We start from the raw sequence: 86,743 nt of genomic DNA, 5'->3' as shown, positions 1-86,743 counted from the left end.
TGGTAGCGCCCGACCGTTGGTCGGGCGACGCGTTCAGCGCGCGCCGAACCACAGCAGCAGGCTGATCAGGCCGGCCAGCAGCAGCGCGCTGCCGAGCAACCAAGGCCAGCGGCTTACCCGCGTCGGCTTGGCCTGGGCTTCCACCGGCGATGGCAGGTCGAGCAGCTCGTCCTCCTCATCGCTGACCACCCGCTTGCGGCCGTCGTGCGGCACTTCCAGCACGAACCGGTGCTGCGCATCGAAGACCAGCTGGTCACCGGGCTGCAGCCAGCAGTGCCTGACGCTGACGCCGTTGACCCGGGTCGATTCGCCCGCCCCCAGATCCCGCAACAGCAGGCGGTCGCCGTGGCGTTCCAGGCGCGCGTGCTGTTCGGCGAACGCGGGATCGTCGATCACGATGTCGGATTCGGCGCCGCGCCCGATCACCCGCGGGCGGTCGAGGGTGAAGCTGCGCCCGTGGTGCTGGCCACCCACCCCGCGCAGCAGGCGCTGGTCCTCCCCACTCTCATCGCTGCGCGACGGGGCGTGGTTGAGGGCCTCGCATTCGCCCTGGATCAGCATTTCCACGCCGTCGGCGTAGACCGCGTCGCCGGGCCGCAGCAGCGCCATGCGCCGCACCGGGCGACCATTGACGTGGATGCCGCGCATGCCGGCGGCTACCTGCAGCCACAGGCCGCGGTCATCCAGGCAGAACTGGGCCAGCAACAGCGTGCCGGCCGCGTCGCCGCCCAGGCGGACGCTGCCCGAGGCATGGCGCACGATGCGCTGTACCCCGGGCCGCAACGGCTGGTCGGGGTGTTGGCGATGAGTGAAGTGAACAAGCAGGTTCTGCACGCGGCGCAGCCTAGCAGGTTGGATGTCAGGGAAGATAGAGAAGTGTGACGCACTGCTTGGAGTTCTGTCTGCGGATGCGCACAATGCACGCCCGTTTCCCGCTATCGCCCGTCAGGAGTCCGCATGTCCCGCATCGATATCCGCCACGACCACACGCTGTCCACCGAAGCGGCCCGCGACGCGATCGAGGCGATGGCGGCCAAGCTCACCGACAAGTTTTCCCTCAAGACCCAGTGGGACGGCGATGCGCTCACGTTCAACGGCTCCGGCGTGAATGGCCAGATCGAGCTGCTGGCTCACCAGGTGCGCGTGGTCGCCGACCTGGGCTTCCCGGTGTCGATGATGAAGGGCATGGTCGAAGGCGAAATCCAACGCGTCCTGCAGGAAAAGCTGGCCTGAACCGCTGGCGTGGCGGCGGGCACGCCATCACGCCACGCAATCGAAGCGCTGGGTAGGATCAGCGGGTGGCCACTCACAGGATCGCCCCATGAATACTCACGACGACTACGATGACCGCACCGGCGAAAAGCCCTCGCTGCAGGACCAGGCCGAGCGCTTCTCGCGCAGGCTGACCGGTTCGGCGCAGCAGATCTGGCTGGCCGGGCTCGGCGTGTTCGCACGCGCCCAGGCCGAAGGCAGCCGCGTTTTCGACGACCTGGTGAGGGAAGGCGAGTCGGTGGACGCGCGCAACCGCGAGCAGGCCGGCGACACCCCGCGCTGGCGCGACAACGTCGAGGAACACCTGGGCGAGGCGCGCGAAAAGGCCGCCGGCACCTGGGACAAGGTCGAGAAGGCCTTCGACGACCGGGTCCAAGGCGTGCTCAAGCGCCTGCATATCCCCACGGCAGAAGACGTGGCGGCGCTGAATGTGCGGATCGATGCCCTGACCGCCCGGCTCAACCGCGCCGAGGCCCGCAACGCCTCCCCCAACGCAGACCCACGGCCCGGCACCCACCAGTCGCCCGGTTCGGACCCCTGAGCGCGGACCACACTGTTCCGTACGGCGATTGTTGCAAAGCAGCACCACTTTGTTGACAATCGAAATCGACCCGCCAATTGCTTCTGCGCCGTTTGTTCCCTCCCCTCACGGCTAAGGATTGGCGGGTTTTCTGTGTGCGCGATCTCAAAACGACATCCCGCAGACGGGGGCGGGCGCATATAAACTGTCGTCTGCACCTCCGTGTTCATCTCTAGGTCCCATGTTCTCCTGGATTCTGGCTCTCCTGCTGGCCCTCGTTGTCTGGTCCCTCGCCGCTGCCTACTTCTGGCTGGTGAAACGCCGCCGCAAGGAGACCCGGCTGGGGCTCAACGCCTTGGCCGGCATGCACTGGCGGGACTTCTCCGAAATCGTCCGGCGCGCCCTGCACGAGCAGCGCGGCCTTCAGGACGTGACCGGCGAGGCCGACGACAGCCGTGAGCCCAGCAGCGACTTCCTGATGCAGGACGCCCAGCACCAGCGCTACCTGGTGTCGTGCAAGCATGGCCGCGCCTACCGGATCGGCCGGGCGGCGGTGAACGAGCTGGGCGCCGCGGCGCGCCTGGCCGGTGCCCGCGGCGGCATCCTCATCACCGAAGGCATGGTCGAGCGCGATGGACGTTCCACCGCCGACAAGCAGAACGTGGAAGTGCTGGATGGAGCGCTGCTGTGGCCGATGCTGCAGCCTTACCTGCCCGGTGACGTGGAAACCCGGGTCAAGCACGCGGCACGCCGCGAAGCGGTGCGGCGCATCTCGATCGCCGGGCTGGGCTCGCTGACGCTGGGCCTGCTGGTCGGCATGGGATACCTGACGTCCCGCCTGGACCAGGCAGCCCAGGCGCCCGCGCCGGCGTCGGCCCCCGTGCAGGCAGCGACCCCGCCGGCGCCCACCCCACCCGCCCCTGCACCTGCTGCACCTGCTGCACCTGCTGCGCCGGCCAACCCGGCCCAGACGGCCGCCGCGCCGAACCAGATCCTCGGCACCGTGGCCGACCCGGATGCGGCCACGCTGGCGGTGTACCAGCGCGAACTGGCAACACTGCTGGCCCAGCAGGAGGGCGTGCTCAGCGCGTTCTGGCAGACCCGGCAGACGCTGGCAGTCAACCGCTCGGCCGAGATCGACGAGGTCTGGCCCCGTATCTGCACCCAGGTGAAGCGCTACCCGGCACTGCGCACGGTGCGCATCCAGCTCAATCCCCGCATCAACACCGACGAGCCGGTGCGCTGGCGCCAGTGCGCCACGTCGTAAGGATCAGCGCGCGCCGGGCGCGAACCGCGCCACGAGGTCCCAGGCGTCGCCCAGGAACATCTGCCGCACGCAGGTGATGGGCTGGTCGCCGCGCCAGGTGAGGCGGTCGATCACCAGGCACGCGGTGCCCAGCGGCACTTCAAGCAGGGCCGCGGCCGCGGCATCGGCGCCCCACGCACTGATCCGGTGCTGGGCGCGGGTCCACGACACGTTCTGCAGCAGCCAGCTGCCCGGCGCGGTGGTGTTGAAATCCACGTCCAGCACTTCAGGCACGCCGACCGGGCTGATCAGCCGGTGTTCGAGCGCGAACGGCCTGCCGTCGGCACGGTGCAGGCAGCGGATGGCCAGCAGTTTCTCGCCAGCGGACAACGCCATCTCTTCATCCACCTGCGTGTCCGGCGCGCGGTAGGCGCGGTCCAGCAGCTGGTAGCCGTACACATGGCCGCGCGCACCGACCGCCATGGCGATGTCGGGAATCTCCAGCGCCACCTGTTCCAGGTGCGGCGGCTGGCGCGCCACGAACGAGCCGGCGCGACGCCGGCGCTCGATCATGCCGCTCTCGGCCAGCGCGGTGAGCACCTTGTTGACGGTCATCCGCGAGCAGCCGTACTGCTCCATCAACTCGTGCTCGTACGGAATGCGGAATCCCGGCGCCCACTCCCCGCTCAGGATGCGGCTCTCGAGGTCGGCACGGATGCGCTGGTTGAGGGTTTCGGCTTTCTTGCCGGTCACGCGGGAATCCTGGTAGGGGGTGGCGGCCACGTTCAGTGCGCGGCAAGCACGCCGCGAAGGGCGTGGGCAAAGCGCGCCGCTACGGCGTCGCGCTGCAGGTGGCGGCCATGCCGTACCAGCTCGCGCCCCCCGCGCCAGACCGATCGGACGGCGCCATTACGGGCGGCGAACACCCAGCTGTCAAGCCAGGCATCGCCGTCGCGCGCGGTCAGCGCCGGGTGCTGCGGATCCAGTTCCACCACGTCGGCCGGCGCACCGGGCTGCAGGCCAGTGGTGACGCCCAATGCCTGCGCTGCGCCCTGCAGCGACTGTTTAAACAGCCAGCGTCCGCTGGAAACGCCTTCCTGCGGCGCGAGCACGTTGCGCCCACGCAGCTGCAGGCGCTGCCCGTATTCGAGCAGGCGCAGCTCTTCGGCCGCGTCGATCAGCACGTTGGAATCCGAGCCTACCCCGAACCGGCCGCCGCCACGCGCGAAGGCCTGCATCGGGAACAGCCCATCGCCCAGGTTGGCCTCGGTGATCGGGCACAGCCCGACCACGGCACGGCTGTCCAGCATGCGCCGCACTTCGTCGGTATCGACGTGGGTGGCATGCACCAGGCACCAGCGTTCATCGACGGCGGCATGTTCGTACAGCCAGCGCACCGGGCGCAGCCCGCTCCAGGCCACGCAGGCATCGACCTCGCGGGTCTGTTCGGCGATATGGATGTGCACCGGGCCGCGGTTGAGCGGCAGCAGCGCCGCCAGCTCCTCGCCGGTCACCGCTCGCAGGCTGTGCGGCGCGATGCCCAGCACCGCATCGTCCTGCCCGCGCAGCGCATGGCGGCAGCCGTCGAGCAGCGCAGCGAACCCGTCCACGTCATGCAGCAGCCGGCGCTGGGCCGGGTTCGGCGCTGCGCCACCGAAATCGGCGTGCGCGTAGAACACCGGCAGCAGGGTCAGGCCGATGCCACTGCCCTGCGCTGCCGCGGCGATGCGCGCGGCCATCTCGGCGCGGTCGGCATACGGCGTGCCGTCCGGGGCATGGTGCAGGTAGTGGAACTCGCCCACGCGGGTGAAGCCGGATTCGAGCATCTCCACGTAGGCCTGTTCGGCAATGGCCTGCACCGCATCGGGCTGCAGGTGGGCCAGGAACCGGTACATCAGTTCGCGCCAGCTCCAGAAGCTGTCGCCGCTGCGCCCGCCGATTTCAGTCAACCCGGCCATGCCGCGCTGGAAGGCGTGGCTGTGCAGGTTGCCCAGCCCGGGCAGCGCGATGGCCAGCGCCGTGTCGCCAGGCTGCGCGGGCACGCCCGGGGTGACCGACTGCAGGGTGCCGCCGGCGCAGACGATGCGCACATCGCGCGCCCACCCCTGCGGCAGCAGGGCATGGTCGGCGTGGAAAGCGAGGACGGAAGCGGGGTTGGCTGGCATCACTGGACATCCCGGAAGTGGCGCCTATATTGTATAGACATATAAGCCGCCGTGGTTGCTGCCATGCACTGTGACACCCTCTGGACCAACGCCCACCTGATCACCGTCGACGGCCCCGGCCTGGGCGTGATCCGCGACGGGGTGATCGCCGCCCACGACGGCCGCATCGTGCACGTCGGCCCGGCCGGTTCCGAAGCGCACCTGCAGCCGGCCCGGCGCGTGGACTGCGGCGGGCGCTGGATCAGCCCGGGGCTGGTCGACTGCCACACCCACCTGGTGTACGCCGGCAACCGCGCCAATGAATTCGAACAGCGCCTGCAGGGGGTGAGCTATGCCGACATCGCCCGTGCCGGCGGCGGCATCGTCTCCACCGTGCGCGCCACCCGTGCCGCCAGCGAAGCGGAGCTGCTGGCGGCCAGCCTGCCGCGGCTGGACGCGATGCTGGCCGAAGGCCTCACCACGGTGGAAATCAAATCCGGCTACGGCCTCTCGCTTGACGATGAAACCAAGCAGCTGCGCGTGGCCCGCGAGCTGTCGCGGCAGCGCGCGGTTGAGGTGGTGCCCACCTTCCTGGGTGCACACGCGGTGCCGCCGGGGCGGCAGGCGCAGGAGTACATCGATGAGGTGTGCAACGTGATGATTCCGGCGGTGGCCGCGCAGGACCTGGCCGAAGCGGTCGATGTGTTCTGCGAGAGCATCGCCTTCAGCACCGCGCAGGCCGAGCAGGTGTTCGTGGCCGCGCAGGCGCACGGCCTGGCGGTGAAGATCCACGCCGAACAGCTCAGCAACCAGCACGGCGCTGCGTTGGCCGCGCGGCATGGCGCGCTGTCGGCCGACCACATCGAACACCTCGATGAAGACGGCATTGCCGCGATGCGTGCCGCCGGCACCGTGGCGGTGCTGCTGCCGGGCGCGTTCTATTTCACCCGCGACACCACCCTGCCCCCGATCAACGCGCTGCGCGCGGCCGGCGTACCGCTGGCACTGGCCACCGACAGCAACCCCGGCACCTCGCCGCTGACCAGCCCGCTGCTGGCCATGAACATGGCCGCGACACTGTTCCGCATGACCGTGGACGAGTGCATTGCCGGCTTCACCCGTGAAGCGGCGCGTGCGCTGGGCCGGCAGGCGCGGATCGGCCGCCTCGCGATTGGGCTGGACTGCAACCTGGCCGTGTGGGACATCGAGGTGCCTGCCGACCTTGTCTACCGCATCGGCTTCAACCCCCTGCACGCGCGCGTGATGCGCGGCGTATCCGTCTGAACATAGAGATGCCTGGAGATTCCATGAGTACGACCCTGACCCTGCAGCCCGGCGCGGTGACGCTGGCGCACTGGCGCGCGATCTTCGACGGTGCCCGCGTGCGCCTGGACCCCGCGTCGGCCGAGGCGGTGCGCCGCAGCGCGCAGACCGTGGCCGACATCGTGGCCAAGGGCGAGCCGGTGTACGGCATCAACACCGGCTTCGGCAAGCTGGCCAGCGTACGCATCGAACGCGACGACCTGGAAACCCTGCAGCGCAATATCGTGCTGTCGCACGCCGCCGGCGTCGGTGAGCCGATGCCCGCGCCGGTGGTGCGCCTGATGATGGCGCTGAAGCTGACCAGCCTGGCCCAGGGCGCCTCGGGCATCCGCCCGGAAACGCTCGCCTTGCTGGAAGCCTTCCTGCAGCACGACCTGGTGCCGGTGATTCCGTGCCAGGGCTCGGTGGGCGCCTCGGGCGATCTGGCGCCGTTGTCGCACCTGGCCAGCGTAATGATCGGCGTAGGCGAGGCCTTCGTCGGCGGCGAGCGCCTGCCGGCCGCCGATGCGTTGGCCCGCTTCGGCCTGGCGCCGCTGGTCCTGGGCGCCAAGGAAGGCCTGGCCCTGCTCAACGGCACCCAGTACTCCACCGCTTATGCGCTGGCCGGGCTGTTCGAGATCACCACCGTGTTCCAGGCCGCGCTGGTCACTGGTGCGCTGTCGGTGGAAGCGGCCAAGGGCTCGGACACCCCGTTCGATCCGCGCATCCACCAGATCCGCGGCCAGCGTGGCCAGATCGCCACCGCTGCGGCACTGCGCAGGTTGATGCAGGGCTCGGCGATCCGTGAATCGCATCGCGACAACGACGTGCGCGTGCAGGACCCGTACTGCCTTCGCTGCCAGCCGCAGGTGATGGGCGCGGCGTTTGATGTGATGCGCCAGGCCGCCACCACGCTGTCGATCGAGGCCAATGGCGTGTCCGACAACCCGCTGGTGTTCACCGATACCAACGAAGCGCTGTCCGGCGGCAACTTCCACGCCGAACCGGTGGCGTTCGCCGCCGACATGCTGGCGATGGCGGTGTGCGAGATCGGTTCGATCAGTGAACGCCGCACCGCGATGCTGGTCGACCCGGCGCTGTCGGGCCTGCCCGCGTTCCTCACCCCGAAGCCGGGCCTGAACTCCGGTTTCATGATTCCGCAGGTGACCGCCGCCGCGCTGGTTTCGGAAAACAAGCAGCGCGCCTACCCGGCCAGCGTGGATTCGATTCCCACCTCGGCCAACCAGGAAGACCACGTCTCGATGGCCGCGCATGGCGCACGCCGCCTGCTGCAGATGGCCGAAAACGCGGCCAACGTGGTAGGTATCGAGCTGCTGGCCGCCGCGCAGGGGTGCGACTTCCACGGTGGCCTGCGCTCCAGCGATGCGCTGGAAGCAGTGCGCCAGCGCCTGCGTGCGCAGGTGCCGACCCTGCAGGACGACCGTTACTTCCACCCGGACATGCTGGCCGCCACCGCGCTGGTGCGCAGCGGCGCGCTGGCCGAAGGGCTGGCCGACATCCTGCCGCAGGTGGAGCCGCTGGCATGACCCCGCATCCGGAGTGGTTGCAGGTGCATGAAGGTGATGCGCCGCTGATCGTCAGCTTCCCGCACACCGGCACCGAGCTGCCCGATGCACTGGCCGGCGATTTCGTGTCGCCGTGGCTGGCCCGCCGCGATGCCGACTGGTGGGTGCATGAGCTGTATGACTTCGCCCAGCGCCTCGGGGCGACCACGGTGCGTTCGGCGGTCTCGCGTTCAGTGATCGACCTCAACCGCGACCCCAGCGGCGTGTCGCTGTATCCCGGGCAGAACACCACCGGGCTGTGCCCGCTGACCACCTTCGACAACCAGCCGCTGTACCGCCCGGGCCGGGAGCCGGATGCCGACGCGATTGCCCAGCGCCGCGATACGTATTTTGCGCCCTATCACGCGGCGCTGGCCGCGCAGATCGCGCGCCTGCGCCAGCGCCACGGCACCGTGGTGGTATACGACGCGCATTCGATCCGCTCGCACATCCCGCACCTGTTCGACGGCGAACTGCCGCAGTTCAACCTGGGCACTGCCGGTCCCTCCGGCGCGCCGGACACGTCCTGCGACAACGCGCTCAGCGACGTAGTCGAAAACCTGTGCCGGATCAGCGGCCTGCCGCATGTGCGCAACGGCCGCTTCAAGGGCGGCTGGATCACACGCCACTACAGCGACATCGCCGGCGGCGTGCACAGCCTGCAGATGGAGCTGGCCTGCCGCGGCTACATGCACGAACCCGAACAGGTGGACGTGCACAGCTGGCCCACCCCGCTCGACCCCGACCACGCGGCGCCGCTGCGCCACACGCTGCAGCAGGTGCTTACCGCCTGCCTTGAATTCGCGAACTCCCGGAGTGCTGCATGAGCCGTCACGATTCCACCCGCACCATCATCGCCCCCAACGGCAGCACGCTCACCGCCAAGAGCTGGCTCACCGAAGCGCCGCTGCGCATGCTGATGAACAACCTGCACCCGGACGTGGCCGAGCGCCCGCAGGAACTGGTGGTGTACGGCGGCATCGGCCGCGCCGCGCGCGACTGGGAAAGCTACGACGCCATCATCGAGACCCTCACCCGCCTGGAAGACGACCAGACCCTGCTGGTGCAGTCGGGCAAGCCGGTAGGCGTGTTCCGCACCCATGCCGATGCACCGCGCGTGTTGATCGCCAATTCCAACCTGGTGCCGCGCTGGGCCAACTGGGACCACTTCAACGAGCTGGATAAGAAGGGCCTGGCCATGTACGGCCAGATGACCGCCGGCAGCTGGATCTACATCGGTGCGCAGGGCATCGTGCAGGGCACCTACGAAACCTTCGTGGAAATGGGCCGCCAGCACTACAACGGCAGCCTGGCCGGCAAGTGGCTGTTCACCGGCGGCCTGGGCGGCATGGGCGGCGCGCAGCCGCTGGCTGCGGTGATGGCCGGCGCCTCGTGCCTGGCAGTGGAGTGCCGCAAAAGCAGCATCGAGATGCGCCTGCGCACCGGCTACCTGGATACCTGGACCGACAACCTGGACGAAGCGCTGCGCCTGATCGAGGAATCCTGCACGGCCCGGAAGCCGCTGTCGGTGGGCCTGCTCGGCAACGTCGCCGACGTGCTGGACGAACTGCTGGTGCGCGGGGTCAAGCCGGACCTGCTGACCGACCAGACCTCCGCGCATGACCCGGTCAACGGCTACCTGCCGCAGGACTGGACGGTGGAGCAATGGGACGAACAGCGCGTGAGCGCGCCGAAGGTGGTCGAGAAAGCCGCGCGCGCATCGATGGCCAACCACATCCAGGCCATGCTCGCCTTCCATGCGCTGGGCGTGCCGACCGTGGATTACGGCAACAACCTGCGCCAGATGGCGTTGGAAGAAGGCGTGGAAAACGCCTTCGATTTCCCCGGCTTCGTGCCCGCCTACATCCGCCCGCTGTTCTGCCGCGGCATCGGCCCGTTCCGCTGGGCCGCCCTGAGCGGCGACCCGGAGGACATCGCCAAAACGGATGCGAAGGTGAAGGAACTGATTCCGGACAACCCGCACCTGCACCGCTGGCTGGACATGGCCGCCGAGAAGATCAAGTTCCAGGGCCTGCCCGCGCGCATCTGCTGGGTCGGCTTGGGGGATCGTGATCGCCTCGGGCTGGCGTTCAACGAAATGGTCGCCAATGGCGAGCTGAAGGCACCGGTGGTGATCGGCCGCGACCACCTGGACAGCGGCAGCGTGGCCTCGCCGAACCGCGAAACCGAAGCGATGGCCGACGGCTCGGACGCGGTCTCGGACTGGCCGCTGCTCAACGCCCTGCTCAACACCGCCAGCGGCGCGACCTGGGTGTCACTGCACCATGGCGGCGGCGTGGGCATGGGCTTCTCGCAGCACGCCGGCATGGTGATCGTCTGCGACGGCACCGAAGCCGCCGCCAAGCGCATCGCGCGCGTGCTCTGGAACGACCCGGCCACCGGCGTGATGCGGCATGCCGATGCGGGCTATGAGATCGCGATTGAATGCGCGAGGGAGAAGGGGTTGGATCTGCCTGGGATTCTTTGAACGCATGCCGCCCAGCTTGAGGTCAGCATGGCCGTGCCGGGAGCCCGGGAAACTTGTTTCTCACCCAGGCCGCACGCTCCGCACCTTGGTAGGGTCGCATCCCGATCGACTGCCGATAGCCACACCGCGCCCCGTGGCGGCATTGCAATGATCGGGATCGCCTCTCCCGAAGCAGCGTGGTTGCAGGCGTCCATGCGTTAAAGGGATCGCCTGCCGTGCGTGCAGTCGTTTGGGAACCGACCCTACCCCCCCGTTCCTTCGGTGGGTGACGGCGGCGGCGCAACCTGTTAACTTTCGCGACCTCGCGACGGTTTACAGGTGTCGTGCCTGGCCGCCGCTGCCCATTTCGTACCGATTCCAGACGCATGCCCCCTCTCCTGTCGCTGCACCGCCCCATCCCGTCCACGCTGACCCTGGCCCTTTCCAGCGTACTGATTGCCACCGCCTCCGCCGCCCCGGCCGACAAGCCGACGACGCTTGAATCGGTCAACGTCACCGCCGCCGACACCACCGAACAGGCGCGTGCCGCGCTCAAGCGCGTGCCCGGTGCCGGCAATGTGATCGACCTGGCCCGCACCGATGGCCGCCTGGCCGGCACCGCCGATGTGCTGGCCTACCAGCCCGGCATCAGCGCGCAGTCGCCCGGCAACGAAGGGGCCAAGGTCTCCATTCGGGGCTCGGGCATCAACCGCGGCCCCGGCGCGCATGCCTCCGGCATCTCGGTCTCGCTCGATGGCCTGCCCCTCACCGGCCCGGGTGGCACCCCCTACGAACTGCTGGAACCGTTGTGGCTCAGCCGCGCCGAGGTGCTGCGCGGGGCCAACGGGTTTGAAACCGGCGCGCTGGCGTTGGGGGGTGCAATCAACTACGTCAGCCGCAGCGGCCGTGACGCCACCGGCGTGGAACTGCAGTACGAAGCGGGCAGCCGTGGCTACCAGAAGCGCAGCGTGGGCTACGGCGGCGTGGCGGGCGACGTGGACTACTTCCTGGCCTACACCGATACCGAATACGACGGTTACCAGCAGCACGCCGCCGGCGACGGCAAGGGTGCGATGGCGAACGTGGGCTGGCAGATCACCCCGCAGCTGGAAACGCGCTTCTTCGTGCGCTACCGCGAAACCAACCACCAGACGCCCGGGCGCCTCACCCGCGCGCAGATCCGCAACGATCCCCGCGCGGCCAACCCGGCCAACCTGGCCATTGATGCGCAGCGCCCGCAGCCAGGCAGCACGTGGCTGGGCAACATGACCACGCTGCAGATCGATGACGATTCCTCGCTGCAGGCCGTGCTGGTCTACCACCACTACCCGATGGATCTCAACGAGAGCCTGTACCGGCAGCAGCTGGATTACACCAATCTCAACGCAACGCTGGATTACCGGCGGCAACACCTGCTGTTCGGGCGCGACAGCGTGACCACGCTCGGCCTGCGCGTCACCCACGACCTGGATGCGGACGTGCGCGAAACCCTGCGCTACCCCAGCAACGGCTACCCCGCCGGCACCCACACCCGCGATTTCTCCCACCACGGTACCAACAGCACGCTGCATGTGGGCAACGACCTGGCGCTGAGCGACACGCTGCGCCTGCAGACCGGCCTTGCGCTGATCAACACCCGCCACGATGTGCAGGTCACCTGGCCGAGCACGCCGGAACGGCTGTCGGGCAGCGACTGGGACTACGCGCCGCGACTGGGCTTCACCTGGCAGCAGACGCCCGCCACACAGTGGTTCGGCAACCTGAGCCGCTCGGTGGAGCCGGCGCACCCGTGGTCGATGATCTGGGGCTCCAACCTGTATTTCGCCCCCGGCAACGGCGCGTCCAGCGGACGCCAGCGCGCACCGGTGGCGCTGGACAACCAGACCGCCACCACGCTGGAGCTCGGCGCGCGCGGCGACAGCGTACTCGGCCGCTGGGAACTGACCGGCTACTACGCGCGCGTGCTGCATGAACTGCTGAGTGTGGAAGTCGTTCCGGTGCCGAACCTGTTCGTGGCCGAGAACAACGCCAGCCCGACCGTGCACCGTGGCATCGAGGCCGGGCTGGACAGCACCCTGTGGCAGGACGCCGACGGTCGCCTCTCGCTGCGCCAGGCGTATACCTTCAGCGACTTCCGCTACCGCCACGATGCCCGCTTCGGCAGCAACCGCCTGCCGGGCCTGCCGCGCCACTACTACCAGGGCGAACTGCGCTTCGATCATCCGACCGGGTTCTACGCCGCGGTCAACACCGAGTACGCCTCGGCGATGTTCGTGGACTACGCCAACAGCTTCCGCGCCGACAGCCACCTGATCTTCGGCACGCGGGTGGGCTTCGATGCACCCAACGGCCGCTGGCAGGCCTGGGCGGAACTGCGCAACATCGGCGACCGCCATTACGCCGCGACGGTGACTCCCGGCTATGACGACGCCGGCCGCGACGTGGCGCGCTCGACCCCCGGCGATGGTCGCGGTGTTTACGCGGGCGTGCGTTGGCGATTCGAATGAGGGTGCCCGGGTGCCAGTAGAAATACTGGCGCCCGGCGCATCTATTGCCGTAGCCGCACGCGTCGGTGCGGCAGACACTGGAACCTCCCTGGCCGCCCTGCGGAGTTCCCGTGAACCAGTCCATTCCCCTGCTTGCCTGTGCCCTGCTGCTCGGATTGGGCGCAGCCGCCACCTGCCAGGCGCAGACGCCAAGCGACACCGCCGAACAGCGTTTCACCGCTTTGGACAAGAACGGCGACGGCCAGGTCAGCGAGGACGAATACGATGGCGCGGCCCTGTTTCGCCTGCTCGATGTCGACCACAACTACCGGGTGTCGGTCGAGGACATCCAGTCCGTGCTCGGCCCGGACCGCGACGGCCAGCTCAGCGCGGCTGACCGCATCCGCGTGGCCGACCTCAACGACAACGGCGAGCTGACCGAAGACGAAGTCAGCCGCGTGACCGACATGCGTTTCCAGTCGCTGGACGCCAACCACGACAATAACCTGACCCTGACCGAACTGCGGGCTGGGTTCTGGCGGCCCTGAGCGGCCGGATAGTCGCGCGCCCTTCCCCCATGTGGAATGAATTCAGCCACACCTTCCTGGTTATCTTCACCAGCCTGCTGCCGGTTATCAATCCGCCGGGAGCGGCACTGATGGTGCTGGGCCTGCTGCCCGATGCCACGCCCGCCCAGCGCGGCCGGGTCGCTCGCGCGGTGGCCTTCAACAGCCTCGTGATGCTCGCTGTGTCGGTCAGCGTCGGGGCGTGGGTGTTGTCCTTCTTCGGCATCTCCATTCCGGTATTGCGTCTGGCCGGCGGGCTGGTGATTGCCGCCACCGGCTGGCGCCTGCTGCAGGCACCGGCGCAGGCGGAACGCAGCTCGGTGGCCGGCGCCGCCGAAGCGGAGGCGCGCCACGACCTGGATGCCACGGTGGAGTCGCAGACCTTCTATCCGTTCACCCTGCCGCTGACCGTAGGTCCCGGTGCGATCGCGATTGCGACGGCCGTAGGCACCACCTCGCCCAAAGACGGGCCGGAATCGGTGCATGTCGTCGCGGCAGGCTGCGCGCTGCTGGCGTTGAGCGTGCTGATCTACCTGTGCATGCGCTACGCCGGGCGGCTGCAATCCTTGCTGGGGCCTACGGGCATGCAGGTCATGCTGCGCCTGTTGGCGTTCGTGATCCTGTGCATCGGTGTCGAGATCGGCTGGATGGGACTGTCCGAGCTGCTGGGGCTGCCAGTGGCGCACTGAGCGGCTGGGCTAGACCCAGGTCAGGTCGCCCCGCGGTGCCGGAGCGGCTTTACCACCTGGTGCAGGCCCAGTCACGATGCCGCCGTTGAACTCAGACCAGCGAACCCAGCATGAAGTAAGGCAGGTACATCGCAAACAGCACGCCCACCGAGCCCAGCAGGCCTGCGCCAAGGCCCAGCAGCCCGGCCAGGATGCGGCCGGCGATGGGCGGGCCCAGATACCAGCACGCCCCCACCAGCGCCGGCGCCAGCCAGGCCAGCAGATAACCCTGGCTGTAAACGCGGCTGATCCACGGCAGTGCCTGGCCGGCGCTGCCGAACATCTCCACGAACTGCGGCAGCAGCAGTGCCCCGAACAGGGTCACCACGAACGCCATGGCCACACTTGCGGCCAACCCCACCCACGGCAGGATGCCGGCACTGCGCTGCAGGAGCGGATGGGCTAGGTTCACCCCTGGCTGGCCCCTTCCACGGAATTGATCACTGCCTCGATCCGGTGACCATCCGGGTCAATGACGAATGCTGCGTAGTAGCCATCGCCGTAATCCGGCCGCAAGCCCGCCGTACCATTATCTCGACCGCCGGCCTGGAGGGCGGCGAGATGGAAGGCATCGACCGCCTCACGCGACAATGCCGCGAAGGCCAGGTGGAAGCCGGCCCCCGGTGCGCTGGCATCGTCACGAAGCTTCAAGCAAAAAAGATCCTGGTCGTCGATCAATCCGTAACCGATCGCCGTGTCGTCCTCGAACACACGGCGGTAGCCCAACGCATTCAACACCGCGTCGTAGAACCTGCCTGCAACAACCAGGTCGCGAACGCCGAGCGAAATGTGGTGCAGCATGTCAGTTCGGACCATACGACGGTGGCAGCGTGGCGGTGCCCCACTGCGTGTTCTTCGCCTTGCCCAGTTCAAACTCCAGCGTGCCGCCCTTCTGCACCACGCTGGCCGGCAGCCAGCTGGCCTCGCTGGGCTTGCCGTCCACGCGCAGCGACTGCACGTACGGTGCGTCCATCGCCGCGCCATTGGCCGTGATGGTCAACGTGGCGCCGGGGCGCTGGATGACCGCTTCGCGGAACAGCGGGCTGCCGATCACCAGGTCTGCACGGCCCGGGTACAGCGGGTACAGGCCCAGCGCCGACCACACGTACCACGACGACATCTGGCCCAGGTCATCGTTGCCGGGCATGCCTTCAGGCGCATTGGTCCAGATCTGGCGCATGGCTTGGCGCACGGTTTCCTGTGTTTTCCACGGCTGGCCGACGAAGTTGTACAGCCACGGTGCCGCCACCGAGGGTTCGTTGTCCAGCTCGGCATGCAACGGGCCGGACTTGGTCACCGCCCACGCGCCATCTTCCTTGCGGAAGAACGCATCCAGGCGCTGGATGGCCGCGTCGCGGCCGCCAAGCGTGGCGATCAGCCCCGCCGGGTCGAACGGCACCATCCACAGGTACTGCGCACCGCTGCCTTCGACGAACTCCTCATCCGAGGCCGGGTCGAACGCCGGCCAGCTGCCATCGGCATTGCGCGGCTGGATGTAGCCGGCCTGCGCCGTCGCCTTCGGGTTGTACAGGTTGCGCCACCAGCCGGAGCGCTGGCGGAACAGCGCCGCGCCCTGTTTGTCGCCTGCGGCGTTGGCAAGTTCGGCAAGGCCGAAATCAGCGGCCGCCATTTCCAGCGTGTCCGAGGCGGTGCCCCAGCCCGGCGCGCCCACCGGCATGTACTTCAACGCCATCCACTGGTCCAGGCCCGGGCGCTGGCCGACGCACAGCACCGGGCAGCCGCGCCGGCTGAGGTCGCGTTCGGTCGGCACCGTGGCCGCCTGCTTGAGCGAGGCGTAGGCGCGTTTCAGATCGAAGTTGCGGCCACCGAACGCGTGGATCGCAGCGACCGACGGCGGCGACGGATCGCCGTTCATCACACCGGTGGCACCGGTCAGGTGCGTCCAGCGGTCCCACACGCCGCCGTTCTGGTCGGCCTGGTTGAGCAGGGACTGTGCGATGTCCGAACCGACCTGCGGCTGCAGCAGCGTGACCAACTGCAGCTGCGAGCGGTACACGTCCCAGCCCGAGTAGTTGGCGTACTGCGCACGCTGGCCTTTCGACAGCGCATGCACCTTGCCGTCCATGCCGCGGTAGCGGCCATCACCGTCACTGAACAGGTTGGGCGCCAGCAGCGTGTGGTACAGCGCGGTGTAGAACACGGTGCGTTCGTCGGGTGTTCCGCCGGCCACGCGCACCTGGCCCAGGGTCTTGTTCCACTCGGCGCGGGTCGCGGCCTGGGTCGCTTCCACGGTGGTGCCCACCGGGCTTTCGCGGCGCAGGTTGGCGCGTGCACCGGCCTCGTCCACGTAGGAAATGCCGATGCGTGCGGTCACCTTCGGGCTGCGCTTGGGATCGAACTGGATCCAGCCGCCGGCACCCTTCCCCACTGGCGGGTGGCCCTGGGTACCGTAGCTGGTGCCGCCACCGCCTTCGCGCGCGCCGGCCTGCACGGTCTCGTCGCGCCAGGTGCCGCCGACCTCGAAGGGCTGGTCGAACTCGGCCACGAAATGCAGGGTGTAATAACTTTCGCGGCGATCCTCGGCGAGGTAACCGCAGAAGTTGCCGGCGGTGACCGTGCCGCGTACGGTGCGCGTGGCCGGATCGATCACGATGCTCGAGTCGGTGCTGCCCACTTCACTGTCGGAGGTGCGGAACAGCAGGTTGGCCGGCTTGTCGGCCGGGAACTGGAACTGCCCCACCGCCGTGCGCGCAGTGGCGCCCAGGTCCACCACCACGCCGTTGTCGAGCGTGAGCCGGTACGCACCGGGACTGGCCGACTCGCGCTTGTGGTCCAGCACGCTGGCGTAGCGCAGCCCGGCCTCGGCCGACGACGGCGACAGTTCCACCTTGGTGGTGACCGGCATGATCGGAACGTCGCCGCTGGCCCCGGTGCAGCCGGTACCGGACACATGGGTCAGGCTGAAGCCGCGCACGCCGTTGCCGCGCCACTCGTAGCCACCGGGCGCCGCAATGGCGAAGCGCTTGCCCGGCAGCGGGGTCATCTCGGGGCTGAAGGCCACCATGCCGAACGGCACCGACGGACCCGGATACACATTGCCGGCGTTGGTGGTGCCGATGAAGGGATTGACCTCGGCGGCGAGGTCGGCGGCTTGCAGGGCGCAGGGCGCGGCGGTCAGGACAAGCGAAACGGCAACCAGCATCGAACGGTGCACGACGAACTCCCAAAGCGGAAAGGACGGACCATCAACGTAGCGCCACGGCCTGCGTGGCTGGATCGATTGTATCGATCTAAACCCCGCCCGCAATCTGACCAAAGGCACCCCTGTCGCGGGGCGTCAGAACCCGTCGAGGGTGCGCAGCAACGAACCGAAGGTGAGATAGAACGAGTCGTGCCCGCCCTGGGCGCGGCCGTAGCCGAGGAACACCGGCCCAAGGAACGTATCGGCCCCGACGAACACGCTGCCGGCACTCTGCATGCCGTCGATGTTCACTTCATCACGCGTGCGCCAGAACCCGCCCCATTCCAGGCTGCCCCCGACGTACAGCGGAATGGTCAGCAACGAGTCGGCATGGGCCACGCGGCGGTAGTACACCATGCGCGCCAGCGCGGTCTGCGGGGCGAAGATCGCCTCTTCCGGGTACCCCGACAGGTTGCCCAGGCCGCCCAGGAAGCCGTAGGTGGCCAGCAGGTCGTCGCCACCGTGGGCGGATGAAATGCGCAGTCCACCCAGCCAGCGACTTTCGCCCCGCGCCCAGGCGCCATCCCACTGCAGGCGAGTAACGGCGGCGGGATCATCCGTGCCCAGCGCGTCCAGGTAGTGCTGGCGGGTCAGCGACAGGCGCTGGCCGCGGCTGGGGAAGGCCGAACTGTCGATGGAATCGTGGCGCAGCTGCCAGCCGATGCTGCCCATGTCGGCGCGGTAGTTGCCCAGCTCGCTGGGATTGCCCACATCCAGCCGGGTGCGCTCCTGCCCGCGCTCGAGGAAACTGGCCAGTTCCCAGTCCGGATGCGGCGACCAGGCCCAGCGCAGGCCACCCAGCCATTGGCTGTAGCGGTACTGCGCCAGCGAACCACGCTGCAGCAGCGCCAGGTCCAGGTCGGTGGCGCGGTAGCGTGCATAGGTCGAGAGCGCGTGCCGGCCGCTGCTGCCAAACGGGTGGTAGTACTCGGCGAAGGCTTCTTCCACCTCGCCCAGCCCGATGCGCAGTTTCAGTTCGGCGCCCTGGTCGGTCAGGCCGGTGCGGGTGAACTCGCTGATCAGCTGGTAATTGCTGCTGCCATCGAAGTCATCGGACAGGCGCAACGCGAAATGCAGGAAATCCGGGCCCCAGCGTTTGTCCTGCGGGGCGATGACCAGACCGAACTGGTCATCGTGCTGGTCCAGCCGCCATTGCACCTGCTCGTAGCGGCCCTCGCCGTAGGTCAATGCAACCTGGCGTTCGATCCGTTCCGGTTGCAGCGGCTGGCCCAGCTGCGGCTGCAGGCGCTGTTCGATGAAGCGCGGGGTCTGCGTGTCCTCGCGCAGCACGTCGATGAACGCGACGATCGGCGTTTCATAGGCCGGCGGCCGGTGCTGCTGCTGGAAGATCGCGTACTGCGCCGGATCCACCTGGTAGCGCCGGATGCCCGCCACCTCGGCTTGTGCGGCCTGCTCGCCCACGGCTACCGCCGCCGGCGAGTGGTTGAAGTCCTGGCTGCCCATGTCGCCCAGCGGCGGCGTGATCAGCAGATCCTGCGTACCCAGCGTGGCCAGCTGCGCATCGACCACCCGCTTCATCAGCACGCCGGCCATCTGGTGGCTGATCGCCAACGGCGAATCCAGGCGTTCTTCGGTCATCAACGGCGTGCCCACCCGCACCACGATCAGGCGCTGCGCGCCGAGCCGGCGCGCTTCGTCGATCGGCAGGTTGTCGACCACGCCGCCATCGACCAGCAGGTGGTCCTGGTAACGCACCGGTGCGAACACGCCGGGGACCGACATGCTGGCGCGGATCGCCAGCGCCATGTCGCCCTGGCCGAACACCACCTTGTCGCCGGTGACGATATCGGTGGCCACCGCCCGGAACGGGATGGGCAGCTGGTCGAAGTCACGCACCTGCCAGGTCGGCAGCAGCAGCCGGCGCAACAGCATTTCCAGTTTCTGGCCTTGGATCAGGCCGCGCGGGAATGCGATCTTGCCGTTGCTCAGGCCGACTTCGACCCCGCCGAGCAGGCGCAGGTCGTCTTCCTTGCGGCGCATGCTGCGTTCGTTGCGCGGTGGTTTGTCGCGCAGTACGTCGGCCCAGTCGATGCGGTCGAGCACGGTTTCGATTTCATCGGCCGAGTATCCGGAGGCATACAGCCCGCCGACCACCGCGCCCATCGAGGTGCCGACGATGCAGTCCACCGGCACCCGCTCGCGCTCCAGCACCTTGAGCACGCCGATATGCGCTGCGCCACGCGCGCCGCCACCGCCGAGCACTAGGCAGGTGCGCGGGCGGTCGTGGTGCGTGCCGGCGTGCGTATCCGTCGCTGCCTGCCGCGCCCCGGCTGCCAGCGGCAGCAGGAGCGCAGCAACGAATGCCCACCGACGGAGCAGGCGCACCTTCCTGTGCGACGGACGGGGGTCATCCTGCATGTCAGCTCCTGGCGTCGTATTCTGGCCGATGCCCGCACTGTGCCTGTGCCACCCGCGCTCGTCCAGATCGACGGGCAGCACGCAGGGCGTGGCGCTACTTGGCGTTTTTGACGTAGGTGTCGAACCAGTTGAGCATTTCCGAGACCAGCTGCTCGTTGGACTCCAGCGCCGTGTACCAGTGCGGTTCATTGGGAAGCATCACCAGCCGGGTGATGCCGCCGTTGCCGCGGATCGCCTGGTACAGCTTGCGCGACTGGAACGGTTCGGTACCCGGGTTGGCGTCGTCCTCGCCGTGGACCAGCAGCAGCGGCAGCTTGATCTTGTCGGCATAGAAGAACGGCGAGGCCTTCAGGTACACGTCCTGCGCCTGCCACACCGAACGCCGTTCGTTCTGGAAACCGAACGGGGTGAAGGTCTTGTTGTACGACCCGCTGGTGGCCACGCCGGCCTTGAACAGGTTGGTGTGCGCGATCAGGTTGGCGGTCATCAGCCCGCCATGGCTGTGCCCGGTGACGCCGATCCGGTTACGGTCCACCACCCCCAGCTCCACTGCCTTGTCGACCGCAGCCTTGGCATCGGCTTCGAGCTGCTCCAGGTAGGTGTCGTAGGCATTCTTCGGATCACCGACGATCGGGAACGCGGCGTTGTCGATGATCGCGTAGCCGGCCAGCAGCATCAGCCGGTACGGCGCCAGGCGGGTGAAGGTCTGCTGCGAACCGGAGACCTGCCCGGCCTGCGCCGCATTGGCGAAGTCGGCCGGGTACGCGTACAGAATGGCCGGCACGCGCTGGCCTTCCTGGTAGCCCGGCGGGGTGTACAGGGTGAACGACAGGTCCACCCCGTCGGCGCGCTTGTAGGTGACCAGGCGCTTCTTGATCTGGCGCACTTCCGGGGTCGGGTCGCTGAGCGTGGTCAGCGCGGTGGCGGTGGAGGTGTACTGCGCCTCGCCGTCTTCTGCGCTGGCAGCGCGTTCGCCCTGCTGGCGCACGAACGCATTCGGCGGGTCCATCACCGACTGGTGCCAGGTCAGGTAGCGGCCCGGGGTGGCGGTCAGCCCCAGCACCTGCTCATAGGCGTCGGCGCCACTGCGGAACAGGCGTTCGGTCTTGAGCGTGCCCAGGTCCAACCGGTCCAGGAACGGACGGTCGCCCTGCGGCGAACTGCCCTGCCCGCGCAGGAACACGAAGCTGCCGTCCTGGCGCACCACCGGCGCGCCGTTGGGCAGGCGCTTGAACACCAGGTTGCCCGGGTCGGCGTAGAGCTCGTCGCTGGACAGGTCCCAGAGCAGCCGGCCTTCCTGCCTGGGCTGGTCGACATCGACGATGCGGGTCTGCCGCCAATGACGGTTCTCATCGTTTTCGAACAGGAACGACACCGCCGGGTCCGCGCTCCAGGCAATGCCTTCGAAGCGCTGCGCGGTCCGCGCGATTTCCTGCGGTTTGGCGGAGAACGGCGCCTTCAGCGCCAGCACGCGGTCGCGGTGCGGCACGGTCACTTTCCAGTCGCCATTGTCCAGCGCTTCGGCATAGACCAGCGTGGCCGGATCGGTGGAGCGCCAGTCGAAATCGCGCGGGCCTTCGGGCACGCCGTGCACCGGCACGCGGTCGGCCAGCGGCAGGCTGGCGATGGGTGTGCTGCGGCCCGTGCCCAGGTCGAGCACGGCAACGTCATTGGCGAAACGCTGGTAGGTCACCGCGTGCGAGAACGGCGCCTTGAGGGTTTCGGTGAGCACATGCACGCCATCGGGGGCGGCATTGACCTCGTTGTACAGCGCCGGCGCGCCGATGGCGCGCACGCTGCCGGCGCTGGCGTCCACCACGGCCAGCTGCGAGGCACCGTAGTAGGCGAACAGGGCTTCGTCATGCGCGCTGGTCAGGGTGTCGCGGGCTTCGTAGGTGCTGCTCTCGCCACTGCTGCCCAGCGATTCCTGTACGTCCGGGCCACCGGGGCCGTTGCCGCTGCTCGGGGCCGGGCCCTGGTTGGCCGGCACGGTCTTGACCAGCAGCTGCTGGCCACCGCCCAGCCACTGCACGGTGTAACCGAAAATGGGATTGAGCTGCACGCCCGGGATCTGCTTGACCTGGCCGGTCTGTGCATCACCTACCCAAAGCTGCACCGATGTGTCTACTGCGTTCTGGAACGCGAAGTGGCTGCCATCGGCCGACCACTGCGCCACGCCGGCACAGCCCTGCGGCAACGCGACCTTGGTGGTGCGGGCGGTGCCGACATCCACCAGCGAGAAATCGGCGACACACGCCGGAATGCCGTAGCCGCCCTGGGTATCGTGGCGGCTGCGGTTCTTCGGTTCCAGCCGCACGCCGGCCAGCTTGAGATACGGCTGGGCAACGCGCTCGATCGACGGATAGGTCTGCAGGGTGGTCAGCAGCAGCCGCTGCCCGCTCGGGTCCAGGCTGGGCTGCGGCGGTGGCGGCGCCTTGAGTACCTTGAGCAGCTGCTCCGGCGGTTTGGCGTAATCGGCGAAGGCCGGTGCGGCAAGGCTGAGCGCGGCCACGGCAACGGCGGTGGCAAGGCAGGTACGACGGATGAGCATCCAGATCCCCTTGAAGGTGTGGGTCCCGGCGGCGCACATGTCGCCGGCATGCCGTGGAATCTAGCACCGGGTCATCGCGCCGGAATGGGCCGAAAGCACTAGGTACATTGCCGGCCTTGCACTTCGGATGCCGTCAATCAGGCGCCCTGGTAGACGTCGTGTACAAGCGAAATGCCCAACGCCGCCATTCGGCCGAGCAACCGGGGCGGCAGCTCGATGGCGAAGTTCCGGTTGCTGTGCGAACTGAACCAGATGCGGATGGTGCCCTGTTCCGCAATCTCCAACAGGAACTCAGCGTGTGGCTCAAGCCAGCCCAGCTGTTCCTCCAGTGCGTCCTCGAAGCCCTCTTCGGTGGACTCCCGCCAACCCTCGTAGAAGGGGTTGCAGGTCCAGTACGATTCCGGCCGCCTCCCCTGCAGCAACGTCCCCTTCGGCGTGCGGCGCAGCTCCCCTGCCTTCCAGGACCTGTCTGCAGGTTTGCCAAGTATCCGGCTGATGTGCTCAGGATCGATGGAGGGGTGGGTGATCCGGAGGCTCAGAACGTAGGTATACCTCTGCATGACAGTCTCCTTCAGTGCGGCCCGAATTCCAGCGAGCGCGCGCTCGTGGAGCCAAGCACCGCCGCCAGGAGGTGGCGACGGCAGGAATTGGCGCGCGCCAGGCCTTGGTTGTCGTGCATGACGGCGCTCCTGGCTGGGTTGCGGGGCTGGGCACGGCCCGGGTCTACGGGGGCGTCGCCCTTGCGGGCTGCCGCGTGCCGGGCGCCTGGATCAATGCGCTGGCGTGCGCTCGCCGCGGTCGATGATCGCGCCTTCGATACTGTCCTTGGGTGCGCCGATGCGCTCCATGAAGTCGCGCAGCATCACCTCGCGGCAGTGCTCGACGGATTGCCCGTCGCGCTCGGCGAACATCCGCGCGGCATGCTCGAACAGGTCCGAGAGCAACTCGCCGAAATCGGCGGCGCCGCCACTGAGATCGGAATTGAGGGTCACGTGGAGCTCTTCGTGGGCGGCCCACAGGCGCATGATCTCGAAGGCCTCTGGATCGCTCAGGACGCCATCAGGGATGCGCAGTTCGTCGGTGTACATCAGGTGTCGTCCTTGCACGCGGGAAGGGGCGGCGCCACGGTAAGATGGCGCTGCTCATTCCGTCAATGGATGCCCCCTTGCGTACCGTCCACGCGCTCCGTTACATCACACCGCTCCGCGAGGGCGGCTCGCTGCCCGCCGTGGTCGAGACCGACGACGACGGCATGGTCGTGCTGAAGTTCCGGGGCGCCGGCCAGGGGCCGAAGGCGCTGATCGCCGAGCTGATCGCCGGCGAGCTGGCACGCACGTTGGGCCTGCCGATTCCGGAAATCGTGTTCGTCGAGCTTGACCGCGAGTTCGCGCGCACCGAGCCGGACCCGGAGATCCAGGACCTGATCCGCGCCAGCGAAGGGTTGAACCTGGGCAGCGATTACCTGCCCGGCGCGATCAACTACGACGTGGCGGCGATGCCGGTGGATGCCGACCTCGCCTCGCGGATCGTGTGGTTCGACGCCTTCACCAGCAATGTCGACCGCACCGCACGCAATCCGAACCTGATGGTGTGGCACCGCAAGCTGTACCTGATCGACCACGGTGCAGCGATGTACTTCCACCACGATTGGGCCACGGCGGGCGATGCCTGCGTGAAGCCGTTCATGCTGATCCGCGACCATGTGCTGCTGTCGTTCGCCACGAACATCGCCGAGGTGGACGCGGAGCTGACGGCGCGACTGCCGGATGCGGAGATTGAACGCATCGTCGCGCTGGTGCCGGACAGCTGGCTGGTGGACGAACCCGCGTTCGACAGCCCGGCGGCCTACCGCCAGGCGTACGTCGATTATCTGAAGTGCCGGCTGCAGGCACGTGCCGCTTTTGTAGAGGAGGCCGTCCGTGCCCACGCTGCACACGTATGACTATGCGGTGATCCGCGTGGTACCGCGGGTGGAACGCGAAGAGTTCATCAACGTCGGGGTGATCGTGTCCTGCCCGGGGGCGAAGCACCTTCAGGCGGCGATTGAGATTGACCCGGTAAGGATGCAGGCTTTTGCGCCGTCGCTCGACCTGGAGGCGCTGCAGCCCTGGCTGGATGCGATCGTGGCGATCTGCCGGGGGGATGCTACTGCGGGCCCCATCGCGCAGCTGCCGGCGCGCGCGCGGTTCCATTTCCTCACCGCCAAGCGCAGTTCGGTGGTGCAGATGTCGAGCACGCACGTGGGGCGGACAGCGGATCCGCAGGGCGTGGTGGAGCATCTGATGCGCAGGATGGTGCGGGTGGTGTGATGGTTGCATCATGGGTTGGGAGCCGACTGTCAGTCGGCTGCTTTTGCCCCTGCGGTAGAGCCGACTGTTAGTCGGCTGCTTTTGCCCTTGCGGTAGAGCCGACTGTTAGTCGGCTGCTTTTGCTTTTGGAGGTTGATTTTCTGGTCGGGTGTTTTTTTTGTTTCGCGAAGAGCAGCCGACTAACAGTCGGCTCTACCGTCGGCTCTACCGTCGGCTCTACCGTCGGCTTTGCTCCTTCCCTCTACAGCTCCCATCTGCACCATGCGTGTGGATAGTCGCCTATCCGTTCCGCAAGCTTTGCACGCACTGGATTGGCAAGAATGTACATCGCCTGTTCGCGCAGTGACTCGTCGCTCCGGATCGCATGGTCGTAGTAGCCCGGCTGCCAGACGGCGCCGCTACGCTTCCGACATCGATTCATCAGGTAGCTGCTGCGCGCCTTGAAGCGCTGCACGCAATAGCCCAGGGTGCGGGTCCGCAACTGCGCCAGCCAGTGGATGTGGTCAGGCATGATGACCCACGCCAGTGAGGCGGTGAAGCCTTCTTCGTCCATCGCGCGAAGGGTTCGGCTGACGATCTGAACACAGCGCTCGTCGTCGAAGCTGCGTTGCCGATGCTGGCAGACCATGGTGAGCGCGTAGACGTTGCCGATGTGGGACCAGCGGCCATAGTGGAGTTTTGGGCTGCTCATGCGCTCAGAATGCCTTGCGCTTGTTGGCAGTAGCATCGGGGTTGTTCCCGGTTTATCACGGTGGAGCAGCCGACTGACAGTCGGCTCTACCCTAGCCCCGATGGGGCAGCCGACTGACAGTCGGCTCTACCGCTGGCTCTGACCGTTTTTGCTTCCCCTTGGCAGCGCGTATGCCATCACGTAATCGCCGGCCGGGGTTTCCATGAAATGGTGGCCGCCAGCCATGATCACCACGTACTGGCGGCCGTCGTATTCGTAGACCATGGGGTTGGCCTGGCCACCGGCGGGGAGCTTGGCGTGCCACAGTTCCTTGCCGGTCTTCAGGTCGATGGCGCGCAGCAGGTCGTCGGTGGCGGCGGCGATGAAGATCAGGCCGCTGGCGGTGAGCGCCGCGCCGCCGTTGTTCGGGGTGCCGATCTCGATCGGCAGGCCGGAGCGGATGCCGAACGGGCCGTTGCCGCGCGCGCTGCCGAACGGGCGGTCCCAGAGCAGCTGGCCCGTGCGCAGGTCGATGGCACGGATGCCCCCATACGGCGGCTGCTTGCACAGCAGCTTGGTGAACGGCAGGCGCCAGCCGGCGTTTACGTCGATGGCATACGGGGTGCCGGTCTGTGGGTCCCCTGCCCCTTCGGCGCCGCCGCGGTCGGCACGCACCTGCTCGCGTGGCACCCAGCCCTTGCGGTCCGCTTCGGCGCGCGGCACCAGCCGGTTGTAGTTGGGCATGTCGTTGTAGTTGGCCACGATCACGCCGTGGCGCGGATCCACCGCGACGCTGCCCCAGTCCGAACCGCCGTTGTAACCCGGGTATTCGATGGAATGACGGTCTGCAGTGGGCGGCGTGTAGAAGCCCTGGTAACTGGCCTTGCGGAACTGGATGCGGCATACCAGCTGGTCAATCGGCGTGATGCCCCACATGTCGCGCTCGGTCAGGTCGGGCTTGCGCAGCGTGTGGTACAGCGAAAACCGCTGGGTCGGCGCGCGTTGTTCGGGCTCAACTCCGCCGCCGGGCACCGCGCGCTCTTCCGCCGGCGTCAGCAGTTCACCGGTGCGCCGGTCCAGCACGTACAGGTCGCCCTGTTTGGTCGGCAGCAGGATCGCCGGCACCTTGCCGGCGGCGGTCGGGTAATCGATCAGCGTGGCCTGTGAGCCCAGGTCGTAATCCCAGACATCCTTGCGCACGGCCTGGAAGTTCCAGACCGGTTTGCCGGTGGCCACGTCCAGTGCCACCAGCGAGGTCGCGTAGCGGTTCTGGTTTTCAGTGCGCGAACCGCTCCAGTAGTCGCCCGCCGAATTGCCCATCGGCAGGTACACCAGCCCCAGCTGCTCATCGCCGGTCGCAGTGGTCCACATGTTGGGGGTGCCGCGCGTATACGTCTGGCCCTGCGGTGGCAGCCCGCTGCGGTCGGGCGCATCCATGTCCCACGCCCAGCGCAGTTTGCCGGTCTGTGCGTCGTAGGCCTGGATGACCCCGGACGGGGCATCGCGGCGCTGTCCGTCCAGCACCTGGTGGCCGGTGACGATCACCCCGCGCACGATCGCCGGCGGCGAGGTAATGGACACATAGCCCGGAGGCACCTCGCCCATGCCCAGGGTGATGTCGACCTGGCCGTTGTTGCCGAAGCCCGGACACGGCCGGCCGGTGGCGGCGTCGACGGCGATCAGGCGCCCATCCAGCGTGCCTTCGATGATGCGTGCCGCGCACAGCGCGCGGTTGCCCGCGGCGAGCGGCCGGTTGCCCATGCTGGGCGGTGGTTCGGGCAGCGCCAGGTCGGCGGCGACGTCGGCCAGCACCGGATCCACCTGCGGCACGCCGGGCACTTCGTAGTAGGCCACCCCGCGACATGCGGCCGTGTAGGGAATGGATGCGTCTTTCACCTTGGGATTGAAGCGCCAGCGCTCCTTGCCGGTGGCCGCGTCGAGCGCGATGAGCTGGTTGCGCGCGGTGCACAGGTACAGGCTGTCGCCCACCTTGAGCGGGGTGGTCTCGGCGCCCCAGCGCTTCTTCGGCAGGTCGCCGGTGCGGAACTGCCAGGCCAGCTCAAGGTCGCCGACGTTGGCCGGCGTGATCTGCTGCAGCGGTGAATAGCGCGTGCCCGCGTTGCTGCGGCCCCAGGCGGTCCAGTCGCCCGGGGCGGGCTGGTCGGCCGGTTGCGGGCTGGCCTCGCGGGTCGGGGCGAGTCCGGTACCGGCGGCATCGACCGGGAATGCCTGCGCACCGGCCACCGCGCCGTGCGGGACGAAGGCCAAGGTGAATGCCACCGCGAACACTAGGCCCAACACCCCGGCCAGGGTGCGGGAGATGCGACGCGGCACCGGCGTGCGCAGGGTCGGCAGCAGCAGCGCGAGCAGGAAGCCCAGCGCGGTGATCACCCCCAGGCGCGGCACCCATCGCCAGTAATCACTGCCCGATTCCCACCCTGTCCACAGCAGCGTACCGACGAACACCAGGAGGTAGGCCCATGCGCCGGCGCGGCGATTACCCCACAGCAGCACGCCTGCGGCAAGCAGTCCTGGCCCGGCTAGGACGTAGTACCAGGACCCGCCCAGTTGCGCGAGCCAAGCGCCCAGGCCGCCCAGTACAAGTCCGAGGAGCAGCAGGACCAGCGCGAGCACGGTGATCAGGGGGTGGCGCGGCGGCAGCACCACGGGCGGCTCTGAGGTCGGCACAGCGGACATCGGTGTTCTCCCCGGTACGGCGGAACCCTGGATGCTGCCGGCCTCCCCTGCTGGCCGGTTTTTTTGAAGCTTATGCCTGTTCGGGTGTGAATGGGGTGGGATTTTCTTCGGGCTTCGGATGGGCGGCCCGGGCCGGCCAACGGCCGGCGCTACCGGACATTGAGCGCGCCGGAGGGCTCCAAGTGCCGGAAACGAAGAACGCCGGCGTTGGCCGGCGTTCTTCGTAGTGCGTTGCGGGTGGATCAACCCTGCGGGTTTTCGTCGCCTGCGACCGGTGCCGGGGCGGTGTCGACCGGCGTTGCCGCATTCTCCACCTCGTCCTCGACATCGTCGATGGACGCATCCATTCGCTCCACCGCCTGCAGCTTCTCGTCCTTGGACAGGCGAATCAGGGTCACGCCCTGGGTGTTGCGGCCCACGCGCGAGATTTCCGAGCCGCGGGTACGCACCAGGGTGCCACCGTCGGAGATCAGCAGGACCTCGTCGCGCGAGCCCATCAGCACCGCGCTGACCAGCTTGCCGTTGCGCTCGGTGGTCTGGATGCCGATCACGCCCTGGGTGCCACGACCCTTGCGCGGGTAATCCGGCAGCGGGGTGCGCTTGCCGTAGCCGTTCTCGGTAGCGGTCAGGATGTACAGCATGCTGTCGTCGTCGCCACCTTCGATCACGGCATCGCCGTTCTCGACCGTGGTCTCTTCCACCTGCACGTCGTCTTCGCTCTCGTCCTCGCTGCCGCCGGCACGCTCGGCCACGATCAGGCTGACCACTTCCTCGCCCTTGGCCATCTTGATGCCGCGCACGCCGGTGGCGGTACGGCCCATCGAGCGGACCCGGTCTTCGCCGAAGCGCACGGTCTTGCCGTTCGAGGCGAACAGCAGGATGTCGCGGTCGCCGTCGGTCAGGCCGACGCCGACCAGCGCGTCACCCTCGTCGAGGTTGATCGCGATCTTGCCGCGCGCCAGGCGGAACGCGAACTCGCTGAGCGGGGTCTTCTTGACGGTGCCGTTGCGGGTGGCGAAGAACACGAACTGGCCTTCGGCGTACTCGCGTACCGGCAGCACGGCCTGCACCCGCTCACCGGATTCCAGCGGAATCCAGTTGATGATCGGGCGCCCGCGCGCATTCGAACCGGCTTCGGGCAGCTGGTGTACCGGCAGCCAGAACACCTTGCCCGAGCTGGTGAAGGTCAGCAGGGTGTCATGGGTGTTGACCAGCCACAGCTGTTCGATGAAATCCTCTTCCTTGGTCGACGCCGCGCTGCGACCACGGCCGCCGCGACGCTGGGCACGGTAGGCACTGACCGGCTGGCGCTTGACGTAGCCGGCGTGCGACACGGTGACCACCACGTCTTCCGGCGCGATCAGGTCCAGGATGTCCAGGTCTTCTTCGCTGTGGCGGATCTCGGTGCGGCGTTCGTCGCCGAACTCGGTGCGCACGTTGACCAGCTCTTCGCGGATGACCTGCAGCAGGCGGTCCGGATCTTCCAGGATGTGGATCAACCCGGCGATGGTTTCCAGCAGCTGCTTGTACTCTTCGGTCAGGCGGTCCTGCTCCAGCCCGGTCAGGCGGTGCAGCCGCATTTCCAGGATCTGGGTGGCCTGGATCTCGGTCAGCTGGTAGCCACCCTCGATCAGGCCCACGCCCTTGGGCAGGTCTTCCGGACGCGAGGTTTCCGCACCGGCCGCACCCAGCATCGAACCGACCAGGCCCGGTTCCCACAGGCGCGCGAGCATGCGCTCGCGGGCTTCATTGGGATTGGGCGAGGTCTTGATCAGTTCGATCATCTCGTCGATGTTGGCCAGCGCAACGGTCAGGCCTTCCAGCACGTGGGCACGGGCACGCGCCTTGCGCAGCTCGAACACGGTGCGGCGGGTGACCACTTCGCGGCGGTGGCGCACGAAGGCCTCGAGCATCTGCTTGAGGTTCATCAACTGCGGGCGGCCGTCGACCAGGGCCACCATGTTGATGCCGAACACCGATTCCATCTGGGTCTGCTGGTAGAGGTTGTTCAACACAACTTCCGCCGACTCGCCGCGCTTGATTTCGATGTAGATGCGCATGCCGTCCTTGTCGGACTCATCGCGCAGCTCGCTGATGCCTTCGAGCTTCTTTTCCTTGACCAGCTCGGCGATCTTTTCGATCAACCGGGCCTTGTTCACCTGGTACGGGATCTCGGTGACGATGATCGATTCGCGGCCGTTGTCGGCCACTTCGATATCGGCCTTGGCGCGGATGCGCACCCGGCCACGACCGGTGCGGTAGCCGGCGACGATGCCGGCAGTACCGTTGATGATGCCGGCGGTGGGGAAATCCGGGCCCGGGATGTACTCCATCAGGCCGTCAACGTCGATCTCGGGGTTCTCGATCAGCGCGATGCAGGCGTTGATCGCCTCGGTCAGGTTGTGCGGCGGGATGTTGGTCGCCATGCCCACGGCGATACCGGCCGAACCGTTGACCAGCAGGTTCGGGAACCGGGTCGGCATGACCGTCGGCTCCAGTTCCTTTTCGTCGTAGTTGGGCTGGAAATCGACGGTTTCCTTGTCGATGTCCGCCATCAGCTCATGGGTGAGCCGCGACATGCGCGCTTCGGTGTAACGCATCGCCGCGGCGGAGTCGCCGTCGACCGAACCGAAGTTACCCTGGCCGTCCACCAGCATGTAGCGCAGCGAGAACGGCTGCGCCATGCGCACCAGGGTGTCGTACACCGACTGGTCGCCATGCGGGTGGTACTTGCCGATGACGTCACCGACGATACGCGCCGACTTGTAGTAAGGCTTGTTGCTGTGCGCGTTCAGCTCGTTCATCGCGTACAGCACGCGGCGATGCACCGGCTTGAGGCCATCGCGCGCATCCGGGAGGGCGCGCCCCACGATCACGCTCATGGCGTAATCGAGGTAGCTCTTGCGCATCTCGTCTTCCAGGTTGACCTGGATGATTTCCTTGGCGTTTTCTGCCATTCGGGTTCCGTTGTCTGGTAGCGGTCCAGTCCGTCGCGCCGGCCCTTGCGGGGCGGCGGCGTCGGAATCTCGATTAACTGACGGAGTCTACCACAACGGGGCCCTTTCCGCCGCCGTTTACGGTGTTTTTACCTGCAGGAATCAGGGACTTAGGTGCGGCTTCGGGACAATTGCGCAAGACCGCCGATGTGAGGGCCGATCGGCACCGCCAAGGCCGACCAACGGTCGGCGCTACCAACCCCACGGCCACGTCATCCCGGTAGCGCCGGCCGTTTGGCCGGCCCACGGTCAACCGAACGCAGCCTGCATGTTGGCCACGGTGGGATTCAGGATCACGCCCTTCTCGGTCACGATGGCGTCGATCAGCTCGCCCGGGGTCACGTCGAATACCGGGTTCCAGGCGGCGATGCCCTCGGCCACGGTGCGGGTACCCCCCACGCCATACAGCTCGCCCGGGTCGCGCTGCTCGATCTCGATCTGCGCACCGTCGGCGGTGTCCATGTCCACCGTGGACGACGGCGCCACCACCATGAACTTCACCCCGTGGTGGCGGGCGGCAATGGCCAGCTGGTAGGTGCCGATCTTGTTGGCGGTGTCGCCGTTGGCACAGATGCGGTCGGCGCCGACGATCACCCACTGCACCGCCCCGGTCTTCATCAGGTGCGAAGCGGCCGAATCGGCGATCAGCGTGGCGTCGATGCCGTCCTGCTGCAGCTCCCACACGGTCAGGCGCGCGCCCTGCAGCCACGGCCGGGTCTCGCCGGCGAACACCCGGCCGATGCGGTGCTGGGCCATGCCCGCGCGGATCACGCCCAGTGCGGTACCGAAGCCGGCAGTTGCCAGCGAACCGGTATTGCAGTGGGTCAGCACGCCGCTGCCGGCATCGATCAGGCCGGCGCCCAGCGCGCCCATGTGGCGGTTGGCGGCCAGGTCTTCCTCGGCGATGGCCTGCGCTTCGCGGGCCAGCACCTGCGCCCAGTCGGCACCGGCGGGCGCCACGGCGCGGCGCATGCGTGCCAGCGCCCAGGCCAGGTTGACGGCGGTCGGGCGTGACGCGTTCAGGCGTTGCAGCGCCGGTTCCAGCTTGGCCAGCGCCTGCGCCCCATCGTCGGCCTGCACCTGCTGCGCGGCCAGCACCACGCCCCAGGCCGCGGCGATGCCGATGGCCGGCGCGCCGCGCACGGTCAGCGCATGGATGGCCTCGGCCACCGCGTCGCTGTCACGGCATTCCACATGCTCCACCACGAACGGCAGCTTGCGCTGGTCGAGCAGCTGCAGGGAATCACCGGTCCACAGGATCGGACGGATGTGGTCATAGCGGGCGTAATCGATGTCGGGGGATGCGTTCATCCCGTCATTGTAACGGGCGCTCAATTCACATGGAATTCGGCGCGGCAGCCGTTGTCCACCCATACCCCGCGGGCATCCCAGCCCCAGTCGCGGCCTTCCTCGCAGGGGCTGCCGGACAGCTGCTTGACCAGCGTGGCGCTCCTGCTGATGCCGGCCCCGCAGAACCGGCGCTGGCGCGACTTGGATTCGCAGACCAGCGGGCGCGGTACATCGAGGAAACCACTGCCGTCGGCCGCGCCCACCTCGAAGTCGCCCTGGCAGCCACGGGTGACCCACACCTCGTTGCGCTTGACGCCCCAGCTGTGCCCTTCCCGACACGGCATCGCCGACAACTGACGCAGCAGCCGCACCGGCGCGCCCTGCAGGATCACCGGGCAGCTCTGCGGGCGGCCATTGGATTCGCAGCGCAGCACCCGGCGCACCTTGCGTTCACCACCGCTGCTGGCACCGGGAGCGCCACGGCTGCGGAATTCGGCCCGGCAGCCGAGCGTGACCCACACCCCGGTGCGATCGGTGCCCCATTCCGAGCCGCGCACGCAGCTGTTGTCGGACAGTTGGCGGACCAGGTCGACGCCGTTGGCGACCGGCATGTCGCAATGCACCCATTCCATGTCGCGCGACTGGCAGCGCACCACCTGCCCGGCATAGCCGGTTTCGGCCCACGCCGACAGCGGCAGGCAGGAGGCGAACAGCACCAGCCCCAACGCCGGCAGGCGCCACATCAGGGCGGACGGCGTTGGTGCAGCAGCTTCCACCCGTTTCATCAACTCCATACACGCCGCCACTGACCGATTACGTCGCCACCATCCGACATCGGGTGTGATCAGAGCATCATCACGCAACCCGCGCAAGACACTTTCATGGAGACTTCACTACGTTCAGGCGTGGGCGAAATCGAATGCCAGCACATCGGCAATCCGGCCGGTACGGTTCATCGCCATCAACAGGCGGTCCACGCCTACCGCCACGCCTGCGCAATCCGGCAGCGCGGGCAATGCATCAAGCAGGCGCTCGTCCAGCGGCGGCAGCACGCTGCCGCGCGCCTGCCGTACCGCGTGGTCGCGCACGAAGCGGGCACGTTGTTCGTCGGCATCGTTGAGCTCGTGGTAGCCGTTGGCCAGCTCGACCGCGCCCAGGTACAGCTCGAAACGTTCGGCCAGCGGCGGCGTGCCCGGCCGCACCCGCGCCAATGCGGCCTGGCTGGCCGGCCAGTCATGCACCACCGTCATCTGGTCATCACCGAAATGCGGCTGGATGCAGTGGGTCATCAGCAGGTCCAGCCAGTCGTCGCGGGTCAGCCCGTCGGCATCGATGCGAACCTCGGCCAGCGGCGCCTGCAGCTGCTCAAGGCTGGCCTCGAACGGATCCAGCCCCACGTGCGCCTGGTACAGACTGCGATAGTCGAGCACCTGCAGTGTCGCTTCGCGTCCGACCAGCGCCAGTGCCGCGCGCACCAGCGCCACGGTTTCATCGATCAGGCGGTGATGATCCCAGCCCACACGGTACCACTCGAGCATGGTGAACTCGGGATTGTGGCGCCCCCCCGCTTCGCCGTTGCGGAATACCCGGCCCAGCTCGTAGCAGTCGCCCACGCCCGCGGCGAGCAGCCGCTTGAGCGGGTACTCCGGCGAGGTGCGCAGCCAGCGCTGGGCGCTGCCTGCATCGACGTGGCCACTGAAACGCGTGTGGAAACTGTCGATGTTGGGTTCGGTATTGCCGGCCGCCGAGAGGATCGGCGTTTCCACTTCCAGCACGTCGCGTTCGGCAAAGAAGGCGCGGATCAGCGCGTTCAACGCCGCACGCTGGCGCAGCGCGGCAATCACGCGCGTGCGTCCCGCAGGCGGCTGGCCAGCTGCAGGGTGAGCAGGCTGCGGGTGTCATCAACATAGCCGGTGGCCAGGTACAGCCGGCGCGCCAGCTCGTTGTGGTGGTTCACCTCCAGCCGCATGCGCTCCACCCCGCGCGCGTTGGCGCGCTGTTCCAGGATGGCCAGCGCCTGCTTGCCGCGGCCACGGCCGCGTGCGGCATGGCTCAGGTACAGCTCGTCGAGCAGCGCGAAATGACCGCCCTGCTCCAGGCTGAAGCCCATGGCCAGCGCGGCGTGGCCCACGACCTCACCGGTTTCGGACAGCCACAGCAGCACTTCGCCGTTGCGCGGGTCTTCCAGCAGTGCGGCCAGGGCGCGCCGCACGCGCGCTTCGTCGAAGTCCAGCTGGTCTTCGGCGTAAAACTCGCGCATCAAGCCGACCACCAGTTCGGTGTCGGCGACGGTGGCGAGGCGGAAGTCGAGAGGGGACGTCTGCATGAAGGATTCAATCCGTTTTCAGTGGGCCGCCAGGAACGCGACCAGGCGGTCTTCGTCCCAGACATCGATGCCCAGTTCGGTGGCCTTGGTGAGTTTGGAGCCTGCCTCGGTGCCGGCGACGACGAACGAGGTCTTTTTCGAGACGCTGCCGGCGACTTTGGCGCCCAGCGCTTCCAGGCGCTCCTTGGCTTCGTCGCGGGTCATCTGGGCGAGCGTGCCGGTCAACACCACGGTCTGGCCTTCAAGCGGTCCTTCGCTTTGGCTGGTGGCCTCAGGGGCGCGCTCCAGCAGGGTGCGCCGGTATTCATCGGCCTTGAGCAGCATCGGCCCATGCCCATCGCGGTCGAGCCAGTCGGCCACGCCCAGCGCCACTTCATTGGGCAGGCCGGCAGCAACCAGCTGCACCGGTTCGGCATCCAGTACGCTGGCGGCATCGGGCAGCATGGCGGCCAGTTTCTCCGCGCGCAGGCGGGTGATCCCAGGGATTTCGGCCTCGACCAGCAGCTGCGCGAAGTCCAGCCCGTCGCGCAGCTTGGCGCTGGGCGGATGGGCGTCGCTGATGCGCACCTGCCCGACCTGCAGCAGGGCGTCGATGGCCTCCTGGTTGCCCGGCTGCTCGAAGAAGTGGCCGAGCGAGCGCGCCACTTCACCGCCGATGTCCGGCACGCGCTTGAACAGCGGCCACGGCAGGTGGCGGATCAGTTCCAGGTCACCGAACCAGGTGGCCAGCGCCTTGGCCGTGCTTTCGCCTACGTGTTCGATGCCCAGCGCGAACAGCAGCCGTTCCAGCGTGGTGGTGCGGCTGGCGTCGATCGCGGCGATCAGGTTGTCGGCCCACTTGGTGGCGATCTTTTTCGTGTTCCAGCTGAAGGTCGCTTCCAGGGCAAGGGCACGGGCGCGCCAGCTGTCGTCGGTGGCATCCAGCGCCAGTACCTCGCGCAGGTACTGGCCACTGCCTTCGGGCGGCAGGTGCAGGCCAATCTGGTTGGCCAGTGCCTGCGGCGATTCGGCGTCCAGCACCAGCTTCAACTGCAGCAGCTGGTCGCGGGTGATCCGGTAGAGGTCGGCCACGCCCCGCACGATGCCGGCATCGACCAGGGTTTCAATGTACTTGCCACCCAGCCCGTCGATATCCATCGCGCGGCGCGAGGCGAAGTGCGCGATGGCTTCCTTGCGCTGCGCCGGGCAGCTCAGCTCGCCCGAGCAGCGCCAGGCAGCAGCGCCCTCCTCGCGCACGATCTCCGAGCCACATACCGGGCACTCGGTCGGCATGCGCCACGGCGAGGTGCCCGCCGGGCGGCGGTCGGCAATGACGCTGACCACTTCGGGAATCACATCGCCGGCGCGGCGTACGATCACCGTATCGCCCACGCGCACGTCCAGCCGCTCGATCTGGTCGGCGTTGTGCAGGGTGGCGTTGGACACGATCACCCCGGCCACGGCAACCGGGTGCAGGCGCGCCACGGGGGTGGCCGCGCCGGTACGGCCGATCTGGATTTCGATCGCCTCCACCGTGGTGGTCTGCTCCTGCGCCGGGAACTTGTGCGCGATGGCCCAGCGCGGAGCGCGCGACACAAAGCCCATCTGTTCCTGCCCGGCACGGTCGTCAAGCTTGTAGACCACGCCGTCGATATCGAAGGCCAGGCCGTCGCGGCGTTCGCCGATGTCACGGTAATAGGCCAGCAGGCCCTCGCTGCCCTCCACCACCTGGCACAGCTCGCTGACCGGGAAACCCCACTCCTTGAGCTGGGCCAGCGTGGCCGAATGGGTCGGCGGCAGTTCACCGCCAAGCACTTCGCCGATGCCGTAGGCATAGAAGCTCAGCTTGCGCCGCGCGCTCATCTTTGGATCGAGCTGGCGCAGCGAACCGGCGGCGGCGTTGCGCGGGTTGGCCAGCACCTTGCCTTCGTGCAGGCGCGCATCGGCGTTGTAGGCCTCGAAATCGGCGCGGGCCATGTACACCTCGCCGCGCACTTCCAGCACCTGCGGCCAGCCACTGCCCTGCAGCGTGTGCGGGATCACCTTGATCTGGCGCAGGTTGGCGCTGACATCCTCGCCCGTGGTGCCGTCGCCGCGGGTGGCGCCCTGCACGAAGCGGCCGTCTTCGTAGCGCAGGCTGATGGCCAGGCCATCCAGCTTGGGTTCGGCCGAGAAGCGCACGGTATCGCGGCGCAGGCGCTCACTGATGCGGCGCACGAAATCCTGCACTTCCTCATCGCTGAAGGCGTTGCCCAGCGACAGCATCGGCACTGCATGGCGCACCTCGGCAAAGCGCGAGGCCGCCTTGCCACCGACCCGCTGCGTGGGCGAATCGGCATTGACCAGCTCCGGGTGGGCCTGTTCCAGCGCTTCGAGTTCGCGCACCAGGCGGTCGTACTCGGCGTCGGGAATCAGCTGCTCATCGCGGTCGTAGTAAGCCTTGCCAGCCTCGTCGATCTGGCGGCGCAGGACCTCGGCACGTTGGGCGGGACTGGGACTCATGCGACAGGCATCCTGGTAGGGCTGTGAATTCTAGGCGCTGCCGTAAACAACGACCACCCGCGCGGTCCGCATCGGATTCCGACGCACTACCGCCGAAGTGGCTTGCCGGCCCCGCCGCGTGGCGCTAGCGTGCCGGAATTGTCCCGCCTTGGGTGTTCCTGCCATGTCATCGACCGTCACGTCCCGCCGTTCCTTCCTGCAGCTGGCCGGTACCGGCCTGGCCCTGTCCGGTATCGGCCTGGGTCCTGCGGGTTCCAGCGCCGCCCTGCCCGCCCGCGCTGAAGGTACCGGCCCGGTGCTGCTCAACTTCAATGAAAGTCCGTACGGTCCGTCGCCTGCCGCGCAGGCCGCCGCGCGCGCGATCGTGGCCGACAGCGGGCGCTACCTGTTCGCCCTGGCGGGCGAGCTGCGCGATGCGTTCGCGCAGCAGGAAGGCCTGGCTGCCGAGCGCGTGCGGCTGTTTCCCGGCTCCAGCGAACCGTTGAACCGCGCCGCCGTGGTCTGGACCTCGCCCAGCGCCGGGCTGGTAGTGGCCGACCCGACCTTCGAAAGCCTGGGGGACCTGGCGGCCGCGCGCGGTGCATCGGTGGTGAAGGTGCCGCTGCGGGCCGATGGCGCCCACGATGTGCGGGCGATGGTGGATGCGGCCAGGCAGGTCAACGCCGGGTTGCTGTACCTGTGCAATCCCAACAATCCCACCGGCTCGATCACGCCCGCCGGCGACATTGCCTGGCTGCTGGCGAACAAGCCGGCGCAGACGCGCCTGCTGGTGGACGAGGCCTACCTGCAGTTCAGCGCACAGCGCTCGGTGATCGCGCAGGTGATGCAGCGCGATGACGTGATCGTGCTGCGCACCTTCTCCAAGCTGTACGGCATGGCCGGGTTGCGCCTGGGGGTGGCCGCGGCCCATCCGGACCGGCTGCGCGAACTGGCCAGCCTGGGCGACAACCCGCTGCCGGTGACGGCGTTGGCGGCAGGGCTGGCGAGCCTGCGTGAGCCTGGGCTGGTGGAACAGCGTCGCGAGCAGAACACACGGGTGCGGCAGGCCACCGTGGACTGGCTGCAGAAGCGAGGTTTCCGCTGCCTGCCGACAGAGGCCAACTGCTTCATGGTCGATGTGCAGCGCGATGGCGCGGCATTCACCAGGGCGATGGCCGAACGTGGCGTGGTGATCGGCCGCAGCTGGCCGATCTGGCCGCAGGTCGTCCGCGTGAGCGTGGGCACCGAAGCGGAGATGGCCGCGTTCCGCGACGCATTCGCAGCGGTAGCTGGATTGAAAGGGTGACGGTTACCAGCGCGGGGCTTTGGTCAGTGGCGGCGCCTGGTGCTGCCGGTCGTAGGCGCGCAGCTCGTCACGGATGTGCGCGATGCGCTGGCGGCCTAGGCTGGCCTTGCTGTCGTCAAGCACGACCGCATCGAGCAGCTCGGCCATGCGCTCCACTGTCGGCAGCATCTTTTCCCAGGCATCCAGTGCGGTCATCGGCGCCGGCAGGGTCAGGAAGAAGGCGATGGCCGGGGTCTCCATCTCGCGGATGGTGGCCATGTCGAAACTTCCCGGCTTCATGATGCTGGCCATGGAGAAGATCGGGCCGCGCTCGGGGTGGCCTTCCACCAGCCGGTGGAACACGTTCATGTGGCCGAACACCAGGCCGGTCTTTTCGGCGGCTACCACGATGTCTTCGCCGCGCAGCATCTCGCCGGCGCGGGCGGCCACGAACAAGGACACGATCTTGTCGAAATCCTGGCTGGCGCGCTTGCCCAGGTCGCTGGCGGGGCTGGCATCCACTTCGGGCAGGCCCAGTTCGGCCTGGGTTACGCCGTTCTCATCAGTGAAGCCGGCGCCGGAGGCACCCGCTTCCTGTTCGCCCAGCAGCGGTTCACGGCGCTGGCCTGCAGCACCGTCGGCACCTTCCACGCGGCGGCCCTGCGATTTTTTACGCGGCCGGCCAAACAGGAAGATCGCAGCAATCAGCAGCAGGCCGGCGGCCAGGATGCCGATGCGGAGCATTGCCATGTCGGACATTCGAGGGGTCTCCGGCTAAATACGTTCAGGTAAGCATGGCACGTCAGGCCGCGCCCGCCAATCGTGCCGCCTCTTCCAGGTCCACGCTGACCAGGCGGCTGACGCCCGGCTCGCGCATGGTCACGCCCGAGAGCTGGTGCGCTGCCTCCATCGTGGCCTTGTTGTGGCTCACGAAGAGGAACTGCACCTTCTCGCTCATTTCCTTGACCATGTTGGCCAGGCGGCCCACGTTGGCTTCATCCAATGGCGCGTCCACTTCGTCCAGCAGGCAGAACGGCGCGGGGTTGAGCTGGAAGATCGCAAATACCAGCGCCACCGCGGTCATCGCCTTCTCGCCGCCGGACAGCAGCGAGATGCTGGACACCCGCTTGCCAGGCGGGCGCGCCATGATGGTCACACCCGTGTCGAGAAGGTCTTCACCGGTCAGTTCAAGGTACGCGTGGCCGCCACCAAACAGGCGCGGATACAGCTGCTGGACCCCGGCGTTGACGCGGTCGAAGGTGTCCTTGAAGCGGCCGCGGGTCTCGCGGTCGATCTTGCGGATGGCGTCTTCCAGGGTTTCCAGCGCGGTGGTCAGGTCGGTGTTCTGCGCATCCAAGTACTCCGAGCGCTGCGAGGCCTCGCCGTACTCCTGGATGGCGGCCAGGTTGACCGGCTCGAGCCGGCGCATGCGGCCATCGATCTGGTGCACGGTCTGTTCCCAGTCGCTGATGCGGGCATCTTCGGGCAGGGTGTTGATCACATCCTGCAGCACGAACCCGGCCTTTTCGACCGAGGCGGTGAGCTGTTCCGCGCTGAGCACCAGCGCCTGCTGGTCGAGCTTGCGCTGGGAAATGCGCTCGCGCTGGGCCAGGGCCTGTTCGTCGCGCTGGTGGCGGGTCTGTTCGAAGGTGCGCAGTTCGGCGTCGATGCCTTCCAGCAGCGTACGCGCTTCGCCCAGCACGCGGTCGGCACGCACGCGCTCGCCGAGGGCGTTCTGGTGTTCGGCTTCCAGGGTCAGCACCGGCGAGTCGCCGTCGTCGAGCTGGGAATGCAGTTCGCCCAGGCGCGAGTCAAGCTGGCCACGCTGGGTGCTCATGCGCTCCAGGGCCTGGCTCAGCGAGGCAACCTGGGTGCGCTGCGATTCAAGGGTCAGGGCCAGCGAATGCGCACTCTCGCGCACGCTGCGCGCGGCTTCGCGGGCGCGGTCGCGGGCTTCGCCGAGCTGGCGGCGCTCGCTTTCCAGCGCATGGCGGACCGATTCCAGGTCGCCCATGCTGTTGACCGCCTCATCCAGGCGCGCACGCGCTTCGCGCACCTGTTCGCGGCTGGCGTCCAACGTCTCCAGCAGCTGCGAGAGCTCGCCTTCGATGCGGTCGATGCGGTTGCGGGCGGCTTCGACCTTGCCCTGCTGGCTCTGCAGCTGGCCACCCAGTTCGGACACGCTGCGGTGGGCAACGTACAGCTGGCGCTGGGCGTCTTCGCGCTGCTGTTCGCCGGCCAGCAGCTGGTCACGGAATTCGGCCAAGCGGTTCTCCAGCTCGGCTTCGCGTTCCTGCAGGGTATCGATCTGTTCGCGCAGGCTGACGATCTCGCGTTCGCGCAGCAGCGCGCCCTGCTTGGCCGCGCCCGAGCGCGACACGCGCACCCAGCCTTCGCCCAGGCGCTCACCGCCCCGGGTGATCACCGAATCGCCCTCGCCCAGCGAGGCCTGCAGCGCACGCGCCTGTTCCAGGTCCTCGGCGGCATGCAGGCGGGCCAGCAGGCGGCGGATCGCGGTGGGGCCCTCCACCTTGGCCGCCAGCGAGGTCGGGGCGACCTGCAGTGGGCTCTGGTCGGCGGAGACCAGCGCGATGCGCCCGTCACCCAGCTCGGCCAGTGCGCCCACCAGCTGTTCCGGGGCATCGACCAGCACGCCTTCGATCAGCTGCCCCAGCGCGCTTTCCACGGCGTTTTCCCAGCCGCTCTCCACCGTGAGGCGTTCGCCGACGCGCGCGCCCGAATCCAGCCCGTGCTGCTTGAGCCACGCCACCGCCGCGCCCTGCTCCTGCCCGAGCGCGGCCTGCTGCAGGGTTTCCAGCGAGGACAGCCGGCCACGCGCGGCCTGGGCCTGCTTGCGGATCTCGGCGAGCTCGGTCTGCCCGGTGCGCTGGCGCTCCTGCAGACCGGCCACGGCTTCCTTGCGGGCTTCCACCTGCTCGGTGAGCCCGTCCAGCGAGGCTTTCTGGGTTTCGTGCTGCAGCTGCAGCTCGTCGAACACTTCGGCCAGCGCGTCCAGGTCCAGCCCGGTGCGCTCGCCAGTGAGGGCTTCGCGGCGGCGATCGGCTTCGAGCACCTGGCGGTCAAGGTAGTCGACGCGGGTGCGCTCGACTTCACCGGCGCGCGAGGCTTCGGAGGTCGTGCGGGTATGCGCTTCCCAGCGCGCCTGCCAGTCGGCCAGTCTGGCCTCGGCGTCGCGCAGGGCTTCCTGCTTGATCTCGTTTTCTTCCTGCAGCTGTTCGAGCTGCGGCTCCGCCAGCTCCACCGCTTCGCGCAGAACCATCAGCCGGGCTTCGTCGCCGCTGATGTGCTGGCCCAGTTCGGCCAGCGCCTGCTGGGTTTCGTCGCGGGCCTTGTGCAGGCGCTGGGACATTTCGCGCTGGTGCTGGATCTGCTGTTCCAGCCGGGCCAGCGTGCTGCCCACCTGGTAGACCTCGGCCTGGGCGGTGCTCAGGGCATCGGCGGCTTCTTCGCGGCGCACGCGGCTGGTTTCGATGCGGGCTTCGGCGTCGCGCTGTTCGGCGATGAACTGCTGCAGCCGGGTTTCTTCCTGGGACAGCGCTTCGCGCAGGCCGCTGAGGCGGGTATCGAGGTTGCGGAACTCGAGCGCCTTCCACTCCGCATCCTTGACCCGGCGCTCTTCCTGCAGGCCCTGGTACTGCTCGGCCTGGCGCGCCTGGCGCTTGAGGTGTTCGAGCTGCTTGCCGATTTCCTCGCGCAGGTCGCCCAGGCGGTCAAGGTTCTCGCGGGTGTGGCGGATGCGGGTCTCGGTTTCCTTGCGGCGCTCCTTGTACTTGGAGATGCCGGCGGCTTCTTCCAGGTAAACGCGCAGGTCTTCGGGGCGGGCTTCGATGATCTGGCTGATCATGCCCTGTTCGATGATGGAGTAACTGCGCGGGCCCAGGCCGGTCCCGAGGAACAGGTCGGTGATGTCGCGGCGGCGGCACTTGGTGCCGTTGAGGTAATAGTTGCTGCTGCCATCGCGGCTGACGGTGCGCTTGACCGAGATTTCGTTGAACGAGGCGTACTCGCCACTGATGGTGTGGTCGGTATTGTCGAAGATCAGTTCGACAGTCGCCTGCGACACAGGCTTGCGCGCGGACGAGCCGGAGAAGATCACGTCGGTAAGCGAATCGCCACGAAGGCGGCTGGCCGAGCTCTCGCCCATGACCCAGCGCACCGCATCGATGATGTTGGACTTGCCACAACCATTGGGCCCGACCACGCCGGTCATGTTGGTGGGCAGATGCAGGGTGGTCGGGTCTACGAAGGACTTGAAGCCGGACAACTTGATCGTGGACAGACGCATGGCGTGGTTGGCTTTAGGACAGTCGCGATGCGCCGAGTATAACGGCGCGGGTGTTTTGCGGGCGGTTAGGGGCGCGGGCAGTTCCCAAGGCCGACCAACGGTCGGCGCTACCGGGGTTTAGCCGCCCGGAAACAAAAACGGGCACCCTCGCGGGCGCCCGTTTCAGCGATTCCAGCCTTGCGGCAGGGATCAGGCTTCGGCTTCCACCACCACCTTGACGGTGGTTTCGACGTCGGCGTGCAGGTGGATGACCACCTCGTACTCGCCCACGTTGCGGAAGGCGCCTTCGCCCAGGATGACTTCGCTCTTTTCCAGCGGCAGGCCGGCCTTGGTGAAGGCTTCGGCGATGTCACGCGGGCCAACCGAACCGAACAGCTTGCCTTCGGTCGATGCATTGGCGGCAACGGTGACGCTCTTGCCTTCCAGCGCAGCCTTGCGGGCTTCGGCCTCGGCCAGGATCGAGTCGGCCTTGGCCTGGTACTCGGCGCGCTTGGCCTCGAACTCGGCCACGTTGGCGGCGGTGGCCGGAACGGCCTTGCCGGTCGGGACGAGGAAGTTGCGGCCGTAGCCCGGCTTCACTTCAACCTGGTCGCCCAGGCCGCCGAGGTTGGTGACCTTCTGGATGAGAATCAGCTTCATGGTGCAGCTCCAATATATGTATTCGTTAGCGAGGCAGGCCCCGCAGCGTTTGGCTGTCCGAATATCCGAACGGTAGACCCGGCACCGCCCGCTGCCAAACGGCGCGGGCGGTGGGGACTACGAAAGCGGCGACCGGGGTCGCCGGCTTCCATCAGACGTCGTGGTTGTCGGTGTACGGAATCAGGGCCAGGAAACGGGCGCGCTTGACGGCCGTTGCCAGCTGGCGCTGGTACTTCGACTTGGTACCGGTCACGCGGCTCGGCACGATCTTGCCGTTCTCGGTGAGGTACTGGCGCAGGGTGTTGAGATCCTTGTAATCGATCTCCTTGACACCTTCGGCCGTGAACTTGCAGAACTTGCGGCGACGGAAGAACTTGGACATGTCAGTGCTCCTTAAGCGGCCGAAGCGGCGTCGTCGCCGGCATCGTTGTCAGCGGCGGGGGTGGTTTCGCCTTCTTCGTCATCACGACGACGACGCTCACCACGCTCGGGCTTGTCGCCCTTCTCGTCCTTGCTCTTCATGATCAGCGACTGCTCGGTGTCGGCGCCCGGGCGCACGATGACCAGGTTGCGCAGCACGGCGTCGTTGAAGCGGAAGCTTTCGGTCAGTTCGCTCAGCACGGCCTGGTCAACTTCGATGTTGAGCATGACGTAGTGGGCCTTCACCAGGTTCTGGATCGGGTAGGCCAGCTGACGACGGCCCCAGTCTTCCAGACGGTGGATGGTGCCGTTGCCGTTCTCGACCAGCGCCTTGTAGCGCTCGATCATGGCCGGAACCTGCTCGCTCTGGTCCGGGTGGACCATGAACACGACTTCGTAATGACGACTCATGTGTATTTACCTTTCGGATGTGGCCCCTTCGGGCCGGACAGCCCCCCGCAGGTGAACGCGGTGGAGCAAGGGTCCTGCCAGGAATCAGGCAGGAAGCCGCGCATTATCGCAGCAGAAGCGGTTCCGGGCAAGCCAGGGGGCGCCGCGGGGGCATCAGGGCCGGATTCAGGCCTTGTCGGCCTCGGTGGTGAAGCTCTCGCCGCAGCCGCACTCGGCGGTAGCATTCGGGTTCCTGAACGTGAAGGTTTCGCTCAGCCCCTGCTTGCCGAAGTCGATTTCGGTGCCATCGACCAGGGCCAGGCTGTCGGCGTCCACGTAGATCCGCACCCCCTCCTGCTCGAACACGGTGTCGCCGGGGCGCTCATCGCGCGCCAGGTCGGTGATGTGGCCCCAGCCCGAGCAACCAGTACGAGTAACGCCGAAACGCAGCCCCAGGGCACCCTCGCTCTGGGCAACGAACTTCTGGACGCGGTTGAAGGCAACAGGGGTAAGGGTGACAGCCATGACGGACGACTCCAGCAGATGGGGCACATTATAGGTCCACGGCCCAGTCAGAAATGCCTCGCAAGCAGAACGCTGCAACCGTTAAACTCCTCGTTCAGAGATCGAGTCGATCAACAGAGGATTCAAGTCATGACGGTGGTCAGCGTTGAACATGCGCTTGCCGGGAAGATCCCGGAAGGCGGCGAGGCAACAGTACGGGGCTGGGTGCGTACGGTGCGCGGGTCTGCGGCGCTTGCCTTCGTCAATGTCACCGATGGCTCCTGCTTCGCCCCCATCCAGGTGGTGGCCAATGACACCCTGGGCAACTTCGACGCGGTGAAGGCGCTGACCCCGGGCTGCTCGGTCATCGCCCGCGGCACCCTGGTCAAATCCCAGGGCAAGGGCCAGTCATTCGAGATCCAGGCCAGCGACATCGAGATCGTCGGCCTGGTCGAAGACCCGCTGACCTACCCGATCCAGCCCAAGCCGATGAGCGCCGAGTTCCTGCGCGAAGTGGCCCACCTGCGCCCGCGCACCAACCTGTTCGGCGCGGTCACCCGCATCCGCAACTGCCTGGCCCAGGCCGTGCACCGGTTCTTCCACCAGAACGGGTTCAACTGGATCAGCACCCCGATCATCACCACCTCCGACGCCGAAGGCGCCGGGCAGATGTTCCGCGTCTCCACGCTGGACATGGTGAACCTGCCGCGCACCGCGCAGGGCGAGGTCGATTTCAGCCGCGACTTCTTCGGCAAGGAAACCTTCCTGACCGTGTCCGGCCAGCTCAATGTCGAGGCCTACTGCCTGGCGCTGAGCAAGGTGTACACCTTCGGGCCGACCTTCCGCGCCGAGAACTCCAACACCACCCGCCACCTGGCGGAGTTCTGGATGATCGAGCCGGAAATCGCCTTCGCCGACCTGGCCGAAGACGCGCGCCTGGCCGAGCAGTTCCTGAAGTACCTGTTCCGCGCGGTGCTCGACGAGCGCGGCGACGACCTGGCCTTCCTGACCGAGCGCGTGGACAAGAACGCGATCAAGAAGCTGGAAGACTTCATCAATGCGCCGTTCGAACAGATCGACTACAGCGAAGCGGTGAAGCTGCTGCAGAACTCCGGCAGGAAGTTCGACTTCCCGGTCGAATGGGGCCTGGACCTGCAGACCGAGCACGAGCGCTGGCTGACCGAGGAACACATCGGCCGCCCGGTGGTGGTGACCAACTACCCCGAGCACATCAAGGCCTTCTACATGCGCCTGAACGACGACGGCAAGACCGTGGCCGCGATGGACGTGCTGGCCCCGGGCATCGGCGAGATCATCGGCGGCAGCCAGCGCGAAGAGCGCCTGGACGTGCTCGACGCGCGCATGGCCCAGTTCGGCCTGGACCCGGCCCACTACGGCTGGTACCGCGATTTCCGCCGCTACGGCTCGGTGCCGCACGCCGGTTTCGGCCTGGGCTTCGAGCGCCTGGTGGTATACGTGTGCGGGCTGGGCAACATCCGCGATGCGATCCCCTACCCGCGCGCACCGGGCAGCGCCGAGTTCTGATTCTTTCCACGGAGGCACGCCCATGACCCTGTTCTTCGCGCTGTGCTTCGTCGGCGTGGCGATCGCCGGGTTCAGTGCCTTCGTGATCTTCTGGCCGCTGACGCTGGTGCATATCCGCGACCGCCACCCTGCCCTGGCCGACCGCTTCGGCAGTGGTGCCTTCCTGCGCCCGGACGCGCTGCGCTGGCTGCTCGGCCGCGATTACCGCGACACCCCCGACCGTTCGCTCTCGGGGCTGGCCACGCCGGCCTGGCTGTCGCTGCTCACCCTGCTGGCCGGACTGGGCATGGCCGCCCTGCTCTGGCTGCTTTCGATGGTACTGACATGACTGACATCACCGCCCACCACGACCAGTGGTTCCTCGCCAGCCTGGGCAACACCCTGATCTGGGCACGCCTGCGGGTCCGCCCGGGCGGCACCGCCGAAGTACTCGACAGCGACGGCAATACCCTCAGCTACGACAGCGAGGACACTGCCCGGTCGCAGCTGTTCGACGCCGAGTTCGTGGCGTTTGATGGCCTGGACGAGGAAGACGCGCTGATCCGCGGCTTCAGCCTGCACGAAGTCAGCCCGCCCCAGGCCGACAGCGACGACGCGCTGCGCGGCCACATGGTGGTCAGCCTCGGCGCGCGCGCCTGAGCCGACCATGTTCATCCCAGCCGACTTCGTTGAGACCGACCTGGCCTGGCTGGACCGCCTGCTGGAACGCGATGCATTCGTTACCGTGGTCACCACCGGCAGCGACGGCCTGCCGCAGGTGACCCTGCTGCCGGTGGTGTACCGGCGCGACGGCGATGACATCCTGATCGAAGGCCACTGGGCCCGGCCCAACCCGCAGGCCGGCCACGCCGGACCCGCGCTGGTACTGGTGCACGGCCCGCACGGCTACGTGTCGCCGGGCTGGTATCCGGACAAGGACGCAATGGCCCGCGTACCGACCTGGAACTACGCGGCCGCCGAACTGCGCGGCACGCTGGAACCGGTGACCGATCCGGACGCCCTGATCGACATGCTGGACCGGCTCAGCGCCAGGTACGAAGCGCAGGTCGGCGGCGACTGGGACCTGCTGCCGATCGAGCCGCGCCAGCGGCGCATGCTGGCCGGCATCATCGGCTTCCGCTTCCGCGCCCGGCAGGTGCAGATCAAGCTCAAACTGAGCCAGAACCATCCCCAGGCCAACCAGCACGGCGTGATCGACGCGCTGTCGGCCCTCGATTCCCCTCCTTCGCATGAGCTGGCGCAGTGGATGCGCTGGAAACTTGAGGTACCGCACTGATGAAAGACATCCACAAGCTGCTGCAGAACAACCGCGACTGGGCCGACCGGATCGAGAAGGAAGACCCCGAGTTCTTCCACCAGCTGGCCAAGCAGCAGCACCCGGAATACCTGTGGATCGGCTGTTCCGACTCGCGCGTGCCAGCCAATCAGATCATCGGCATGGCCCCGGGTGAGGTGTTCGTCCACCGCAACGTGGCCAACGTGGTGGTGCACACCGACCTGAACTGCCTGAGCGTGATCCAGTACGCGGTGGACCAGCTGAAGGTGAAGCACATCCTGATCGTGGGCCATTACGGCTGCGGCGGCGTGCATGCCAGCCTCAACAACACCCGCGTGGGCCTGGCCGACAACTGGCTGCGCCATGTGGGCGACGTGGCGCAGAAGCACGCTGCCATCATGGATGCGATCGAAGAGCCGGAACTGAAACACGCGCGGCTGTGCGAACTCAACGTGATCGAGCAGGTGGTCAATGCCTGCCGCTCGACCATCGTGCAGGACGCCTGGGCGCGCGGCCAGAAGCTGATGGTGCACGGCTGGGTATACAGTCTGAAGGACGGCCGGGTGCGCGAGATGGGCATCGACGTGGGCAGTCCCGAGGAACTGCAGCCGGCCTACGAAAAGGCCCTCTCCTACGTTCCGCGCCACGGCCGGCGCGACTGACCCTTCCTGCAGGAACCCACCGCCATGCTTGCGCCCCCGATCAACCTGCTGGGCTGGATCGAAGAGAACCGCCACCTGCTCAAGCCGCCGGTGGGCAACAAGATGATCGAGAACGGCGACTTCATCATCATGGTGGTGGGCGGGCCGAACAGCCGCACCGACTTCCACTACGACGATGGCCCGGAGTGGTTCTACCAGCTGGAAGGCGAGATGCTGCTGAAGGTGCAGGAAGACGGCGCGGTGCGGGACATCCCGATCCGCGCCGGCGAGATCTTCCTGCTGCCGGGCAAGGTGCCGCATTCGCCACGCCGCCCGCCCGGCGGCATCGGCCTGGTGGTCGAGCGCAAGCGGCTGGCGCACGAGCGCGACGGCGTGATGTGGTTCTGCGAGCGCTGCAACCACAAGCTGTACGAGGTGTTTTTCACCCTCGAGAACATCGAGACCGACCTGCCGAAGGTGTTTGCCGAATACCAGGCATCCCTGGACCTGCGCACGTGCGACGCGTGCGGGCATGTGGATCCGTTGCCGGCGACCTGATTTGGACCGAAACCGGCTATCTGGCGCCATGCCACGCCGTTTTCGGCCCCTATGTCGGATTCATCCCATAGGTCAAACAGATAGATAAACTGTGCTTTCACAGACAACATCTATCGTCCAATGTCCGAGCTCCTCAGCCGCACCCATGCCACCGCCCTGGACGCCGCCGACCCGCTGCGCGCGCTGCGTGCTGAATTCGTCTTTCCCCAGCACAACCACCGCGACCAGACCTACTTCGTGGGTAATTCGCTGGGCCTGCAGCCGCGCGGGGCCAAGGCGGCGGTGCAGGAGGTCATGGACAAATGGGGCGCGCTCGCCGTGGAAGGCCACTTCACCGGCGAGACTCAGTGGCTGGGCTACCACCGCCTGGTCAATCGGCAGCTGGCCCAGGTAGTGGGCGCCCTGCCCAGCGAAGTGGTCGCCATGAACACGCTGAGCGTGAACCTGCACCTGATGATGGTCAGCTTCTACCGGCCCAGCGCCGAACGCCCGGTGATCCTGATGGAAGCCGGCGCCTTCCCGACCGACCGCCACGCGGTGGAATCGCAGCTCCGCTTCCACGGCTTCGACCCGGCCACCGACCTGGTCGAAGTCCAGCCGGATGAGCCCAACGGCACCATCTCGCTGCAGGCCATCGAACGCGCCATCACCGAACACGGCCCGCGCCTGGCGCTGGTGCTGTGGCCCGGGGTCCAGTACCGCAGCGGCCAGGTATTCGACCTGGATGCGATCACCCGCATGGCCCGCCTGCAGGGCGCCCGGGTCGGCTTCGACCTGGCCCACTCGGTCGGCAACGTGCCGCTGCAGCTGCACGACATCGCGCCGGACTTCGCCGTGTGGTGCCATTACAAGTACCTCAACAGCGGCCCCGGTGCCGTGGCCGGCTGCTTCGTGCACGAACGCCACCACCGCGACACCAGCCTGCCGCGCTTCGCCGGCTGGTGGGGGCATGAGGAAGCCACCCGCTTCAAGATGGCCCCGCAGTTCGTGCCGGCGGTGGGCGCCGAAGGCTGGCAGCTGAGCAACCCGCCGGTGCTGGGCCTGGCCCCGCTGCGGGCCGCGCTTGACGTGATCGACAAGGCCGGCGGCATCCAGGCCCTTCGCGACAAGTCGCTGCAGCTCACCGGCCTGCTTGATGCGCTGGTCCGCGCCCGCCTGCCCGGCGTGCTTGAAGTACTTACCCCCAGCGAGCCGGAACGCCGTGGCTGCCAGCTGTCGCTGCGGGTGGTGGCCGGCCGTGAACGCGGCCGCAACCTGTTCGAGTACCTGCAGACCGTGGGCGTGCTGGGCGACTGGCGCGAACCCGATGTGATCCGCATCTCGCCCACCCCGTTGTACAACCGCTACCTTGACCTGCACCACTTCGTCGAGGAAGTGGAATCCTGGGCCGGCCTGTAAGCCGCCCTCCCCCACCCCTGCGCGGAACCGCCTTGATCGCTACCCCCCATCGCTCCCTGAGCATCATCGGCGCAGGCCTGGCCGGCTCCCTGCTGGCCATCCTGCTGTCCCGCCAGGGCTGGCGGATCACCCTGTACGAACGCCGCGGCGATCCGCGCATCGCCGATTACGAGTCCGGCCGCTCGATCAACCTGGCCCTGGCCGAACGCGGCCGCAACGCGCTGCGCCAGGCCGGGGTCGAAGACGCGGTGATGGCCAAGGCGGTGATGATGCGCGGCCGCATGGTGCACCCGCGCGAGGGCGCGCCGCAGCTGCAGCGCTATGGCCGCGACGACAGCGAAGTGATCTGGTCCATCCACCGCAAGGACCTCAACACCACCCTGCTGCAGCTGGCCGAAGATGCGGGGGCGCAGGTGCACTTCCACCGCCGCCTGCACACCGTGGATTTCGATGCCGGCTACGCACGCTTCATTGATGACCGCAACGACCATCCACACGACATCCGCTTCGATACGCTGATCGGCGCCGACGGCGCCGGTTCGGCGCTGCGCGCGGCCATGAACCGCAAGCACCCGCTGGACGAGCGCATCGAGTTCCTCGACCACTCCTACAAGGAGCTGGAAATCCCGCCCACCGACGACGGCGGCTTCCGGATCGAGGCCAATGCGCTGCACATCTGGCCCCGCGGCAACTACATGTGCATCGCGCTGCCCAATGACGAAGGCACCTTCACCGTCACCCTGTTCCTGCCCAACGAAGGCAACCCCAGCTTCGCCACCACCAACAGCGGCGCCGAAGCCGAGGCGTTGTTCGCGCGCGATTTCCCCGATGCGCTGGCCCTGATTCCGAACCTGCGCCGCGATTGGGAAGAACACCCGCCCGGCCTGCTCGGCACCCTGCACCTGCGCCAGTGGCACCTGCAGGGCCGTGCGGTGCTGCTCGGCGATGCCGCCCACGCCATGGTGCCGTTCCACGGCCAGGGCATGAACTGCGCGTTCGAGGACTGCGTGGCGCTGGCCCGCCACCTGCTGGAACAGGATTCGCTGGCCCAGGCCTTCGCCGCCTTCGAGGCCGAGCGCAAGCCCAACGCCGAAGCGATCCAGCAGATGGCGCTGGAAAACTACCTGGAAATGCGCGACCGCGTGGCCGACCCGGCCTTCCTGCTGCAGCGCGAGCTGGAGCAGCAGCTGCAGGCGCGCTGGCCCACCCGCTTCGTGCCGCACTACACCATGGTGACGTTCCTGCACACGCCGTACGCGGTGGCGCTGGAACGCACCGAGCTGCAGCGGCGCATCCTGGAAACGGCCACCGCCGGCCACGACAGCCTGGAGCACATCGACTGGGCCGCGCTGGAACGCGTGGTGCACCAACAGCTGTCCGTGCTGGAGGGCGCGCACTGATGGCCGACAGCTTCCTGTTCTACGACCTGGAAACCTTCGGCCAGGACCCGCGCCGCACCCGCGTGGCGCAGTTCGCCGCGATCCGCACCGACGCCGACCTGAACATGATCGACGCGCCAGTGAGCTTCTACGTGAAGCCGGCCGACGACCTGCTGCCCTCGCCGATTGCCACGCTGATCACCGGCATCACCCCGCAGCATGCGCTGGCCGAAGGGGTCAGCGAAGCCGAGGCGTTTTCGCGGATCAACGACCTGATGGCGCGCCCGGGCACCTGCACGCTGGGCTACAACACGCTGCGCTTCGACGACGAGTTCGTGCGCCACGGCCTGTTCCGCAATTTCTTCGATCCCTACGAACGCGAGTGGCGCAACGGCAACTCACGGTGGGACCTGCTGGACATGCTGCGGCTGGTGCACGCGCTGCGCCCGGACGGCATCGCCTGGCCGCAGCGCGAGGATGGCGCGACCTCGTTCAAGCTTGAGCACCTGGCGCTGGCCAACGACGTGCGCCAGGGCGACGCGCACGAGGCACTGTCCGACGTGCACGCCACCATCGGCATGGCGCGTCTCTTCAAGCAGGCCCAACCCCGGCTGTGGGATTACGCCCTGAAGCTGCGCGACAAGCGCTTCGTCGGCAGCCTGCTTGACGTGGACGCGATGCAGCCGGTGCTGCACATCTCCATGCGCTACCCGGCCCAGCGCATGTGCGCCGCGCCGGTGATGCCGATCGCGCGCCACCCGTACATCAACAACCGGGTCATCGCGCTGGACCTGGAAGGCGACATCGATGGCTTGCTGGCCCTGCCGGCCGAAACGCTGGCCGCGCGCCTGTACACGCGCGCCGCCGACCTGGCCGAAGGCGAACAGCGCGTACCGCTCAAGGAAGTGCACTTGAACAAGGTGCCGGCGCTGGTGGCCTGGAACCACCTGCGACCGGCCGACCATGCCCGGCTGGGCATCGACGTGGCCACGGTGGACGCCAATGCCGCGCGCGTGCGCGAGGCCGGCCCGGCGCTGGTCGAGAAGGTACGGCAGGTGTACGGCGGCGAGCGCGTGGCCACGGTCAGCGATGTGGATGCCTCGCTGTACGACGGCTTCCTGGCCGACGGCGACAAGGCGCTGATGTCCCGCCTGCGCACCAGCCCGCCCGCCGAGCTGGCCGGTTTCGCCGAGCGGCTGAAAGACCCGCGCATGCCGGAGCTGCTGTTCCGCTACCGCGCGCGCAACCACCCGCAGACGCTTGATGCCGGCGAACGCGGGCGCTGGAACGACTACCGGCGGCAGCGCCTGCTCGGCGATGCCGGGCTGGGCGAGCAGACCCTGCCCGACTTCCGCGCGCAGCTGGACACACTGGCGCTGGAGCATGCCGCCGACCCGGCCAAACTTGCCCTGTTGCAGCACCTGCGCGACTGGGGCACCGATCTGGAGCAGAGCCTGTGAGCACCTATTTCACTCCCGCCAGCTTCACCTTCCTGCGCGGGCTGGCGCGCAACAACGACAAGACCTGGTTCAACGCGCACAAGCCGAAGTACGAGGAGCACGTGCGCCAGCCGTTCCTGCAGCTGATCAGCGACCTGCAGCCGGACCTGGCGGCGGTAAGCGGGCACTTCCGCGCCGACCCGCGCGGCGTGGGCGGCTCGCTGTTCCGCATCTACCGTGATGCGCGCTTCTCCAACGACAAGTCGCCGTACAAGACCTGGCAGGGCGCGCGGCTGTTCCATGAGCGGCGCAAGCAGGTACCGGCGCCGTCGTTCTACATCCACCTGCAACCGGGCGGGTGCTTTGTTGGCGCTGGCCTGTGGCATCCCGAGCCGGCCACCCAGCGCAAGGTGCGCCATTTCATCGTGGACAACCCCGGCGCGTGGAAGGCGGCGGCGCATGCGCCGGCGCTGCGGAAGAAGTTCGATTTCGAGGAAAGCGAGAAGCTGGTGCGGGCACCGCGCGGGTTCGAGCCGGATTTCGAATTCATCGACGACCTGAAGCATCGCAACTGGGTGTTCTGGCGCTCGCTGGATGATGCGACCATGACCGGGCCGAAGCTGCGGCAGACGCTGGCGAAGGATCTGGTGGCGTTGGGGCCGTTTGTTGATTATCTGTGCGCGGCGCTGGATCTGGAGTTTTGAGCACTCTACCCCGCCTTGACGTGGGCTTCGGCAAGCTGGCGGCATGAAAAAACTGCTTCTGCTGCTGGGGCTTGTCGTGGTGCTGCTGGCAGGCTGGCTGGTCAGCGGGCCGTATCTGACCCTGCGCGGGCTGGCCGGGGCGATCGAGCAGCGCGATACCTCCCAGCTGGACCGCTACGTGGACTTCCCGATGCTGCGCGCCAACCTGCGCGCGCAGCTGGATGATTACGTGGTGCGACGGGCCGGGCCGGACGTGCAGTCCAACCTGGTCGGCGCGCTGCTGCTGACCGCCGGGCAGAAGCTGAGCGGCACGGCAGTGGATGCGATGGTCACGCCGACCGGGATCGGCGCGCTGATGGAGGGCCATACGCTGTGGAAGCGGGCCAGCAATGACCTGGAGAGCAATGACGCCTACGCGGCGCCACGTGCGGCGCGGCCGCTGGAGGGCGCTACGCACCGGTTCGAGTCCACGTCACGATTCACCGCCACCACCCATACGGCGCAGGGCGCGCCGGTAGTGTTCGTGCTGCAGCGGCAGGGGTTGCGCTGGAAATTGGTCAATATCGAGCTGCCGCTCGATTAGTCGGTGTCACGACCAACGGTCGTGACCTACCCATGTATCCGCCCGACCGGTAGGTCACGACCGTTGGTCGTGACCGCCGTCAATCGTTGGCCACGCCGTGGGGTACATGGCCGGCGGCGACGCTGAGGTGCTGGCGCGCGCTGTCGATGTTGTGCTGCGAATCGTCGAAGAAGATGTCTGCGCCGAACGCTTCCAGGAACGGGCCCTTGTGGCGGCCGCCCAGGAACAGCGCTTCGTCCAGGCGCACGCCCCATTCGCGCAACGTACGGATCACCCGCTCATGGGCCGGGGCCGAGCGCGCGGTGACCAGCGCGGTCCGGATCGGCGCATCCTCGCCCGACGGGAACACCGCCTGCAGGGTGTGCAGCGCCGACAGGAAGTTGCGGAACGGACCGCCACTGAGCGGCTCGCGGGCGTTTTCGCGCTCGTGCCGGCCAAACGCTTCCACGCCCTGCTCGCGCGAGATGCGCTCGCTTTCATCGCCGAAGATCACCGCGTCACCATCGAAGGCGATGCGCAGCTGGCCCAGCGGCTGGCTCATGTCGACCGGCTCGGCCGCCGCCAGGGTCTCGCCGTGCGGCTTGGGCAGGATCGTGGCCGCGGCGATGCCATGCCGCAGCGCACGCCGCACCGATTCCGGGTTGGCCGACAGGAACAGATCGGTCCCGAACGGCTTCACGTACGGCCAGGTCGGCTCGCCGGCGGTGAAGGTGGCGCGGATGATGCCCAGGTCGTAATGCTGGATGGAATTGAAGATGCGGAGACCGGTATCGGCGGAATTGCGCGACAGCAGGATGACCTCCACCCGCGGCGATTCCGGCGACTGGCCCTGGTTGAGCGCCAGCAGCTTGCGCACCACCGGGAAGGCCACGCCGGGGCGCAGCACATCGTCCTCGTGCTTGCGCTGGTACTCGGCATAGGCGTCCACGCCTTCGGCCTCGAACAGCGCGTGACCCTCTTCCAGGTCGAACAGCGCGCGCGAGGTCACGGCAACGGTCAGCAAACGGGGGGTGTTGTCGCCCATGGCGGTCAAAAATCCTTCAAAACATGAACTGTTCGCTGAGGATCCGGTCTTCCAGGTTGTGTTCCGGATCGAACAGCAGGGTCACCCGGCGCTCGCGCGACTCGCGGATGGTCACTTCGACCACGTCGCGGGTCTCGTGCGAATCGGCGGTCACGCTGACCGGGCGCTTGTAGGGGTCGAGTACGCGGAAGCGCACCTCGGTATCGGCCTTCAGGATCGCGCCACGCCAGCGCCGCGGCCGGTACGGCGCCAGCGGGGTCAGTGCGATGGTGTGCGAGCCCAGCGGCAGGATCGGGCCGTGTGCGGAGTAATTGTAGGCGGTGCTGCCGGCCGGGGTCGCCACCAGCACCCCATCGCCGATCAGCTCGGCCACCCGCTCCTGGCCGTTGAGGTCGACCCCGATGTGCGCGGCCTGGCGGGTCTGGCGCAGCAGCGACACGTCGTTATAGGCCAGCGAGCCGGTGGTGGTGCCCGATTCGGTCAGCGCCAGCATTTCCAGCGGGCGCAGGTTGGCCGGCTCGGCACGGGCGATGCGCGCCTGGATGTCGTCCTCGGCCCTGTACTGGTTCATCAGGAAGCCCACGGTGCCCAGCTTCATGCCAAACACCGGCAGGCCAAGATGCCCATGCCGGTGCAGGGTCTGCAGCATGAAACCGTCGCCGCCCAGGGGACACAGCACCTCGGCAGCGTCCGGCGCGTGGTCGCCATAGCGTGCCACCGCGGCCGCGCGGGCCGACTGGGCCGCCTCGGTGTTGCTGGCAAGAAACGCGATGCGGGGGGTGTCGCTCATGGAGATTCCCGGTGGGGCATGGCCGAGAGCATACCCGGGCGAGCGCCGTTCGTGCGTACGCGGGTGTGAACCGCACGAACGCGTCCAGCGACCGCATCGACCAACGGTCGATACCTACCGGTCGATACCTACCGGTAGATCACGACCGTTGGTCGTGATTCAACAAAAAGGCCCCGCCAATGGCGGGGCCTTTTTCTTTCACGCATCAGCGCAGGTTACGCGCCGTGCGCTGCCAGCTGGCCCAGGCGCTGTACCGCCACCGAGACCGTCGGGTAGTCGAGCGTCTTCTGCTCGGCCAGCTCCTGCAGCATCGACAGGGTGAAGCGCAGACTGCTGTCGTCACGGCCGATCCAGGCCGCGACCTTGGCTTCGGCACTGCCACCCTTCATCGACAGCACCTGGGCGGCCAGGTTGCGGTGGTGGGCGGCCAGCTCGTCGCGCAGCACGCCACGGGCCACGGCATGCCAGCGGCCATTGACCTCCAGCGCGTCGATCTGCTCGAACAGCCACGGCAGCTGCAGCGCGTCGCCCAGGCGGAAGTGGACCTTGGACACGTCCACCGGCTTGAGCTTGCGGGTACGCGCCAGTTCGATGATGTCGAACGCCGGTTCCAGGAACTGCAGCTCGGACAGCTGCTGTGCCAGTGCCGGCGGCAGGCCCTTCTCCTTCCACTCCTGCACGCTGGCTTCGTACGCCGGGCGCTGTGCGTCCGGCAGCACGCCCGAGGCGACACGGATGTCGTTGAACGGGGCCTGGTAGCGGTTCACCGCCTCGGTGATGCCCGGCATCGCGCCGGGGCGGAACAGCAGCCAGCGCACGAACGAACGCTGCAGCTTCCAGATCACTTCCAGCGCATCGATCTGCACCGACTCCGGCAGGGTACCGTCGAGCGCATCGATCTGCGCCCACAGGGCACGTGCATCCAGCGTTTCGCGGCTGATGGTGTAGGCCTTGGCGACCTCGGCGATGGTGCGGCCGGTGTCTTCCTGCATGCGCATCAGGAACGTGGCGCCCATGCGGTTGATGGTCTGGTTGGTCACGGCCGTGGCGATGATCTCGCGCTTCAGGCGGTGACGCTCCATCGCATCGGCATACTTCTTCTGCAGCGGCGTCGGGAAGTAACGCAGCAGTTCCTTGGACAGGTACGGGTCTTCCGGGATGTCCGATTCCAGCAGCTGCTGGAACGCCACCAGCTTGGAGTACGACAGCAGCACCGACAGCTCCGGACGGGTCAGGCCCTGGCCACGCGCCTTGCGTGCCGAGAGCTCGGCATCGGTCGGCAGGAACTCGATCTGGCGATCCAGCAGGCCCTGCTTTTCCAGCGTGCGGATGAAGTGCTGCTTGGAACCCAGGCGCTTGACCGCCATCCGCTCCATCAGGCTCAGGGCCTGGTTCTGGCGGTAGTTGTCGTTGAGCACCAGGTCGGCCACTTCGTCGGTCATCGACGCCAGCAGTTTGTTGCGTGCGTCCACGGTCAGCTTCTTGGCCCGCACCACATCGTTGAGCAGGATCTTGATGTTGACTTCGTGGTCGGAGGTATCCACGCCGGCCGAGTTGTCGATGAAGTCGGTGTTGAGCAGCACGCCAGCCTGGGCAGCTTCGATGCGGCCCAGCTGGGTCATGCCCAGGTTGCCGCCCTCGCCCACCACCTTGCAGCGCAGCTCACCACCGTTGACGCGCAGCGCGTTGTTGGCGCGGTCGCCGACGTCGCTGTGCTGCTCGGTCGCGGCCTTGACGTAGGTGCCGATGCCGCCGTTCCACAGCAGGTCCACCGGCGCCTTCAGGATGGCGCTCATCAGGTCGTTCGGGGACAGCGCCTTGACGTTGTCGTCCAGGCCCAGCGCTTCACGCACCTGCGGGGTGATCTCGATCGACTTCAGGGTGCGCGGGTACACGCCGCCGCCCTTGCTGATGAGCTTGGTGTCGTAGTCCGCCCAGCTCGACCGCGGCACGGTGAACATGCGCTCACGTTCGATGAACGAGGTGGCCGCATCCGGATTCGGGTCCAGGAAGATGTGGCGGTGGTCGAACGCGGCGACCAGGCGGATGTGGCGCGACAGCAGCATGCCGTTGCCGAACACGTCGCCGGACATGTCGCCGACACCCACGGTGGTGAAGTCCTGCGTCTGGCTGTCACGGCCCAGTGCACGGAAGTGGCGCTTGACCGACTCCCACGCGCCACGCGCGGTGATGCCCATGCCTTTGTGGTCGTAACCGACCGAACCACCGGAAGCGAACGCATCGCCCATCCAGAAGCCGTGGTCGATGGCAAGCCCGTTGGCGATATCGGAGAAGGTCGCCGTGCCCTTGTCCGCGGCCACCACCAGGTACGGGTCGTCCATGTCGTGGCGGACCACGTCCACCGGCGGCACGATCTTGTTGTTGACGATGTTGTCGGTGATGTCCAGCAGGCCCTGGATGAACAGCTTGTAGCAGGCCACGCCGTTGGCGAACACCGCATCGCGGTCACCGCTGGCCGGCGGGGTCTTGGCGAAGAAGCCCCCCTTGGCGCCGACCGGCACGATCACCGTGTTCTTGACCATCTGCGCCTTGACCAGGCCCAGCACTTCGGTGCGGAAGTCTTCGCGACGGTCCGACCAGCGCAGGCCGCCACGGGCAACCGCGCCGAAGCGCAGGTGGGTACCTTCCACGCGCGGGCCGTACACGAAGATTTCGCGGTACGGACGCGGCTTGGGCAGGTCCGGCACCAGCGCCGAATCGAACTTGAAGCTGATCACGTGGCCCGGGCGGCCCTGTGCATCGGTCTGGTAGTAGCTGGTGCGCAGGGTGGCGTCGATCACGCCCATGAAGCTGCGCAGGATGCGGTCTTCGTCGAGGCTGGACACGCGGTCCATCAGCTTGACCAGCGCGTCGCGCGCCGCGTCCATCTGCGCCTTGCGGTCGCCCTTGCGGGCATCGACCACGGTCTTGATGACCTTCAGGGTGGCTTCGTCGCCACCGGCCAGCACGGTCAGGTGCGCGCGCAGGTCGGCCTGGCCATCGGCGATGGCGACCTTGTCCTCATGCCCGGTGGCCGGGTCGAAGCGGGCTTCGAACAGCTCCACCAGCAGGCGGGCCAGCAGCGGGTAACGGGTGAAGGTGGCTTCGACGTAGGCCTGCGAGAACGGCACGCCGGTCTGCAGCAGGTACTTGCAGTAACCGCGCAGCATCGCAACCTGGCGCCAATGCAGGCCAGCGGCCAGCACCAGGCGGTTGAAGCCGTCGTTCTCGGCATCGCCGTGCCAGACGCGGGCAAAGGTTTCACCGAAGGCGGCATCGGCGGCAGCAGCGTCGATCGCGCCGGCCAGCGATTCCACTTCGAAGTCCTGCACGTACACCGGCGCGTTGTCCACGCTCAGGCGGTACGGGCGCTCGGCGATCACGCGCAGGCCCATGTTTTCCATCATCGGCAGCGCGTCCGACAGCGGAATGTCATCCAGCTGGCGGTACAGCTTCAGGCGCAGGCCATCGCCTTCTTCGCGGTGCACGGCCTGCAGGCTCAGGCGCAGGTCGTCCGGACCGGTCAGCGCGTCGAGCTGGCTGACGTCGTTGGCCGCGATCTCGGTGCTGGAGTCTTCGATGTAACCGGCCGGCAGTGCCTTGCCGATGCGGGCGGCAATGCGCAGGCCTTCGCTTTCACCATGGCGGGCCACCAGCGCTTCGCGCAGGTCGTCCTGCCAGTTGCGCAGCACCTGGGCCAGCTTCTGTTCCAGTGCGCTGGTATCCACTTCCAGGGTCTGGCCAGCCTTCGGGCGTACGATCAGGTGCACCTGGGCCAGCGGCGATTCGCCCAGCACCACCGAGCTGTCCACGTATTCGCCCTGCAGCGCGTCCTTGAGCATCGCCTCGATGCGCAGGCGCACGTCGGTGTTGAAACGCTCGCGCGGCAGGTACACCAGCGCGGAGATGAAACGGCTGTACTTGTCACGGCGCAGGAACAGGCGGCTGCGCACGCGCTCCTGCAGGCCCAGCACGCCGATGGCGGTGCGGTACAGCTCTTCCTCGCTGGACTGGAACAGCTCTTCGCGCGGCAGGGTTTCCAGGATGTGGCGCAGTGCCTTGCCGCTGTGGCTGGCCGGGGCCAGGCCGGACTTGCTCATCACGTATTCGTGGCGCTGGCGCACCAGCGGGATCTCCCACGGGCGGCGGTTGTAGGCGCTGGAGGTGAACAGGCCCAGGAAGCGCTGCTCGCCGATGATCCTGCCCTTGGCGTCGAATTCCAGCACGCCGATGTAATCCATGTAGCCGGCGCGGTGCACGCGCGAACGCGCATTGGTCTTGGTCAGGATCAGCGCGTCCTTCAACCCGGTGGTGGCGTTGAGGCCCTGTGCGGCCAGGGTCTTGACCGGGCGTGCAGCGGACTTGTCCTTGCCGCGCATCAGGCCCAGGCCGGTGTCGTTCAACGGCGCCAGCACGTCTTCCTTGCCCTGCTTCTCCACGCGGTATTCGCGATAGCCGAAGAAGGTGAAGTGGTTTTCGGCGGCCCAGCGCAGGAATGCCTGGGCTTCGGCGCGCGAGGCGTCGTCGACCGGCAGCTGGCGCGTGCCGAGGTCGTCGGCCAGGGCCAGCGCCTTGCTGCGCATGGCTTCCCAGTCGCCGACGATGGCGCGCACTTCATCCAGCGACTTGACGATGGCCTGTTCGACATCGGCCATGGCGTCGGCCGGCTGGCGGTCGATTTCCAGCAGCATCACCGATTCGGCGGTGCCTTCGCCCACGGTCGACAGCTTGCCGGCCTTGTCGCGGGTGAAACGGATCACCGGGTGGCCCAGCACGTGCACGCCCACGCCATGTTCGGCCAGGGTCATGGTCACGGTGTCGACCAGGAACGGCATGTCGTCGTTGACGATCTGCAGCACGGTGTGGGCAGAATCCCAGCCGTTGGCCTTCAGGGTCGGGTTGAACACGCGTACGTTGGCCTTGCCGGCCTTGCGCACGCGGGCGAATTCGAGGGTGTCGCCGGCCAGTGCGGCCCATTCTTCCGCGGTGTGGTGCGGGAACTCGTCCGCTTCCATGCGCTTGTAGAAGTCTGCGGCGAACGCCACTGCCTCGGCCTGCCCGGCCGCCGGGTAACGCTTGCGCAAGGCCGTGTACACCGGTTCCAGCGAGAAGCCCACTGGTGAAACAGTCTGCGTATCGGCTGGTTTGGTCGTTTTTTTCACGGTCTTGGCTGCTGTTTTTTGCGGTTTCATGGCAGAGCGGTGCGTGTTGCCCAGTTGGAAAGATGAAATTGTAGCCCTACCGCATGAAAAGGCCTTGCTGCAGGACGGAATAAGGTTTTTCAGTTGGGTGGCGTTTACATCGCATGCCAGTACCGAACACAACGCTTCTCCAATTCTGAACTGGACGGTATAGTCCACCGCGTGAACTCCCCCTCTCCTGCCGCCGCCTCGCTGGACGCGCGCGATCATCGCGTGTTCGATGCCGTGCGCGATCTGATGGCCACCCAGGGCATGCAGCTGAGCATGGAGTCGGTGGCCCAGCAGGCCGGATGTTCCAAGCAGACCCTCTACAGCCGCTACGGCAGCAAGCAGGAACTGCTGCGCCGGGTGCTGCAGCGGCACCTGTGCCGGGCCACGGCCGGGCTGCGGGCACTGGAAGGCGATGACCTGCGCGGCTGCCTGCTGCAGTTCGCCTTCGACTACCTGGACCACTTCAACGAGCCGCATGTGGTCCAGACCCGCCGGTTGATCGCCGGAGAGGCGGCCCGTTTTCCCGATGAGGCACGTTCCCTGTATCGGGATGGGGCGGAGGCATTGACGTTTCACCTTGCTGAATGGATCCAACATCGCATTCACGAGGGTCTTCTGCGCCATGACGACCCGCACTTCATGGCCGAACTGCTATTGAGCATGATCGCGGGACAGGATTTCGAGAAGCAGCGCTTTCACACCCCCCACCGTGCCGACGCGTCACAGCGGCGCCGGTGGGCCGAATTTTCCGTGGACAGTTTCCTGCGCGCGTTCGCTGCGCCCGAGGCGATCCGCTTACCGCATTCAAACCAACACCGGAGTTTCTCCTGATGATCGCCCCACTCCGCACCCTCGCCCTGACGTGCGCTGTCGCCGTTGCGTTGACCGCCTGCAAGAAGCCGGAACAACAGACGCCCCCGCCGCCGGAAGTGGGCGTGATCGAAGCCAAGGCCGATACGCTGCCACTGCAGCGTGAGCTGGTGGGCCGCCTGTCGCCGTACCGCAGCGCCGACGTGCGCGCCCGCGTGCCGGGCGTGCTGCTCAAGCGCGTCTACCAGGAAGGCCAGGACGTCAAACAGGGCCAGGTGCTGTTCCTGATCGACCCGGCGCCGCTGCAGGCCGCATTGAATGCATCGCAGGCTGAGCTCGCGTCGGCCCAGGCCACCTATGCCAACGCCAAGGCCGCCGCCGCGCGCGCCCGCTCGCTGGCCCCCAACCAGTTCGTCTCCAAATCCGACCTGGACGCCGCCGAAGCCACCGAGCGCACCGCCGCCGCTGCCGTGCAGCAGGCGCAGGCCTCGCTGGCCAACGCGAAGATCAACCTCGGCTATGCCCAGGTCACCTCGCCCATCGCCGGCCGCGCCGGCAAGCAGCAGGTCACCGAAGGCGCGCTGGTCGGCCAGGGCGACATCACCCTGCTGACCACCGTGGACCAGCTGGACCCGCTGTTCGTCAACTTCTCGATGAGCTCCGACGAGCTGACCCAGCTGCGCCGTGCGCAGGCCGCCGGCGCGGTGTCGCTGAGCGGCGATGGCAAGTCGACCGTGCAGGTGAAGCTGTCCGACGGCACGATGTACGACCAGCCGGGCACGCTGGATTACTCCTCGGCCGTGGTCGACCCGTCCACCGGCGCGGTGACCCTGCGCGCGGTCCTGCCCAACCCGCAGCAGATCCTGCTGCCGGGCGCCTTCGTCAGCTTCCAGGCCGTACTGGGTGAGCGCAAAAATGCGTTCCTCGTCCCGCTGCAGGCCCTGCAGCGCGACACCACCGGCGGCTTCGTGATGGTGGTCGGCAAGGACGGCAAGGTGGTGCGCAAGAACGTGGTCACCGAAGGCCAGCAGGGCAGCAACTGGCTGGTCACCAGCGGCATCGAACCGGGCGACCGGGTGATCGTGGCTGGCGTGCAGAAGGTCAAGGAGGGCTCGCCGGCCTCGGCCAAGCCGTGGACCCCGACCGCCGCCAACGGACCTGGCGCAGCGCCTGCCGGTGCTGCACCGGCAGCGGGTGCCGCACCGGCTGCGGGCGCCGCCCCTGCCGCCGGCACCGCGCCGGCCGATGCCGCCGCTGATCCGGCCACCAAGCCCTCCGATGGCGCTCCGGCTGCCGAACCGACCAAGCAATAACGGGACCTTCCGTCATGCCTAAATTTTTCATTGAACACCCGGTATTCGCCTGGGTGGTCGCGATCCTGATCTCGCTTGCGGGCGTGATCTCGATCCTGGGTCTGGGCGTGGAGTCCTACCCGAGCATCGCACCGCCCCAGGTGACGGTGAGCGCCACCTACCCCGGCGCCAGCGCCGACACCACCGAAAAGTCGGTCACCCAGGTGATCGAGCAGCAGCTGACCGGTATCGATCACCTGCTGTACTTCAGCTCCTCGTCGGCCTCCAACGGCCGCGCGACCATCACCCTGACCTTCGAAACCGGTACCGACGCGGACATCGCCCAGGTGCAGGTGCAGAACAAGGTGTCGCTGGCCACGCCGCGCCTGCCCACCGAAGTGACCCAGCAGGGCGTGGTGGTGGCCAAGGCCAACGCCGGCTTCCTGATGGTGGTGGCGCTGCAGTCGGACAGCGAAGCGATCACCCGCGATGCGCTCAACGACATCGTGGGTTCGCGCGTGCTCGACCAGATCTCGCGCATTCCCGGCGTGGGCAGCACCCAGCAGTTCGGTTCCGAGTACGCCATGAACATCTGGCTCAACCCGGAGCGCATGCAGGGCTACAACCTCTCGGCCACCCAGGTACTGGCGGCGATCAAGGCCCAGAACGTGCAGTTCGCAGCCGGTTCGCTGGGCGCCGATCCGTCGCCGGCAGGCCACTACTTCACCGCCACGGTGTCGGCGGAGGGCCGCTTCAGCTCGCCTGACCAGTTCGAGAACATCATCCTGCGGGCCAACGCAGACGGTTCGCGCGTGCTGCTCAAGGACGTGGCGCGCATCGCCTTCGGTGCCAACAACTACGGCTTCGATACCCAGTACAACGGCAAGCCGACCGGTGCCTTCGCGATCCAGCTGCTGCCGGGCGCCAACGCCCTGAACGTGGCCAACGCGGTCACCGCGAAGATGGATGAACTGGAATCCACCTTCCCGACCGGGGTCACCTGGTTCTCGCCGTACGACAGCACCACGTTCGTGAAGATCTCGATCGAGGAAGTGGTCAAGACCCTGATCGAAGCGATCGTGCTGGTCTTCCTGGTGATGCTGATCTTCCTGCAGAACTTCCGCGCCACCCTGATCCCCACGCTGGTCATCCCGGTCGCCCTGCTGGGCACCTTCCTGGGCATGAGCATCATCGGCTTCACCATCAACCAGCTGACCCTGTTTGCGATGGTGCTGGCGATCGGCATCGTGGTCGATGACGCCATCGTGGTCATCGAGAACGTCGAACGCATCATGACCGAGGAGAAGCTGCCGCCGAAGGCCGCCACCCAGAAGGCCATGACCCAGATCACCGGCGCGGTGGTTGCCATCACCGTGGTGCTGGCGGCGGTGTTCATTCCGTCGGCGCTGCAGGGCGGTGCCGCCGGTGAGATCTACAAGCAGTTCGCGCTGACCATCGCCATCGCGATGGCGTTCTCGGCGTTCCTGGCGCTGGGCTTCACCCCGGCGCTGTGCGCGACCTTCCTGAAGGCCACGCACGGCGAACCGAACGTGGTCTACCGCACCTTCAACAAGTACTACGACAAGATCAGTGGCACCTACGTGGGCCACATCACCTCGGCGGTGAAGCATGCGCCGCGCTGGATGATCCTGTTCGTGGTGCTTACCGTGCTGTGCGGCTTCCTGTTCACCCGCATGCCGGGCAGCTTCCTGCCGGAAGAAGACCAAGGCTATGCGCTGGCGATCGTGCAGCTGCCGCCAGGCTCGACCAAGGCGCAGACCAATGCGACCTTCGCGCAGATGCGCGGCATCCTGGAAAAGCAGGATGGCTTCGAGGGCATGCTGCAGGTGGCCGGTTTCAGCTTCGTCGGCTCGGGCGAAAACGTGGGCATGGGCTTCATCCGGCTCAAGCCGTGGGCGGACCGTGACATCACGGTGCCCGAGTTCATCCAGAACATGAACGGCGCGTTCTACGGCATCAAGGAGGCGCAGATCTTCGTGGTCAACCTGCCCACGGTGCAGGGCCTGGGCCAGTTCGGCGGCTTCGACATGTGGCTGCAGGACCGCGGCGGTGCCGGCTTCGAACAGCTGACGCAGGCGCGCAACATCCTGCTGGGCAAGGCGGCCGAAGAGAAGGAACTGCTCACCGGCGTGCGCCCGAACGGGCTGGAAAACGCGCCGCAGCTGCAGCTGCACGTGGACCGCGTGCAGGCGCAGACGATGGGCCTGTCGGTGTCGGACGTGTACAGCACCATCCAGCTGATGCTGGCGCCGGTATACGTGAACGACTTCTTCTACCAGGGCCGCATCAAGCGCGTGACCATGCAGGCTGATGGTCCCTTCCGCACCGGTGCCGAGTCGTTGAACAGCTTCTACACCCCCAGCTCGCTGCAGACCAACGCCGACGGTACGCCGGCGATGATTCCGCTGAGCACCGTGGTGAAGTCCGAATGGGTGTCCGCCCCGCCGTCGCTGAGCCGCTACAACGGCTATTCGGCGATCAACATCGTCGGTTCGCAGGCAGCGGGCAAGAGCTCGGGCGAAGCGATGCAGGCGATGGAGCGGATCGTGCAGGACGACCTGCCGGCGGGCTTCGGCTACGACTGGTCGGGCATGTCCTACCAGGAAATCCTGGCGGGCAACGCGGCCACGCTGCTGCTGGTGCTGTCGATCGTGGTGGTGTTCCTGTGCCTGGCGGCGTTGTATGAAAGCTGGTCGATCCCGGTGGCGGTGCTGCTGGTGGTACCGCTGGGCGTGCTGGGTGCGCTGTCGTTCTCGCTCGCCCGTGGCCTGCCCAACGATCTGTACTTCAAGATCGGCCTGATCACGGTGATCGGCCTGGCGGCGAAGAACGCGATCCTGATCGTGGAGTTCGCGGTGGAGCAGCGCGCAGCAGGCAAGAACCTGCGCGAGGCGACCATCGAAGCCTCGCGCCTGCGCTTCCGGCCGATCCTGATGACCTCGTTCGCGTTCATCATGGGCGTGATCCCGATGGCGATCTCCACCGGTGCCGGCGCCAACGCGCGTCACGCCATCGGTACGGGCGTGATCGGCGGCATGGTGTTCGCCACCTTCCTGGGCCTGCTGATGATCCCGGTGTTCTTCGTGGTGGTCCGCCGCATGCTGGGCGACAAGCTGGACGAACCGTCCAAGGAGTTCCTGGAACGCCAGGGCGAAGCCACCGCGGCGCATCGTCCGGATCGTTGATCTGGCGATAGGTGACCACCGTTGGTGGTCACCCTGAAACGCAGAAGGCCCCGGAGCGATCCGGGGCCTTTTTTTTCTGCAATTGCGCGCTTTCCGTGTCGCCAAGCGCTGCCCGGCTGCTGATGCATTTGTGCGAACAGCGCGTGGCTGAGACGATCTCTAGCTAGGCGGGTCGGTGCCACGGGAAAAGCCGTTGACGTAATTCCTACGCGCCACTGGCTTACAAACGCCTTGCGTCGTCGCGTGTGACACCAGATTCGGCATTTGCTACGCGTCGCGCAACGTTATGACTTCATCGGGCGTAACAACAACACTCCATCAACCGAAGGAGTGGTCCATGTCTTTGTCAGTCAAAACCTACGCGATTCTTCTCATCGCATCTATCACCTCTGGAATGTTTGCCGCACCCGCTGCCCGTGCAGACGGTGTCATCAACTGCGAGAACTGCGCGGATCCCCGGCAGGCCGCCATCGCTTCGGGCGTCGGCTTGACTGTCGTCGTTGATGTGTCCGGCAAGAAGCTGCTTGCCTACGATGTCGAGTACGACCGCGAGTTGAAGCGCTACCGGGCGCTGCCCGTACCCGTACCCGACGATATCAGCAACTCCTTCCACCGCCTGCTTCGCCTGATGGAAGCCGCCCGGGAATCGGCCGAGCAGTTGCCGCCGCAAGCGCGCGGGCGCAGCGTCATTGTTCCGGTACATCCCGATGATCCGAGTAATACCAATGGAATCACGTTTCCAGATGCCTTCAAATCGTTGACGGCCTCCGACGTCGTGATCTCGACCGATCACCGAAAGGGGCTAGAGGCGGGAATCGGCACCGCATTCTGCGGGGCTGACACCCGCTATCCCGTATGGAACGCTTTGGCTCCCACGATGACCTCCATCATCATGAGCGTTGGAAGCCGGCTGACCGGCGTTGAAAGCGTTACGTATGTGATCACGTGGCGGGACGGGTCCACCACACGACTGGTGATTTCTACGGATGCAGTGGATCTGGCCAAGTATCAGAACGGTCACAGCAAGGATGCCGAGGGCAACCCCATCCCCGATCGGGCCGCGTCGGATCCTGAAACGGGACCCGATTTCGCGGGCGCGTATACTTTCAGCGACGAGCAGACGCTGAACAATTGGCTCAATGCCGCCTACGTCTCTGGCGTTCCCGTGCACGTTGCGGATCGCACCCTGCCGGTAACCATCATCTGCCGATGGAACGGCCGGACATTGGAATGCGAAGTGCCGCGATAGCGCTGGAAGAGACGTACGCGTGCTGCGTGGTCCGATGTGGCTCCTGTGGTCCGATGTGGCTCCTGAGGATGAGGCAGGAGTGGGGTCGATTCCCGAACGACTACCGATTGCAAAGATCGGCGCCGTGGCGCATGGACATGGAACGGAGTGAGGCGCGCGGTCTATCCTTGCTACGGGAAAAGCCGGTGCGCCGGCGATGCCTGCACCTGCTTCGATCAGTTCAATGCGTTATCGAACGTGGAAATTTTCACGGCGGTTGTTTGGGAACCAACCCTACCGGCGTGGCTCGTTGCCCTGTGCTTTTTCCTTGGCCTCCTGCCTACTTTCAAAGGCGAGCCGGGGCGGGTTTGCGGGGGCTTTGCGAAACATGGATGTTTCGCAAGAGCCTCCAGGGACGGATTCACGGCGCCCCCCCCGCAAACCCGCACCGGCTCGCCAACTCCGGCAAACCGGTGCCCAACGGCTGTTCGCCCAGATGCATGAAGCTACCGGGCGCAGCCCGGTACCCAGGTACACCATGCAATCAGACACCCCAAAAGCAATCGGGGCCCCAATAGGACCCCGATGCTCTGGTCGGTACGGCGAGAAGCCGCCTCAGCGCAGGCCGGTTTCGTTACGGGCGATGACCAGGCGCTGGATTTCCGAGGTGCCTTCGTAGATCTCGGTGATCTTGGCATCACGGAAGTAACGCTCCAGTGGCATTTCCTTGGAGTAACCCATGCCGCCGTGGATCTGCACGGCCTGGTGGGTGATCCACATCGCCGCTTCCGACGCGGTCAGCTTGGCGATGGCCGCTTCGTTGCTGAAACGCTTGCCCTGGCCCTTCACCCATGCCGCGCGCAGGGTCAGCAGCAGTGCTGCGTCCAGCTTGCACTTCATGTCGGCGATCTTGGCCTGGGTCATCTGGAACGTGCCGATCGCCGCGCCGAAGGCCTTGCGGTCCTTCACGTATTCGATCGTGGCCTCATAGGCCGCACGTGCGATACCGATTGCCTGCGACGCGATGCCGATGCGGCCGGCGTCCAGCACGCCCATCGCGATCTTGAAGCCCTCGCCTTCCTTGCCCACCACGTCGTCGGCCGCCGCCACGTAATCCTGGAACTCGATCTCGCAGGTGGCCGAGGCGCGGATGCCGAGCTTCGGCTCGGTCTTGCCGCGGTGGAAGCCGGCCTTGTCGGTGTCGATCATGAACGCAGTGATGCCACGCGCACCCTGCTCCGGGTCGGTCATGGCAAACAGCACGATGTACCTGGCCACCGGACCGGAGGTGATCCAGCTCTTCTTGCCGTTGATCACATAGGTGCCGTCAGCCTGCCTGACCGCGCGGCAACGCATGGCCGTGGCGTCCGAACCGGACTGCGGCTCGGTCAACGCGAACGCGCCGATGGCCTCGCCCTCGGCGATGGCGCGCACGTACTTCTGCTTCTGCGCCTCGCTGCCGTGGGTCAGGATGCCGTTGCAGAACAGCGAGTTGTTGACCGACATGATGGTCGAATGCGCGGCGTCGCCCGCGGCAACCTCCACCATCGCCAGCACGTAGGCAATCGGGTCCATGCCCGCGCCGCCGTACTCGGCCGGCACTTCGATGCCCATCAGGCCGTTTTCGCCCAGCAGGCGGATGTTGTCCAGCGGGAACTCGCCGGTACGGTCATGGTGCTCGGCGCTCGGCGCGATCTTTTCCTGCGCGATGCGGCGCGCAACGTCCTGCAGCATCAGCTGCTCTTCGGTGAAACTGAAATCCACGAAACCCTCCCAGGAACATGTCGATATGGCCGCGCCGGGCGCGTCCAGGTGCGGCGATTGTACCGGGGGCCACCCAATCCGGGCTGACTTGACCGCGAAGGCGCCAAAGGACGAAAATATCTCTATATCGCGATAGGTAGATATTTATGGATCTCGAGGACTGGTCGGTCCGGCTGAAAGTGTTCGCCGACGCCACCCGCGTGCGCCTGTTGGCGCTGCTGGAGCAGGAAGAACTCACCGTGGCCGAGCTGTCGGCCATCACCACCCTGGCCCAGCCGCGGGTGTCGACCCACCTGGCCCGCCTCAAGGAAGCCGGCCTGGTGCGCGACCGGCGCGCAGGCGTGTCGGCGTACTACCGCTTCGACGATGCCGCGCTGGACCCGGCCCAACGCGCATTGTGGCACGCCCTGAGCACCGGCAGCGACGACCCGCTGCTGCGCCAGGATGCTGAACGCGTGGCCAGCGTGCTGGCCAGCCGCGCCGCCGACCAGAACTGGGCCGACAGCGTGGCCGGCGACATGGAACGCCATTACTCGCCGGGCCGCACCTGGGAAGCGCTGGCGCGCACCGCGCTGCCGCTGCTGGAAACCGGGGACGTGCTCGATATCGCCTCCGGCGATGGCGTGCTGGCGGAACTGGTGGCCCCGCATGCCAAGCGCTACGTCTGCATCGACACCAGCGCCCGCGTCGTGGCCGCCGCCAGCGAACGCCTGCGCCGCCTGGCCAACGTGGAAGTGCGCGAGGGCGACATGCATGCCCTGCCCTTCAAGGACCGCAGCTTCGACCTGGTGGTGCTTATGCATGCACTGACCTACGCCGCCAAGCCGGCCCAGGCCGTGGCCGAAGGCGCGCGCGTGCTGCGCTCCGGTGGCCGCCTGCTGCTCTGCAGCCTGGCCCGCCACGAGCACAAGGCCGCCGTCGAGGCCTATGGCCACGTCAACCTGGGTTTCTCGGACAAGGAACTCCGCAAATTCGCCGAGAAGGCCGGGCTGGTGGTCTCCAGCCTGGAAACGGTGACCCGCGAAAAGCGTCCGCCGCATTTTGAAGTCATTTCGCTGATTGCCAGCAAGCCCTGAGGTTTCCCCGCGATGTCCCTGCCCTGGCTGCACCCCGATCGTGTCCGCGCCCTCGAAGACGCGCTGGCCCAGCGCATCCTGATCATCGACGGTGCGATGGGCACCATGATCCAGCGGCACGGGCTGGAGGAAGGCGATTACCGCGGGGAACGCTTCGCCGGTGGCTTCGACCACCAGCACGGCGCCGGCTGCGACCACGGCACGCCGGAAGGCCACGATCTCAAGGGCAACAACGACCTGCTGCTGCTGACCCGCCCGGCGGTGATCGCGGAGATCCACACCGCCTACCTGCTGGCCGGGGCCGACCTCATCGAAACCAACACCTTCAATGCCACCTCGGTAAGCCAGGCCGATTACCACCTGGAACACCTGGTGTACGAGTTGAACAAGGCCGGCGCTGCCGTCGCGCGCGCCTGCTGCGATGCGGTCGAGGCCAACACCCCGGATAAACCGCGTTTCGTCATCGGGGTGTTGGGGCCGACCAGCCGCACCGCCTCGATCAGCCCCGACGTGAACGATCCCGGTTTCCGCAACACCAGCTTCGATGCGCTGCGCGAGACCTACCGCGAGGCCATCGATGGCCTGATCGACGGCGGTGCCGACACCCTGATGGTGGAAACCATCTTCGACACGCTCAATGCCAAGGCCGCGCTGTTCGCCATCGAAGAAGCCTTCGATGCGCGCGGCGCGCGCCTGCCGATCATGATCTCCGGCACCATCACCGATGCCTCCGGGCGCACCCTGTCGGGCCAGACCGCCGACGCCTTCCACACGTCGCTCGCCCACGCGCGTCCCCTGTCGATCGGCCTGAACTGCGCGCTCGGCGCCGACGCGATGCGACCGCACGTGGAAACCCTGAGCCAGGTGGCCGACTGTTACGTCAGCGCCCACCCCAACGCCGGGCTGCCCAACGCCTTCGGTGAGTACGACGAGACCCCGGACGAAATGGCCGCCACGCTGCGCGGTTTCGCCGAGGACGGCCTGCTCAACCTGGTCGGCGGCTGCTGCGGCTCCACCCCCGACCACATCCGTGCCATCGCCCAGGCCGTGGCCGGCCTGCGGCCGCGCGCACTGCCCGGCGCGCAGGAGCAGGCGGCATGAACGCCCCAACGCGCCACACCCGGCTGTCCGGGCTGGAACCGCTGGTCATCACCCCGGACCTGCTGTTCGTCAACATCGGCGAGCGCACCAACGTCACCGGCAGCGCGCAGTTCCGCAAGCTGGTCAAGGAAGAACGCTACGAAGAAGCGGTGGAAGTGGCCCGCCAGCAGGTCGCCAGCGGCGCGCAGATCCTCGACGTCAACATGGACGAGGGCCTGATCGATTCCGAGAAGGCGATGACCCGCTATCTCAACCTGATCATGTCCGAGCCGGATATCGCGCGCATCCCGGTGATGGTCGATTCGTCCAAGTGGAGCGTGATCGAAGCCGGGCTGAAGTGCCTGCAGGGCAAGAGCGTGGTCAATTCGATCTCGCTCAAGGAAGGCGAGGCGCTGTTCATCGAACACGCACGCAAGGTGCTGCGCTACGGTGCGGCCGCGGTGGTGATGGCCTTCGACGAGCAGGGCCAGGCCGATACCTGCGCGCGCAAAGTGGAAATCTGCACCCGTGCCTACCGGATCCTGGTCGACCAGGTCGGCTTCCCGCCCCAGGACATCATCTTCGACCCGAACATCTTCGCCGTGGCCACCGGCATCGAAGAGCACGACAACTACGCGGTGGATTTCATCGAAGCCACCCGCATCATCAAGCGCACACTGCCGCATTGCCATGTGTCCGGTGGCGTGTCCAACGTGTCGTTCTCGTTCCGTGGCAACGAAACGGTGCGCCAGGCCATCCACGCGGTGTTCCTGTACCACGCCATCGCGGCGGGCATGGACATGGGCATCGTCAACGCCGGCGCCATGCCGATCTACGACGACCTGGATGCCGAACTGCGCGAGCGCGTGGAGGACGTGATCCTCAACCGCCGTCCGGATGGCACCGAACGCCTGCTCGAGATCGCCGAGCGCTACAAGGGCAGGAAGGGCGAGATCAAGGGCGAAGACCTGGCCTGGCGCGAAAAGCCGATCGACGCGCGCCTGGCGCATGCGCTGGTGCACGGCCTGGATGCCTGGGTCGAAGCCGATACCGAGGAGGCACGGATCCGTTCCAGCCGCCCGCTGGACGTGATCGAAGGACCGCTGATGGACGGCATGAACGTGGTCGGCGACCTGTTCGGCGCCGGCAAGATGTTCCTGCCGCAGGTGGTCAAATCCGCGCGCGTGATGAAGAAGGCGGTGGCCTACCTGCTGCCCTTCATCGAAGCCGAAAAGGCGCGCAGCGGCGATACCGCCAAGAGCAACGGCAAGATCATCATGGCCACGGTGAAGGGTGATGTGCATGACATCGGCAAGAACATCGTCGGCGTGGTGCTCGCGTGCAACAACTTCGAGGTGATCGACCTCGGCGTGATGGTGCCGGCGCAGAAGATCCTGGACGCGGCCCGCGCCGAGAACGCCGACATCATCGGCCTGTCCGGGTTGATCACCCCGTCGCTGGAAGAAATGAGCCACGTGGCCCGCGAGATGGAGCGGCAGGGCTTCACCCTGCCCTTGATGATCGGCGGCGCCACCACCTCGCGCGCGCACACCGCGCTGAAGATCGACCCGCATTACAAGGCGCCCACGGTGTGGGTGAAGGATGCCTCGCGGGCAGTGGGCGTGGCCCAGTCGCTGATCTCCAGCGAACTGCGCGAGGCCTTCGTGGCCGCCAACGAGGCCGACTACGCCGACATCCGCCAGCGCCACCGCAACCGCGGCGATGCCAAACGCCTGGTGACCCTGGCCAAGGCCCGCGCGCAGCGTTTCGACGGCAACTGGGCGCAGTACCAGCCGCCGGCCCCGCGCAGGCCGGGCCTGCACGTGCTGGATGACTACCCGCTGGCCGATCTGGTGGGGGTGATCGACTGGACCCCGTTTTTCCAGGCCTGGGAACTGGCCGGCAAGTACCCGGCCATCCTCACCGACGAGATCGTGGGCACCCAGGCCAGCGAGCTGTACCGCGATGCGCGCGCGATGCTCAAGCGCATCGTCGACGAGCGTTGGCTGACCGCCAAGGCGGTGTTCGGACTGTGGCCGGCCAACAGCGTGGGCGACGATGTGCACCTGACCACCGAGGATGGCCCGGCCGTACTGCACTTCCTGCGCCAGCAGGTGGACAAGCCGGTGGAGCGCCCGGACTTCTGCCTGGCTGATTTCATCGCGCCGGCCGACAGCGGCCGCCAGGACTGGATCGGCGCGTTCGCGGTCACCGCCGGGATCGGGATCGACCCGCACGTGGCCCGCTTCGAGGCCGACCATGACGACTACAACGCGATCCTGCTCAAGGCGCTGGCCGACCGCCTGGCCGAAGCCCTGGCCGAGCGCCTGCACCAGCATGTGCGCACTGATTACTGGGGCTACCAGCCGGACGAGGCACTGGACAACGACGCGCTGATTGCCGAGCAGTACAGCGGCATCCGCCCGGCGCCGGGCTACCCCGCTTGCCCCGAGCACAGCGAAAAAGCCACGCTGTTCCGCCTGCTCGATGCGGAAAACAACGCGGACATGCAGCTGACCGAGAGCTTTGCGATGCTGCCCACGGCGGCGGTGTCCGGCTATTACTTCAGCCACCCGCAGAGCCAGTATTTCGTGGTCGGCCGGGTCACCCGCGAGCAGGTCGGCGATTACGCCAAACGCAAGGGCGTGGAACGCGCGCAGGTCGAACGCTGGCTGGCCTCCAACCTGGATTACGATCCGGAATGAACGCGGTTCCGGTCGCCCGCCTCTCCAGCTACTACCTGTTCTACTACGCGGCGCTCGGCGCATTCACCCCGTACTGGTCGCTGTTCCTGACCGCGCGCGGGATGAGCGTGACCGCGATCAGCGTCATGATGGGGATCTGGTACGCCACCCGCATCGTGGCACCCACGACGTGGACCTCGATTGCCGCCGCCTCGCCGCACCCGATCCGCTGGCTGCGCGTGGGCAGCGTGCTGACCCTGCTCACCTTCTGCGCGTTCCTGCTGCCGCTGCCCCTGCCGTGGATGTACCCGGCCATGGTGGTGTTCTGCTTCTTCTACAACGCGGTGATGCCGCAATTCGAATCGATCACCCTCACCCACCTGGGCAACGACAGCCACCGCTACGGGCTGATCCGGGTGTGGGGCTCGCTGGGCTTCATCGCGGTGGTGATGGGCTTTGGCTGGCTGATCGAAGGCAGCGGCGGTGCCGGCAACGCGCACATGCTGCCGTGGCTGATGCTGCCGCTGTTCGCGTTGCTGGTGGGCTCGGCGTTTGCCAATTACTACGCGCGCGATTTCCATCGCGCGGATGGTGATGCCAGCGGCTTCTGGCAGATCGTGCGCAAACCGCAGGTGCTGGCGTTCTTCCTGGCCGCGTTCATGGAACAGCTGTCGTTCGGGCCGTACTACACGTTCTTTTCGGTCTACATGGATCACCACGGCTATGCGACCTCCACGCTGGGGCTGCTGTGGACGATCGGCGTGGTGTTCGAGGTCGGCGTGTTCTTCACCATCGGCCGCTTCTTCCGCCGCTATGACGCCAGCTGGATGCTGCTGATCGCCTTGGTCAGCTCCACCCTGCGCTGGACCGTCACCGCACTGTTCCCGGACCACCTGGGGGTGATGCTGGTGGCGCAGACCGCGCATGCGCTGGGATTTGCGGCCTTCTTCGCGGCGGCCATGCAGATGCTGGCGACCTACTTCCCGGGCCGGCTCAACGGGCACGGCCAGGGGCTGCTGTATGGCTTCTCGTCAGGCGTCGGCGGCGTGCTCGGCGCGTTGATCGCCGGCCAGCTGTGGAACATCGACCAGGGCCGCACCGCATTCCTGGCCGGCGCGGGGTTCGCATTCGCCGGCGCACTGCTGTGCTTCTTCGCGATCAGCCTGCCACTGTTGCGCAAACCAAGGCGCGTTTCCGCCTGAGGTTCCTGCGTCAATGCAGAGATGGGCGTTATCGGCCCTACCGCACCGCTTGCAGGTGGCTGCGGAAACCGGGCAACAAGACGCGGTTGCCGTACCCGCTCAGGTGATCGGCGTCGAAATACAGCGGCCTGCCGTCTGCATCGGGCCTGCACACGTCGCCCGGGCACAACGCCGGTAATGGATCCCACACGCTTGCACCCGGCAACGCGGCGGCAACCTGACGCAGGCTGTCCAGCACCGGCGCGCGCATTGCCTCCACCTGCGCGCGCGGAATCTGCATGCCATTGACGCAGATCGGGTTGTGGCGGTTGAACGCATCCGAGCAGCGGTACGGCGGTGCAGGCAGCACCGGCTTGGGCGCTTCCAGCACGATCCGCACGCCGCGTTCGGCCAGGGGACGCAGCTGTTCGATCGAGGCGATTACTTCGGCCGCCCGCCCTTCCACCGCAGCCGGGCTCGCCAGATCGGCGGCGACCTGGGCCGCATCGAACAGCTGGTACTGCTCGGCCAGGCGCGGAATGCGCAGCCCGGGCAGGAACAGCACGTCACCGGCACGCGCGGCAGCCTGGATATCCTCCAGCACGTTACGGGTGTACACCTCGCATCCCGGGTTCGGACCGCGCCAGGCCTGCATGCCCACCAGCGCGCAACCGCCACTGCCGTACAGGCGAACCTGCCCGCCGTCCTGCACCACCTTGCGCCGCAGCAGCTCGTTATAGACCAGGGCGTGCGAATCGCCGGCCACGAACAGCACGTCCGCCGCCCCGCTGCCGCCCTTGCACTCGCCCCGCCGCAGCAGCCGCGCCTGTCCCCCGGCGACCGGAATGCTGGACTCGACCACGCGGCAGTCGGGTACTTCCTTCTTCAGCCCCTTCGCATACGGGTACCAGTCCAGTGGATGCCGGCTGACCGTACTGAACGAAATGTGCCGCTGCTGCTTGACCAGCACCGACTGCAGGCCGGCGCCCAGTACCAGTACGGCCAACCCCAGCAGTACCCAGCGCCCGTTGGTCCGGGGGCCGCGCGAGCCATGCCGCAGCGGCTGCTCCACCCAGCGCCAGGACAGCCACGCCAGCGCGAACACCAGCGCCACCGCGCACGCCCCGGCCAGCACGGTTTCCAGCCCCACGGTCCAGCGGAACAGCACGAACACCGGCCAATGCCACAGGTACAGCGAGTAGGAGAGCTTGCCGACCCAGACCATCGGCGGGCTGGCCAGCGCGCGCCCGGTCCAGCCCTGCGGATGTCGCTGCAGCAGCCCCAGCAGCACCACCGTGGAGAGCACCGGCCACAGCCCGTCCGGCCACGGCGAGTGGCCCGGTCGCGCCGCCCACAACCCGTAGCCCAGCCCCGCCACCGCCAGCAGCAGCAAAGGCGAACGCCACGACAGTCCACGCGCCAGCGGCGCCGCATCGAAACGACCGGCCAGCGTCATTGCCTGGTACAGCAGCACGCCAGCACCGAGCTGCCAGAACCGCGTGGTGGTGACGTAGAACGCCTGGATCTCCTGCCCGCCCTGCCCGACCAGCCGCAGCGCGTAGGCCAGCGACGCGACGGTAGCGACGGCGAACAAACCCAGCGACAGTACGCGCGCCCGCCCGCCCCGCGACCACGCCAGGAACAACAGCGGGAACAGCAGGTAGAACTGCTCCTCCACGCCCAGCGACCAGGTGTGGGTGTACGGATTGAATTCGGTGCGCGGCGAGAAGTAGTCGTTGCCGGTGGCGGCCAGCACCCAGTTGCTCAGCCCGAAGAATGCGCGGCGGCCAGTCTTGTCGCTGGTTTCGCTGAGCCAGGATTCTGGAATGAACAGCGCACTGAACAGCGCGGTGACCAGCAGGCACACCACCAGCGCCGGCACGATCCGGCGGATGCGGCGCGCGTAGAAACGCAGCAGGCCCTGCCAGCCGCCGAGCGCCGGCAGGCGATCGACCGAGGCGCTGACCACGAAGCCGGAGATCACGAAAAACACATCCACACCGGTGAAGCCACCGGGCAGCCAGCTCGCCTTGAGGTGGTACAGGATGACCGACAACACGGCGACCGCACGCAGGCCGTCGATATGCGGGACGTAGGTTTGTCGCACTTGGCTTTCCTGCATGCACACTCCTTTGCCGCACGACCAACGGTCGTGCGCTACCGCATTCAACCCGTCAGGTAGGTATCGACCGTCGGTCGATACCCGCTTTTTTTTACCAGACCAGGTCGTCAGGTACCTGGTAGGCCGGATCGGCGTACGGGTCGTCTTCGGCCGGGGCGTTGGGGTCCACGCGCAGTGCCACGGCCGGGGCGAAGATCGCTTCGGCTTCGTCCAGCACCGCTGCGGTCACCAGCAGGTAGCGGCCGGTGCTCTGCAGCACGCCCAGTTCGCCGGCGTTGAGCTGACGCAGCTGCTCGGCGGTGACATAGATCCGCTTGATCTTGCCGCCATACGGGAAGTGCCGCGCGATGTCGGCCGCTTCATCGTTGAGCGCCTTGTCCTTGAGCAGCTCGTCGAGCTTGACCTTGGCTTCGCGGCGCACGCGCGCCTCTTCCTGCTTCAGCCGCTCGGCTTCGATCCGGTCGTCTTTTTCCTTCTGCGCGCGGATCGCGTAGGCCTTGGCCAGGTCGATGTCCTCGCGCGAGCGCGGCTTGCCCTGGCCGGGGTTCTGGCCCTGGCCGGGACGTGCGTTGCCGCCGGGGCGGCCCTTGCCCTGGGGGCCACGACGGGCATCGCCATCGCGCGGCCCACGGGCGCCCTCACCGGCCTTGGCCTGCGGTCGGGCACCCTGCGGCGCGTTGGAGGGCCGGCCATCGCGGCGGGCGTCGGGCTTGCGTTCGGGCTTGGGCGCGGCTTTGAAGCCAAGGCCCAGCAGCTGGTCGCGGAGGGTATCGCTCATGACGTTGGGTCGATCAGTAGTGCGGGGGCGGCGGTTCTTCGCCCGAATCGGAATACAGCGCGTTGCGGACCTTGCCCAGGTCCTCCAGCAGCAGGCGGGTCAGGTCCGCGTTGCGGCTGCCCTCGATGCGGGCATCGGCCAGGGCTTCGCTCAGCTCGGCCAAGGCCTGTTCCTGGAAGGACACCCGCATTTCAAGTTCGACCAGGCGCGCTTCCAGCGCCTGCTCACGCGCGGTGGGAGTGGAATCATGCATGCAGCGAACGTCCCCGGCCAATGCCGTAATAGGCCAGGCCCGCGGCTTCGATCTCCTGCGGGTCGTACAGGTTGCGACCGTCGAACACGACGGCGTCTTTCAGCGTGTCACGCAGGTGGGCGAAATCCGGGCTGCGGAACTGCTTCCATTCGGTGACCACCACCAGCGCATCGGCGCCATCCAGCGCGTCATTGGCGCTGTCGCAGAACACCAGGTCGTCGCGCTCGCCGAAGATGCGGCGGGCCTCGTCGGTGGCTTCCGGGTCGTACGCGCGGACGGTGGCACCGCCCTCCCACAGCTGTGCCAGCAGGCGGCGGCTGGAGGCTTCGCGCATGTCGTCGGTGTTCGGCTTGAAGGCCAGGCCCCACACCGCGAAGGTGCGGCCGCGCACGCCCTCATCCTCGCCACGGTCGTAGTGGCGCTGGATCAGCTGGAACAGGTGCCCCTTCTGCGCATCGTTGACCGCTTCCACCGCATTGAGCAGCTTGGGCTCATGCCCGTACTGCTGCGCGGTGCGGGCCAGCGCCTGCACGTCCTTGGGGAAACACGAGCCGCCGTAACCGGCGCCCGGGTAGATGAAGTGCCAGCCGATGCGCGGGTCCGAGCCGATGCCCTGGCGGACCTGTTCGACATCGGCACCGACCTTCTCGGCGATGTTGGCGATTTCGTTCATGAACGAAATCTTCGTCGCCAGCATGGCGTTGGCGGCGTACTTGGTCAGCTCGGCCGAGCGCACGTCCATTTCCACCACGCGGTCGTGGTTGCGGTTGAACGGCGCATACAGGCGGCGCATCAGCGCCACCGACTCGGCATTGGCCGCGCCGATCACGATACGGTCCGGCCGCATGCAGTCGGCCACAGCGTCGCCTTCCTTGAGGAATTCGGGGTTGGAGACCACGTCGAAGGCGATCTCCTCGCCGCGCTCGGCCAGCGCCTGGGCGATGGCGGCACGGACCTTGTCGGCCGTGCCTACCGGCACGGTCGACTTGTTCACCACCACGGTCGGCACACGCATGTGCCGGCCGATGGTGCGGGCCACGGCCAGCACGTACTGCAGGTCGGCGCTGCCGTCCTCGTCCGGTGGCGTGCCCACGGCAATGAAGATCACCTGGCCATGCGCGATCGCCGCCTCGGCGTCGGTGGTGAAGGCCAGCCGCAACGCGGCATGGTTGGCCTTGACCATCGGCTCCAGGCCCGGCTCATAGATCGGGATGACGCCGCGGTTGAGGCCATCCACCTTGGCCTGGTCGATATCGACGCAGACCACCTGGTGGCCGACATCGGCCAGGCAGGTACCCGTGACCAGACCGACGTAGCCGGTACCGAAGATTGAGACGCGCATGTCCGTGTTGACTCCAGTTCCGTTTTACGGAGCAATGCCCAGCAGTTCGACGTCGAAGGTCAGCGTCGCGTTCGGACCGATCGGACCGCCCGGGGTGCCCTGCTCGCCATACGCCAGCTCGCCCGGGATCCAGAAGCGGTACTTGGCGCCGACCGGCATCAGCTGCACGCCTTCCGACCAGCCCTTGACCACCTGGTCCAGGCCGAACTCGATCGGCTGGCCACGCTGGATGCTGCTGTCGAAGACGGTGCCGTCGAGCAGCTTGCCTTCGTAATGCACCTTGACCTTGCTGGTGGGGAGCGGGCGCTCGCCCGAACCGGGACGGATCACCTGATACTGCAGGCCCGACGCGGTGGTGACCACGCCCGGCACGGTCTTGTTCTTGGCCATGAAGTCATTGCCGGCGCGGCGGTTGGTCTCGCCCTGGGCGGCGGCCTTGGCCTGCATTTCCGCCTGCTGGGCGGCCATGAAGCCTTCCATCGTGGCCTGGGCCTGTTCGGCGGTCATCTTCGGGGTGCCCTTGGCGAACGCGGTCTGCACGGCGTCGAACAGCGCGTCCAGGTCGACCTGGTCCTTCAACGGCGCCAGCGACGGGCCCACGGCATAGCTGCCCAGCATCAGGCCGACCTGTTCACGGTCCACCTTCGGCGGCTCGGTGCCCGGGGCCATGCCCGGAACCGGCTGGCCGGCCTTGACGGCCATCGCCATGCGCAGCGCCTGGTCGGTCTTCTGCGCCTGTTCCTGGGTGATCAGCGGCTGCTTGCCTTCGAAGGCGTTGGTCACCGCGCGGCGCAGGGCCGCGATGTCGATCTGGTCGGCAATCGGCTCGAAGGACTTGGCCACGTCCATACCAATGGCGTAGCCGACTTTTTCACGCTGGGAGGTCAAAGCAGAAGTCTCCTTGGCGGCCGCGCCTGCGGCCGGTTGTTGCGACATCACGGTACCGGTGGCACCCATCGCCAGAATCAGAACCGACGCCGCAGCGCCGCGCATTCCCATCTTCATTTGCTGCTTTCCTGGAAGTGACTGGACGCCGACGTCGGCGCGAAAGCGATCATTGTCGCACGCACGTGCGAGATGTCGAGGATGTCAGCGCTTTGCAGGCGCAACGGACAGCTCACGTTCGATTGCCGCCACCAGTTCCTTGTCGTCCGGCTTGACCTTGCTGGAGAACTGCGCCACCACCCGGCCATCGCGCGACAGCAGGTATTTGTGGAAGTTCCAGCCGGGCGCAACGCCGGTGGCGGCGGTCAGGCGCTGGTACAGCGGCGTGGCGTCGGTGCCGGTGACCTGCACTTTCTGGAACATCGGGAACTTCACGCCATAGGTAAGCGTGCAGAACTCCTGGATCTCCTTCTCGCTGCCCGGCTCCTGGCCCTTGAAATCATTGGACGGGAAGCCCAGCACCGAGAAGCCGCGCGCGGCGTATCGGGTCTGCAGCCCTTCCAGCGCCTCGTATTGCGGGGTGAAGCCGCACTTGCTGGCGGTATTGACCACCAGCAGCACCTTGCCGCCGTACTGCTTCTCCAGGTTCACCTCGGTCTTGCCGGCCAGCGGCCGGTAGTTGAGGTCAAGCAGATCCGCGGCCTGGGCGGACCCGGCGCCCAGCATCCCGACCAGCAGCAGCCCACTGCCCCAGCGGCGGGCGCGCGCCCGGGTGGCGTGGAACGGGGAAGTCGCGCGGTGGGACTGGGGCATTGGAAACTCCGGTAAAGAGGCTGGAAAACCCTGTCCTGCAGGGGAAGGCGGACTATATCACCGGGGGTTTCAGTGCGCGGTTGACGTACATGGCCGTCACGCGGCTGAATACCTGCAGACTGATCCCGGCGCACCGCGGCACCATCAATCGCTTGATAATCAATGTGTTAACGCGATCGCGCCGCCATCGTCATGCCCCTGCCATCAGTTGGGGTGTGTCGGGTATTGCACTTGGCTGTGCCGGTGTTATAGTTGCATACAACACCAGTCACCTGATGCAGGGGAAGCCCATGAACCGCATGCGCCACCACTCCGCCAAAGCCCTGACAGCCGCGTCCGCGCTGCTGTTGCTGGGCTGGTTCAGCATCCCTGCCGGTGACCGTGGCAGCGAGACCGCCACCGGTGCGTTTGAAAGCCCGCAGGACGCAGGCGTCATCCAGGCAGGGAACGCCGACGGCGCCCCCACGCCTCCCCGCCGGCTGCACAGCTCCCTGTCCATGCCTTACTTCTCATTCGCACAGTCGCTGAACCCACGGAGCTGACCATGAGCGATATCCAATGGAGCGATGGTGCTCCGATCTACCGTCAGCTGAAAGAACGCGTGATTGCCATGATGCTCGACAGCATCATCAAGCCCGGCGACGCGCTGCCTTCGGTCCGACAGGTGGCCGCCGAGTACCAGCTCAATCCCATCACCGTTTCGCGCGCCTACCAGGAACTGGCCGATGAAGGCCTGGTCGAGAAGCGCCGCGGCCTGGGCATGTTCATGACCGAAGAAGCGGCCACGCAGCTGCGCAGCAGCGAGCGCGACCGGTTCCTCAATGAAGAATGGCCGCTGGTCCTGGAGCGCATCCAGCGCCTGGGCCTGCGCCTCGACGAATTGCTGCCCCAGGGGAAATCCTCATGAATGCCGTTGCTAGTGATGTCGTCATTTCCGCTCGTGGCCTGCGCAAGGCCTACAAATCCACGCTCGCGCTGGACAACACCAGCTTCACCATCGCCCCGGGCCGGATCACCGGCCTGATCGGCCCCAACGGCGCGGGCAAGACCACCCTGCTCAAGGCGCTGCTGGGCCTGACCCAGGTCGAGGGGGAGCTGAGCGTGCTGGGCCTGGACCCGACCGTGCAGCGCAACGCGCTGATGAATGATGTGTGCTTCATCGCCGACGTGGCGGTGCTGCCGCGCTGGATGAAGGTGCGCGAGGCGATCGATTTCGTCGCCGGGGTCCACCCGCGCTTCGATCGTGCCCGCTGCGAACGCTTCCTGGCCTCCACCAAGCTGCAGCCGCGCCAGCGCGTACGTGAACTGTCCAAGGGCATGATCGTGCAGCTGCACCTGGCGCTGGTGATGGCCATCGACGCCAAGGTGCTGGTGCTGGACGAGCCCACCCTGGGCCTGGACATCCTGTACCGCAAGGAGTTCTACCAGCGCCTGCTGGAAGACTACTTCGACGAGCAGAAAACGATCATCGTGACGACCCACCAGGTGGAAGAGATCGAACACATCCTCACCGACGTGATGTTCATCCGCGACGGCCGCATCGTGCTCACCACCGACATGGAAGACGTCGGCGAGCGCTACACCGAAGTGCTGGTGTCGGCCGAAACGCTGGAAGCGGCGCGTGCGCTGAAGCCGATCGACGAGCGCAGCCTGCCGTTCGGCAAGACCGTGCTGCTGTTCGACGGGGTGCCGCGCGCCCAGCTCACGCCGCTTGGCGAAATCCGCAGCCCGGGGCTGGCGGATCTGTTCGTGGCCATCATGAAGGGAACCTACGCATGAACACCGTCCACTTCCACCCCATCAGCAAGGCCAGCACCTTCAAGTGGCTGCTCAAGCGCGAGTACTGGGAAAACCGCGGCGGTTTCCTGTGGGCACCGCTGATCGCCGGCGGCATTTCGCTGGTGATGAGCCTGATCGGCATCCTGCTCGGCCTGTGGGGCCTGCGCCGCGCGGCCGAGAGCGGTGACCTGCACATCGACAACACCAACATCAACGTCAACGGCCTGGACCTGAAGCTGCTGACCGCCCACATGGATGCCAAGGCCATGGCCGACCTGGGCAACACCCTGGACGCCACCCTGGTACTCAGCTCGCTGTGGCCGTTCGTGGTGCTGGCCTTCGTGGTGTTCTTCTACTGCCTGGGCGCCCTCTACGACGACCGCCGCGACCGCAGCATCCTGTTCTGGAAGTCGCTGCCGCTGTCGGACACGCAGACCGTGCTGTCCAAGGCGCTGAGCGCGCTGCTGGTGGCCCCGGTGATCGCGGTGATCGCATCGGTGCTGACCATGTTCGGCTTCATGGCGATCCTCTCGGTGGTGGTGCTGGCCCATGGCGGCAACCCGTTGACCCTGATCTGGGGCCCGGCCAGCCCGCTGGCGTTCGTGGCCAGCCACCTGTCCTGGCTGCCGGTGTACCTGCTGTGGGCCCTGCCGACCGTGGGCTGGCTGCTGATGTGGTCGGCGTGGGCCAAGTCCAAGCCGTTCCTGTGGGCCGTCATGCTGCCGCTGTTTGCCGGCATCATCGTCAGCACCACCCACGTCATGAATCTGTTCAACATGACCAGCGGCTGGTTCTGGCAGCACATCGTCGGCCGCCTGCTGCTGGGCACGCTGCCGGGCAGCGACCTGTTCTACCGCACCGACCAGCTGCAGTCGGTGATGCGCGACAGCGACAACGTGGCCGCGGCGCTGTCGCCGGCCAGCCAGCTGGCCGCGCTCGCCCTGCCCGAGCTGTGGATCGGCGCTGCCTTCGGCGTCGCGTTCATCATCATCGCCATCCGCCTGCGCCGCCGCGCCGGCGAAATCTGATCCCGCCCCCTTCGAGGACCCGCCCATGATCCGCAAGCTCGTCGTCGCTTCCCTGCTGTTGCTGCCGCTGACCGCACTGGCCGATGAACCGCAGTGCCGGTTCAACGCCCCGCGTGACCTCAAGCTCGACGTCGCCGGCGCGAAGGCCGTGGTGTTCGAAGTGAACCAGCACGACCTGGTGCTGCAGGCCGGCCCGGGCGCAGCCCAGCTCAGTGGCCGCGCCTGCGCCTCCAATGCGGACTGGTTGGGCCAGCTGACCGTGACCCAGAAGAAGGTCGGCGACAAGCTGGTGGTGCAGCTGCAGCGCGAAAACCAGGGCCTGAACTGGAACACGGGCGGCAGCAACTACGCCTACCTGGACCTGCGCGGCACGATCCCGGCCAATGTGCTGGTGCAGATGAAGGTCGGCTCGGGCGATGCCAGCGTGACCGGGGCGCATTCGCTCAGCGCCGATGTCGGCTCGGGTGACATCAAGCTGCGCGACATCAAGGGCCTGGTGACGGCGGCGATCGGCTCGGGCGATGTGGAGCTCGACGGTGCCGGTGCGCTGAACCTGCTGTCGATCGGCTCGGGCGATTTCACCGCCCGCAACCTGCGCGGCAACGCCACGGTCGGCACGATCGGCTCGGGCGACCTCACCCTGGACGGGGTCGCCGGCAATGTCGATATCAAGACGGTCGGTTCGGGCGATGTGGACCTGCGCCAGGTCAAGGGCAACGTCAGCCTGGGCAACATCGGTTCGGGCGATTTCGAAGCCCGCGCGGTGGGCGGCAGCGTCAAGGTCGAGCGGCACGGCTCGGGCGACGTGACGGTCCGCGATGTAGCCGGCGACCTGACAGTGACCAACAGTGGCAGCGGCGACATCAACCACAGCGACGTGCGCGGCAAGCTGCAGCTGCCGCGCGGCAAATAAGGGGACCCCACCATGAACATGCGACTGCTGCTGCCCACCCTGCTGCTGTGCCTGCCGTTGGCGGCCTGCAGCAACACGGATTCAAACAAGACCGACCCGGCCACGGGCAAGCCGGTGGTGGATGCCGATTCGATCGGCAAGAAGGTGAAGGACGCCACGGACAAGGCGCGGGTGGAAATCGCCCAGGGCAACATCAAGATTTCCAACGACCAGAACGACAAGGCCGAGATCACCCCTCAGGGCGACCTGCTGATCAACGGCAAGGCGGTCACCATCGATGCCCAGCAGCGGGCGCTGCTGCTGGACTACCGCAGGCAGGTGGAAAAGCTGGCCGGCGCAGGCATGGACATCGGCGTGGCCGGTGCCAGCCTGGGCGTGAAGGCCGCTGGCGAAGCGCTGCGCGGGGTGTTCTCCGGCGACACGCAGGGCATCGAGGAGCGGGTGAATGCGGAAGCGGCCAAGATCGAAGCCAGCGCCAAGCAGCTGTGCGAGCTGCTGCCGACGATGATGGCCAAGCAGCAGGCGCTGGCGGCGGCGCTGCCGGCGTTCAAGCCTTACGCCACCATGGACCAGAGCGACGTCGACGACTGCCATAACTGAGCCGTCGCCACCTGCGACATCCGGTCGCAGGCAGGCCCGCTGCACGGGGGGAGGGCTACACTAGCCCTCCCCTTTTTTATGCACTGCCGGCCATGAAGAAGCTGTACCTCCTGCTGTTGGCCCTGTTCTGCCTTGCCGCTACCGGCTGCGACCAGGAATACCGCAACCACCGCGCCGAGCGCGGCAAGCCGAAGATCACCGTCAGCGACGGCATGGTCACCGTGCGCCGCGCGCCGGCGCCGAACATCATCGTGCTGCCCAACGGCCACATGAAGATCGACGAGATCGAAATTCCGCTCGACGACAGCCAGCACGCGCTGCTGCAGCAGATGTTCGGCCAGCTGCAGGTATTGCGCCAGAACACGCTCACCGATGCCCCGTACGACCCGGACAAGCGCGCGGTGAAGATCCAGGTGCCGCCGGGCATGCAGCCGATCCCGCCGGATCTGGTCACGCGTGTTCCGCAGTTCAAGGATTACACCGAGACGTTCGACAATTTGATGGCGGATCGGCGGTAAGCGCCAACTTCCACGTCAAATGCAAAAGCTCTGGCCTGCAGGATTCTGCGCGCAGGGCCGGCGGCTGCGGGGGTACGGGGGGCGCCGTGAACCCATCCATGGGGGCTCTTGCGAAACATCCATGTTTCGCAAAGCCCCCGTA

73 protein-coding genes are annotated in these 86,743 nt (G+C 67.1%); 39 read left to right on the top strand and 34 right to left on the bottom strand.

The window, feature by feature from the left end; all coding sequences use genetic code 11:
• Positions 1-33: 33 nt before the first annotated feature.
• Entirely contained in the window at positions 34-834 is an 801-nt protein-coding gene (locus tag ACQG3P_RS11250) for an FHA domain-containing protein (RefSeq protein WP_184126994.1), read from the bottom strand.
• Positions 835-957: 123 nt separating this feature from the next.
• Between ACQG3P_RS11250 and ACQG3P_RS11245 the strand changes: the two genes are divergently transcribed.
• The 3 genes from ACQG3P_RS11245 to ACQG3P_RS11235 all read left to right on the top strand — a co-directional run bounded on the left by ACQG3P_RS11245 (position 958) and on the right by ACQG3P_RS11235 (position 3,059).
• Positions 958-1,233: a polyhydroxyalkanoic acid system family protein gene (locus ACQG3P_RS11245; protein ID WP_068852792.1), complete on the top strand. Its 276-nt coding sequence runs from the start codon at positions 958-960 to the stop codon at positions 1,231-1,233.
• A gap of 88 nt (positions 1,234-1,321) precedes the next feature.
• Positions 1,322-1,813: a phasin family protein gene (locus tag ACQG3P_RS11240; RefSeq protein WP_068852795.1), complete on the top strand. Its 492-nt coding sequence runs from the start codon at positions 1,322-1,324 to the stop codon at positions 1,811-1,813.
• A 220-nt stretch (positions 1,814-2,033) separates the two neighbouring features.
• Entirely contained in the window at positions 2,034-3,059 is a 1,026-nt protein-coding gene (locus tag ACQG3P_RS11235) for a restriction endonuclease (protein WP_307106774.1), read from the top strand.
• Positions 3,060-3,062: 3 nt separating this feature from the next.
• On the opposite strand, the gene hutC is transcribed toward ACQG3P_RS11235, so the two are convergent.
• On the bottom strand, positions 3,063-3,791 hold the full coding sequence (hutC, locus tag ACQG3P_RS11230) for a histidine utilization repressor (RefSeq protein WP_210130557.1): 729 nt from the start codon (positions 3,789-3,791) through the stop codon (positions 3,063-3,065).
• 32 nt (positions 3,792-3,823) lie between these two features.
• Positions 3,824-5,203, bottom strand: a complete 1,380-nt coding sequence (locus ACQG3P_RS11225; protein WP_426805082.1) for a formimidoylglutamate deiminase — start codon at positions 5,201-5,203, stop codon at positions 3,824-3,826.
• A 63-nt stretch (positions 5,204-5,266) separates the two neighbouring features.
• Here ACQG3P_RS11225 and hutI point away from each other — a divergent pair, with 63 nt between their 5' ends.
• From hutI to ACQG3P_RS11190, 7 genes are all read left to right on the top strand, one after another.
• Complete coding sequence (hutI, locus tag ACQG3P_RS11220) at positions 5,267-6,466, top strand: imidazolonepropionase (protein ID WP_426805081.1); 1,200 nt, start codon at positions 5,267-5,269, stop codon at positions 6,464-6,466.
• Between the two features lie 23 nt (positions 6,467-6,489).
• Positions 6,490-8,031 carry a histidine ammonia-lyase gene (gene hutH, locus ACQG3P_RS11215; RefSeq protein ID WP_068852807.1) on the top strand — a complete coding sequence of 514 codons (1,542 nt, stop codon included), beginning with the start codon at positions 6,490-6,492 and terminating at the stop codon, positions 8,029-8,031.
• Positions 8,028-8,876, top strand: coding sequence for an N-formylglutamate deformylase (hutG, locus tag ACQG3P_RS11210; RefSeq protein WP_426805080.1), 849 nt, complete (start codon positions 8,028-8,030; stop codon positions 8,874-8,876). Before hutH ends, hutG begins: the two co-directional genes overlap by 4 nt.
• Complete coding sequence (gene hutU, locus ACQG3P_RS11205) at positions 8,873-10,537, top strand: urocanate hydratase (RefSeq protein WP_426805079.1); 1,665 nt, start codon at positions 8,873-8,875, stop codon at positions 10,535-10,537. Before hutG ends, hutU begins: the two co-directional genes overlap by 4 nt.
• 365 nt (positions 10,538-10,902) lie before the next feature.
• Positions 10,903-13,023 (top strand): TonB-dependent receptor family protein, encoded by a 2,121-nt coding sequence (locus ACQG3P_RS11200; protein ID WP_426805078.1) that lies wholly within the window; start codon positions 10,903-10,905, stop codon positions 13,021-13,023.
• A 110-nt stretch (positions 13,024-13,133) separates the two neighbouring features.
• A complete protein-coding gene (locus tag ACQG3P_RS11195; RefSeq protein WP_217537542.1) occupies positions 13,134-13,550 on the top strand; it encodes an EF-hand domain-containing protein in 417 nt (138 codons plus the stop codon).
• Positions 13,551-13,579: 29 nt separating this feature from the next.
• Positions 13,580-14,257: a MarC family protein gene (locus ACQG3P_RS11190; RefSeq protein ID WP_426805077.1), complete on the top strand. Its 678-nt coding sequence runs from the start codon at positions 13,580-13,582 to the stop codon at positions 14,255-14,257.
• A gap of 91 nt (positions 14,258-14,348) precedes the next feature.
• Here the strand turns inward: ACQG3P_RS11190 and ACQG3P_RS11185 are convergent, their stop codons facing one another.
• From ACQG3P_RS11185 to ACQG3P_RS11155, 7 genes are all read right to left on the bottom strand, one after another.
• The gene (locus ACQG3P_RS11185; protein ID WP_426805076.1) at positions 14,349-14,708 is read right to left on the bottom strand and encodes a hypothetical protein; all 360 of its coding nucleotides are present in this window, start codon (positions 14,706-14,708) and stop codon (positions 14,349-14,351) included.
• Positions 14,705-15,097: a VOC family protein gene (locus tag ACQG3P_RS11180; RefSeq protein WP_426805075.1), complete on the bottom strand. Its 393-nt coding sequence runs from the start codon at positions 15,095-15,097 to the stop codon at positions 14,705-14,707. Before ACQG3P_RS11180 ends, ACQG3P_RS11185 begins: the two co-directional genes overlap by 4 nt.
• Before the next feature lies 1 nt (position 15,098).
• Entirely contained in the window at positions 15,099-17,459 is a 2,361-nt protein-coding gene (locus tag ACQG3P_RS11175) for a GH92 family glycosyl hydrolase (protein ID WP_426805074.1), read from the bottom strand.
• 135 nt (positions 17,460-17,594) lie between these two features.
• The gene (locus ACQG3P_RS11170) at positions 17,595-19,877 is read right to left on the bottom strand and encodes a patatin-like phospholipase family protein (RefSeq protein ID WP_426805073.1); all 2,283 of its coding nucleotides are present in this window, start codon (positions 19,875-19,877) and stop codon (positions 17,595-17,597) included.
• Between the two features lie 94 nt (positions 19,878-19,971).
• Positions 19,972-22,428, bottom strand: a complete 2,457-nt coding sequence (locus ACQG3P_RS11165) for a prolyl oligopeptidase family serine peptidase (protein ID WP_426805072.1) — start codon at positions 22,426-22,428, stop codon at positions 19,972-19,974.
• A 137-nt stretch (positions 22,429-22,565) separates the two neighbouring features.
• On the bottom strand, positions 22,566-22,988 hold the full coding sequence (locus ACQG3P_RS11160) for a DUF4279 domain-containing protein (protein ID WP_426805071.1): 423 nt from the start codon (positions 22,986-22,988) through the stop codon (positions 22,566-22,568).
• Positions 22,989-23,198: 210 nt separating this feature from the next.
• Positions 23,199-23,516 (bottom strand): DUF5076 domain-containing protein, encoded by a 318-nt coding sequence (locus tag ACQG3P_RS11155; RefSeq protein WP_083214175.1) that lies wholly within the window; start codon positions 23,514-23,516, stop codon positions 23,199-23,201.
• A 77-nt stretch (positions 23,517-23,593) separates the two neighbouring features.
• Here ACQG3P_RS11155 and ACQG3P_RS11150 point away from each other — a divergent pair, with 77 nt between their 5' ends.
• On the top strand, positions 23,594-24,370 hold the full coding sequence (locus ACQG3P_RS11150) for a HipA family kinase (RefSeq protein WP_426805070.1): 777 nt from the start codon (positions 23,594-23,596) through the stop codon (positions 24,368-24,370).
• Positions 24,348-24,737: a DUF3037 domain-containing protein gene (locus tag ACQG3P_RS11145; protein WP_095362726.1), complete on the top strand. Its 390-nt coding sequence runs from the start codon at positions 24,348-24,350 to the stop codon at positions 24,735-24,737. Before ACQG3P_RS11150 ends, ACQG3P_RS11145 begins: the two co-directional genes overlap by 23 nt.
• A gap of 241 nt (positions 24,738-24,978) precedes the next feature.
• On the opposite strand, the gene ACQG3P_RS11140 is transcribed toward ACQG3P_RS11145, so the two are convergent.
• The 8 genes from ACQG3P_RS11140 to ligA all read right to left on the bottom strand — a co-directional run bounded on the left by ACQG3P_RS11140 (position 24,979) and on the right by ligA (position 37,197).
• On the bottom strand, positions 24,979-25,428 hold the full coding sequence (locus ACQG3P_RS11140; protein ID WP_426805069.1) for an REP-associated tyrosine transposase: 450 nt from the start codon (positions 25,426-25,428) through the stop codon (positions 24,979-24,981).
• 126 nt (positions 25,429-25,554) lie between these two features.
• Positions 25,555-28,104 carry a membrane-bound PQQ-dependent dehydrogenase, glucose/quinate/shikimate family gene (locus tag ACQG3P_RS11135; RefSeq protein ID WP_426805068.1) on the bottom strand — a complete coding sequence of 850 codons (2,550 nt, stop codon included), beginning with the start codon at positions 28,102-28,104 and terminating at the stop codon, positions 25,555-25,557.
• Between the two features lie 242 nt (positions 28,105-28,346).
• Positions 28,347-31,061, bottom strand: coding sequence for a DNA gyrase subunit A (gene gyrA, locus ACQG3P_RS11130; protein ID WP_426805067.1), 2,715 nt, complete (start codon positions 31,059-31,061; stop codon positions 28,347-28,349).
• Positions 31,062-31,349: 288 nt separating this feature from the next.
• Positions 31,350-32,411, bottom strand: a complete 1,062-nt coding sequence (mtnA, locus tag ACQG3P_RS11125) for an S-methyl-5-thioribose-1-phosphate isomerase (protein ID WP_426805066.1) — start codon at positions 32,409-32,411, stop codon at positions 31,350-31,352.
• A gap of 20 nt (positions 32,412-32,431) precedes the next feature.
• On the bottom strand, positions 32,432-33,133 hold the full coding sequence (locus tag ACQG3P_RS11120; RefSeq protein ID WP_426805119.1) for a DUF3011 domain-containing protein: 702 nt from the start codon (positions 33,131-33,133) through the stop codon (positions 32,432-32,434).
• Positions 33,134-33,289: 156 nt separating this feature from the next.
• A complete protein-coding gene (epmA, locus tag ACQG3P_RS11115) occupies positions 33,290-34,234 on the bottom strand; it encodes an EF-P lysine aminoacylase EpmA (protein ID WP_426805065.1) in 945 nt (314 codons plus the stop codon).
• The gene (locus ACQG3P_RS11110) at positions 34,231-34,716 is read right to left on the bottom strand and encodes a GNAT family N-acetyltransferase (RefSeq protein ID WP_068852860.1); all 486 of its coding nucleotides are present in this window, start codon (positions 34,714-34,716) and stop codon (positions 34,231-34,233) included. Before ACQG3P_RS11110 ends, epmA begins: the two co-directional genes overlap by 4 nt.
• A gap of 18 nt (positions 34,717-34,734) precedes the next feature.
• Positions 34,735-37,197 (bottom strand): NAD-dependent DNA ligase LigA, encoded by a 2,463-nt coding sequence (gene ligA, locus ACQG3P_RS11105; RefSeq protein WP_426805064.1) that lies wholly within the window; start codon positions 37,195-37,197, stop codon positions 34,735-34,737.
• Positions 37,198-37,360: 163 nt separating this feature from the next.
• On the opposite strand from ligA, the gene ACQG3P_RS11100 reads away from it, so the two are divergent.
• The gene (locus ACQG3P_RS11100; RefSeq protein ID WP_426805063.1) at positions 37,361-38,482 is read left to right on the top strand and encodes a pyridoxal phosphate-dependent aminotransferase; all 1,122 of its coding nucleotides are present in this window, start codon (positions 37,361-37,363) and stop codon (positions 38,480-38,482) included.
• A gap of 3 nt (positions 38,483-38,485) precedes the next feature.
• On the opposite strand, the gene zipA is transcribed toward ACQG3P_RS11100, so the two are convergent.
• The 6 genes from zipA to ACQG3P_RS11070 form a co-directional block, all read right to left on the bottom strand.
• Positions 38,486-39,220: a cell division protein ZipA gene (gene zipA / locus ACQG3P_RS11095; RefSeq protein WP_426805062.1), complete on the bottom strand. Its 735-nt coding sequence runs from the start codon at positions 39,218-39,220 to the stop codon at positions 38,486-38,488.
• Positions 39,221-39,263: 43 nt separating this feature from the next.
• The gene (smc, locus tag ACQG3P_RS11090; protein WP_426805061.1) at positions 39,264-42,767 is read right to left on the bottom strand and encodes a chromosome segregation protein SMC; all 3,504 of its coding nucleotides are present in this window, start codon (positions 42,765-42,767) and stop codon (positions 39,264-39,266) included.
• A 189-nt stretch (positions 42,768-42,956) separates the two neighbouring features.
• Positions 42,957-43,406, bottom strand: coding sequence for a 50S ribosomal protein L9 (gene rplI, locus ACQG3P_RS11085; RefSeq protein ID WP_184127032.1), 450 nt, complete (start codon positions 43,404-43,406; stop codon positions 42,957-42,959).
• Between the two features lie 151 nt (positions 43,407-43,557).
• On the bottom strand, positions 43,558-43,788 hold the full coding sequence (gene rpsR / locus ACQG3P_RS11080) for a 30S ribosomal protein S18 (protein ID WP_002804494.1): 231 nt from the start codon (positions 43,786-43,788) through the stop codon (positions 43,558-43,560).
• Positions 43,789-43,799: 11 nt separating this feature from the next.
• Positions 43,800-44,237, bottom strand: a complete 438-nt coding sequence (rpsF, locus tag ACQG3P_RS11075; RefSeq protein WP_068852876.1) for a 30S ribosomal protein S6 — start codon at positions 44,235-44,237, stop codon at positions 43,800-43,802.
• A 165-nt stretch (positions 44,238-44,402) separates the two neighbouring features.
• On the bottom strand, positions 44,403-44,741 hold the full coding sequence (locus ACQG3P_RS11070) for a HesB/IscA family protein (protein WP_093532549.1): 339 nt from the start codon (positions 44,739-44,741) through the stop codon (positions 44,403-44,405).
• A 129-nt stretch (positions 44,742-44,870) separates the two neighbouring features.
• Between ACQG3P_RS11070 and asnS the strand changes: the two genes are divergently transcribed.
• The 11 genes from asnS (at position 44,871) to ACQG3P_RS11015 (ending at position 54,243) form a co-directional block, all read left to right on the top strand.
• Positions 44,871-46,265: an asparagine--tRNA ligase gene (gene asnS, locus ACQG3P_RS11065; RefSeq protein ID WP_419403114.1), complete on the top strand. Its 1,395-nt coding sequence runs from the start codon at positions 44,871-44,873 to the stop codon at positions 46,263-46,265.
• Between the two features lie 22 nt (positions 46,266-46,287).
• Positions 46,288-46,593, top strand: coding sequence for a hypothetical protein (locus ACQG3P_RS11060; protein WP_093532547.1), 306 nt, complete (start codon positions 46,288-46,290; stop codon positions 46,591-46,593).
• Entirely contained in the window at positions 46,590-46,904 is a 315-nt protein-coding gene (locus ACQG3P_RS11055; RefSeq protein WP_068852887.1) for a hypothetical protein, read from the top strand. Before ACQG3P_RS11060 ends, ACQG3P_RS11055 begins: the two co-directional genes overlap by 4 nt.
• A gap of 7 nt (positions 46,905-46,911) precedes the next feature.
• On the top strand, positions 46,912-47,541 hold the full coding sequence (locus ACQG3P_RS11050) for an FMN-binding negative transcriptional regulator (protein ID WP_426805060.1): 630 nt from the start codon (positions 46,912-46,914) through the stop codon (positions 47,539-47,541).
• Positions 47,541-48,203, top strand: a complete 663-nt coding sequence (gene can / locus ACQG3P_RS11045) for a carbonate dehydratase (RefSeq protein WP_068852892.1) — start codon at positions 47,541-47,543, stop codon at positions 48,201-48,203. The genes ACQG3P_RS11050 and can overlap by 1 nt, the downstream gene beginning before the upstream one ends.
• Positions 48,204-48,227: 24 nt before the next feature.
• Positions 48,228-48,740, top strand: coding sequence for a 3-hydroxyanthranilate 3,4-dioxygenase (locus ACQG3P_RS11040; protein WP_426805059.1), 513 nt, complete (start codon positions 48,228-48,230; stop codon positions 48,738-48,740).
• 120 nt (positions 48,741-48,860) lie between these two features.
• Positions 48,861-50,138 carry a kynureninase gene (kynU, locus tag ACQG3P_RS11035; RefSeq protein ID WP_184127038.1) on the top strand — a complete coding sequence of 426 codons (1,278 nt, stop codon included), beginning with the start codon at positions 48,861-48,863 and terminating at the stop codon, positions 50,136-50,138.
• Positions 50,139-50,170: 32 nt separating this feature from the next.
• A complete protein-coding gene (locus ACQG3P_RS11030) occupies positions 50,171-51,538 on the top strand; it encodes an FAD-dependent oxidoreductase (protein WP_426805058.1) in 1,368 nt (455 codons plus the stop codon).
• The gene (sbcB, locus tag ACQG3P_RS11025) at positions 51,538-52,977 is read left to right on the top strand and encodes an exodeoxyribonuclease I (RefSeq protein ID WP_336443190.1); all 1,440 of its coding nucleotides are present in this window, start codon (positions 51,538-51,540) and stop codon (positions 52,975-52,977) included. The genes ACQG3P_RS11030 and sbcB overlap by 1 nt, the downstream gene beginning before the upstream one ends.
• Positions 52,974-53,660 (top strand): DUF2461 domain-containing protein, encoded by a 687-nt coding sequence (locus ACQG3P_RS11020; RefSeq protein ID WP_095362739.1) that lies wholly within the window; start codon positions 52,974-52,976, stop codon positions 53,658-53,660. Before sbcB ends, ACQG3P_RS11020 begins: the two co-directional genes overlap by 4 nt.
• Positions 53,661-53,703: 43 nt before the next feature.
• Complete coding sequence (locus ACQG3P_RS11015) at positions 53,704-54,243, top strand: DUF2939 domain-containing protein (RefSeq protein WP_217537564.1); 540 nt, start codon at positions 53,704-53,706, stop codon at positions 54,241-54,243.
• Positions 54,244-54,322: 79 nt separating this feature from the next.
• Here the strand turns inward: ACQG3P_RS11015 and ACQG3P_RS11010 are convergent, their stop codons facing one another.
• From ACQG3P_RS11010 to ACQG3P_RS11000, 3 genes are all read right to left on the bottom strand, one after another.
• Positions 54,323-55,267, bottom strand: coding sequence for a 5'-nucleotidase (locus ACQG3P_RS11010; RefSeq protein WP_068852910.1), 945 nt, complete (start codon positions 55,265-55,267; stop codon positions 54,323-54,325).
• A 16-nt stretch (positions 55,268-55,283) separates the two neighbouring features.
• Entirely contained in the window at positions 55,284-56,057 is a 774-nt protein-coding gene (locus ACQG3P_RS11005) for an NAD kinase (RefSeq protein WP_093532538.1), read from the bottom strand.
• 215 nt (positions 56,058-56,272) lie between these two features.
• Positions 56,273-61,249, bottom strand: coding sequence for an NAD-glutamate dehydrogenase (locus ACQG3P_RS11000; protein WP_426805057.1), 4,977 nt, complete (start codon positions 61,247-61,249; stop codon positions 56,273-56,275).
• Between the two features lie 171 nt (positions 61,250-61,420).
• Between ACQG3P_RS11000 and ACQG3P_RS10995 the strand changes: the two genes are divergently transcribed.
• The 4 genes from ACQG3P_RS10995 (at position 61,421) to ACQG3P_RS10980 (ending at position 67,806) form a co-directional block, all read left to right on the top strand.
• Positions 61,421-62,080 (top strand): TetR/AcrR family transcriptional regulator C-terminal domain-containing protein, encoded by a 660-nt coding sequence (locus ACQG3P_RS10995; RefSeq protein ID WP_184127090.1) that lies wholly within the window; start codon positions 61,421-61,423, stop codon positions 62,078-62,080.
• Positions 62,080-63,372, top strand: a complete 1,293-nt coding sequence (locus tag ACQG3P_RS10990) for an efflux RND transporter periplasmic adaptor subunit (protein WP_426805056.1) — start codon at positions 62,080-62,082, stop codon at positions 63,370-63,372. The genes ACQG3P_RS10995 and ACQG3P_RS10990 overlap by 1 nt, the downstream gene beginning before the upstream one ends.
• A 14-nt stretch (positions 63,373-63,386) precedes the next feature.
• Positions 63,387-66,557, top strand: a complete 3,171-nt coding sequence (locus ACQG3P_RS10985; RefSeq protein ID WP_426805055.1) for a multidrug efflux RND transporter permease subunit — start codon at positions 63,387-63,389, stop codon at positions 66,555-66,557.
• Positions 66,558-66,894: 337 nt separating this feature from the next.
• Positions 66,895-67,806 carry a hypothetical protein gene (locus ACQG3P_RS10980; RefSeq protein ID WP_426805054.1) on the top strand — a complete coding sequence of 304 codons (912 nt, stop codon included), beginning with the start codon at positions 66,895-66,897 and terminating at the stop codon, positions 67,804-67,806.
• Between the two features lie 594 nt (positions 67,807-68,400).
• Here the strand turns inward: ACQG3P_RS10980 and ACQG3P_RS10975 are convergent.
• Positions 68,401-69,576: an acyl-CoA dehydrogenase family protein gene (locus ACQG3P_RS10975; protein ID WP_426805118.1), complete on the bottom strand. Its 1,176-nt coding sequence runs from the start codon at positions 69,574-69,576 to the stop codon at positions 68,401-68,403.
• A 119-nt stretch (positions 69,577-69,695) separates the two neighbouring features.
• Between ACQG3P_RS10975 and ACQG3P_RS10970 the strand changes: the two genes are divergently transcribed.
• From ACQG3P_RS10970 to ACQG3P_RS10955, 4 genes are read left to right on the top strand one after another with little or no spacing between them, the layout of a single operon-like run.
• The gene (locus ACQG3P_RS10970) at positions 69,696-70,625 is read left to right on the top strand and encodes an ArsR/SmtB family transcription factor (protein WP_068852932.1); all 930 of its coding nucleotides are present in this window, start codon (positions 69,696-69,698) and stop codon (positions 70,623-70,625) included.
• A gap of 12 nt (positions 70,626-70,637) precedes the next feature.
• Complete coding sequence (locus tag ACQG3P_RS10965; RefSeq protein WP_426805053.1) at positions 70,638-71,726, top strand: homocysteine S-methyltransferase family protein; 1,089 nt, start codon at positions 70,638-70,640, stop codon at positions 71,724-71,726.
• Positions 71,723-74,410: a methionine synthase gene (gene metH / locus ACQG3P_RS10960; protein WP_426805052.1), complete on the top strand. Its 2,688-nt coding sequence runs from the start codon at positions 71,723-71,725 to the stop codon at positions 74,408-74,410. The genes ACQG3P_RS10965 and metH overlap by 4 nt, the downstream gene beginning before the upstream one ends.
• A complete protein-coding gene (locus ACQG3P_RS10955) occupies positions 74,407-75,591 on the top strand; it encodes an MFS transporter (RefSeq protein ID WP_426805051.1) in 1,185 nt (394 codons plus the stop codon). The genes metH and ACQG3P_RS10955 overlap by 4 nt, the downstream gene beginning before the upstream one ends.
• A 37-nt stretch (positions 75,592-75,628) precedes the next feature.
• Here the strand turns inward: ACQG3P_RS10955 and ACQG3P_RS10950 are convergent, their stop codons facing one another.
• The 6 genes from ACQG3P_RS10950 to ACQG3P_RS10925 form a co-directional block, all read right to left on the bottom strand.
• A complete protein-coding gene (locus ACQG3P_RS10950) occupies positions 75,629-77,692 on the bottom strand; it encodes an acyltransferase family protein (protein ID WP_426805050.1) in 2,064 nt (687 codons plus the stop codon).
• Positions 77,693-77,783: 91 nt separating this feature from the next.
• Positions 77,784-78,470 (bottom strand): DUF2058 family protein, encoded by a 687-nt coding sequence (locus tag ACQG3P_RS10945; RefSeq protein WP_426805049.1) that lies wholly within the window; start codon positions 78,468-78,470, stop codon positions 77,784-77,786.
• Positions 78,471-78,483: 13 nt separating this feature from the next.
• A complete protein-coding gene (locus ACQG3P_RS10940) occupies positions 78,484-78,723 on the bottom strand; it encodes a SlyX family protein (RefSeq protein WP_068852947.1) in 240 nt (79 codons plus the stop codon).
• A complete protein-coding gene (locus ACQG3P_RS10935; RefSeq protein WP_068852950.1) occupies positions 78,716-80,065 on the bottom strand; it encodes a UDP-glucose dehydrogenase family protein in 1,350 nt (449 codons plus the stop codon). The genes ACQG3P_RS10940 and ACQG3P_RS10935 overlap by 8 nt, the downstream gene beginning before the upstream one ends.
• Before the next feature lie 24 nt (positions 80,066-80,089).
• The gene (locus tag ACQG3P_RS10930; RefSeq protein WP_217536114.1) at positions 80,090-81,070 is read right to left on the bottom strand and encodes an FKBP-type peptidyl-prolyl cis-trans isomerase; all 981 of its coding nucleotides are present in this window, start codon (positions 81,068-81,070) and stop codon (positions 80,090-80,092) included.
• Between the two features lie 84 nt (positions 81,071-81,154).
• On the bottom strand, positions 81,155-81,676 hold the full coding sequence (locus ACQG3P_RS10925; protein ID WP_068854696.1) for a glutathione peroxidase: 522 nt from the start codon (positions 81,674-81,676) through the stop codon (positions 81,155-81,157).
• An 86-nt stretch (positions 81,677-81,762) separates the two neighbouring features.
• Here ACQG3P_RS10925 and ACQG3P_RS10920 point away from each other — a divergent pair, with 86 nt between their 5' ends.
• From ACQG3P_RS10920 to ACQG3P_RS10890, 7 genes are all read left to right on the top strand, one after another.
• Positions 81,763-82,305: a hypothetical protein gene (locus tag ACQG3P_RS10920; protein WP_426805048.1), complete on the top strand. Its 543-nt coding sequence runs from the start codon at positions 81,763-81,765 to the stop codon at positions 82,303-82,305.
• Between the two features lie 2 nt (positions 82,306-82,307).
• The gene (locus tag ACQG3P_RS10915) at positions 82,308-82,670 is read left to right on the top strand and encodes a GntR family transcriptional regulator (RefSeq protein WP_068852958.1); all 363 of its coding nucleotides are present in this window, start codon (positions 82,308-82,310) and stop codon (positions 82,668-82,670) included.
• Positions 82,667-83,542 carry an ABC transporter ATP-binding protein gene (locus ACQG3P_RS10910; protein ID WP_093532528.1) on the top strand — a complete coding sequence of 292 codons (876 nt, stop codon included), beginning with the start codon at positions 82,667-82,669 and terminating at the stop codon, positions 83,540-83,542. The genes ACQG3P_RS10915 and ACQG3P_RS10910 overlap by 4 nt, the downstream gene beginning before the upstream one ends.
• On the top strand, positions 83,539-84,570 hold the full coding sequence (locus ACQG3P_RS10905) for a hypothetical protein (RefSeq protein WP_093532527.1): 1,032 nt from the start codon (positions 83,539-83,541) through the stop codon (positions 84,568-84,570). Before ACQG3P_RS10910 ends, ACQG3P_RS10905 begins: the two co-directional genes overlap by 4 nt.
• Positions 84,571-84,595: 25 nt before the next feature.
• Positions 84,596-85,483 carry a DUF4097 family beta strand repeat-containing protein gene (locus ACQG3P_RS10900; protein WP_426805047.1) on the top strand — a complete coding sequence of 296 codons (888 nt, stop codon included), beginning with the start codon at positions 84,596-84,598 and terminating at the stop codon, positions 85,481-85,483.
• 12 nt (positions 85,484-85,495) lie between these two features.
• Positions 85,496-86,083, top strand: coding sequence for a DUF2884 family protein (locus ACQG3P_RS10895; RefSeq protein WP_217536128.1), 588 nt, complete (start codon positions 85,496-85,498; stop codon positions 86,081-86,083).
• A 92-nt stretch (positions 86,084-86,175) separates the two neighbouring features.
• Entirely contained in the window at positions 86,176-86,601 is a 426-nt protein-coding gene (locus ACQG3P_RS10890) for a hypothetical protein (RefSeq protein ID WP_068852972.1), read from the top strand.
• Positions 86,602-86,743: the final 142 nt, after the last annotated feature.

The organism is Stenotrophomonas sp. SrG, from assembly GCF_050031795.1.
In the GTDB taxonomy this organism is placed as follows: Bacteria; Pseudomonadota; Gammaproteobacteria; order Xanthomonadales; family Xanthomonadaceae; genus Stenotrophomonas; species Stenotrophomonas rhizophila_A.
This window is presented reverse-complemented; position numbering and strand designations above follow the sequence as displayed.

Bases quoted from the DNA above. Each gene is read 5' to 3' on its own strand.
- sbcB (WP_336443190.1), top strand. From the start codon at position 51,538: ATGGCCGACAGCTTCCTGTTCTACGACCTGGAAACCTTCGGCCAGGAC.
- ACQG3P_RS10950 (WP_426805050.1), bottom strand. From the start codon at position 77,692: ATGCAGGAAAGCCAAGTGCGACAAACCTACGTCCCGCATATCGACGGC.
- ACQG3P_RS11070 (WP_093532549.1), bottom strand. From the start codon at position 44,741: ATGGCTGTCACCCTTACCCCTGTTGCCTTCAACCGCGTCCAGAAGTTC.
- ACQG3P_RS11170 (WP_426805073.1), bottom strand. From the start codon at position 19,877: ATGCAGGATGACCCCCGTCCGTCGCACAGGAAGGTGCGCCTGCTCCGT.
- ACQG3P_RS11010 (WP_068852910.1), bottom strand. From the start codon at position 55,267: ATGGGCGACAACACCCCCCGTTTGCTGACCGTTGCCGTGACCTCGCGC.
- ACQG3P_RS11040 (WP_426805059.1), top strand. From the start codon at position 48,228: ATGCTTGCGCCCCCGATCAACCTGCTGGGCTGGATCGAAGAGAACCGC.
- ACQG3P_RS11165 (WP_426805072.1), bottom strand. From the start codon at position 22,428: ATGCTCATCCGTCGTACCTGCCTTGCCACCGCCGTTGCCGTGGCCGCG.
- ligA (WP_426805064.1), bottom strand. From the start codon at position 37,197: ATGAGTCCCAGTCCCGCCCAACGTGCCGAGGTCCTGCGCCGCCAGATC.
- ACQG3P_RS11180 (WP_426805075.1), bottom strand. From the start codon at position 15,097: ATGCTGCACCACATTTCGCTCGGCGTTCGCGACCTGGTTGTTGCAGGC.
- hutU (WP_426805079.1), top strand. From the start codon at position 8,873: ATGAGCCGTCACGATTCCACCCGCACCATCATCGCCCCCAACGGCAGC.
- rplI (WP_184127032.1), bottom strand. From the start codon at position 43,406: ATGAAGCTGATTCTCATCCAGAAGGTCACCAACCTCGGCGGCCTGGGC.
- ACQG3P_RS11245 (WP_068852792.1), top strand. From the start codon at position 958: ATGTCCCGCATCGATATCCGCCACGACCACACGCTGTCCACCGAAGCG.
- ACQG3P_RS10965 (WP_426805053.1), top strand. From the start codon at position 70,638: ATGTCCCTGCCCTGGCTGCACCCCGATCGTGTCCGCGCCCTCGAAGAC.
- ACQG3P_RS10930 (WP_217536114.1), bottom strand. From the start codon at position 81,070: ATGAAGATGGGAATGCGCGGCGCTGCGGCGTCGGTTCTGATTCTGGCG.
- ACQG3P_RS10985 (WP_426805055.1), top strand. From the start codon at position 63,387: ATGCCTAAATTTTTCATTGAACACCCGGTATTCGCCTGGGTGGTCGCG.
- ACQG3P_RS10895 (WP_217536128.1), top strand. From the start codon at position 85,496: ATGAACATGCGACTGCTGCTGCCCACCCTGCTGCTGTGCCTGCCGTTG.
- mtnA (WP_426805066.1), bottom strand. From the start codon at position 32,411: ATGAACGCATCCCCCGACATCGATTACGCCCGCTATGACCACATCCGT.
- metH (WP_426805052.1), top strand. From the start codon at position 71,723: ATGAACGCCCCAACGCGCCACACCCGGCTGTCCGGGCTGGAACCGCTG.
- ACQG3P_RS10970 (WP_068852932.1), top strand. From the start codon at position 69,696: ATGGATCTCGAGGACTGGTCGGTCCGGCTGAAAGTGTTCGCCGACGCC.
- ACQG3P_RS11050 (WP_426805060.1), top strand. From the start codon at position 46,912: ATGTTCATCCCAGCCGACTTCGTTGAGACCGACCTGGCCTGGCTGGAC.
- ACQG3P_RS10915 (WP_068852958.1), top strand. From the start codon at position 82,308: ATGAGCGATATCCAATGGAGCGATGGTGCTCCGATCTACCGTCAGCTG.
- ACQG3P_RS10910 (WP_093532528.1), top strand. From the start codon at position 82,667: ATGAATGCCGTTGCTAGTGATGTCGTCATTTCCGCTCGTGGCCTGCGC.
- gyrA (WP_426805067.1), bottom strand. From the start codon at position 31,061: ATGGCAGAAAACGCCAAGGAAATCATCCAGGTCAACCTGGAAGACGAG.
- ACQG3P_RS11120 (WP_426805119.1), bottom strand. From the start codon at position 33,133: ATGTGGCGCCTGCCGGCGTTGGGGCTGGTGCTGTTCGCCTCCTGCCTG.
- ACQG3P_RS10945 (WP_426805049.1), bottom strand. From the start codon at position 78,470: ATGAGCGATACCCTCCGCGACCAGCTGCTGGGCCTTGGCTTCAAAGCC.
- ACQG3P_RS11110 (WP_068852860.1), bottom strand. From the start codon at position 34,716: ATGCAGACGTCCCCTCTCGACTTCCGCCTCGCCACCGTCGCCGACACC.
- ACQG3P_RS10900 (WP_426805047.1), top strand. From the start codon at position 84,596: ATGATCCGCAAGCTCGTCGTCGCTTCCCTGCTGTTGCTGCCGCTGACC.
- ACQG3P_RS11235 (WP_307106774.1), top strand. From the start codon at position 2,034: ATGTTCTCCTGGATTCTGGCTCTCCTGCTGGCCCTCGTTGTCTGGTCC.
- ACQG3P_RS11060 (WP_093532547.1), top strand. From the start codon at position 46,288: ATGACCCTGTTCTTCGCGCTGTGCTTCGTCGGCGTGGCGATCGCCGGG.
- kynU (WP_184127038.1), top strand. From the start codon at position 48,861: ATGTCCGAGCTCCTCAGCCGCACCCATGCCACCGCCCTGGACGCCGCC.
- ACQG3P_RS10955 (WP_426805051.1), top strand. From the start codon at position 74,407: ATGAACGCGGTTCCGGTCGCCCGCCTCTCCAGCTACTACCTGTTCTAC.
- rpsR (WP_002804494.1), bottom strand. From the start codon at position 43,788: ATGTCCAAGTTCTTCCGTCGCCGCAAGTTCTGCAAGTTCACGGCCGAA.
- asnS (WP_419403114.1), top strand. From the start codon at position 44,871: ATGACGGTGGTCAGCGTTGAACATGCGCTTGCCGGGAAGATCCCGGAA.
- zipA (WP_426805062.1), bottom strand. From the start codon at position 39,220: ATGTCCGACATGGCAATGCTCCGCATCGGCATCCTGGCCGCCGGCCTG.
- ACQG3P_RS11055 (WP_068852887.1), top strand. From the start codon at position 46,590: ATGACTGACATCACCGCCCACCACGACCAGTGGTTCCTCGCCAGCCTG.
- ACQG3P_RS10935 (WP_068852950.1), bottom strand. From the start codon at position 80,065: ATGCGCGTCTCAATCTTCGGTACCGGCTACGTCGGTCTGGTCACGGGT.
- hutI (WP_426805081.1), top strand. From the start codon at position 5,267: ATGCACTGTGACACCCTCTGGACCAACGCCCACCTGATCACCGTCGAC.
- ACQG3P_RS10905 (WP_093532527.1), top strand. From the start codon at position 83,539: ATGAACACCGTCCACTTCCACCCCATCAGCAAGGCCAGCACCTTCAAG.
- ACQG3P_RS11140 (WP_426805069.1), bottom strand. From the start codon at position 25,428: ATGAGCAGCCCAAAACTCCACTATGGCCGCTGGTCCCACATCGGCAAC.
- ACQG3P_RS10890 (WP_068852972.1), top strand. From the start codon at position 86,176: ATGAAGAAGCTGTACCTCCTGCTGTTGGCCCTGTTCTGCCTTGCCGCT.
- rpsF (WP_068852876.1), bottom strand. From the start codon at position 44,237: ATGAGTCGTCATTACGAAGTCGTGTTCATGGTCCACCCGGACCAGAGC.
- ACQG3P_RS10990 (WP_426805056.1), top strand. From the start codon at position 62,080: ATGATCGCCCCACTCCGCACCCTCGCCCTGACGTGCGCTGTCGCCGTT.
- ACQG3P_RS11015 (WP_217537564.1), top strand. From the start codon at position 53,704: ATGAAAAAACTGCTTCTGCTGCTGGGGCTTGTCGTGGTGCTGCTGGCA.
- can (WP_068852892.1), top strand. From the start codon at position 47,541: ATGAAAGACATCCACAAGCTGCTGCAGAACAACCGCGACTGGGCCGAC.
- ACQG3P_RS11135 (WP_426805068.1), bottom strand. From the start codon at position 28,104: ATGTCCGCTGTGCCGACCTCAGAGCCGCCCGTGGTGCTGCCGCCGCGC.
- hutH (WP_068852807.1), top strand. From the start codon at position 6,490: ATGAGTACGACCCTGACCCTGCAGCCCGGCGCGGTGACGCTGGCGCAC.
- ACQG3P_RS11225 (WP_426805082.1), bottom strand. From the start codon at position 5,203: ATGCCAGCCAACCCCGCTTCCGTCCTCGCTTTCCACGCCGACCATGCC.
- ACQG3P_RS11005 (WP_093532538.1), bottom strand. From the start codon at position 56,057: ATGAGCGACACCCCCCGCATCGCGTTTCTTGCCAGCAACACCGAGGCG.
- hutG (WP_426805080.1), top strand. From the start codon at position 8,028: ATGACCCCGCATCCGGAGTGGTTGCAGGTGCATGAAGGTGATGCGCCG.
- ACQG3P_RS11155 (WP_083214175.1), bottom strand. From the start codon at position 23,516: ATGTACACCGACGAACTGCGCATCCCTGATGGCGTCCTGAGCGATCCA.
- ACQG3P_RS11200 (WP_426805078.1), top strand. From the start codon at position 10,903: ATGCCCCCTCTCCTGTCGCTGCACCGCCCCATCCCGTCCACGCTGACC.
- ACQG3P_RS11190 (WP_426805077.1), top strand. From the start codon at position 13,580: ATGTGGAATGAATTCAGCCACACCTTCCTGGTTATCTTCACCAGCCTG.
- smc (WP_426805061.1), bottom strand. From the start codon at position 42,767: ATGCGTCTGTCCACGATCAAGTTGTCCGGCTTCAAGTCCTTCGTAGAC.
- ACQG3P_RS10940 (WP_068852947.1), bottom strand. From the start codon at position 78,723: ATGCATGATTCCACTCCCACCGCGCGTGAGCAGGCGCTGGAAGCGCGC.
- ACQG3P_RS11240 (WP_068852795.1), top strand. From the start codon at position 1,322: ATGAATACTCACGACGACTACGATGACCGCACCGGCGAAAAGCCCTCG.
- ACQG3P_RS11160 (WP_426805071.1), bottom strand. From the start codon at position 22,988: ATGCAGAGGTATACCTACGTTCTGAGCCTCCGGATCACCCACCCCTCC.
- ACQG3P_RS10980 (WP_426805054.1), top strand. From the start codon at position 66,895: ATGTCTTTGTCAGTCAAAACCTACGCGATTCTTCTCATCGCATCTATC.
- ACQG3P_RS11175 (WP_426805074.1), bottom strand. From the start codon at position 17,459: ATGCTGGTTGCCGTTTCGCTTGTCCTGACCGCCGCGCCCTGCGCCCTG.
- ACQG3P_RS11000 (WP_426805057.1), bottom strand. From the start codon at position 61,249: ATGAAACCGCAAAAAACAGCAGCCAAGACCGTGAAAAAAACGACCAAA.
- ACQG3P_RS11100 (WP_426805063.1), top strand. From the start codon at position 37,361: ATGTCATCGACCGTCACGTCCCGCCGTTCCTTCCTGCAGCTGGCCGGT.
- ACQG3P_RS10925 (WP_068854696.1), bottom strand. From the start codon at position 81,676: ATGCTGGGCGCCGGGTCCGCCCAGGCCGCGGATCTGCTTGACCTCAAC.